Origin of the sequence: Plantactinospora sp. B6F1 (genome assembly GCF_040120695.1) — a bacterium.
GTDB lineage: Bacteria > Actinomycetota > Actinomycetes > Mycobacteriales > Micromonosporaceae > Plantactinospora.
In genome coordinates this window covers 1-114,891 of sequence record NZ_JBEEAC010000016.1, presented here as the reverse complement: position 1 = coordinate 114,891, position 114,891 = coordinate 1, and the positions used below count along the sequence as shown (strand labels likewise).

The 114,891-nt window shown below is 71.6% G+C and carries 102 protein-coding genes, 2 pseudogenes and 1 riboswitch (1 of these 105 only partly in view); of the genes and pseudogenes, 33 read left to right on the top strand and 71 right to left on the bottom strand.

Annotated features, from left to right (window positions below; all coding sequences use genetic code 11):
• The 8 genes and pseudogenes from ABNF97_RS20935 to tmk all read right to left on the bottom strand — a co-directional run.
• A protein-coding gene (locus tag ABNF97_RS20935; RefSeq protein ID WP_349339485.1) for a PSP1 domain-containing protein crosses the window boundary here: on the bottom strand, positions 1–144 show its 5' portion. Its footprint begins 711 nt before the window's first position; the window shows 144 of its 855 coding nt (coding positions 1–144); it begins with the start codon at positions 142–144; its stop codon lies beyond the left edge, outside the window.
• 101 nt (positions 145–245) lie between these two features.
• A complete protein-coding gene (locus ABNF97_RS20930) occupies positions 246–1,406 on the bottom strand; it encodes a hypothetical protein (RefSeq protein WP_349339484.1) in 1,161 nt (386 codons plus the stop codon).
• 50 nt (positions 1,407–1,456) lie between these two features.
• A complete protein-coding gene (locus ABNF97_RS20925) occupies positions 1,457–2,335 on the bottom strand; it encodes a hypothetical protein (RefSeq protein WP_349339483.1) in 879 nt (292 codons plus the stop codon).
• 72 nt (positions 2,336–2,407) lie between these two features.
• Positions 2,408–3,088, bottom strand: coding sequence for a hypothetical protein (locus tag ABNF97_RS20920; RefSeq protein ID WP_349339482.1), 681 nt, complete (start codon positions 3,086–3,088; stop codon positions 2,408–2,410).
• Positions 3,088–3,393, bottom strand: a complete 306-nt coding sequence (locus ABNF97_RS20915; RefSeq protein ID WP_349339481.1) for a hypothetical protein — start codon at positions 3,391–3,393, stop codon at positions 3,088–3,090. Before ABNF97_RS20915 ends, ABNF97_RS20920 begins: the two co-directional genes overlap by 1 nt.
• Positions 3,394–3,720 carry a YbaB/EbfC family nucleoid-associated protein gene (locus ABNF97_RS20910; protein WP_130465769.1) on the bottom strand — a complete coding sequence of 109 codons (327 nt, stop codon included), beginning with the start codon at positions 3,718–3,720 and terminating at the stop codon, positions 3,394–3,396.
• 210 nt (positions 3,721–3,930) lie between these two features.
• The gene (locus ABNF97_RS20905; protein ID WP_349339480.1) at positions 3,931–5,322 is read right to left on the bottom strand and encodes a DNA polymerase III subunit delta'; all 1,392 of its coding nucleotides are present in this window, start codon (positions 5,320–5,322) and stop codon (positions 3,931–3,933) included.
• Positions 5,323–5,590: 268 nt separating this feature from the next.
• A pseudogene (gene tmk / locus ABNF97_RS20900) lies at positions 5,591–7,550 on the bottom strand (dTMP kinase); the annotation flags it as partial.
• A 400-nt stretch (positions 7,551–7,950) separates the two neighbouring features.
• Between tmk and ABNF97_RS20895 the strand changes: the two are divergent.
• Positions 7,951–9,171: an alanine racemase gene (locus tag ABNF97_RS20895; RefSeq protein ID WP_130461656.1), complete on the top strand. Its 1,221-nt coding sequence runs from the start codon at positions 7,951–7,953 to the stop codon at positions 9,169–9,171.
• Between the two features lie 48 nt (positions 9,172–9,219).
• On the opposite strand, the gene ABNF97_RS20890 is transcribed toward ABNF97_RS20895, so the two are convergent.
• On the bottom strand, positions 9,220–9,864 hold the full coding sequence (locus ABNF97_RS20890; RefSeq protein WP_349339479.1) for a TetR/AcrR family transcriptional regulator: 645 nt from the start codon (positions 9,862–9,864) through the stop codon (positions 9,220–9,222).
• Positions 9,865–10,059: 195 nt separating this feature from the next.
• On the opposite strand from ABNF97_RS20890, the gene ABNF97_RS20885 reads away from it, so the two are divergent.
• Together ABNF97_RS20885 and ABNF97_RS20880 are read left to right on the top strand one after the other, a co-directional pair.
• Positions 10,060–11,382 (top strand): D-arabinono-1,4-lactone oxidase, encoded by a 1,323-nt coding sequence (locus tag ABNF97_RS20885; RefSeq protein WP_130461655.1) that lies wholly within the window; start codon positions 10,060–10,062, stop codon positions 11,380–11,382.
• Positions 11,383–11,554: 172 nt separating this feature from the next.
• Positions 11,555–12,466, top strand: a complete 912-nt coding sequence (locus ABNF97_RS20880; protein ID WP_130461654.1) for a GNAT family N-acetyltransferase — start codon at positions 11,555–11,557, stop codon at positions 12,464–12,466.
• A 6-nt stretch (positions 12,467–12,472) separates the two neighbouring features.
• On the opposite strand, the gene topA is transcribed toward ABNF97_RS20880, so the two are convergent.
• The 6 genes from topA to ABNF97_RS20850 all read right to left on the bottom strand — a co-directional run bounded on the left by topA (position 12,473) and on the right by ABNF97_RS20850 (position 20,684).
• Entirely contained in the window at positions 12,473–15,352 is a 2,880-nt protein-coding gene (gene topA / locus ABNF97_RS20875) for a type I DNA topoisomerase (protein ID WP_130461653.1), read from the bottom strand.
• 360 nt (positions 15,353–15,712) lie between these two features.
• Entirely contained in the window at positions 15,713–16,435 is a 723-nt protein-coding gene (locus ABNF97_RS20870) for a hypothetical protein (RefSeq protein ID WP_349339518.1), read from the bottom strand.
• Complete coding sequence (locus ABNF97_RS20865) at positions 16,432–16,974, bottom strand: hypothetical protein (protein ID WP_130461651.1); 543 nt, start codon at positions 16,972–16,974, stop codon at positions 16,432–16,434. Before ABNF97_RS20865 ends, ABNF97_RS20870 begins: the two co-directional genes overlap by 4 nt.
• A 164-nt stretch (positions 16,975–17,138) precedes the next feature.
• Positions 17,139–19,523, bottom strand: coding sequence for a sodium-translocating pyrophosphatase (locus tag ABNF97_RS20860; RefSeq protein ID WP_349339478.1), 2,385 nt, complete (start codon positions 19,521–19,523; stop codon positions 17,139–17,141).
• A 329-nt stretch (positions 19,524–19,852) separates the two neighbouring features.
• Positions 19,853–20,290, bottom strand: a complete 438-nt coding sequence (locus ABNF97_RS20855) for an ATP-binding protein (RefSeq protein ID WP_130465766.1) — start codon at positions 20,288–20,290, stop codon at positions 19,853–19,855.
• A gap of 37 nt (positions 20,291–20,327) precedes the next feature.
• Entirely contained in the window at positions 20,328–20,684 is a 357-nt protein-coding gene (locus tag ABNF97_RS20850) for an anti-sigma factor antagonist (RefSeq protein WP_130461649.1), read from the bottom strand.
• A gap of 214 nt (positions 20,685–20,898) precedes the next feature.
• On the opposite strand from ABNF97_RS20850, the gene ABNF97_RS20845 reads away from it, so the two are divergent.
• From ABNF97_RS20845 to ABNF97_RS20835, 3 genes are all read left to right on the top strand, one after another.
• Positions 20,899–23,313, top strand: a complete 2,415-nt coding sequence (locus tag ABNF97_RS20845; RefSeq protein WP_349339517.1) for a DEAD/DEAH box helicase — start codon at positions 20,899–20,901, stop codon at positions 23,311–23,313.
• Positions 23,314–23,406: 93 nt separating this feature from the next.
• The gene (locus ABNF97_RS20840; RefSeq protein ID WP_107262234.1) at positions 23,407–23,616 is read left to right on the top strand and encodes a hypothetical protein; all 210 of its coding nucleotides are present in this window, start codon (positions 23,407–23,409) and stop codon (positions 23,614–23,616) included.
• 428 nt (positions 23,617–24,044) lie between these two features.
• Positions 24,045–25,445, top strand: a complete 1,401-nt coding sequence (locus ABNF97_RS20835; protein WP_349339477.1) for a hypothetical protein — start codon at positions 24,045–24,047, stop codon at positions 25,443–25,445.
• 135 nt (positions 25,446–25,580) lie between these two features.
• Here the strand turns inward: ABNF97_RS20835 and ABNF97_RS20830 are convergent.
• From ABNF97_RS20830 to ssd, 7 genes and pseudogenes are all read right to left on the bottom strand, one after another.
• A pseudogene (locus tag ABNF97_RS20830) lies at positions 25,581–26,018 on the bottom strand (Rv3654c family TadE-like protein); the annotation flags it as partial.
• 71 nt (positions 26,019–26,089) lie between these two features.
• A complete protein-coding gene (locus ABNF97_RS20825; protein ID WP_130461648.1) occupies positions 26,090–26,458 on the bottom strand; it encodes a TadE family type IV pilus minor pilin in 369 nt (122 codons plus the stop codon).
• Positions 26,455–26,625 carry a DUF4244 domain-containing protein gene (locus ABNF97_RS20820; protein WP_101368449.1) on the bottom strand — a complete coding sequence of 57 codons (171 nt, stop codon included), beginning with the start codon at positions 26,623–26,625 and terminating at the stop codon, positions 26,455–26,457. Before ABNF97_RS20820 ends, ABNF97_RS20825 begins: the two co-directional genes overlap by 4 nt.
• Before the next feature lie 25 nt (positions 26,626–26,650).
• Entirely contained in the window at positions 26,651–27,430 is a 780-nt protein-coding gene (locus ABNF97_RS20815; RefSeq protein WP_502930532.1) for a type II secretion system F family protein, read from the bottom strand.
• Positions 27,431–27,444: 14 nt separating this feature from the next.
• The gene (locus ABNF97_RS20810) at positions 27,445–28,329 is read right to left on the bottom strand and encodes a type II secretion system F family protein (protein ID WP_349339476.1); all 885 of its coding nucleotides are present in this window, start codon (positions 28,327–28,329) and stop codon (positions 27,445–27,447) included.
• Entirely contained in the window at positions 28,326–29,555 is a 1,230-nt protein-coding gene (locus ABNF97_RS20805) for a TadA family conjugal transfer-associated ATPase (RefSeq protein ID WP_349339475.1), read from the bottom strand. Before ABNF97_RS20805 ends, ABNF97_RS20810 begins: the two co-directional genes overlap by 4 nt.
• 100 nt (positions 29,556–29,655) lie before the next feature.
• Entirely contained in the window at positions 29,656–30,720 is a 1,065-nt protein-coding gene (ssd, locus tag ABNF97_RS20800) for a septum site-determining protein Ssd (protein WP_207230722.1), read from the bottom strand.
• 371 nt (positions 30,721–31,091) lie between these two features.
• Between ssd and ABNF97_RS20795 the strand changes: the two genes are divergently transcribed.
• Together ABNF97_RS20795 and ABNF97_RS20790 are read left to right on the top strand one after the other, a co-directional pair.
• The gene (locus ABNF97_RS20795; protein WP_349339474.1) at positions 31,092–32,144 is read left to right on the top strand and encodes an alpha/beta hydrolase; all 1,053 of its coding nucleotides are present in this window, start codon (positions 31,092–31,094) and stop codon (positions 32,142–32,144) included.
• Positions 32,145–32,235: 91 nt separating this feature from the next.
• Positions 32,236–32,649: a VOC family protein gene (locus ABNF97_RS20790; protein ID WP_130461645.1), complete on the top strand. Its 414-nt coding sequence runs from the start codon at positions 32,236–32,238 to the stop codon at positions 32,647–32,649.
• 119 nt (positions 32,650–32,768) lie between these two features.
• Here ABNF97_RS20790 and ABNF97_RS20785 read toward each other — a convergent pair whose 3' ends face one another.
• The gene (locus ABNF97_RS20785; protein ID WP_349339473.1) at positions 32,769–33,467 is read right to left on the bottom strand and encodes a hypothetical protein; all 699 of its coding nucleotides are present in this window, start codon (positions 33,465–33,467) and stop codon (positions 32,769–32,771) included.
• 1,063 nt (positions 33,468–34,530) lie between these two features.
• Between ABNF97_RS20785 and ABNF97_RS20780 the strand changes: the two genes are divergently transcribed.
• The gene (locus ABNF97_RS20780) at positions 34,531–35,331 is read left to right on the top strand and encodes an HAD-IB family hydrolase (RefSeq protein WP_130461643.1); all 801 of its coding nucleotides are present in this window, start codon (positions 34,531–34,533) and stop codon (positions 35,329–35,331) included.
• A gap of 55 nt (positions 35,332–35,386) precedes the next feature.
• Here ABNF97_RS20780 and ABNF97_RS20775 read toward each other — a convergent pair whose 3' ends face one another.
• Complete coding sequence (locus tag ABNF97_RS20775) at positions 35,387–36,160, bottom strand: Fic family protein (RefSeq protein WP_349339472.1); 774 nt, start codon at positions 36,158–36,160, stop codon at positions 35,387–35,389.
• 184 nt (positions 36,161–36,344) lie between these two features.
• Here ABNF97_RS20775 and acs point away from each other — a divergent pair, with 184 nt between their 5' ends.
• Entirely contained in the window at positions 36,345–38,312 is a 1,968-nt protein-coding gene (gene acs, locus ABNF97_RS20770; RefSeq protein WP_130461641.1) for an acetate--CoA ligase, read from the top strand.
• A 355-nt stretch (positions 38,313–38,667) separates the two neighbouring features.
• Complete coding sequence (locus tag ABNF97_RS20765) at positions 38,668–40,980, top strand: immune inhibitor A domain-containing protein (protein WP_349339471.1); 2,313 nt, start codon at positions 38,668–38,670, stop codon at positions 40,978–40,980.
• Positions 40,981–41,158: 178 nt separating this feature from the next.
• Here ABNF97_RS20765 and ABNF97_RS20760 read toward each other — a convergent pair whose 3' ends face one another.
• Complete coding sequence (locus ABNF97_RS20760) at positions 41,159–42,418, bottom strand: C45 family autoproteolytic acyltransferase/hydrolase (protein WP_349339470.1); 1,260 nt, start codon at positions 42,416–42,418, stop codon at positions 41,159–41,161.
• 318 nt (positions 42,419–42,736) lie between these two features.
• On the opposite strand from ABNF97_RS20760, the gene ABNF97_RS20755 reads away from it, so the two are divergent.
• Entirely contained in the window at positions 42,737–43,678 is a 942-nt protein-coding gene (locus ABNF97_RS20755) for an alpha/beta fold hydrolase (RefSeq protein WP_130461639.1), read from the top strand.
• A 32-nt stretch (positions 43,679–43,710) separates the two neighbouring features.
• Here the strand turns inward: ABNF97_RS20755 and ABNF97_RS20750 are convergent, their stop codons facing one another.
• Positions 43,711–44,076: a UCP033725 family protein gene (locus tag ABNF97_RS20750; protein ID WP_130465758.1), complete on the bottom strand. Its 366-nt coding sequence runs from the start codon at positions 44,074–44,076 to the stop codon at positions 43,711–43,713.
• Complete coding sequence (locus ABNF97_RS20745) at positions 44,073–47,180, bottom strand: SseB family protein (protein ID WP_349339469.1); 3,108 nt, start codon at positions 47,178–47,180, stop codon at positions 44,073–44,075. Before ABNF97_RS20745 ends, ABNF97_RS20750 begins: the two co-directional genes overlap by 4 nt.
• 186 nt (positions 47,181–47,366) lie before the next feature.
• On the opposite strand from ABNF97_RS20745, the gene mycP reads away from it, so the two are divergent.
• Positions 47,367–48,602 (top strand): type VII secretion-associated serine protease mycosin, encoded by a 1,236-nt coding sequence (gene mycP, locus ABNF97_RS20740; protein WP_349339468.1) that lies wholly within the window; start codon positions 47,367–47,369, stop codon positions 48,600–48,602.
• Positions 48,603–48,801: 199 nt separating this feature from the next.
• Here the strand turns inward: mycP and ABNF97_RS20735 are convergent, their stop codons facing one another.
• The 3 genes from ABNF97_RS20735 to eccB all read right to left on the bottom strand — a co-directional run bounded on the left by ABNF97_RS20735 (position 48,802) and on the right by eccB (position 51,099).
• Positions 48,802–49,095 carry a WXG100 family type VII secretion target gene (locus tag ABNF97_RS20735; protein WP_130461637.1) on the bottom strand — a complete coding sequence of 98 codons (294 nt, stop codon included), beginning with the start codon at positions 49,093–49,095 and terminating at the stop codon, positions 48,802–48,804.
• 24 nt (positions 49,096–49,119) lie between these two features.
• Positions 49,120–49,440 (bottom strand): WXG100 family type VII secretion target, encoded by a 321-nt coding sequence (locus tag ABNF97_RS20730; RefSeq protein ID WP_130461636.1) that lies wholly within the window; start codon positions 49,438–49,440, stop codon positions 49,120–49,122.
• Positions 49,441–49,695: 255 nt separating this feature from the next.
• Positions 49,696–51,099, bottom strand: coding sequence for a type VII secretion protein EccB (gene eccB, locus ABNF97_RS20725; RefSeq protein WP_349339467.1), 1,404 nt, complete (start codon positions 51,097–51,099; stop codon positions 49,696–49,698).
• 101 nt (positions 51,100–51,200) lie between these two features.
• Here eccB and eccE point away from each other — a divergent pair, with 101 nt between their 5' ends.
• The 4 genes from eccE to rarD all read left to right on the top strand — a co-directional run bounded on the left by eccE (position 51,201) and on the right by rarD (position 55,102).
• Positions 51,201–53,075: a type VII secretion protein EccE gene (gene eccE / locus ABNF97_RS20720; protein ID WP_349339466.1), complete on the top strand. Its 1,875-nt coding sequence runs from the start codon at positions 51,201–51,203 to the stop codon at positions 53,073–53,075.
• A 34-nt stretch (positions 53,076–53,109) separates the two neighbouring features.
• Positions 53,110–53,496, top strand: coding sequence for a phage holin family protein (locus ABNF97_RS20715; protein ID WP_349339465.1), 387 nt, complete (start codon positions 53,110–53,112; stop codon positions 53,494–53,496).
• 81 nt (positions 53,497–53,577) lie between these two features.
• On the top strand, positions 53,578–54,117 hold the full coding sequence (locus ABNF97_RS20710) for a GNAT family N-acetyltransferase (protein WP_349339464.1): 540 nt from the start codon (positions 53,578–53,580) through the stop codon (positions 54,115–54,117).
• Between the two features lie 52 nt (positions 54,118–54,169).
• Complete coding sequence (gene rarD, locus ABNF97_RS20705; RefSeq protein ID WP_349339463.1) at positions 54,170–55,102, top strand: EamA family transporter RarD; 933 nt, start codon at positions 54,170–54,172, stop codon at positions 55,100–55,102.
• Between the two features lie 36 nt (positions 55,103–55,138).
• Here the strand turns inward: rarD and ABNF97_RS20700 are convergent, their stop codons facing one another.
• Positions 55,139–55,801 carry a TetR/AcrR family transcriptional regulator C-terminal domain-containing protein gene (locus tag ABNF97_RS20700; RefSeq protein ID WP_130461631.1) on the bottom strand — a complete coding sequence of 221 codons (663 nt, stop codon included), beginning with the start codon at positions 55,799–55,801 and terminating at the stop codon, positions 55,139–55,141.
• An 86-nt stretch (positions 55,802–55,887) separates the two neighbouring features.
• On the opposite strand from ABNF97_RS20700, the gene ABNF97_RS20695 reads away from it, so the two are divergent.
• The gene (locus ABNF97_RS20695) at positions 55,888–57,522 is read left to right on the top strand and encodes an ABC-F family ATP-binding cassette domain-containing protein (RefSeq protein WP_349339462.1); all 1,635 of its coding nucleotides are present in this window, start codon (positions 55,888–55,890) and stop codon (positions 57,520–57,522) included.
• Between the two features lie 135 nt (positions 57,523–57,657).
• Here ABNF97_RS20695 and ABNF97_RS20690 read toward each other — a convergent pair whose 3' ends face one another.
• From ABNF97_RS20690 to ABNF97_RS20675, 4 genes are all read right to left on the bottom strand, one after another.
• Complete coding sequence (locus ABNF97_RS20690) at positions 57,658–58,248, bottom strand: DoxX family protein (protein WP_130461629.1); 591 nt, start codon at positions 58,246–58,248, stop codon at positions 57,658–57,660.
• A 174-nt stretch (positions 58,249–58,422) separates the two neighbouring features.
• Positions 58,423–59,118 carry an anti-sigma factor family protein gene (locus ABNF97_RS20685; protein WP_349339461.1) on the bottom strand — a complete coding sequence of 232 codons (696 nt, stop codon included), beginning with the start codon at positions 59,116–59,118 and terminating at the stop codon, positions 58,423–58,425.
• Positions 59,115–59,630 (bottom strand): sigma-70 family RNA polymerase sigma factor, encoded by a 516-nt coding sequence (locus ABNF97_RS20680; RefSeq protein WP_130465755.1) that lies wholly within the window; start codon positions 59,628–59,630, stop codon positions 59,115–59,117. Before ABNF97_RS20680 ends, ABNF97_RS20685 begins: the two co-directional genes overlap by 4 nt.
• 155 nt (positions 59,631–59,785) lie before the next feature.
• A complete protein-coding gene (locus ABNF97_RS20675) occupies positions 59,786–60,568 on the bottom strand; it encodes a helix-turn-helix domain-containing protein (protein WP_130461627.1) in 783 nt (260 codons plus the stop codon).
• 152 nt (positions 60,569–60,720) lie between these two features.
• Here ABNF97_RS20675 and ABNF97_RS20670 point away from each other — a divergent pair, with 152 nt between their 5' ends.
• Complete coding sequence (locus tag ABNF97_RS20670) at positions 60,721–62,085, top strand: MFS transporter (protein ID WP_502930529.1); 1,365 nt, start codon at positions 60,721–60,723, stop codon at positions 62,083–62,085.
• Here the strand turns inward: ABNF97_RS20670 and ABNF97_RS20665 are convergent.
• From ABNF97_RS20665 to mqnC, 19 genes are all read right to left on the bottom strand, one after another.
• Complete coding sequence (locus ABNF97_RS20665) at positions 62,063–63,106, bottom strand: polyprenyl synthetase family protein (RefSeq protein ID WP_502930528.1); 1,044 nt, start codon at positions 63,104–63,106, stop codon at positions 62,063–62,065. The genes ABNF97_RS20670 and ABNF97_RS20665 overlap by 23 nt on opposite strands.
• A 66-nt stretch (positions 63,107–63,172) precedes the next feature.
• Complete coding sequence (nuoN, locus tag ABNF97_RS20660; protein ID WP_349339512.1) at positions 63,173–64,732, bottom strand: NADH-quinone oxidoreductase subunit NuoN; 1,560 nt, start codon at positions 64,730–64,732, stop codon at positions 63,173–63,175.
• Positions 64,733–64,766: 34 nt separating this feature from the next.
• A complete protein-coding gene (locus tag ABNF97_RS20655; protein WP_349339460.1) occupies positions 64,767–66,302 on the bottom strand; it encodes an NADH-quinone oxidoreductase subunit M in 1,536 nt (511 codons plus the stop codon).
• 82 nt (positions 66,303–66,384) lie between these two features.
• The gene (nuoL, locus tag ABNF97_RS20650) at positions 66,385–68,301 is read right to left on the bottom strand and encodes an NADH-quinone oxidoreductase subunit L (protein ID WP_349339459.1); all 1,917 of its coding nucleotides are present in this window, start codon (positions 68,299–68,301) and stop codon (positions 66,385–66,387) included.
• 13 nt (positions 68,302–68,314) lie between these two features.
• A complete protein-coding gene (gene nuoK / locus ABNF97_RS20645) occupies positions 68,315–68,632 on the bottom strand; it encodes an NADH-quinone oxidoreductase subunit NuoK (protein ID WP_207230441.1) in 318 nt (105 codons plus the stop codon).
• A gap of 1 nt (position 68,633) precedes the next feature.
• Positions 68,634–69,404, bottom strand: a complete 771-nt coding sequence (locus tag ABNF97_RS20640) for an NADH-quinone oxidoreductase subunit J (protein ID WP_130461622.1) — start codon at positions 69,402–69,404, stop codon at positions 68,634–68,636.
• Positions 69,405–69,426: 22 nt separating this feature from the next.
• The gene (gene nuoI / locus ABNF97_RS20635; protein ID WP_130461621.1) at positions 69,427–70,020 is read right to left on the bottom strand and encodes an NADH-quinone oxidoreductase subunit NuoI; all 594 of its coding nucleotides are present in this window, start codon (positions 70,018–70,020) and stop codon (positions 69,427–69,429) included.
• Between the two features lies 1 nt (position 70,021).
• Positions 70,022–71,419, bottom strand: coding sequence for an NADH-quinone oxidoreductase subunit NuoH (gene nuoH, locus ABNF97_RS20630; protein ID WP_130461620.1), 1,398 nt, complete (start codon positions 71,417–71,419; stop codon positions 70,022–70,024).
• A complete protein-coding gene (locus ABNF97_RS20625) occupies positions 71,416–73,911 on the bottom strand; it encodes an NADH-quinone oxidoreductase subunit G (protein ID WP_130461619.1) in 2,496 nt (831 codons plus the stop codon). The genes nuoH and ABNF97_RS20625 overlap by 4 nt, the downstream gene beginning before the upstream one ends.
• Positions 73,912–75,231 carry an NADH-quinone oxidoreductase subunit NuoF gene (nuoF, locus tag ABNF97_RS20620; protein WP_130461618.1) on the bottom strand — a complete coding sequence of 440 codons (1,320 nt, stop codon included), beginning with the start codon at positions 75,229–75,231 and terminating at the stop codon, positions 73,912–73,914.
• Positions 75,228–76,343 (bottom strand): NADH-quinone oxidoreductase subunit NuoE, encoded by a 1,116-nt coding sequence (gene nuoE, locus ABNF97_RS20615; protein WP_349339458.1) that lies wholly within the window; start codon positions 76,341–76,343, stop codon positions 75,228–75,230. Before nuoE ends, nuoF begins: the two co-directional genes overlap by 4 nt.
• Positions 76,344–77,678, bottom strand: coding sequence for an NADH-quinone oxidoreductase subunit D (locus tag ABNF97_RS20610; RefSeq protein ID WP_130461616.1), 1,335 nt, complete (start codon positions 77,676–77,678; stop codon positions 76,344–76,346). It lies immediately after the preceding gene.
• Entirely contained in the window at positions 77,675–78,418 is a 744-nt protein-coding gene (locus ABNF97_RS20605; protein WP_130461615.1) for an NADH-quinone oxidoreductase subunit C, read from the bottom strand. Before ABNF97_RS20605 ends, ABNF97_RS20610 begins: the two co-directional genes overlap by 4 nt.
• A gap of 76 nt (positions 78,419–78,494) precedes the next feature.
• Entirely contained in the window at positions 78,495–79,175 is a 681-nt protein-coding gene (locus ABNF97_RS20600) for an NADH-quinone oxidoreductase subunit NuoB (RefSeq protein ID WP_130461614.1), read from the bottom strand.
• Positions 79,176–79,188: 13 nt separating this feature from the next.
• A complete protein-coding gene (locus ABNF97_RS20595) occupies positions 79,189–79,554 on the bottom strand; it encodes an NADH-quinone oxidoreductase subunit A (protein WP_130461613.1) in 366 nt (121 codons plus the stop codon).
• 122 nt (positions 79,555–79,676) lie between these two features.
• Positions 79,677–80,954, bottom strand: a complete 1,278-nt coding sequence (locus ABNF97_RS20590) for a geranylgeranyl reductase family protein (protein WP_130461612.1) — start codon at positions 80,952–80,954, stop codon at positions 79,677–79,679.
• Between the two features lie 272 nt (positions 80,955–81,226).
• Positions 81,227–81,796 carry a hypothetical protein gene (locus ABNF97_RS20585; RefSeq protein ID WP_130461611.1) on the bottom strand — a complete coding sequence of 190 codons (570 nt, stop codon included), beginning with the start codon at positions 81,794–81,796 and terminating at the stop codon, positions 81,227–81,229.
• A 69-nt stretch (positions 81,797–81,865) separates the two neighbouring features.
• Positions 81,866–82,576, bottom strand: coding sequence for a demethylmenaquinone methyltransferase (locus ABNF97_RS20580; RefSeq protein WP_349339457.1), 711 nt, complete (start codon positions 82,574–82,576; stop codon positions 81,866–81,868).
• A 375-nt stretch (positions 82,577–82,951) separates the two neighbouring features.
• Positions 82,952–84,142 (bottom strand): cyclic dehypoxanthinyl futalosine synthase, encoded by a 1,191-nt coding sequence (gene mqnC / locus ABNF97_RS20575; protein WP_130461609.1) that lies wholly within the window; start codon positions 84,140–84,142, stop codon positions 82,952–82,954.
• 194 nt (positions 84,143–84,336) lie between these two features.
• Between mqnC and ABNF97_RS20570 the strand changes: the two genes are divergently transcribed.
• The 3 genes from ABNF97_RS20570 to ABNF97_RS20560 all read left to right on the top strand — a co-directional run bounded on the left by ABNF97_RS20570 (position 84,337) and on the right by ABNF97_RS20560 (position 86,846).
• Entirely contained in the window at positions 84,337–85,605 is a 1,269-nt protein-coding gene (locus ABNF97_RS20570; protein WP_349339456.1) for an AAA family ATPase, read from the top strand.
• Positions 85,606–85,739: 134 nt separating this feature from the next.
• Positions 85,740–86,351, top strand: a complete 612-nt coding sequence (locus tag ABNF97_RS20565) for an RloB family protein (RefSeq protein WP_349339455.1) — start codon at positions 85,740–85,742, stop codon at positions 86,349–86,351.
• A 93-nt stretch (positions 86,352–86,444) separates the two neighbouring features.
• Positions 86,445–86,846: a restriction system modified-DNA reader domain-containing protein gene (locus tag ABNF97_RS20560; RefSeq protein WP_349339454.1), complete on the top strand. Its 402-nt coding sequence runs from the start codon at positions 86,445–86,447 to the stop codon at positions 86,844–86,846.
• Positions 86,847–87,471: 625 nt separating this feature from the next.
• On the opposite strand, the gene ABNF97_RS20555 is transcribed toward ABNF97_RS20560, so the two are convergent.
• Positions 87,472–87,666: a DUF397 domain-containing protein gene (locus tag ABNF97_RS20555; protein ID WP_349339453.1), complete on the bottom strand. Its 195-nt coding sequence runs from the start codon at positions 87,664–87,666 to the stop codon at positions 87,472–87,474.
• Positions 87,667–87,671: 5 nt separating this feature from the next.
• A complete protein-coding gene (locus ABNF97_RS20550) occupies positions 87,672–88,520 on the bottom strand; it encodes a helix-turn-helix domain-containing protein (RefSeq protein ID WP_349339452.1) in 849 nt (282 codons plus the stop codon).
• Positions 88,521–88,630: 110 nt separating this feature from the next.
• On the opposite strand from ABNF97_RS20550, the gene ABNF97_RS20545 reads away from it, so the two are divergent.
• Positions 88,631–89,044, top strand: coding sequence for a hypothetical protein (locus ABNF97_RS20545; protein WP_349339451.1), 414 nt, complete (start codon positions 88,631–88,633; stop codon positions 89,042–89,044).
• A gap of 61 nt (positions 89,045–89,105) precedes the next feature.
• On the opposite strand, the gene ABNF97_RS20540 is transcribed toward ABNF97_RS20545, so the two are convergent.
• The 7 genes from ABNF97_RS20540 to paaA form a co-directional block, all read right to left on the bottom strand.
• Entirely contained in the window at positions 89,106–90,365 is a 1,260-nt protein-coding gene (locus ABNF97_RS20540) for a phospholipase D-like domain-containing protein (RefSeq protein ID WP_349339450.1), read from the bottom strand.
• An 82-nt stretch (positions 90,366–90,447) separates the two neighbouring features.
• The gene (locus tag ABNF97_RS20535; protein WP_349339449.1) at positions 90,448–90,777 is read right to left on the bottom strand and encodes a hypothetical protein; all 330 of its coding nucleotides are present in this window, start codon (positions 90,775–90,777) and stop codon (positions 90,448–90,450) included.
• 185 nt (positions 90,778–90,962) lie between these two features.
• Positions 90,963–92,075, bottom strand: coding sequence for a 1,2-phenylacetyl-CoA epoxidase subunit PaaE (gene paaE / locus ABNF97_RS20530; protein WP_130461606.1), 1,113 nt, complete (start codon positions 92,073–92,075; stop codon positions 90,963–90,965).
• Positions 92,072–92,626 carry a 1,2-phenylacetyl-CoA epoxidase subunit PaaD gene (gene paaD / locus ABNF97_RS20525; protein WP_349339448.1) on the bottom strand — a complete coding sequence of 185 codons (555 nt, stop codon included), beginning with the start codon at positions 92,624–92,626 and terminating at the stop codon, positions 92,072–92,074. The genes paaE and paaD overlap by 4 nt, the downstream gene beginning before the upstream one ends.
• Positions 92,623–93,369 carry a 1,2-phenylacetyl-CoA epoxidase subunit PaaC gene (paaC, locus tag ABNF97_RS20520; RefSeq protein ID WP_130461605.1) on the bottom strand — a complete coding sequence of 249 codons (747 nt, stop codon included), beginning with the start codon at positions 93,367–93,369 and terminating at the stop codon, positions 92,623–92,625. The genes paaD and paaC overlap by 4 nt, the downstream gene beginning before the upstream one ends.
• Before the next feature lie 38 nt (positions 93,370–93,407).
• Positions 93,408–93,710: a 1,2-phenylacetyl-CoA epoxidase subunit PaaB gene (gene paaB / locus ABNF97_RS20515; protein ID WP_130461604.1), complete on the bottom strand. Its 303-nt coding sequence runs from the start codon at positions 93,708–93,710 to the stop codon at positions 93,408–93,410.
• Positions 93,707–94,819, bottom strand: a complete 1,113-nt coding sequence (gene paaA, locus ABNF97_RS20510) for a 1,2-phenylacetyl-CoA epoxidase subunit PaaA (protein ID WP_349339447.1) — start codon at positions 94,817–94,819, stop codon at positions 93,707–93,709. The genes paaB and paaA overlap by 4 nt, the downstream gene beginning before the upstream one ends.
• Before the next feature lie 390 nt (positions 94,820–95,209).
• Between paaA and ABNF97_RS20505 the strand changes: the two genes are divergently transcribed.
• Together ABNF97_RS20505 and ABNF97_RS20500 are read left to right on the top strand one after the other, a co-directional pair.
• Complete coding sequence (locus tag ABNF97_RS20505) at positions 95,210–96,169, top strand: serine hydrolase (protein WP_349339446.1); 960 nt, start codon at positions 95,210–95,212, stop codon at positions 96,167–96,169.
• Positions 96,169–97,125, top strand: a complete 957-nt coding sequence (locus ABNF97_RS20500; RefSeq protein ID WP_130461601.1) for a serine hydrolase — start codon at positions 96,169–96,171, stop codon at positions 97,123–97,125. The genes ABNF97_RS20505 and ABNF97_RS20500 overlap by 1 nt, the downstream gene beginning before the upstream one ends.
• 23 nt (positions 97,126–97,148) lie before the next feature.
• Here ABNF97_RS20500 and ABNF97_RS20495 read toward each other — a convergent pair whose 3' ends face one another.
• Genes ABNF97_RS20495 through ABNF97_RS20485 form a run of 3 tightly spaced genes read right to left on the bottom strand, consistent with a single transcriptional unit; the run spans position 97,149 to position 99,957 of the window.
• Positions 97,149–97,997, bottom strand: a complete 849-nt coding sequence (locus ABNF97_RS20495) for a menaquinone biosynthetic enzyme MqnA/MqnD family protein (RefSeq protein WP_349339445.1) — start codon at positions 97,995–97,997, stop codon at positions 97,149–97,151.
• Positions 97,994–99,316: an MFS transporter gene (locus ABNF97_RS20490; RefSeq protein ID WP_349339444.1), complete on the bottom strand. Its 1,323-nt coding sequence runs from the start codon at positions 99,314–99,316 to the stop codon at positions 97,994–97,996. The genes ABNF97_RS20495 and ABNF97_RS20490 overlap by 4 nt, the downstream gene beginning before the upstream one ends.
• A 59-nt stretch (positions 99,317–99,375) precedes the next feature.
• Positions 99,376–99,957: an ArsR/SmtB family transcription factor gene (locus ABNF97_RS20485; protein ID WP_349339443.1), complete on the bottom strand. Its 582-nt coding sequence runs from the start codon at positions 99,955–99,957 to the stop codon at positions 99,376–99,378.
• Between the two features lie 136 nt (positions 99,958–100,093).
• On the opposite strand from ABNF97_RS20485, the gene ABNF97_RS20480 reads away from it, so the two are divergent.
• The 7 genes from ABNF97_RS20480 (at position 100,094) to ABNF97_RS20450 (ending at position 107,955) form a co-directional block, all read left to right on the top strand.
• The gene (locus ABNF97_RS20480) at positions 100,094–101,509 is read left to right on the top strand and encodes an ATP-binding protein (protein WP_130461599.1); all 1,416 of its coding nucleotides are present in this window, start codon (positions 100,094–100,096) and stop codon (positions 101,507–101,509) included.
• A gap of 162 nt (positions 101,510–101,671) precedes the next feature.
• Entirely contained in the window at positions 101,672–103,669 is a 1,998-nt protein-coding gene (locus ABNF97_RS20475; RefSeq protein WP_349339442.1) for a HelD family protein, read from the top strand.
• 335 nt (positions 103,670–104,004) lie between these two features.
• Complete coding sequence (locus ABNF97_RS20470; RefSeq protein WP_502930531.1) at positions 104,005–105,153, top strand: serine hydrolase domain-containing protein; 1,149 nt, start codon at positions 104,005–104,007, stop codon at positions 105,151–105,153.
• Between the two features lie 73 nt (positions 105,154–105,226).
• Positions 105,227–105,958: a transporter gene (locus ABNF97_RS20465; RefSeq protein ID WP_207230440.1), complete on the top strand. Its 732-nt coding sequence runs from the start codon at positions 105,227–105,229 to the stop codon at positions 105,956–105,958.
• Positions 105,955–106,275: a transcriptional regulator gene (locus ABNF97_RS20460; RefSeq protein WP_130461596.1), complete on the top strand. Its 321-nt coding sequence runs from the start codon at positions 105,955–105,957 to the stop codon at positions 106,273–106,275. Before ABNF97_RS20465 ends, ABNF97_RS20460 begins: the two co-directional genes overlap by 4 nt.
• Positions 106,272–107,204, top strand: a complete 933-nt coding sequence (locus tag ABNF97_RS20455) for an ATP-binding cassette domain-containing protein (RefSeq protein ID WP_130461595.1) — start codon at positions 106,272–106,274, stop codon at positions 107,202–107,204. The genes ABNF97_RS20460 and ABNF97_RS20455 overlap by 4 nt, the downstream gene beginning before the upstream one ends.
• 13 nt (positions 107,205–107,217) lie before the next feature.
• The gene (locus ABNF97_RS20450) at positions 107,218–107,955 is read left to right on the top strand and encodes an ABC transporter permease (protein WP_130461594.1); all 738 of its coding nucleotides are present in this window, start codon (positions 107,218–107,220) and stop codon (positions 107,953–107,955) included.
• Here the strand turns inward: ABNF97_RS20450 and ABNF97_RS20445 are convergent.
• From ABNF97_RS20445 to ABNF97_RS20435, 3 genes are all read right to left on the bottom strand, one after another.
• Positions 107,952–108,788 carry an ATP-binding cassette domain-containing protein gene (locus ABNF97_RS20445; protein ID WP_130461593.1) on the bottom strand — a complete coding sequence of 279 codons (837 nt, stop codon included), beginning with the start codon at positions 108,786–108,788 and terminating at the stop codon, positions 107,952–107,954. The two genes, ABNF97_RS20450 and ABNF97_RS20445, sit on opposite strands and share 4 nt — an antisense overlap.
• Positions 108,785–109,819 (bottom strand): FecCD family ABC transporter permease, encoded by a 1,035-nt coding sequence (locus ABNF97_RS20440; protein ID WP_349339511.1) that lies wholly within the window; start codon positions 109,817–109,819, stop codon positions 108,785–108,787. Before ABNF97_RS20440 ends, ABNF97_RS20445 begins: the two co-directional genes overlap by 4 nt.
• 86 nt (positions 109,820–109,905) lie before the next feature.
• Positions 109,906–110,835, bottom strand: coding sequence for an ABC transporter substrate-binding protein (locus tag ABNF97_RS20435; protein ID WP_130461592.1), 930 nt, complete (start codon positions 110,833–110,835; stop codon positions 109,906–109,908).
• Between the two features lie 105 nt (positions 110,836–110,940).
• Positions 110,941–111,036: riboswitch (cobalamin riboswitch) on the bottom strand.
• Positions 111,037–111,197: 161 nt separating this feature from the next.
• On the opposite strand from ABNF97_RS20435, the gene recQ reads away from it, so the two are divergent.
• On the top strand, positions 111,198–113,078 hold the full coding sequence (gene recQ / locus ABNF97_RS20430) for a DNA helicase RecQ (RefSeq protein WP_130461591.1): 1,881 nt from the start codon (positions 111,198–111,200) through the stop codon (positions 113,076–113,078).
• Between the two features lie 42 nt (positions 113,079–113,120).
• Here recQ and ABNF97_RS20425 read toward each other — a convergent pair whose 3' ends face one another.
• Both ABNF97_RS20425 and ABNF97_RS20420 read right to left on the bottom strand, forming a co-directional pair.
• On the bottom strand, positions 113,121–113,696 hold the full coding sequence (locus ABNF97_RS20425; RefSeq protein WP_130461590.1) for a flavoprotein: 576 nt from the start codon (positions 113,694–113,696) through the stop codon (positions 113,121–113,123).
• The gene (locus tag ABNF97_RS20420) at positions 113,693–114,820 is read right to left on the bottom strand and encodes a hypothetical protein (RefSeq protein WP_502930530.1); all 1,128 of its coding nucleotides are present in this window, start codon (positions 114,818–114,820) and stop codon (positions 113,693–113,695) included. Before ABNF97_RS20420 ends, ABNF97_RS20425 begins: the two co-directional genes overlap by 4 nt.
• Positions 114,821–114,891: the final 71 nt, after the last annotated feature.

Sequence of the window (114,891 nt, the reverse complement as noted above, 5' to 3'; positions counted from 1 at the left end):
CGCGGCCCAGACGCACTCCGCCACCTCGGTCCCCTCGTCGGTGGGGACCAGCACCCGGTCGCCGACCGCCGGCCGCAGCTCGCCCGGATCGAGGTAGTAGAGGCGGCCGTAACGGTTGAAACTGACCGCGCACAGCATGCCCATGGGCTCACCCTATGACGGATCCGACCATCCGCCGAGTCGCGTGGACGGGCCGACCGAGATTCCACGCCTGACGACCACTGACGGGCGGCCGTGACGACGACTCAGGTGAGTGGGAGGGTGCTTCGGTCGACGCGTTGCACGAAGGCCGGCTTCCGCGCGTGCTCCAACCGGAGCGCATCGAGACGCCGAACGAACTCGTCGGTCCGCCCATCCCGCTCGCTGAGCGCGTGCAGATCCTCCAACAGCGCCACGGCCGCGTCGTACCCGCTGGTTTTCTTCGCGGCAATCAGCTCGCCGACCTGCCGCCAGGCCCGCTCCGAGCCGCCTGCCGCCAGGGCGTCGAGGCGTCGCTCGCGGGCGAGCGCCGCCGCACGTTCCCGGCGGGTCTGCTCCTCCGACGCGTCCCGCTCGGCCTGGAGTATCCGTTCAGCTCCGCGTACCTCGGACGCCACCCACAGTTCGGCCACGGTGCGGCGTCCGGCCTCGCCCGTGCCATCGTCGGATGTCGCGGCCCGGAAATCCCGCAGCAACTCTGCCTGTACGCCGCCCGCACCGCCCTCGGCGACGCGCAGCAGCAGGTCATCCTTCTTCGCGGTCGGCAGTTTCCGCAGCCAGCGGGCTAGTTCCGCCGACGACTCGGGGCGTTCGACCCGGGTCGGGCTGGCCTCGGCCGCGGCGGCGAGCAGGTCACGGTCGATGCGCAGGAAGTCGACGAGGGAATCCAGCGCCCCGCTAAGCTCGCCCAGACCCGGCGGCACGGGCGGCTCCAGGTCGTCCTCGTCGACATCGTCGCGGCCGACACTCAGTAGCCAGGCCAGATAGAGCAGTCGTAGGTCGCCGGAGGCCAACTCGGCGCGGGCGGGAACGATGGACGCCAGCAGCCCTTCGCCGTCATCGTCCTCCCAGTCCCACTCCTCCCCGTCGTTCTCGTAGATCAGATCGAGGATGACGTGGTCGTCTGTTGCCCACACCGAGGCCGAGCCGCCCCAGCAGTACTGTTCGGCGGTGGTGAGATCGAGCGAACCGCTGGGCAGCCGAAGCATCAGGTGACGGGTGCCCCAATTCGCGAGGTAGAGGAACGCGTCGTAGTACTCCTCGACAAGCTCTCGGGGATCACCGCTGAAGTTGCCCCAGTTGTAGCTGTTGACGAAGCTGGTCGGGGTGATCGTCGCCCGGGTCGAGAATGACCGTACCTCGGCCATCTCCCGCTTGCTCAACGGCCGGTCAACCGCCAGGAACTCGTAGTACTGGTATTCACTCACCGCAGGAGGTTATCGAGCTGTATCGTGCCCGCGTCGGCCGGTCGGACTATCTATCCGCTGACGACATCCTCGGCGGTGACGGCGGTGACGGCGCGGCGCAGCCAGATGTCGAGTTGGGCCAGGTCCGTACACGTGAGGATCTGTTCGCGGACGGCCTCGGAGACGGGCACACCTCGCGTCTCGAGCACGGTCAGCACCGCTCGGCCTTCTCCTCGGGCCTCTCCTCGGGCCTCTCCGTGAGCATCAACCTCGCGCAGCAGCTCACTACGGAACTCGGAGCCGACGGTGGTGCTCATGTAAGCCTCCCAACGTGCACGGGGCGCTCGCGGCAACCCTGCCAGGACTATGTCATAGTACAAGATTGCTCTTTTCGGGCCGAGCGCTCGCAGCGCCTCCGCCAGCGCCGGGAACACGGCGTCCACGTCTGCGGCTGTGCCGTGGCAGATCGCCGACAACACCGCCAGCGCCGGATTGGCCCGAGCCAGGTCCACGTCGACGACCAGCGGCACATCGCGCGGCGTGAAGATGAACGGCCGCAGCGGCAGGCTGAGCCCTTCGAACTCGAACATGCCCCGGTACCGACGGGCGATCGTGGGGTCGGGGCAGTAGACCACCAGCGCGGCGTTGACCTTCAACTCGGCTTCCAGCTGAGCGACGTAGAGCTTCCACATCCACCGCTTGCGGGAATCCCAGCCGCGCTGGATCTCCAGCACCACCGCGAGCACCGGCTCGTCGGTCGCGTCGCAGAACAGCAGCATGCCGTCGGCATGGTACGTACGCGGAACCAGCACCCGCACGTCGGTGGGTTGAGCTCGGGCGTGGTGGTAGTCCGGCACCTTGACGTCGAACAGGTTCGTCAGCAGCCAGGTCAGCAGACCCGGGTCCAGCCTTACCAGCGCGATCGGTGACTCGTGCTCTCCACTCGGCATGGCGGCAGAGTACGGGGGGTGTATGACAAGCTCCGCTGAGTGATCCGACGCCGGTGCCCGACGACGTCGCCGTCAGAGGGAGATGCGCCCCCCGTCGGGGCGTACGACGGGGACCTCCGGGGGGCGGTGGTCGAGCAGGTCCAGCTCCGCCGCCCAGTGCCGGGGCAGCTCCTCCGCCCGGTCGTACGCCTCGTCGACCGTGGCCAGGATCCGGGCGCCGATCTCGGCCGCGGCCGCCCCGACCGGCAGTCCTACCGGCCCGGCAGCCCACGGCGCCGGCTTGGACCCGCCGGCCGGGGCGGTAAGCACGGCCACCGCCTCCGCCGAGCCGAGCACGTCGGCGAGGGTACGGGCCAGCGCGTACCGGGTGTCGGCGATCCACCCGGCCACCGCTTCGGCGTACGCGGTCGTGGCGTCGGCCCGGCCCGCCTGGCCGGTCAGGTGGCCCGCCAGTCCACGGCGGTGTGCCGCGTACGCCTCGGCGGCCGGGCCCTGCCACGAGCCGGCGGCGGAGAGCGCCGCCTGGGCCTCGCGGTAGGCCCGGCGCAGGTCGGCGTCAACCCCACCGGCGGCGGCCAGCGCCCCGGGCCGCAGCCCGAGCACCGCCCGCACGGCGTCGCCGGGCAGCACCCGGAGCCGGCGCAGCAGCGGCCAGATCCGGTGCCCGTCCGGCGCACCGGCGACCGCGAGGATGTCGTCGACCCGCCCGGAGAGCGCGACGGCGGGCTCGGCGAGCTGGTCGAGGACGTCCATCACGCCTCCTCCGGCCGCCGGTGGTGGGCCGCGGCGTCGCTGTCGGCGTATGCCGCCTCGGCGATCCGCAGCGCGGTGCCGGTGTCGGCCAGCCGCTCAGCCGTGGCCAGCAGTTCCCGGGCCCGGTTGTCGAGCGCGGCCGACCACTGCCGGTGCAGGATCCCACCGACCTCGCCGAGTCGCCCCGGCCCGTCGGCGCCGAAGGCAGCCTCGTCCGGCCCGGCGTACCGCAGCCGGCGGGCGAGGTCGGCGAGGCTGCCGCCGGTGACGTCGAGCCGGCCGGCCAGGTCCCGGAGGCCGTCCACTCATGCCTCCGTCAGTCGGCGGTACTCGCCGAACGTCTCGGTGTACAGCTTCTCCCGGGCCCACCGGGCGGCGTCGTCGGCTGCGGCGATGGCGGCCCGGACCGACCGGGCCAGGTCCGGTCCGGTACGCACCTGCGGCGCGCCCAGGAACCGTACGTCGCCGATCGACCCGTCGGCGGTGACGATCAGCTCGACCAGCCCGTCCGGGGAACGGACGGTCACCTGCACCCGGCGGATCGCCTCGTCGAACTCGGCCTGCAGCGCCTCGATGCGCCGGTAGCGCTCGATCGCCTCCTCGACCCACGACTGGTCGATCTCCCGCGCCACCGGCAGGTCCTCCGCTTCCGGCTCACCGAACGTGCCGCATTCGCTGCGTTACGGCACCGAACCGTACCGGGCAGCCCGTCCCAAGGGAACCCTTCGTCCCAAGATCTCCCTGATCAGGACGGAACCCCCCAGCGTCCGGCGAATCAACGGCCAGCGAATCAGCCGCCGACGAGTCAACGGCCGGCGAATCAGCCGCTGGCGGAGCGCCGCTCAGCCGCGCCAGAGGGCCAGCATCATCGCCTCGACGGCGATCCTCGGCTTCACGTTGGTCTCGATCGCCGTACGGCAGCCGAGCACCGCCTCCAGCCGGCGCAGGGTGCCCTCGGCGGTCCACTTCCCGGCGGCCGAGCGGGCGGTCCCGGCGACGTCGGTGTGCACCGGCTCGACCGGGGCACGCAGCGAGATGGTCAGTACGTCCCGGTAGAAGCCGGCCAGGTCGACCAGGGCCCGGTCCAGCGCGTCCCGCTGGGCGCGGGTGGCTCGGGATTTCTGCCGGCGTTCGAGGTCCTTGAGCTGCCCGGCGGCGCCCCGGATCGCGCCCGCCGCGCCCCGGCCGGTACCCCCGGCACCGAGCGCGGTCTCCAGCGCGGCCCGCTCGGCCGCGTCGGCCTCGACCACCGCTGCCGCCGCCTCGGCCTCGGCCGCCTCGATCAGCGCGGAGGCGGCGTCGAAGCAGGCGCCGACGCCGGTCAGCTTGCGCGGCAGGGCCAGCACGGCCTCGCGCCGCTTGCGCGCCTCCGGGTCCCGGGCCAGCCGGCGGGCCCGGCCGACGTGTCCCTGTGCCGCCGCTGCCGCCCAGGCCGCCACGTCGGGCGCGATGCCGTCCCGGTCCCGGAGTACGGCCGCGACCGCCTCGGCAGGCGGCTGGCGCAGCGTCACCACCCGGCACCGGGAGCGGATGGTCACCGAGATGTCGTCCGGGTGCGTCGACGGGGTGCAGAGCAGGAAGACGGTACGCGGCGGCGGCTCCTCGATCGCCTTGAGCAACGCGTTGCCGGCCGCCTCGGTGAGCCGGTCCGCGTCCTCGATGACCAGCACCTGCCAGCGTCCCCCGCTCGGCGTGCTGGCCGCCCGGAGCACCAGGGTCCGCATCTCGCCGACCCCGATGGAGAGCCCTTCCGGCACTACGAACCGTACGTCGGCGTGCGTCCCGGCGAGCGTCGTGTGGCAACCGGTGCACTCGCCGCAGCCGGTGCCCCGGAGGCACTGTAGTGCGGCGGCGAACGCCCGGGCGGCGACCGACCGACCGGAGCCGGGCGGCCCGGTGAAGATCCAGGCGTGCGTCATCGCGCTGCCTGCACCGGCCGGGTCCGGAGTACCGCCGGCTCGGTCGGCCCCGCCCGCCGGGGCGTCGACCCCGCCCGCCGGGGCGTCGACCCCGCCCGCCGGGGCGTCGACCCCGCCGGTGCCATCGGCGGAGACCGCCTTGGCGACCCCGGCAGAGACCGCCTCGGCGGAGACCGTCTCGGCGACGTCGGTGACCTGGACCGTCTTGGCGACATCGACGGCGGCGGCCCTGATCGTCTCCGCGGCGGCGGCGGCCCGGCGGAGCAGGTCGACCGCCTCGGGCTGGCCCACCAGGTCGGCGAAGACCTCGGGCATCAGGGCCGCCGTTCGAGTTCGAAGCCATCCTGCGGCCGCACCGGACTGCCGGAGTCCGCCGCGCCACCGGCGCCGTCCTGTCCGGCGTGACCCGGCCCAGCGTCCTCGGCCGGCCGGCCCGGCCGGCCCACCAACCGGAGCTCCGTCTCGACCTGCCGTTCCGGCTGCGCCCGCGGCTCGGATCCGGATCCGGATAACTCCGGTCGGCCCGAAGTGTCCGGCGGGCTCACCGGCGCGGGGTGGCCGGACGCGTCCGGGTCGGCGAGCATTCCGGTGACCCGCTCGGCCACCGCCGCCGCCAGCTCGTCGGCCGGTCTGGAGGCGTCCAGCACCAGGTAGCGCTTCGGGTCGGCGGCGGCGAGGTCGAGGAAGGCGTACCGGACCCGGTCGTGGAAGTCGATCGACTCGGTCTCCAGCACGTCGGGGTCACCGCCCCGGGCGGCCACCCGGGCCAGGCCGGTCCGGGGCTCGATGTCGAGCAACACCACCAGGTCGGGCTTGAGGCCGCCGGTGGCCCAGGAGGAGAGCCAGGAGACCTCATCGACCGGCAGGGTCCGGCCGGCGCCCTGGTAGGCGAGGGACGAGTCGACGTACCGGTCGCTGACCACCACCGCGCCCCGGGCCAGGGCCGGGCGGACCACCGTGGCGACGTGGTGGGCCCGGTCGGCGGCGTAGAGCAGTGCCTCCGCCCGGGGGGCGAGCGCGTCCGGGCCACTGGTCCGGCCGAGCACCAGGCCGCGGATCTGCTCCCCGACCCCGGTGGCACCCGGCTCCCGGGTCACCACCACCTCGTGGTGCTGCCGGCGCAGCGCCTCGGCCAGCTTGTTCACCTGGGTCGACTTGCCCGCACCCTCACCGCCCTCGAAGACCACGAAGGCTCCGGCCGAGGCGAACGGCTCGGCCGGGAAGAGCGGGCGTCCCCGGATCGAGCCCCAGAGGTCGGACAGCACCGGTACGCCGGGTTTGTCATCCATCTGGCGGAACGCCTTGATCCCGGTGAGGATGCCGGCCGCCCCGGCGACCAGCAGCAGCAGTCGGGTGGAGGAGACCGAGATGCCCAGGTCGGCGATGCGCAGTTGCCGGGAGCCGCCGACGCCGACCAGCAGGCTGCTCACCGAGATGGCCAGGATCAGCACGAGTCTGGTGCCGGTCTGCACCACGGCGAAGACCCGGCCGCGTACCTCGTCGGCGATCTCCCCGCCGAGCAGCGTCGTACCGGAGAGGAAGGCCATCCCGGCGCCCGCGCCGACCAGCACCGCGCCGAGGATCGCCATGGAGAGGTGGATGGAGCCGGCGAGTACCAGCACCGAGGCGCTGGCCAGCACGATGCTCATGCCGAACCAGCGCCGCCGGGACATCTCCCGGACGATCATCGGTCCGAGCCCGATCCCGAGCGACAGGCCGAGGAAGATCGCGCCGAAGAGCAGGTAGAACGCCGCGTCGCCGGCGGCCAGCGACTTGGTGAAGAAGTTCGCCGTACCGATCACCACGCCGCCACCGGCGAAGGCGCCGAAGATGCCCAGCACCAGGCCACGGACCAGCGGGGTCTTGCCGATGAACCGCCAGCCGTCGACGAACTGGCGCAGGACGCTCTGTTCGACCTTTCCGATGCTCTCCCGACGGCCGCTGCGGCCGCTGATCTCCCGGATGCCGAAGAAGACCACCAGCGCGGTGGCCAGTCGGCTCAGGGAGTTGAAGTAGAGGGCCAACTGGGTCGGGTCGGCCCAGCCGGGCGGCGGACCGCTGGAGGCCGCCCGGATGCTCCGGTCCAGTACGGCGATGCTGACCGCGGCGAGCACCGGGGTGACCCCGTACGTGGTGATCAGGGTGAGCTGGTTGGCCATCTCCAGCCGGGACCGGGGGATCAGGTTCGGTACCGCGGCCTCCTTGGCCGGGATCCAGATCAGCGTGACCGCCTCGATCAGGAAGGTGGCGATGGCGGCCCAGCCGACCACCAGGCCACCGCCGACGTCCAGCAGGGCGGCGAGCGGGATCGAGGCGAAGAGCACGAACCGGAGCAGGTCGCAGATGACCATCGTGTAGCGCCGGTCGAACCGGTCGGCGAGCACTCCGGCGACCGGGCCGAGCACCAGCGCCGGAAGCAGCCGGACCGCGATCACGGCACCGAACGCGAGACCCTTCGCGGTGTCCCCGCTGACCTGGCTGGAGGCGAAGATCGAGGTGGCGAGCAGGCCGAGCCAGTCACCGAACGAGGCGGCGCCGAGCACCAGCCAGAGTCGCCGGAACGGGCGGATCCGCATGACCGAGCGGAGCGCCTGGTAGCCGGTCCGGTCGACCGGACCGGTGGCGGCGGGAGGCACGGGCGTGGACGTGGGCGGCGGCGACTGCGCTGTGCGCTCCGCGCTCCTGTCGTTGTCGTCGATGGCCGTACCCCTCCGCGCCCCGGCCCATGGCTGGGCTCCCCCGAGCACACTCTAGTGGCGGTACGGATCGGCTCCGACCCCGACATTCCCCGGAGTCGGGGCTTAGGGGGCGGTGGTGGAGCTCCCGGTGGGTCGAGTCGTCGATCTCCCGGTGGGTCGATGGTGCCGCTACCGGTGCCCCGCACGCCACACCGGGGTACGCGAGAGAGTTTCGCATTATCGCCGGGAGCGTTAGCGTGCTCGAATGACCACCGAACGCGACAAGCTGCGCCGACGCCTGGACCGGGCGACGGCACATCTCGAACCACCCTTTGCCGTGGTCGACCTCGACGCGTTCGACGCCAACGCCCGCGCCCTGACCGGCCAGGCCGGGGAGAAGCCGCTGCGGATCGCCAGCAAGTCGCTGCGCTGCCGGGCCCTGCTCGGCCGGGCGCTGGCCGGACCCGGCTGGGCGGGCGTGCTGGCGTACACCCTGGCCGAGGCGATCTGGTTGGTCCGCAGCGGCGTGACCGACGACGCGGTGCTCGGCTACCCGACCACCGACCGGCAGGCGCTGGCTCAGCTTGCCGCCGACCCGGAACTGGCCGCCAAGATCTGTCTGATGGTGGACAGTACGGCGCAACTCGACCTGGTCGACGCGGTCGCCGCCGCCGGCACGCGGGCGGAGATCCGGCTCTGCCTCGACCTGGACGCCTCCTGGCGGCCGATGGCCGCCGCCCTCGGCGGACGGATGCACGTCGGCACCCGCCGCTCACCGGTGCACTCGGCCGCCGAGGCCGGCCGGCTGGCCGGCACGATCGCCCAGCGGCCGGGCTATCGGCTGGTCGGCCTGATGGGCTACGAGGCACAGATCGCCGGGCTCGGTGACGCACCGCCCCGGCAGGCCGTCCGGGGTGCCGCCATCCGGCTGCTGCAACGCCGGTCGTACCGGGAACTGCTGCACCGGCGCGCGGCGGCGGTGGCGGCGGTACGCGAGCACGCCGACCTGGAGTTCGTCAACGGCGGCGGTACCGGCAGCGTCGCGCTGACCACGGCGGACCCGGCGGTAACCGAGATCACCGCCGGGTCGGGCCTGTACGGGCCGACGCTGTTCGACGCCTACCGGAGCTGGCGGCCCCGACCGGCGGCGTTCTTCGCGCTGTCGGTGGTCCGCCGTCCCGCCGCCAGGATGGTGACCCTGCTCGGCGGTGGTTGGGTGGCCTCCGGGCCGGCTGACCGGACCCGGCTGCCCACCCCGTGGCTGCCGCCGGGTCTGCGGCTGACCGGCACCGAGGGCGCCGGGGAGGTGCAGACCCCGGTGACCGGTGCCGTCGCCGCGTCACTGCGGGTCGGTGACCGGGTCTGGTTCCGGCACGCCAAGGCCGGCGAGCTGGCGGAACATGTCGGGGAGCTGCACCTGGTCGAGTCGGACCGGGTCGTGGGCACGGTTCCGACCTATCGCGGCGAGGGCCGGGCCTTCCTGTGAGCCGCGTACCGGACCTGTCGTAGGGCGGCTGATGGTGCCGGAAGGACGCTACCCGGCCGAGGGGGCGGCGTCGACGTGCCGGTGCAGGTACTCCCGGATCAGCGCGGTCGCCTCGGTCAGCACCTGCTCGTCGCCCTCGGGATCACGCCGGAAGGCCAGCTTGATCAATGCGTCGGCCGCCTCGACCGCGATCTCCAGCGCGAAGCGCAGCCGGGGCGCGTCGCTGGTGCCGAACTGCTCGACCAGCACCCGGGCCAACTGCTCGGCGATGACACCGTTGTTGTCCCGGTCCTCGTCCAGCAGGTGCACGTCGACGACGTCGCCGAAGTGCAGGGTACGGAAGCCGGGCACCCTCCGGTGCATCGTTATGTACTCGTCGATCGCGGCGTCGACCCCGTCCCACCAGTAGGTCAGGTCGCCCCGGGAGAACCGGTCGCTGAGCCGCTCCAGGTACGCCTCCATGTTGCGCAGGGTCAGTGCCTGCACGATCGCTCGCTTGTCCGGGAAGAACTGGTACACCGACCCGATGGCCACTCCGGCGCGCTCGGCGAGCAGGGTCGTGGTCAGCCCCTCGTAGCCGACCTCGTCGACTATCTCGGCACAGGCGTCGAGCATGCGCTGGACCCGGGCGACGCTACGGCCCTGCACCGGTACGCGGCGCAGTGGACCGGATGTGGCGGTTGACGTGGACACTCGTCGCCACTCCCTTTCGACGGGGTGAAGGTTACTAGGCGTCACGGTTTCGAAACGCTATCCGGACTAACGAGCCGAGCGGATATCGGTATTTACTCGCCGTGACGATCCTGATTTACTCGCCCTGGCACACCTTGATACGAGCCTAATTCATGTTTGTCCATCGACGGCCTGGTCAGAGCGAACGGACGGCAGATGAGCGGGCGTACCGCAGCACCCCGAGCCACCTCCTCCTGGTCGAACTGGGCCGGCAACCAACGCGTCGACGGCGACGCGCTGCGACCGTCGACCGTGGACGAGATCGTCGCCACGGTCCGGGCGGCCCGAGCCGCTGGCCGGCGGATCAAGCCGGTCGGCAGCGGCCACTCGTTCACCGCGATCGCCCGGGCCGACGACCAGCGGGTCGATCTCACCGCGCTGACCGGAGCGGTCCGGGTCGATCCCGGCCATCGGCTGATCACGGTACCGGCTGGTGTCACCCTGCACGCGCTGAACGAGGTGCTCGCCGGGCACGACCTGGCCCTGGCCAACCTCGGCGACATCGACGCGCAGACGCTGGCCGGGGCGATCTCCACCGGCACCCACGGCACCGGCGCCGGCTACGGCTGCCTCTCCACCTTCGTCGCCGGGCTGACCCTGGTCACCGGGACCGGCGAGCTGCTGGAGTGCTCCGCCGACCGGAACCCCGACGTCTTCGCGGCGGCCCGGGTCGGGCTCGGCGCCCTCGGTGTGATCACCGAGGTGACCCTGAACTGCGTGGACGCCTTCGTGCTCCGCGCCGACGAACGCCCGGCACCGCTGCCCGAGGTCCTCGCCGAGCTGCCCGAACTGGTCGGCGGGAACGACCACTTCGAGTTCTACTGGTTCCCCTACACCGACCGGGTGCAGGTGAAGGTCAACAACCGGGTACCCGTCGACGACCGGCCACTGCACCCGTTCCGGAGCTGGCTGGACGACGACTTCCTGGCCAACTCCGTCTTCGCCGCGGCCTGCCGGCTCGGCCGGACCGTCCCCGCCCTGGTACCGGCCATCTCCGCCGTCTCCGCGCGGGCGCTCACCGCCCGCGGCTACACCGCCCGCTCCGACCGGGTCTTCTGCACCCCGCGCCGGGTCCGCTTCCAGGAGATGGAGTACGCCCTGCCCCGGGCCGCCCTGCCGGAGGCGCTGGCCGGGCTGCGCCGGGTGATCGAGGAACTGCCGTTCCGGGTGCTCTTCCCGGTCGAGGTCCGGTTCACCGCCCCGGACGACATCTGGCTCTCGCACGGCCACGGACGCGAGTCGGCGTACGTGGCGATCCACCAGTACGCCGGGATGCCGGCCGAGCCGTACTTCCGGGCGTTCGAGCGGATCGCCACCGGACTCGGCGGCCGGCCGCACTGGGGCAAGCTGCACTACCGGGACGCCGAGTCGCTGCGCCCGGCGTACCCCCGGTTCGCCGACTTCCTGGCTGTGCGGGACCGGCTCGACCCGGACCGGGTTTTCGCGAACTCCTACACCGAGCAGGTGCTCGGCCCCTGATCCCCAATCAGCGCCCGTGACGTCCGCCCACCGCCCGGCCGGACAGGGTTCCGGTCCCGACGCCCGGCCGGACACTGTTCCGGTCCCGACGCCCGGCCGGACACTGTTCCGGTCCCGACGCCCGGCCGGAAATCGTTCGGATCCGGGCCGGCCGATGCCGTATACAGGCCTGGTGACGAGCCTGACGCCGCGGATGCGGCCCTACTCGGACGCCGATCTGCCGCGCCTGTCGCAGACCTTCGCCGCCTGGATCGCCGAGGCCGGCCGGTGCGGATACGACCACGTGGGCGAGGTACCGCACCGGATCTACGAGAACCTCCGAGGTCGGCCGGTGGGTGAGCTGGTCCAGCTCTGGGAGTACGGCGACGAGATCGTCGGGCTCGCGATCAACCTGCGCTTCGGTGCCGCCTTCGACGTATTCACCGCCCCCGCGTTGCGCGGCACCGCCGCCGAGGTCGAGATGCTCCGGACGGCGGCGGAAACCACCGGTCGGGCGATGGCCGTCGACGAGCCGTACGTGCTGACCGATGTCTTCGACTGCGACACCACCCGGATCCGGCTGCTCAGCGAACTCGGCTTCACCCGCTTCCGCACCTGGGACGACGTCACCGTCCGGGAACTCGCCGGCCCGGTGGACGCGCCGGTCGCGCCGGAGGGCTTCCTGGTGCGCACCGCCCGGCCGGCCGACGCCGACCAGCTCGCCCGGGCCCGCAACTCGGCGTTCGACGCGGACTGGACCGCCGAACTGTACCGCTCGGCGGTGATGACCGGGCCCGGCTACTCCCCGGACCGGGAGGTCGTCGCCGAGGCCCCGGACGGGCGGATCGCGGCCTTCGCCGTCTACTGGCTCGACGGGCGCAACCGGGTCGGCCACTTCGAGCCGGTCGGCACGCACCGCGACTTCCACCGGCGAGGGCTGGCCCGGGCGGTGATGCTGACCGCGATGCGTCGGATGGCGGCGGCCGGGATGGCGACGGTGACCGTCAACTACAACGCGGACAACCTGCCGGCACAGCGGCTCTACGCCGGGCTCGGCTTCCGCCGCGAACACCAGACCTACGGCTTCCGCCGCCCCCGGCCCTGACCCGGGTCAGTCGGTGGACTCGGCGGTGGCGGCCGCGCGCGGGGCGGCCTTCTTCGCGGGAGCCTTCTTCGCCGTGGTCGCCTTCTTCGTGGTCGCCTTCTTCGCCGCGGTCTTCTTCGCCGCCGCCTTCTTGGCCGGCGTCTCGGCGGTGCCGGTGGCCTTGGCGCTCGCCTTCTTCGCGGTCGTCTTCTTGGCGGCCGTCTTCTTCGCCGCCCGCTTGCGCGGTGTCGGGCCCTTGGCGCGCTTCTCGGCCAGCATCTCCGACGCCTCCTCCAGGGTCAGCGCCTCCGGAGTCTGGCCGCGCCGCAGCGACGCGTTGGTTTCGCCGTCGGTGACGTACGGCCCGAACCGGCCGTCCTTGATCACCAACGGCTTCTCGGTCAGCGGATCGGTGCCCATCTCCCGCAGCGGCGGGGCCGCCGCCCGGCGCTGCCGGGTCTTCGGCGCCGCAAGCAGGGCCAGCGCCTGGTCCAGGGTGACCGTGAAGAGCTGCTCCTCCGACTCCAGCGACCGGTACTCGTCACCGCGCTTCACGTACGGGCCGTAGCGGCCGTTCGCGGCCAGGACCTCGGCACCGTCCTGCGCCACCCCGACCACCCGGGGCAGGGTGAGCAGTTGCAGCGCCTCCGTCATCGTCAGCGACTCCGGCGACTGGGAGCGCAGCAGCGACGACTTGCGCTCACCGCTGGAGACGTACGGACCGAACCGGCCGGACTTGAGCACGATCGGCTCGCCGGTCTCCGGGTGCTCACCGAGCTTGCGCTCCCCACCGCCGCCGAGGAACAGCTCGTGCACCTTCTCCGGGGTCAGCTCGTCCGGCGCGACCCCCTCCGGGATCGGTGCCCGGTCGCCGTTCGCCGCCGCGTCCTCGGGCGGGCCGCCGTCGCCGGTGTCCCGGGCCGCCGGCTCCGCGCCGGGCAGGCTCCGTTGCAGGTACGGGCCGTACCGGCCGACCCGGACCACGACGTCGCGCCCCTCGTCGTCCCGGAAGAGCGGGATCGAGTTGACGCTGCGCGCGTCGATCTCGCTCAGGTTCTCGGTGACCATCTTCTTCAGCCCGCCGGACCGGGCCACCGACTTGTCCCCGCCCATCTCGCTGCCGAAGTAGAACGAGGTCAGGAAGTCCACCGCCGCATGGTCACCGCCGGCGATCTCGTCCAGCTCGTTCTCCATCGCGGCGGTGAAGTTGTAGTCGACGAGCCGGGGGTAGTGCCGCTCCAGCAGGCCGACCACGGCGAAGGCCAGGAAGGACGGGATCAGCGCCTGCCCGCGCTTGAAGACGTACCCCCGGTCCTGGATGGTGGCCATGATCGAGGCGTACGTCGAGGGCCGGCCGATGCCCAGCTCCTCCAGCGACTTGACCAGCGACGCTTCGGTGTAGCGGGACGGCGGCTGGGTGTGGTGCCCGGTCGCGGCCAGTTCCTCGGCGGTCAGCGGCTGGTCCTTCACCAGGTTCGGCAGCCGCCGCTCGGCATCCTCGGCCTCGGCGTTCTCGTCGTCGGACGACTCCACGTACGCCCGCAGGAAACCCGGCTCGGTGATGGTCTTGCCGGTCGCCCCGAAGTCGGCCTCCTCGCCCGCGCTGGAGACCGCCCGGATCCGCACCGAGACGCTGGAGCCGACCGCGTCGGTCATCTGGGAGGCGATGGTCCGCCGCCAGATCAGCTCGTAGAGCCGGAACTCCTCGGCGGAGAGCTCGTTGGCCAGCTCACCCGGGGTGCGGAAGTGGTCCCCGGCGGGGCGGATCGCCTCGTGCGCCTCCTGGGCGTTCTTCACCTTGCCGGTGTAGCGGCGGGGCTCCGGCGGCACGTTCCGCTCGCCGTACAGCTCGGCGATCTGCCGGCGGGCGGCCGCGATGGCCGTCTCCGACAGGTTCACCGAGTCGGTACGCATGTAGGTGATGTAGCCGTTCTCGTAGAGCCGCTGGGCGGTGCGCATCGTCTGCTGGGAGGAGAAGCGCAGCTTCCGGGCCGCCTCCTGCTGCAACGTGGAGGTGATGAACGGCGCGTACGGGCGGCGCCGGTAGGGCTTCTCGTCGACCCGGGTCACGGTGAAGGGCCGCCCGTCGAGGCGGGCGGCCAGGCCACGGGCCCCCGCCTCGTCGAGATGCATCACCGCGGCGCCCGGCTTCACCTGGCCGGTGGTCGGCTCGAAGTCCTTGCCGGTGGCGATCCGGTCGCCGTTGTACGCGACCAGGGTGGCGGAGAAGCTGCGTGGCCCGTCGGCGGCGCCGCGTACGGCGAGAGTGGCCAGGATGTCCCAGTACTCGGCGCTGCGGAACGCCATCCGCTGCCGCTCGCGTTCGACCACGATCCGGGTGGCGACCGACTGGACCCGGCCGGCGGAGAGTCCGGAGCGGACCTTCCGCCACAGCACCGGGGAGACCTCGTAGCCGTAGAGCCGGTCCAGGATCCGGCGGGCCTCCTGGGCGTCGACCAGGTCGCGGTCGATCTCGCGCGGGTTCGCCACCGCGGCCTGGATGGCCTGCCGGGTGATCTCGTGGAAGACCATCCGCTTGACCGGCACCTTGGGCTTGAGCGTCTCGACCAGGTGCCAGGCGATGGCCTCGCCCTCGCGGTCCTCGTCGGTGGCGAGGAAGACCTCGTCCACCTCCTTGGCCAGCCGGCTCAGCTTGGTGATCTGCTGCCTGCGGTCGGGCGACACGACGTAGAGGGCGGCGAACCCGTTGTCGACGTCCACGCCGAGCCGGGCCCACGACTCGCCCTTGTACTTGGCGGGCACGTCGTCGGCGTTGCGCGGCAGGTCACGGACGTGACCCAGGCTGGCCTCGACGACGTATCCCGGGCCGAGATAGCCCGAGATCGTCTTGGCCTTCGCCGGTGACTCGACGATGACCAGACGGGTGCTCCTGGCGTTGCTCGGCACGTCTCTCCTGACCTCAATCACGATCTTCCCCCTGCGGACCGCCCTGTCCGCGCCCGCCGCCGGGGCCGGATCGGCCGCCCGATGGCCAGACGTCCAACGTAACGCGCTCCCCGTCCCGGGGGTTGCGCGGCCCGAGAAGAGCACCGCTACGCTGCGGTGACACCGGGTGCGACCGCCGGGACGGGCGGTCATGCCGGACGGCGACACCGTACACCCATGGGCGATCTGTGCGGGACCAACCGGACGGATCATGCCCCACTCAGCGAGCCGCCAATCGGATTATCCGAACAAATCTGACTTGCGGCTGTCCGGGATGCGACACCGGTCGATCGGTCCGGCGGGTTCCCCCATCGAGGGTACTCACCATGTTGCGCCCGGCCACTGGCCCGGCGGCGCGGTCGGTGGGCGGTCACCCACCAACTCCGCCAGCCGGGCCAACCGACGTCGCCCGGTGATCCGGTACGCCGGACCGCCCGCCCCGGGGTCGAGCAGTACCGCCGGCAGGCCGATCGCGGCCAGCGCCGCACCGACCGGCTCCCGGCACGCCTCGTCGGCGGCGCCGAGTCGCAGCACGAAACCGAGCGGCTCGGGGGTGCCCGCCGCCGCCACCCAGAGCCGCAGCCGGGGACCGGTCAGGAAGAAGTTGCCGGGTGGCCGCTTCACCGTGCCGCGCAGCCAACCGGCGGCCAGCGGAGCGAGCAGGGTGCTGTAGGAGGTCTGCACCCGGTGCTGCTCCGCCACCCGCCCCAGCCAACTGGCGGTCAGCCCCCGGCGGGCCAGCTCGGCGACGAGGACGTGCACCCGCCAGGCGGCGTCCACCACCAGGGCGATCCGGGCCGTACCACCCATCCGGACCAGCTCACCCGGCCCGGCCAGCAGCCCGGCGAGGTCACCGACGGACGGCTCGGTGGCCTCCACCCCGAACAGCGAGAGCTGTCGCACCGGTGGGCCAGGCGGTTCCCCGGGTGGGCCAGGCGGTTCCGCGGGTGGGCCAGGCGGTTCCGGCGGCGGGTCGGGCGGCTCGGATGGCGTGCCGGCCGGGTCGGGCGACTCGGCCGGTACGGGCGGGACAGGGGGCCTCAGCGACACTCCGGAACCTCGTCGAAGGCCCGTCTCAACTCCACCGAGTCCAGTTCGCTGGTGTCGAGCGAGCTGGCGTCGTACTCCTCGTTGAGGGTGTCGACGGCGGCCTTGACGCCGTCGTAGAACTCGCTGGCCTGTCCGGTGCCGAGTGCCTCGATCGCCGCGCCGGCCCGGCCGTAGGCATCCCGGACGGCGGTCAGCGACGCGACGAAGCCGCGGGAGACCGCCTCACCCTTCTCGGTGTCCGGTACGCCGGCCGCCTCCACCTTCTGCCGGGCGGTCTCGCTGGCCCGTTCGGCACCCCTGAGCAGCCGGACCAGGTTCTCCTTGGCCTGCGCCGGACTGGTCTGCGCGGTCATCTGCTGTTGGGTGCTCCGGGTCAGCGTCCCGATCTCGGCCCGCCACGGGGCCAGTGCCGCGCAGACCGCGGCGGCCCAGGCCTGTGGGGTGGGTCCCCCGGCGCAGCCCCCGAGGAGGAGGGCGATCGCGCACAGGGCCGCCACGAACCTACCGGCGGATGCCGTGCGGGGGGTACGCATGCGTTGCAGCGTACGGGTTGGAGCCGGCTTCGCGAGGGGGTGGTTTCGCCGGGTCACCGCCAACCCACCTGACCATCCGAGCCGACCGGGGTGGTCGCCGGTCCGGAAAAGCCGGACCCGGGCCGTCGCGTGCGCGACGGACCCGGGTCCGGATCTGCTCCGCCTCAGGCGGTGACCGTCTGCGGCTGCTGATCCGAGCTGCCGCTGCCGGCGCCGTCGTCGTCCGGGTCGGAGTCCGACATCGCCACCGGCTTGCGCTTGCTGAACAGCACGGCCGCGACGATGATCAGCGCCGCGACGACCGCGACGGCGATCCGCAGCGCGGTGTTCTTGTCCTCGCCGACGCTCCAGGCCACCACGGCCGGGGCGATCAGCAGGGAGACCAGGTTCATCACCTTGATCAGCGGGTTGATCGCCGGCCCGGCGGTGTCCTTGAACGGGTCACCGACCGTGTCACCGATCACCGTGGCCGCGTGCGCGTCCGAGCCCTTGCCGCCGAACGCGCCGTCCTCGACCAGCTTCTTGGCGTTGTCCCAGGCGCCGCCCGAGTTGGCCAGGAAGACCGCCATCAGGGTGCCGGCCCCGATCGCACCGGCCAGGTACGCGGCCAGCGCACCCGGGCCGAGTCCGAAGCCGACCGCGATCGGCGCCAGGATGGCGAGCAGCCCCGGGGTCATCAGCTCGCGCTGCGCGTCCCGGGTGCAGATGTCGACCACCTTGCCGTACTCCGGCCGCTGGCTGTAATCCATGATCCCGGGCAGCTCGCGGAACTGCCGGCGTACCTCCATCACCACGGCGCCGGCCGAGCGGGAGACCGCGTTGATGGCCAGACCGGAGAAGAGGAAGACCACCGCGGCGCCGATGATCAGACCCACCAGGTTGCGCGGGTTCGCGACGTTGAGCAGCCCGTCGATCGACAGGTCGGAGCCGGCGTCCCGCAGTGACGTGCCGAGCGTGTCGGTGTACGACCCGAACAGCGCGGTGGCGGCGAGTACCGCGGTGGCGATCGCGATGCCCTTGGTGATCGCCTTGGTGGTGTTGCCGACCGCGTCCAGCTCGGTGAGGGTGCGCGCGCCCTGCTCGTCGATGTCGCCGGACATCTCGGCGATGCCCTGCGCGTTGTCGGAGATCGGCCCGAAGGTGTCCATCGCGACGATCACGCCGACCGTGGTGAGCAGACCGGTACCGGCCAGTGCCACCGCGAAGAGCGAGAGCGTGAGCGAGCCGCCACCCAGCAGGAACGCGCCGAAGACGCCGGCCGCGATGAGCAGCGCGGAGTAGACCGCCGACTCCAGGCCGACGCTGATCCCGGCCAGCACCACGGTGGCCGGACCGGTCAGCGACGACTTGCCGATGTCCTGCACCGGCCGCCGGTTGGTCTCGGTGAAGTAGCCGGTCAGCGCCTGGATGGCGGCGGCCAGCACGATGCCGATCACCACGGCGCCGATGGCGAGGATCCGCGGGTCGATCGGGTCGGCCGCGCCCTCGGCGAGGCCGAGCCTGGTCCGCCAGTCGTCACCTACCAGTTCGGCCCAGGTGGCCGGCAGGTAGACGAAGGACATCACCGCGACCAGGATCGCCGAGACCACCGCGGAGGCGTAGAACGCCCGGTTGATCGCGGTGAGCCCGGAGCGGTCGCCGGCCCGCAGCCGGGTGATGAAGACCCCGAGAATGGCGATCAGCACGCCGATGGTGGAGACGATCAGCGGGAAGACCAGCCCCTGCTCGCCGAAGGCGGCCCGACCGAGGATCAGCGCGGCGACCAGGGTCACGGCGTACGACTCGAACAGGTCGGCCGCCATTCCGGCGCAGTCACCGACGTTGTCACCAACGTTGTCGGCGATGGTCGCCGCGTTGCGCGGGTCGTCCTCCGGGATGCCCTGCTCGACCTTGCCGACCAGGTCGGCACCGACGTCTGCGGCCTTGGTGAAGATGCCGCCGCCGACCCGCATGAACATGGCGAGCAGCGCGGCACCGAAACCGAAGCCCTCCAGTACGGTCGGCGCGTCGCCCTGGTAGATCAGGACAACCGCCGCCGCGCCGACCAGGCCGAGGCCGACGGTGAGGAAGCCGACGACGCCACCGGTTCGGAACGCGATCTGCATCGCCGTTTCCCGGCCGCCCTGGTGCTCGCGGGCGGCGGCCGCGACCCGCAGGTTGGCCCGGGTGGCCAGGGCCATGCCGGCGCCACCGATGAACGCGCTGAACAGGGCACCGACCACGAAGAAGCCCGAGCGGCCGATCTTCACCAGCGTCTCGTTGCCCTCGGTGTCGTGCACCGGCAGCAGGAAGAGCAGGATCACGGCGACCACGACGAAGATCGCGAGGGTGCGGAACTGCCGGAGCAGGTAGGCCGAGGCCCCCTCCTGCACGGCGCCCGCGATCTCCTGCATCTTCTCGGTGCCCTTGCCGTTCGACAGCACGGCCTTGGTCAGCGCACCGGCAAAGCCGAGCGCCACCAGGGCGATAACTGCCGCGACGACGACGTACGAGAGATTCTCACCGCCGAGGGACAGCACGCCACCGTCGGCGGCCATATCTACGGACATCTATGTCCTCCTGTACCGAACACTCGCGTCGGGCCGGCAGACGAACCGGCCAGACGTCTCCACGCGTGGAGCGACAATTCGCAAGGGTTCCGCCGGCCCGGGACAACCCACGACCGACGATGCTCCCCCACCCACGGGAGCGGGACCAGCACACTTGCGGATAACCCCGGGTACTCTAGCGGTCCGTGGTGTTGGAGGTCACACAGAGGACCTGCCTGGTCGCGATGATCTTCGTCGTTGTGTTGCCCACGGGGTTCTGGTAATGCTCGGTGCCGACCGCCGCCGGGGAAGCCGTCGGGACGGTGACCGGAGGCCGACCAGCGACCGGACTACCGCCCGAGCGGCCAGACCATCCGGACCTCGGTGCCGACGCCCTCGTCCACCGGACGCACCTGGAGGTCCTCGACAAAGCCCGCGAGCAGGGCAAACCCGACACCGACCGTCAGGGCCTCGTCGGTCAACGACTCGTCGGCCAGCTCGTCCGGAGGCAGCGCGGCCAATCCCAACCCGGCCTCGATCGGCGCCCGGTCGATCACCCGGACCGTGTACGCCGGACCGTCCGACATCTCGACCTGCACCAGCTCGCCCAGCCCGTACTGGCGGTGCAGGGCGACGGCGCGGGCGCAGGCCTCACCGATCGCCAGCCGTACCTCGTCGAGCAGTTCCTCGGGCACGCCGGCCCGGCGGGCCACCGCGACCCCGACCAACCGGGCGGTGCGGACGTGGACCGGGGCCGGGGTGAAGGAGAGCCTGACCCTCGACATCACGAGTCGACCGTCGAGATCGGGCATCGGCGCGTCGACATCAGGCATCGGCACCGGAGGAGTCGGCCGGCGTGGCGGCGTCCAGCGTCGGATAGATCGGGAACACCTGGTCCAGGGCGGTGATCCGGAAAATCTTGAGCAGCGGCTCCTTGTCGCAGATCAGCCCGAACGTCCCGCCGACGGGACGCAGCCGCTTGAGCGCCCCCACCAGCACGCCGAGGCCGGTCGAGTCGAGGAAGTCCACCCGACCCAGGTCGACGACGATCGCCCGGGCCCCGCCGTCGATCAGCTCGACCAGTCGTTCGCGCAGCCGCGGGGCGGTGTAGACGTCGACCTCGCCGCCGACCTCCAACACCGTGTACTCACCGATGGTGCGGGTCGTCAGCGACAGATCCATCAGTCCTCCTCTGACCGGCCAGGAACGCTCCTGGGCATCTAACCATCGAGGGGCGGCCCACGCAGCGAGGGCGGACCGACCCCACCCGGCCTTCCGACGCACGTACGAGAGTGCGAGAGTGCAGGGCGTGACGTATCCCGCAACAGTATCGGCCGGTACCGGGGGCGGGGACTCCCGCCCGGCCGGTCGTTTCGGCGCGGGTGAGCTGCTGGCCATGCTGCGCGCCCGCACACCGGGCGGCGGGGCCGGCAACCCGGTCACCCACGTCGAGCGGATACCGGCCCGCCCGGGTACCGCGGTCGACTGGCCGGAGTGGGTGCCGGCGGAACTGCGCGCCGTCCTCGCCGGACAGGGCGTGGTCGCGCCGTGGCGGCACCAGGCCGAGGCCGCCGGGCACGCGCACGCCGGCCGGCACGTGGTGGTCGCCACCGGCACCGCGTCGGGAAAGTCGCTCGCGTACCAGCTTCCGGCGCTGGCCACCCTGCTCACCGACCCCCGGGCCACCGTGCTCTACCTGGCGCCGACCAAGGCGCTCGCCGCCGACCAGCTCCGGGCCGTCGCCGCGCTCGACCTGGATGGGGTACGCCCGGCGTGTTACGACGGCGACACCCCGCGCGGCGAGCGGGACTGGATCCGGGCGCACTCCCGGTTCGTGCTGACCAACCCGGACATGCTGCACCACGGCATCCTCCCCGGACACGCGAGGTGGTCCACCTTCCTGCGCCGGCTGGCGTTCGTGGTGGTCGACGAGTGCCACACCTACCGGGGCGTCTTCGGCTCGCACGTGGCGCACGTCCTGCGCCGGCTGCGACGACAGGCCGCGCGCTATCCGGGTACCTCCGGATCGGTGCCGGGGCAGCGGGGCGGGACCGGCGGTCCCCGGCCGGCGCCGGACGGACCGGTCTTCGTGCTGGCCTCGGCGACCTCCGGCGACCCGGCCGCGGCGGCCGAGCGGCTGACCGGGCTGCCGGTCACCGCCGTCACCGAGGACACCGCGCCGCGCGGCGGGTTGACCTTCGCGCTCTGGGAGCCGCCGCCGCTGCCGCCGTCCTCGCCGTCGGACGTCCCGGACCCGGCCGACCGCGCCGGGGCGGCTGCGCCGGGCGGCGGGTTCGACGCCGCCCCGGTACGCCGCTCCGCGCTGCGGGAGACCGCCGACCTGCTCAGCGACACGGTCGCGGCCGGGGTGCGGACGCTGGCCTTCGTCCGGTCCCGGCGCGGGGCCGAGGTGATCGCCACCACCGCCCGGCGCAGGCTGGACGAGGCGGTGCCCGGGCTCGGGGCCCGGGTCGCCGCCTACCGCTCCGGCTACCTGCGCGAGGAGCGCCGCTCGCTGGAGCAGGCGCTGCTCGGCGGCGAGCTGCTCGGACTCGCCTCGACCAGTGCACTGGAGCTCGGCGTCGATCTGGTCGGCCTGGACGCGGTGCTGATCTGCGGCTACCCCGGCACCCGGGCCTCGCTCTGGCAGCAGGCCGGCCGGGCCGGGCGCTCCGGCGGGGAGGCGCTGGCGGTACTGGTGGCCCGGGACGACCCGCTGGACACCTATCTGGTGCACCATCCGCAGGCGCTGTTCGGCCGGCCGGTCGAGGCGACCGTGCTCGACCCGGCCAACCCGTACGTGCTCGGGCCACAGCTGGCCTGCGCGGCGGCCGAGTCCCCGCTGACCCCGGCCGACCTGGAACTCTTCGGCGCCGGGGCGAAGGAGGCGGTCGAGGCGCTGGTCGCCGCCGGCGCGCTGCGGCACCGCCCGACCGGCTGGTACTGGCGGCACGCCGGACGGCCGGAGGTGGACCTGCGCGGCACCGGCGGCACCCCGGTGGACGTGGTCGAGTCGTCGACCGGCCGGCTGCTCGGCACCGTCGACCCGGCATCGGCACACTTCCAGGTCCACCCCGGCGCGGTCTACCTGCACCAGGGCGTGTCGTACGTGGTCGACGCCCTCGATCTCGACGACGGGTGCGCACTGGTGCACGCCGAGGAGCCGGACTGGTCCACCCACCCCCGGGACGTCACGTCGCTCTCCGTCGCCTCGGTCCGCTCCTATCTGGACGCCGGGCCGGTCGGGATGTTCCTCGGCGAGGTCGACGTGACCAGCCAGGTGGTGTCGTACCAGCGCCGCCGGCTCGCCTCCGGTGAGGTGCTCGCCACCCTGCCGCTGGACCTGCCCGCCCGGGAGCTGCGTACGGTCGCGGTCTGGTTCACGGTCTCGCCCGAGTCGCTGGCGGCGGCCGGGGTGGATGCGGCCGAGGTGCCGGGGGCGCTGCACGCGGCAGAGCACGCCGCGATCGGGCTGCTGCCGCTGGTCGCCACCTGCGACCGCTGGGACATCGGCGGGCTCTCCACCGCCAACCACCCGGACACCGAGGCGCCGACGGTCTTCGTCTACGACGGGCACCCGGGCGGCGCGGGCTTCGCCGAGCGGGCGTACCGGGCGGCGTCGGAGTGGCTGACCGCGACCCGGGACGCGATCGCCGAGTGCGGCTGCGAGACCGGCTGCCCCTCCTGCGTGCAGTCCCCGAAGTGCGGCAACGGCAACAACCCGCTGGCCAAGTCGGAGGCGGTCCGGGTCCTCGACGTGGTGTTGTCCAACCTGGCCAGGCTGGCTACGGCCGAGCCCGACGCGACCTGATCGCGGATAGTCGGTATTCGCATGCATGGATCTATGTGGATCCGGTTAAGTTACGCTGGGAGCGCTTCCACGGATCCGCCTGAGGAGGACGTCGTGGCCGACACCATCGCCGAGACCGTCGAACTGCTGTACACCATCGACCAGGCACATCTGACCGTCGACCAGCAGATCGCGCTCTCACAGGCGTACGCGGCACTGGCCCAGGCAGAACGCCTGGACCAGATCCACCAGATGCTGCACAGCATCCATCAGGTGCTGAACAGTTGGGTGGTGCGCCGGGCCACCGAGGGCAGCATCCGCTGAGCCATCCCGCCGCACCATCCGCGTGCCGGGCCCGCCGCTGGTGCCCGCCCCCGCCGCTCGCGTGCCCGCCCCGCCACTCGTTGCCCGGCCCGCCACCCCGGTAAATGTCCCAGGAGTGCCGACCGATCACGTTCGGGCGAAGCCGCGCCCCTCGTGATTACATTGACGAATACGAATCACTGCACATAGGGTTGAGTCCCATCACACTCAGTGAACCTTTTTCAACCTCCCCTGCGGTCCGTCGGAGCGCAAGGTCGGACGCGGTGTGTGAGCGCCGCGCGGTTCAGGCTGAAAAAGGTTCAGTAATCACGGCCGATCTCGTCGGCCGGTCCACGCCCGGTCTTGCTCCGTCTTGCTCCGCATTCACCGGCCTGCGTCGCCTCGGCTGTGAGGCCGGCCGGTCCCGTTCCGAAGGGCAGGTCGCCGCCGTGTCCGTCCTCGTCAGCACCGTTGCCGGTCGCCGCCGGCCCGGCCGCCGGCCGTTCGCGCCGGTCGCCGCCGGTCTGGCACTGGCCACCACCGCCGCCCTGGTGGCCGTCCTGTCCTCGCCTGTCGCCGGCGTGGCCACCGACGATGCCGGCGTGGCCACCGATGATGCCGGCGTGGTCACGACTGCGGCCGGCGGCGGAGATCTGGCCGTGGCCGACCACACCACCCGGCCGGGCCGGACGGACACCGGAACGACGGCGGTGGCCCCCTTGTTCGAGGACGACTTCGAGGATGGCGACGCCGCCGGCTGGTCGACGCTCGGCGGGCGGTGGTCGGTCGGCGGCGACGACACCACGCTGGCGTTCCGGCAGCGTTCCGGCAGCGCCGCCGCCGGCGCCCGGGTCGGTGATCCCGGCTGGACCGACTACACCGTCAGCGTGCAGGTGAGGCCGACCACGCTGGGCAGCGCCCGCTCCTCGATCGGGCTGCTCGCCCGGGTCCAGTCCAGCAGCAGCCACTACTACCTGAACCTGCGCGGGAACAGCCAGCTCGAACTGGGCAAACTCGTCGCCGGTCGGGGCACCGTGCTCGCCTCCGCACCGGTGACCGCGGCGATCGGCGGCTGGCAGACGCTGCGGCTCGCCCTCCGGGGTGACCGGCTGGTCGGACAGCTCGGGTCCGCCTCGGTCACCGCCACCGACGGCGAGTTCGCCCAGGGCCGGATCGGGCTGACCACCAGCTACGCCACCGGCTGGTTCGACGACGTCCTGGTGGAGCCGTCGGCGCCGGACATCCAGCCGCCGAGCGCACCCGGTCAGCCGCAGGTGCTGTCGGTCGTACCCGGCGCGGTCACCATCACCTGGCCGGCGTCGACCGACAACGTCGGCGTGGCGCAGTACTACGTCTACCAGGGCGACCAGTTCTACTCGCAGTACCTGGCCCGGATCGTCCCGGACAACGCTCCGCTGACCCTTCAGCTCTCGCCGACCGCGGCGTGGACCCACTTCTCGCTCACCGCCCGGGACGCGGCCGGCAACATGTCGGGGTTCTCCGCCCGCGCGTCCGTCCCGCAGCCGCCGTCCTTCCCGCGCAGTGGTGACAACACCGTCCCGCCCAGCCCGCCGGGCGCTCCCGTGGTCACCGCTGTCACCCAGGGCGGATACCTGGTCAGCTGGGAACCGGCGACGGACGACATCGAAGTGATCGAATACCACGTCTACCACGTGTTCGCCATAGACGAGATCAGGGTCGAGGCGAAGGTCAGCACCAACACCGCCGTGATCACGCCGCGGGGCGGCTACGAGACGATCTACGTCGTCGCGTACGACGCATCGTGGAACTCCAGCCGCAGCCCCACCGTGCAACTCCTGCCACCGCCCACTCCACCGGCCACCCGGTAGGGCGGTGCCGGAGGGATCCTCCACCAGCGGCAGCCGAGTCGATCGAGGTGATCGAGCACGTGCGGCGCCCGGGCCCGGTTGCTCGCCGAGATACCCGCCGGGCTGGCCTGCCTCGCCACGCACCGGGCCGGCCCGGGCTGTCGCTCGGGCAACCCTGGTCATCCCCGGCAGCGGCTCGACCGTCACCTCGGCGGTGAGCTGGAGATCGAATCCGTCGAGCGTGCAGCCGGTGATCCGGGCGCTGTTGGCGGCGGCGATGACCGCCGCCCGCGAACAGGCCCGCTCTGGTCCGTCCAGCGCGTGGGCGGCACCGGCGAGGGCTCCCAGGTCCGCCGCGACCCGGGCCTGATGCCGAGCCACCCGGGCGGCGGCGATCGCCGCCGCACCGAGGCTGAACACCACCAGTACCAGGCCCGCGACGAGCAGCCACACGGTGGCGCTGCCCCGCTCGGATCCGCCGCCGCGCGGGGGCGAGGTCCCGCCGGCCTTACCCGCCGGGGCGCGGTGCCGCGGTGTCTCGTCGCACGCCCGGGTCGCGTCGCAGAGCCGGGTCGCGGTGCGGTCGGGCGTCATGCGGTCGAGGGCCGTGCGGTCGAGCGCGATGCAGTCAGGTGTCATGCGATCGAGGGCCATGCGATCGGGCGTCATGTCGACGGCTCCGGTGCACCCGGTTCGACCGCTGCCACCGCAACCGCGCTCACCGTCAACCGGGGCAACCGCGCCCCGAGCGACCGCACCGGTGCCCGTACGGTGGCCACCACCCGGTCACCGTCCACCGAGACCGACACCACCGCGCCCGGCGGTGCGGCGCGGGCACCGGCCGGTACTCCCGGGGCACCGCGGGAGGCAGCCAGGGCCGCCTCCCGCGCCGCGTCCACGCACTGTCCCTTCGTGATCACCGCATTTACGGCGGCGAGCCCGGCGAGCAGCAGAAGCAGCAGCGCCGGCAGGCCGGCCGCCAACTCGGCGGTGAACGAGCCCCGGTCGCGGTCGCCCGGCCGGCACCGGATCACGACAGAGCCCGGTCGATCACGCTCGCCAGCGCGGCCTGCACTCGACCGGAGGTGAGTACCTTCAGCAGGATTCCGGCGAAGGCGACGGCGGCGAGGGTGCCGACGGCGTACTCGGCGGTGTTCATCCCGGCGTCGCCGCGGAGCCGGGCGATCAACTTGCGCAGCATTGATTCAGTTCCCTTCTCGAATCGGTCACAGCACGTCGCCGAGCACGGCGACGATCACCGGCACGAGGCCGGCGAGAATGAAGGCGGGCAGGAAACACAGGCCGAGCGGCAACACGATCAACACGCCGGCCCGCCGGGCCGCCGCCTCGGCATCGGTCACCCGGTCGGCCCGCAGGTCGTCGGCGAGTCGGGTCAACGCCCCGGCCAGCGCGGCCCCGCTCGCCGCGGAGCGGACCGCCGCCGACGTCAGCCGTTCCGCGCCCGGCACCGGCCCGAGACACGACCACGCCTCGTCGGACGTGCCGCCGAACCGGAGGGTCCGGCCGACCTCGGTGAGGCGCTCGCCCAGCGGACCGCCGAGTGCCTCCGCGACCGCACAGACCGCCCGGTCGACCGGTGCGCCGGCCCGCAGTGCCGCCGCGAGCAGGTCGGCGGCGAGCGGAAGATCGGCCGACTCGCGCAGCCGACGCCGTCGTACGGCCGCTGGTTCGAGCCGGCGGAGCAACCGGTCGAGACCGACCGCCGCCGTCACCCCGACCAGGACGCCGAGCACACCGCCGAGCAGCACGCCGGACGCCAGTCCGGCCAACCCGGCAGCCAGCCGGACGAAATCGATCCGGCCCGACCAGCCGGGCCGGCCCCGGTCCGACCTCGGCAGGCCCCGCCCCGCTGCTCGGGTGGCTCGGGTGGACAGTCCGACGGCGGCGGGGCCGAGTGCGGCAAGCCGTCGTCGGGACGACCGGCGGGCGGGCACCCGGACCAGCGCCAGCAAGAGGGCGAGACCGGTCAGAACTCCCGGCACCAGGATCCGCACCGCCGTCAGCGCCCCGAGGTCACGACGGACCCGGCCCGGTCGGTGTGGCCGGCACCGCTGAGCCGACTCGCCCAGGCCAGGCCGGCAAGTTGCAGAACGATGGCGCCGACCGCGCAGGCCGCGCCGATCGGGGTGTGCAACAGAATCGCCATCGGGTCGACCCCGATGCCGTAGCCCAGGGCGATGCCGCCGGCCGGCAAACCCGCCAGCAACCAGGCGGTGGCACGCGCGCCGGCCGCCTGTGCTTCGGCGGCGGCCAGCCCTCGGTCCATCGCCCGCGCGTCGGCCTCGATCCGCTCCAACAGGTCGGCCAGGGGTGCGCCGGTCTGCTCGGCGAGGCGTACCGCCGCTCGGGCGAGACCGGCCAGCCGGTCCGACCCGTCGGCCGCTGGCATGACGCCCGACGGCGTGGCGGTCGACGGCATGACAGCCGAGGGCATGACCTGCCACGGCATGGCGGTCGACGGTGGCAGCCCGGCTCGCAGGTCGGCGGCGAGTCCGCAGAGCGCGTCGAGTTGGCGACGGTGCGCCCGCTCGGCCGACCGGCCGACCCGGCGGCGCAACAGGGCACGTATCGCGATTCCGGTGTAGGCGGCGACAGCGAGCGCCGCGACCGGACCACCGGCGAAGGCGCCCCCGACGCCACCCAGCACGGCACCGACGAGCACGGCCCGCCATGGCGGTACCGAGGCCAGTAGCCGGTCCAGGGCAATCGACCAGGAGACCGGCAATCCCGCCGGCCCGTCACCCGGGTCGGCCCGCCCAGCGGTCCGTATGGCGTGCCGTCGTCCGATCACCGCCCGGCGCCGCGCCCGAGCAGTGCCGGCCGGCCAGCCGACCAGGATCGCCGCGCCGATCAGACAGGCGGCGGCCAGCCACCAGGTGGTCACGGCGTACCCCGGGTGATCTCCCGTCGGCCTGCCGACGGCTGCGGCCAGGACCGGGACCCGTCGTCCAGCAGCGGCGGCACCGGCACTCCCCGCTCGGCGAGCAGCGCGGCCAGGGCCGGAGCGGCCGGACCGGGACCCCGCTCCCTTCGCCAGGCCGGTACGACCGTGACCAGGCGCTCCGGGCCTGCCGGCAACAGCAGGCAGACCGCCTCCAGCACCCGCCCGGTCGAAGCGCGGCGGACCTGGAGCAGTACCTGGAGCGCGGCGGCCACCTGGGCGTGCAGGGCCGACCGGGGCAGCCCGCCGAGCAGCCCCAGTGCCTCCAGTCGGGCCGGCACGTCGGCCGGTGCGTTGGCATGCAGCGTGCCCGCCCCGCCGTCGTGCCCGGTGTTCAGCGCGGAGAGCAGGTCCACCACCTCGGCGCCCCGGCACTCGCCGACCACCAGCCGGTCGGGGCGCATCCGCAGCGCCTGGCGCACCAGGTCGCTCAGCCCGACCGAACCGGCACCCTCCACGTTGGAGGTTCGGGCCTGCAGGCCGACCACGTGCGGATGCACCGGTCGCAGCTCCGCCGCGTCCTCGACCAGCACGATCCGTTCGGTCGGTGGCACCAAACCGAGCAGCGTGTTCAGCAGGGTCGTCTTGCCCGACCCGGTCCCGCCGACCACCAGGTAGGCGAGCCGGGCGGCGACCACCGCCGCGAGCAGCGTGGCGGCGGCGTGCGGCAGGGCACCGTGGCGTACCAGGTCGTCGAGGGTGAACGGACGTTGGCGGAAGGTACGCAACGACAGGTACGGCCCGCTGGTCGCCACCGGCGGCAGTACGGCGTGCAGCCGGGTGCCGTCCGGCAGCCGCGCGTCGACGTACGGGCTGCCCTCGTCCAGCCGTCGACCGCAGGCTGCGGCGAGCCGCTGGGCGAGCCGGCGTACCTCGTCGGGGCCACCGAGCGGTACCGACACCGGGGACAGCCCACTGCCCCGGTCGACCCAGACCTCGGTGCCGTTCACCAGCACGTCGGTGACCCGGTCGTCGGCGAGCAGTGGCGTCAGTGGGCCGGCACCGACCAGGTCGTGATGAACCCGGGTGGCCATTCGCAGCACGGTGGTGTCGCCGAGGACGGCGGCGTCGGGCTCGGCACGTACCGCCGCCACGACGGCGGCCGGAGTCACCGTCGTCCCCTCGGTGGCGAACCGGCGCCGGACCCGGGCGGCGAGATCATGACTCATGGCCGCACCGCCCCGGTGCGAGCGACCCGAGCCCCGGACCCGTGAGGACGGACGACGACCAACCGTGTCGTGGATGCCCGGGTGGTCTGGCTCGGGGCCTTCATCGCGCCTCGGCCGGAACGCCGGCCGCACCGGTGAGGTCGGTGATGATGCGCTGGCAGAGCGCCGCCAGCGGGCCTCGCCCGGCAGCGGCCGGTGCCTCGCCGCGTTCCAGGTTGCGGCAGAGTCCCGGCTCCGGTCGCAGCGTCCCGACCAGTGGCAGGTCCAGCGCCCGGGCGACCTCGCGGGCCTTGAGCCGGCCCGGGGCCGGGCCGCGCACGATGATCGAGAGATTGGCGCAGTGCAGACCGGCGGCCGCGACCACCCGGGCCGCCGCCGCGGTGGCCCGCAACTCGGCAGGGACGAGTACGAACGCCTGATCGGCCGACTGGAGTGCGGTCACCGCCGCATCATCGAGCTGCCGGGGCAGGTCGACGACGACGATGTCCCGGCCCCGGCGACCGGCGTCCATGGTGGCCGCCATCGCCTCCACCGGCAACGCCAGCAGGTCGCCGCGATCCCAGGAGAGCATCACCAGGTCGCCCCGGCTCGGCAGCGCCCGGACCAGCGCGGGCGCGTCGACCCGACCGTCCGCTTCGGTGAGCGCGGGCCAGCGCAGGCCCTCCAACTGCTCCCAGCCGAGCACCAGGTCGAGACCGCCGCCGAGCGGGTCGGCGTCGACCAGCAGCGTACGCAGACCACACCGGGCCGCCGTGATGGCGAGCCCACCGGCCAGTACGCTCGCGCCAGCCCCACCGCGCCCACCGATCACGGCGACGATCCGGGCCGGGCCACCGACCGCAGCCCGGCCGGTGACGCACTCGCCGAACCGGTCGACCAGCCAGGGCTCGGCCGCCGGCAGCACGGCGACGTGCTCGGCGCCGAGCAACTCGGCCACCTGCCAGCCGCCGTCCCCCTCCCCGGACCGGCCGACCAGGACCACCCGGGGTCGGCGGGGCATCCTCGCCCGCAGGCAGGCCTGCGCCTGATCGGTGCCGACCACGACCATCGGCGCGGCGGCCCACCGGGACCGGGCCGCCGCCGGATCGGCGGCCACCTCGACCTCGCCGCCAGCGGCGGCCGCGAGCCGCAGCAACTCGTCGAGTAGCTCGTTGTCCGAGGTCACGACCAGGGGCAGACGCGGTCCGGGGCGGACCTGGGTACGCGGTGGCATCATGTCCTCCAGAGGTGGGATCCCGACTCCTACGGGCGGTCCGGTTACCGCCACACCCTGGCGTCCCGAACCGACGCCCGGGGCGCCCGAAATCCGCGCTGTGGATAACCGGGCCGGTTGTGGATAACGCCGTTGGCGGTCAGTGGATCTGGTATGTCCAATCCGCGGCGGACGGTCGCCGAGCAGGGCGGACGCCGTCGAGCCGGCCCAGGCTCTCCGGGTGCAGCCCGTCGACCCGCCATATTCGGGACCGGCGGGGGTACCCGGACCGGGCGGCTCGCCATCGTGCGACGCCGCCGGGAAAATCGGGGGAGGAAGCCGTCATGGCGCAGTCCGTGAGCATGACCTCGGTGGTGCTGGAACCGGCCGCGGCAGAGGTGGTCCGGATGACGGCGAATCCGCCGTTTCCGTTCCAGCTCGCCCCGGAGCAGGGGCGGGCGAAGCTGATCGAGATGCAGTCGGGCGGCGTTCCCTGCCCAGAGGTGGACATCGAGGACATCATGGTGCCCGGCGGCCCCACCGGGCAGGTACCGGTCCGGATCGTCAAGCCCCGGGGTGCCGGTCGATTCGGCGGCGCGGGCGGAGGGCTGGGCGCCAGTCTCCGCTCCGCCCTCCAGGAGATGATGCGACCGCGCGGGGTCGGCGGCCTGCTGCCGGCGGTGCTCTACATCCACGGCGCGGGCTGGGTCTACGGCGACTCCCTCACCCACGACCGGCTGATCCGCGAACTTGCGGTGCAGTCCAACTCGGCGATCGTCTTCCCGGAGTACAGCCGGTCGCCGGAGGCGCGGTATCCGGCCGCGATCGAGGAGTGCTACGCGGTCGCGCAGTGGCTGGCCAGCCAGGGCGACGACTACGGTCTGGACCCCAGCCGGATCGCCATCGCCGGCGACTCGGTCGGCGGCAACCTGGCAACGGTGGTGACGATGCTCGCCACGAAACGCGACGGGCCCTGTTTCGCCCGACAGGTGCTGCTGTATCCGGTGACCGACGCCGATTTCGACACCGCGTCCTACCAGGAGTTCGGCACCGGCTACTACCTGTCGCGGCAGCAGATGATGTGGTTCTGGGACCAGTACCTGCCGGACCGCGCCGAGCGGTCCGATCCGATGGCGTCCCCGCTGCGGGCCAGCCCGGAGCAGCTCCGAGGCATGCCGCCTACCCTGATCACCACCAACGAGGCGGACGTACTGCGCGACGAGGCCGAGGCGTACGCGACGAAGCTGCGCCAGGCGGGCGTGCCGGTGACCCAGGTGCGCTATCAGGGCAGCATCCACGACGTGGCGATGCTGGACTCACTGGCCAGCACCCAGGCCGCGCAGGCGGTCACCGCACAGGCCGCGGCGACCCTGGCCCGCGCGCTGCATCACGAGTAGTGCCGGCAGGAGGAGACTGATGCTGAGCCTTCAATCAACGGGTACGGGCGCTCGTCGAGCCGTGGTGGCCCGATCCTCGTAAGGTTGCCTGGTGAAGACCCTCCACACGGCGTACCGCGTATCGGACCTCGCCGCCTCGCTTCACTTCTACACCGCGCTCGGGTACACCCAGGTCGGTCGGATCGACCTCGGCGGCGGCGCGAGTCTGACGGTCCTCAAGTTCCCGGACGAAGAGGTCGTCACCCTCGAACTGGTGCACCGACCGGACGACGGGCCGGTGGACGTCGGCAGCGGGTTCAGCCATCTCGTCGTGCAGGTCGACGATCTGCCCGGTACCGTCGACAGGCTGGTCAGGGCCGGTCTCTGGCCCGGCCCGGTGGAACAACCCGCGGGCCCGTACGGGCCGCAGACCTCGTGGCTGACCGACCCCGACGGGTACCGCATCGAGCTGGTCCAGTGGCCACCGGGGCACCCTGACGGAATAACCGCCGCCGACTTCGGATAGCCCGCCGTACCCTTCGATCACTCCTACGATCCGGTCCGATCACCGCGACTACCGGTCCCGCCGTCGTCGCGACCCGGTCCGGTGAACAGCTCGGGGTGGACCCCCGCCACACCTCGCCGTCAGATCCCCTCCTCGGTCATCCGTTGCAGGGTGTCCCTGGCCACCACCCAGCTGGTGCCGGCTCCGGCAGCGTTCTTGAGCGCCGGCTCGGTCCACGGTCCTTCCCGCCACCATCCATCGACCTGGTAGTCCTGGAAGGTCCGGCGACCGTGCGGCGTCGAGCACGTGTACACCACGTGGTAGATCGACGGGTGCCAGTCCATGTCGCCCTCGCTCGGGACACAGCTCGGCTCCAGCCGGTTGACGATCGCCTGCATCGCCGCCCGGTAGTCCGGGAGGTACGTGGTGGTGGGAAGCCCGGCCGCGACCCGCGCCTGGAGCCCGACCGCGTAGAGCGAGGAGATGGCGAAGCCCAGGTGGTCCGCTTCGGCGTCCGAACTGACGGCGGCAAAGACGCTCCTGGCCTGGCGCGCGTGCAGCGCGACCTCAAGCGCATAGTCCTGCAAGGGGTCCTCGCCGAGTTCGGGCAGGGTAGGGACCTCCAGGATCGCGTGCCGGGCTGCGCCGACCCACGGCGCCGCGGCGACCGCGTCCAGATGCGTCATGATCGCGTTCTCGGCCTCGCTGACCGCCGTGACAAACTGCTGTAGCGCCTGGATGATCTGCTGCTCGGTCAGGTTCCCACCGCGAGCCTCCAGGAACAGGTGGAAAGCGATGTCGCCGAGCTTCTTGATTGAATCGACGCTGGTCGCTCGCACGGGCGCGGCCGTACCGGACAGGGTCATTGCTGCCGTTAGCAGCAGTACGCTGATGCCGCGTGACAATCTCGGTCTCACGCCAGGACTCCCTCCTCTGTGGCCGCGACAAGCTCAAGCCCGTCAATGCGGCACCCGTTGTGGGGTAACGCTGCCAAGCGCGACTGGACAACGACTGAACGCGACGCCGACGAGTCCCGGGACCGCTCGGACCAGCGCGAACACCTTCACCGGGTAAGGCGACGACCCCTGTTGGGGAAAAGTGACCTGACGTAGCTGAGAAGACCAGGGACGGCGGCCCGCTACGGCGGTCGGACTTCCGGCGCCGGGTCTGGCTGCCCTCGCTGATCCGGGCCGGGCTGCTCGGCCGGATCATCGCAGTGCCTCCGTCCGTCCGTTCGGCGAACTCCTCGTCAACCTTGGGCGGCAGCGGTGGCAGGCAAACTGGTCGGATAACAATGGGGTAACCCTGTCCGCAGAGTTCACCACCGAGCGGGCTGCGGTGGCTCATGTGGCGCAGAACGCTATAGGCGCGGGTGATGGGCCATGAGCAGGCGTCGACCCCGCTCAACCGATACACCCACACCCCGGACGACTACGCCGACCGGGTCCGCCGGACCTTCGCTGACGACTCGCTGCCTTTCGAGCGTCCGAATCCTCCGGAGCCTCCGAAGCAGCCCGACAGACCCGCGAACAAGGCGGCATGACCAGCGTGAATGCGCTTCACCCGGACAAGCGACGACCCCCGTCGGGGGGAGACGGGGGTCGTCTGGGGTTCGGCTCCGGGGGGGTCGAGCCGAACCCGCCCGGCGGTCACGGGGGGTGCGACCGCCGAGGTCTGCCGCGCACAGAGGATATGAAAGTTCGTCGTAACTACAAGCATGCCTGAGTCGACCCGTATACGTCGAGTGGCGTTAACTTCCACTCCCTGCGAAAGTCAGCTCCGGCGCTGTGACCGTGATCACCCTGGGACTGATCGGCCGATCAGGGGGGAACCGGTCGTCAGGCACCAAAGGTGACCCCGCGCACCCGCTGACCATAGACCATCCAGCTAGACTTTCGCGCCGTGGGCCGAAGCGCCGCTTTCTTCGATCTGGACAAGACCGTCATCGCCAAGTCGAGCGCGTTGGCGTTCGGTCGGCCGTTCTACCGGGACGGGCTGATCACACGCCGTGACGTGGTCAAGTCCGCGTACGCCCAGCTCATGTTCCGGCTGGGCGGCACCGACGAGCAGACGATGGCGCGTACCCGCGACTATCTGGCGGCCCTGTGCAAGGGCTGGCGGGTGGAGCAGGTCCGGCAGATCGTCGCCGAGACGCTGCACGAGCTGATCAACCCCTACGTGTACGCCGAGGCGGCCGCCCTGATCGAGGAGCACCAGGCGGCCGGCCGGGACGTCGTACTCGTCTCCGCCTCCGGCGAGGAGATGGTCCGGCCGATTGGTGAACTGCTCGGTGTCGCCGACGTGATCGCCACCCGGATGACGGTGGTGGACGGACGGTACAGCGGCGAGGTGGAGTTCTACGCCGCCGGCCCCAGCAAGGTCGACGCGGTCAGCGAGCTGGCCACTAAGCGTGGCTACGACCTCTCCGCCTCGTACGCCTACTCCGACTCGGTCAGCGACCGGCCGCTGCTGGAGTGTGTCGGGCATCCGAGCGTGGTGAACCCGGACCGGGCGCTGCGCAAGCTCGCCGTGGAGAACGGCTGGCCGGTGCTGGAGTTCCGGCACCCCATTCCGCTCGGTCGCCGGCTCCGGGAGCGTCCCGCCGTGCCGGTGGCGGCGGCGGCCATCGGGGTCGGCGTCGGGGTCGCCATCGGCATCGCCTGGTACGGCCGGCACCGCCGGACCCGCGCCACCACCGCCTGAAAGGTGTCAAGAAGGGCCCCTTCATCTACAGAATGCGATAGGAAAGGGCCCTTCCTTACGCCAGTACCTCGTCGCCGATCTCGGCCAGCCGCTCCGCGCCGACCTCCACCGCCGTCGCATAGTGCCGCAGCCACGATCGGAGCCCGTCCGGCGTACCGGTGGCGAAGGCGCCGGCCGCGCCCACATACTCCGGTTCGCGCTCCGCGTGACCGAGGTCGACCGCGACCAGGCCGCGCGGGTCGAATCCGGTGGAGATGAGGGTAAGCCGGGCGGCGGCCCGGGCAACCACCCCGAACGGTCCGGCGAAGGGCCGCAGCGCCAGCAACTCCCCGTGTACGACGGCAGCCAGCACCATCGGCGACACCGACGTCCCACGGGCGACCAGTCCGGCCAACCCGTCCAGCCGGACGCCGAGTGCGTGCGGCACGGCAGGCGAGGCCACGGCGGGCCCCGGCTCCGGGGCCGGCCGGCCGAGTGTCTCCTCCGGCACCGTCCCTCGGGCGGCCAGGGTGTGCAGCCGGGCGAGCACCTGACGGGGGGCCTTCGGCCACAGGTCGGCCAGCCCGGGCAGCGCCCCGGCGACCCGGAGGGCTCCCTGCAGCACCGGGTCGGTCACGGTGCCGGCGCGGACCGCTTCGCGCTCGTGGGCGTACCCCTCCAGGGCGGAGCTGGCCACCGCGGACCTGAGGCTGACCTCGGCCGCGACCTGGCCGCCGTGCCGGCGCAACGCGCGATGCCGCAACGCCTGGTCGACCCGCTCGCGCGCCCGGTCGACGGCGGGCGCGACGTCGGCGAGGTCCAGCAGCGGGGCGAGCGGGTCGGCGGCCATGCTGTCACCGTAGTTGCCGGCCCGGCGGGCCGGCGCCGAGCACCCGAACCCGACCGGCGAGCGCCGTAGCGCGGCCATTCGGCGCGTCGGGTGGCGCGAGTGGTGCACACCCCTCGCCCCGGCTACCAGGCCCGATTAACCTCCTACCGAACGACCCTGACGCGACGCCTGAGGAGCCACCACCATGAGCGAGACTCTGGCAAACCTGTTGCAGGAGACCCGGCAGTTCCCGCCGCCGGCCGACCTTGCCGCCGCCGCCAACGTCACCGCGGACACCTACGACTCCGCCGCCGCGGACCCGTTGGCGTTCTGGGCGCGCCAGGCGGGCCGGCTGGACTGGTCGAAGGAGTGGGACCAGGTCCTCGACTGGTCCAACCCACCGTTCGCGAAATGGTTCGTCGGCGGCCGGCTCAACGTCGCCTACAACTGCCTGGACCGGCACGTCGCGGCCGGGCACGGCGACCGGGTGGCCATCCACTGGGAGGGCGAGCCCGGCGACAACCGCACCATCACCTACGCCGACCTGCTGGCCATGACCAGCCAGGCGGCGAACGCGCTCACCGACCTCGGGGTCACCGCCGGTGACCGGGTGGCGATCTACCTGCCGATGATCCCGGAGGCGGCGGTCGCGATGCTCGCCTGCGCCCGGATCGGCGCCACCCACAGCGTGGTGTTCGGCGGTTTCTCCGCCGACGCGCTGACCAACCGGATCCAGGATGCCAGCGCCAAGGTCGTGATCACCGCCGACGGCGGGTTCCGCCGGGGCAAGCCGTCGGCGTTGAAGCCGACCGTCGACGAGGCGGTCGCCAAGTGCCCGACGATCGAGCGCGTACTGGTGGTCCGGCGTACCGGGCAGGAGGTGGCCTGGAACGACGACAAGGACCTCTGGTGGCACGAGGCGGTGGAGACCGCCTCGACCGAGCACACCGCCGAGGCGTTCGACGCCGAGCATCCGCTGTTCATTCTCTACACCAGCGGTACGACGGCGAAGCCGAAGGGCATCCTGCACACCTCCGGCGGCTATCTGGCGCAGACCGCGTACACCCACCACGCGGTCTTCGACCTGAAGCCCGAAACCGACGTCTACTGGTGCACCGCCGACATCGGCTGGGTGACCGGGCACTCCTACATCGTGTACGGCCCGCTGGCCAACGGTGCCACCCAGCTCATGTACGAGGGCACCCCGGACACCCCGCACAAGGGCCGGTTCTGGGAGCTGGTGCAGAAGCACAGGGTGACGATCCTCTACACCGCGCCCACCCTGATCCGCACGATGATGAAGTGGGGCGACGACATTCCCCGGGGGCACGACCTCTCCTCGCTGCGCCTGATCGGCAGCGTCGGCGAACCGATCAACCCGGAGGCGTGGATCTGGTACCGGGAGAACGTCGGCCGCGGCGAGTGCCCCGTCGTCGACACCTGGTGGCAGACCGAGACCGGCGCCATCATGATCTCCCCGCTGCCCGGGGTGACCTCGGCCAAGCCGGGCAGCGCGATGCGTCCGCTGCCGGGGATCACCGCCGACGTGGTGGACGACCGGGGCCAGTCGGTGCCGAACGGCGGTGGCGGCTTCCTGGTGCTGCGCGAGCCGTGGCCGGCGATGCTGCGCACCATCTGGGGCGACGACCAGCGGTTCATCGACACCTACTGGTCCCGCTTCGAGGGCCTCTACTTCGCCGGTGACGGGGCGAAGAAGGACGACGACGGCGACCTGTGGCTGCTCGGCCGGGTCGACGACGTGATGCTGGTGTCCGGGCACAACATCTCCACCACCGAGGTGGAGTCGGCGCTGGTCTCGCACCCGTCGGTCGCCGAGGCGGCGGTGGTCGGCGCGACCGACCCGACCACCGGGCAGGCGATCGTCGCCTTCACCATCCCGCGCGGCACCGTCGACGCCGAGGGCAATGCGGGCGAGGCGCTCATCGCCGAGTTGCGGGAGCACGTCTCGAAGACGCTCGGCCCGATCGCCAAACCCCGGCAGATCATGCTGGTACCGGAGCTGCCGAAGACCCGGTCCGGGAAGATTATGCGCCGGCTGCTACGCGACGTAGCCGAGAACCGTTCCCTGGGTGACGTCACCACCTTGCAGGACTCCTCGGTGATGGATCTGATCTCGTCCGGGATGCGTTCCGGCAAGTCCGACGAGGACTGAGCACACCGGCGAGGACTGAGCGCACGATCACGCGCGATGGGCGGACCCGACACGGGTCCGCCCATCGTCGTTCCAGGGCCGGCCGGCAGAGGCTTGCAGGGTCGCGGACACCGGCGGACCTGGAGTGATCTAGCGAGGTTCCGGTCGTGGCCGAATCGTGATATTGAGATGCCCGAAAATAGGCGACCGTTAGAACGCTTTCGCCCTGATTAGACGTAGATCGGATCACCCGGACGAGCAGTTCCGGACCCGTGACAGCCTCCGATGGATCTGCAAGGGTGGTGAACGCTTCCTGATGACAGTGCCCGCCATGAGCTGGCCTGTCCTGTAACACTTCCACAAAGGAGGAGGACCTTTGAGGAGACGAGTCACAGCGGGTCTGGCGGGCGCCACGGCCGCGCTGTTGGCCGCGAGCGCGGTCGGCGCGCCGGCCTATGCCGCTCCGTCGGCGCCAGCTCCCGTGGACCGGGAACCCCAGGGTGCGGCCCACCGCGCAGACAACCTGCCCGACCCCCTCGCTGACCAGCACCAGCAGGCCCGGCGAGAGGCGATCGCCGCCCTTCTCTCCGGTAAAGCCAAACTGCAGACCCGGAACGGTTCGAAGGTCATCCAGATCAAGGCCGACCGGTTCGTCGAGTACCAGCAACCGCCGAAGACGGACCCGATCTTCACGATCCTGGTCGAGTTCGGCAACGAGAAGGACCCGCGGACCGGCGGTACCGACGGTCCGCTGCACAACCAGATCGCCGCGCCCGACCGGGTGTACGACGGCGGCGCGACTGACGACAACAGCACCATCTGGAAGCCGGACTTCAACCGCCAGTCGTACCTCGACCTGTTCTACGCCAAGGGCAAGGAGTCGATGGCCGACTTCTACCTGAAGCAGTCGGGTGGCCGGTACTCGGTCGGCGGCGACGTCAGCGACTGGGTGAAGGTCCCGTTCAACGAGGCCCGCTACGGCAGCAACGAAATCCCGGAGCGGGACGGCTACTGGAACTTCGTCAAGGACACCGCGACCTCCTGGTACGAGTCGCAGGTCGCCGCGGGCAAGACCCCCGAGCAGATCCAGCAGTACCTGGCCCAGTTCGACGTCTGGGACCGGTACGACTACGACGGTGACGGCGACTTCAACGAGCCCGACGGCTACGTCGACCACTTCCAGGCGGTACACGCCGGCGAGGGCGAGGAGGCCGGCGGCGGCGCCCAGGGCCCGGACGCGATCTGGTCGCACCGCTGGGCCGCCTTCCCCGACCTGCAGGGCAGCGCCGGGCCGGACTTCAACAAGCTCGGTGGCGTGCAGATCGGTGACACCGGTATCTGGATCCGGGACTACACCACGGAGCCGGAGAACGGCGGTCTGGGCGTCTTCGCCCACGAGTACGGCCACGACCTCGGCCTGCCGGACCTGTACGACACCCGGGGCGGCGACAACGGCGTCGGCTTCTGGAGCACGATGGCGTCCGGCTCGTGGCTGAACCACGGCAAGCAGGACATCGGCTCGACGCCGGGCTACTTCGACCCGTGGTCCAAGCTGTACATGGGCTGGCTGAACCACTCCACCGTCGAGTGGGACAGCGGCACCACGTACGCCACCCTGGGTGCGGCCGGCGACACCGACGGCCTGGCCCAGGCGATCGTGGTGAACCTGCCCGACCAGGAGGTCTCCACCGAGTTCAACACCCCGTTCGCGGGTGAGTACGAGTGGTGGGGCGGCAGCGCCGACGACCTCAACAGCACCCTGACCCGGACCCTCGACCTCACCGGGGCCAGCACCGCCGCCATCACGGCGAAGGCCCAGTACGAGATCGAGGAGGACTACGACTTCCTCTACGCGGAGGTGTCGACGAACGACGGCTCGACCTGGACGCCGCTGCCCAACGAGCTGATCGAGCCGGGCGAGACCGGCATCGACGGCTCGACGAGCGGCGAGTGGATCGACCTGACCTACGACCTGTCCGCGTACGCCGGGCAGACCGTGCAGTTCCGCTACCGCTACCAGACCGACGGCGGCCTGCACTTCGAAGGTCCGTTCCTGGACAACATCTCGCTGGTCGTCAACGGTGCGGCGGTCTGGACCGACGGTGCCGAGACGGTCGACCCGGCGTGGACCGCCCGCGGCTTCACCCGGTTCACCGGCACCCAGACGGAGCTGGCTCCGCACTTCTACATCGCGGAGTTCCGGACCTACTACGGGTACGACAAGACCCTGAAGACCGGTCCGTACAACTTCGGCTGGCAGAACAGCAAGCCGGACTTCGTGGAGCGGTTCAAGAACCACCAGGGTCTGCTGATCTGGTACGTGAACTACGCGTACGGCGACAACAACACCATCGAGCACCCGGGCTTCGGCCTGAACCTGCCGGTCGACGTCCGGCCGGGTCCGATCACGGTGCCCGGGGTCGGCAACATCACCAACCGGCGGGGCGGCTACGACGCCACGTTCAGCCGGTTCGCCAAGCCGGCGCAGACGTTCCACCTCAACGGGGTACCGACCACGGTGCCGAAGTTGAACCCGGTGACGGTCTTCAACGACTCGGACCCGAACCGGTACTGGTCGGCGCAGAACCCGATGAACTCGGTCAAGGTCGCCGGTACCGGCACCAAGATCGAACTTCTGTTGCAGAACCACCTGATCGCGGACCTGGCGATCATCAAGGTCTCCAACTGAGTCCTTGAGGAACGTTCGGTGACCCGATGTTCTGACGTTCACTGATCCGCTGATCTGACGTACCACGGTCGGGGCCGGAGGCGCATACCGCGCTTCCGGCCCCGCTCGGTTCCGCCTCAGGGTGTCCCCGATCGGCGTAGGCGGCGGGCTCACCCGCGCTGGGCCAGCCGGCCGAGACTCACCCGCCGGGGCGGGCGGTCAGGTCGAGCCAGCCGTAGCGGTGTGCGCAGGGCGGACCGGCCGCGATGCCGAGCCGCCGGTCGTCCAGGTCCAGCAGCACCGAGTAGACCGTCTCGGAACGCTCGGCCGGCGGCATCCGCTCGTCGACGTGCCGACAGATGCTCTGTGGAAAGCTCGCGTGGTCCCGGAAGAGCCCGGCGAGGTCGTCCTCGCCGATCTTGCCGGCCGCCGCCTTCGGCGCCAGTAGCCGCCTGGCCCGGGCCGACCGGAACAGCGACGAACCGCCCTCGTCCTTGATCGTGTCGTAGACCGGCAGCCCCGTCTCCAGGTGATTGGCGTGCGTGAGGTACCCGTCCACCGGGTGCAGCCAGCCCACGTCCCCGGGCACCAGCTCCAGGTCGATCAGCTCGCCGCCGACCTCCGCCGCCTGCCCGAGCAGCAGGTTGATCGAGCTGTTCCGGGTGCCCCGGCAGGCCGCCTTCACCGCCTCGGCCAGGCAGTCCGCCTCCAGGGCCGCCCGCAGCAGCACGTGGTACGGCACGCCCGGCTCGACCCCGGGGCCGGGCAGTCCGTCCCGGTCACAGCCGAGCATGTTCACGCAGACGCCGACCCCCGCCGAGTTCAGCCCGGTCTTGGCGACCATCCCCGCCTCGGTCAGGGTCAGCACGGTCAGTCCGCGCTCGTCCTGGGTGGCCAGCAGCAGCATCACGTCCCGCTGGTCGGGATGCCAGTCCCAGTTCTGCCCGAGCAGCAGGTGCCCGTTGCCGGTGTGGGTACCGAGCACGGCGACCGCGGTACAGCCGCCGGCATCCGCATGCGACTGCGTACCCGCGCCTCCCCGCGGCGTACCGGCACGTCCCGGCGGCCTACCGGCACGTTCCGGCGGCCCACCGGCGGCTCCGGTCGGCGGGCCGGAGCCGAGGTCCCGGTGCCGGCCGTAGATCAGCTCGGTACGCGCGTTCAGCGCGTAGATCTGCTCGACCCGGGCCCCGGCGCCCTCGGCCACCCCGTCCAGCAACTCGGCGACCCGGGGATGGTGCCGCCGGGTGGCCTCCCGGAAGGCCCGCCCGGCGAGGGTCACCGCCGCCTCGTCCCATCCACCCTCCGCACGGAACCGGCGCAGGTAGAACTCCAGGTTGGCGGTGATCAGATCACGGGCTGCGGCACCATACCCCGTACCGCACTCGGTCGGGGTGCCATGCACCCGGATCAGCGGCACGGGCAGGTCGGAGTGGTCGAGCCGACGCGCGGGAGTCATTCCAGCACGCTAGCCCGGTCGCCCGGTAGACGTCACCGGTGTTCCTGACCTGCCGGTCAGGAATTTGCAGCCGGCACACCCACCGGCTCGGGGACTTCCCGGACGATCCCCTGATCCGTAAGGTTGCGCCGGATCAGTTTCGTGCCGGTGGCCCTAGGCTGGGGACATGTGGGAGCGAACCGGCCGGGTCAGCGAGGACCGGCGAGGCGGGCGCGGCGCGCTGTGTCCCGAGACGGGAAACCCCGGCGAGCGGGCTCCATCGGCCGGGCCGGCCTTGAGAGGTGGGATGGCCGGACCCGCCCTGGGAGGTCGGGCGGCATGAGCGAGCACGGTGCCGGCCGCAGGCCGGTCGTCGACGAGTCCTGCGTACTTGTGGACGGTCCGTGGACGCACCGCTTCGTCGGCGCCAACGGCAGCCGGTTCCACGTCGTCGAGGCCGGCAGCGGACCGCTGGTGCTCTTCCTGCACGGCTTTCCCGAGTTCTGGTGGGCCTGGCACGAGATGCTGCCGGCGGTAGCCAACGCCGGTTACCGCGCGGTCGCGGTCGACCTGCGCGGCTACGGCGCGAGCGACAAGCCGCCCCGGGGGTACGACGGCTACACCCTCGCCGCCGACGTGGCCGGACTGATCCGGGCCCTCGGCGAACGCTCGGCGGTGCTGGTCGGCTCGGGCGCCGGCGGCATGATCGGCTGGACCGCCGCATCCTTCCACCCGAGCCTGGTCCGCCGGCTGGTGGTGCTCGCGGCACCGCATCCGCTGCGGCTGCGCGCCGGGATCTTCGCCGACCCGCGCGGGCAGTTCGCGGCGGCCACCCCGATGCTGAAGTTCCAGATCCCCCGGTACGAGCACGTGCTGACCCGGGACGACGCCGCGCTGGTCGGCTACTTCCTGCAACGCTGGGGCGGACCGCGCTGGGTCGACAGCCCCGGCTTCGCCGAGTACGCCGAGCGTTGCCGGCAGGCGATGCGGATCCCGCAGGCCGCGTTCTGCGCGATGGAGGGCTACCGGTGGGCGTTCCGGTCGGTACTCCGGCTGCACGGCTACCGGTTCGTCAAACTGATGCAGAAGCCAATGGTCACCCCGACCCTGCAACTGCACGGCGCGCTGGACGAGGCGTCGCTGCCGCGTACCGCTCAGGGGTCCAGCCGCTACGTGGTGGCCCCGTACGAGTGGCGACTGCTCGACGGCGTCGGGCACTTCCCGCACGTCGAGGCGACCGACCTGGTGCTGGGCGAGGTGCTGCGCTGGGCCAAGTCCTGACCGCCGGTCCGGCCCGGCCTGCGGCGAGCGGGTCAGGCGCGGTTCTCACGCAGGTCGGTGACCTCGGCCGCCGGCGCCCAGCCCTGGTAGACCCCGAAGTCGAACGCCTCCAGCCCCATCGCCTCGGCGACCGGCCAACGTCCGCCGGTGTACTCCACCCGCAGCCAGTTGTCGTGCTGGGCGAGCACGATGAACGGCTGGCCCTGCCACGAGCACCTGGTCCGGACGTAGACCAGCTCGCCGACCTCGGCCGCGGCCACCACCCGGACGTACCGCCCGGGTCGGACCTCCTCGAAGCCCTCGCCCGGTTCCGCCTGGTAGAGGCGTACGTCGTCACCGGCCGGGCTGGCTTCGTACTCCCGGCCGCGCCACTGGGCCAGGTAGCCGTCGCGCATCAGCCCTCCTCGGCCCGGCGCCAGACGGGTACGTCGCAGTCCAGCGTCGCCACCAGCCGCTCGGCGCCGTCGATCCCGATCCGGTACAGCTGTGCACCGTGCGGCAGCCGTACGCTGTCCACCTTGAACTCGGCCACCACGTCGCTGCTCTCGCCCGGCGCGAACCCGTTGCCCCGGAAGGGCGGCCGCTCGATCACCCAGCCTTCCATCGCCCGCATGGCGGCCTCGTTCTGCCCGCCGTACGGGATTCGGTAGAGGCTTGGCCGGTACGCCGGCCAGCGGAGCACGTAGATCTCCTCGGCGTCCCGGTCGAAGGGCGAACCGGGGTGGTTGAGGCCGAGCGCGGCGTGGAGCTTCCCCGGGGTACGCAGATGGGCCACCTCGGACGCCCGGTGCACGAAGCCCGACACCCGGTCGTAGCCACGGTCGAGATAGTAGGAGAGCTGGCTGGGCGCGATGGTCTTCTGCATTATCGTCGGTCGCCCCGGATCCTCCCGATCCGGCGCGTACGTCGACCGGGGCACCTCCTCCTCGACCGGAGCCTGCGGCGCCGGCTCGCCGGTGTCGTCGCCGAGGCCCACCTCGGCGGCCCAGTTCGCCAGCGCGACGATCTGACCACCCGGCAGCTTCGCCCCGACCGGCGTGCCCGGGTTCACCGCGAACGAATAGTTGTCGTCCGGCCACCGTCGGATCAACTGGGCAAACTTGACCTCGACCGTGTCGGTGGTCTCCGGCAGGTGGTCGCCGAGCCGTTCCGGGGAGGTGAACACCACGACGTAGCGCTCGCCGTCCAACAGCTCGGTACGCCACTCGAAACCGTCGTCACCGGGCCGGGCGCCCGGGGCCGAGTTGAACGCCACCGGCAACAGCACCCTGGCGAGCAGCAGGGTGGAGAGGAAGGTGTCGGTACTGCCGTCCCCGGCGGCGTCCAGCAGGCTCCGCTCGACCTCGTTGGCCGGCACGAACTCCGGCACGAGCCGGCGAGCGGGAGCCGGCTCGGCATGAGCCGGCGGCTCGGCCACGGCCGGCCGATCAGCGTAGGCCGGCGGCTCGGCGATGGTCTGCGGCTCGGCGGCGACGGGGCCGGTCGTAGCCGGGTCGGCGGTCGGCGACGGACTCCGCGGCGCGCCCGCGGTCGCCTCGGTCGGCGCCGCCCCGGGGACGAACTGCTCGGTGGGGAACGAGCCCACCGTCAAGGACTCCGCCGTGAACGGAGAACCGGCGAGCGACTGGCTCAGGCCCGTACCGGTGCGGACCTGTTCGGTGGGTCGGACCTCGGCGGGTGCGGCCTCGACAGGTTCCGCTCCGGCGGTAAACGGGCTCGCCGGATCCGGCCCGGCGGGCTGGTCGACGGCCGTCTGGTAGCCGATCGTCGCTCCGTCGGCGTCCGCGCCGGCCCACGACTCGCCGGCCCACGACTCGCCGGCCCACGACTCGCCCGCCCCGGACGACGACGCGACGGGCTCAGACGACGGATCGGCGGCCCCGGACGACAACACGCCGGCCTGGGACGACGGATCGGCGAGTTCGGACGACAACACGCCGGGCTCAGACGACGGGTCGGGGACGCCGAACGGCGACGCGCCGGCCTGGGACGGCGGATCGGCGAGTTCGGGCGACGGCACGCCGGACGAATGCCGGGCAACCGGGGTGAACAGTGACGGTTCGGAGCGCGGGGCTGGCGGATTCCATACCTCTGCCGGCGGAGCCTCCGACGGCGGCACCTGCGGGGCAACGGCCCCGCTCACCAGTTCCTCCGCCGTCCCGGTCTCGATCGGTTCGGCTGGCGAGTCGAGCGGCTGACCGGCGGGTGGGCCGGCCGGCTCCGCAGCGGGTGGCCCGGCCGGCTCCGCAGCGGGTGGCCCGGCCGGCTCCGCAGCGGGTGGGCCGGCCTGATGGGGAGCGGGTGGGCCGGCCTGATGGGGAGCGGGTGGGCCGGCCTGATGGTCGGCGGAGCCGTGCCAGGCCGGTGGCGGGCCGAACGGTGGGCCGGACGGCCCGCTGTCGGACGGCGGTGCGGATATCGACGACGCCGGACCGGCCGCTGCCCCGACGCCGGCCGAACTGCCGTTCGTCGTGTTCGACGAGATGGCTTGACCTGGACCCGCCGGCGTCATCCAGCCGGCCGAGGTGTCCGCCGAGATCTGGCTGCCGAAGTCTCCGCCCAACCCGCCCCGGACCGGCGTCGGCGCGATCACCGGCACCGTAGCCGGGGTGCCGCTCGGCGGGGCTGAGACCGGTTCCGGAGACGGCGGGACGGCTGTGGTCTCGCCGGTCGGGGGCATCGCCGGGTCCCGTTCGCGTTCGCCCTCGATCGACCATGACGACTCGACCGGCTCCCGCGACGACCCGGGTGACCGCAACGGCAGTCCCGACGGGTGCGAATGCATCTGCCGGAACGGGTCAGCGTGCATCTGCCGGAACGGCTCGGCGTCCGGCGACCGGAACGGCCCGGCGTCCGGCGACCGGTACCGGTCGGAATCCGTCGACCGGTACGGGTCGGCGGAGTCCCGCAGCGTGCCGGGCCAGCCCGAGCCCGGGCCGTCCGGGTCGGCCGGCCGGAACGGCCGCCCGTCCGGTGCCGACCGGAACGCACCGGCTGGTTCGGGCTCCGCCCTCGGCCCGTCCGGTGCCCTGCGCGGCACGGCGGCCGTGGCCCGGGCCCGGGCGGTCCGCTCGACCTGCTCCAGGCGCGCCCGCGCGCCCATGCTGCGGCCGGGCAGCCGTACGTCGCCGCGGGAGAGTTGGGAGACGAACCAGGCGGGCAGGTAGCCCTCGATCGGCAAACCCGGGTTCACCGCGAGCCACCACTCCGGATTGGGCCATCCGGCGGCCAGGTCGGGGTAGGGCGCCCGCCGGGTCGATCCGGCATTCTCGGCGAGACACGCGCGCAGCGCGGCGGTGGATGTGAATGCGAGTACGTGGGTCCGACCGCCGGTGGTCCAGGTGCCCCAGCCCATCGGCGCGCGACCGGCGAGCGCCTCGGCGGAGACCGGAAGCAGAAGATCGGTACGGGCGAGAATACGGAAATAGAGTTCCTGGTCGCCTGCGCGCAGTGCGTCCCGCATCGCGGCCTCGGTCTCGGTGGCCGGCTCCCATTCGGTCACGGCCACCTCCCTCTCGCCGAACAGGCCACAAGCATCGCGTACAACCTACAAGGTGGGGACGGGATCACAATGGTTGGCTGGCGGTGGATGCCGTCGCCGACGATCCACCGATAGCATCCGGTGGGCAGGGCGGGACCGATGACGATCCGGCCCGCTGGCGGACCGAACCGATTTCGGAGGCGATCCATGCCCGGCCGGACAATACGACTCACGCTGATCGGCGCGATCACCGTGCTGGTGGTCCCGCCGATCGCCGCCGGTCCGGCCACGGCTGCGCCGCTCGCCCCACCGGCCGCCCAGCGGGCCCTGCCCGGCTGTGACAACGACACCCCACCGGCACAGCCCACCACCACCCTGCCGTGGGCGCAACAGCGGTACGCCCCGGAGCGGCTGGCGCCGCTGGCCACCGGAGCCGGCGTGACGGTAGCGGTGATCGACTCCGGTGTCGACAAGACCCATGCCCAACTGCGGGGACGGGTGCTGCCGGGGCGGGACTATCTCGATCCGGGTCGGGACGGGACGCGGGACTGCGCCCGGCATGGCACCGGCGTGGCCAGCATCATCGCGGCCACGCCCCGCGAGGGCACCCCGTTCCGGGGACTGGCGCCGCAGGTCAAGATCCTTCCGGTACGGGTGAGCGAGAAGAAGGTCATCGAGGGCGAAGAGAGGGGAGAGAGCGTCAACGCCGAGACATTTGCCCAGTCGATCCGCTGGGCGGTCGACAACGGGGCGGACGTGATCAACCTCTCCGTCGTGTACTACAGCGACAACGCGGCGCTCAAACGGGCGGTGGAGTACGCCCTGGAGAAGGACGTCGTGATCGTCGCCGCCGCCGGCAACCTGTACCCGGACAAGAACCCGAGGCCGTACCCGACGTCGTACGACGGGGTGATCGGGGTGGGCTCGGTCGGTGAGGACGGGGTGATCTCCCCGTTCTCCCAGCGTGGCGACTACGTGGATCTGGTCGCCCCCGGTGGCAACGTCGCGGTGGCGGTGCCGGAGCGCGGGCACGTGTTGGACAACGGCACCAGTTTCGCCACCCCGTTCGTGACCGCCACCGCGGCGCTGATCCGGCAGTACCGGCCCGACCTCAACGCGCGGCAGGTGGCGCAGCGCCTGATCGCCAGCACCGACCCGGTACCGGGCTCCGACCCCCACGCCTACGGGGCCGGCATGCTCAACCCGTACCGGGCGGTCACCGACACGGCGGCGCCGGCCCTGCGCCCGGAAGCCGCCGGGCTGCCGCCGTATCAGGTCGACCCGGAGGAGGTGGCGCAGGCGCAACGGCGGTCGGAGAGCCAGGAGCGGGCGCTGTGGGTGGCCGGCCTCGCCGGCACCGTCGCGCTGGTGGCGCTGCTGCTCGCCGTGGTACTCCCGCGGGGAGCGCGCCGTGGCTGGCGCCCCGCCGGCCCGACGTCCTGACCTCGGGGCCCGACGTCCTGACCTCGGGGCCCGACGTCCTGACCTCGGGGCCCGACGTCCTGACCTCGGGGCCCGACAATCCTGACCGCCGGGCCCGACATCCTGACCACCAGGTCAGCAGCGGTACGCCCAAGCAGATGCCCCGGGGTGCGGCGCGATGGCGCGGCAGCCCGGGGCAGTCTGGGTGGTACGCGGGGCCTTACTGGAACAGGCCGGTGTTCTTCTTCTCGGTGCTGAGGTAGTCGGTAGCCGACTCGTCCATCGCCGACTTGATGGACCGCAGCATGTTGGCCAGCTCCTGCGCGCCCTGGCGCCACTTGGTCTGGCGCTGGAAGTACGCCTGCTGCGCCTCACCCTCCCAGGTGTTGACGAGCGGCGCGGCGTCCGCCTCCAGCTGGTCGAGCTGCGAGTCCAGCGTGTTCAACGCCTTCTGGATGTCCGCGCCAGCCTGCTGCAACGCGGCAAAATTGACGACAAGAAGGCCGTCACTCATCGGATCTTCCCTCCCCGGTTCACATCAGAGCGGCAGCGTTATGCCGCCGGCGTTGGTGGCGTTCATCCGGCTCGACGCCTCGGTGTCGGAAGCGTCGTACTGCTGGCCGGAGGTACGGATGGCGGTCGCGGTCTCGCGCAGCGCGCGGTGGATCTGCTCCTGGTTCTGCGCCCACTGCTGCTTGACCTGCTCGAACGAGCGGCCACCCGCACCGCGCCAGGCGCTCTGCAGCACCTCGAGCTCACCCATGAGGCTCGTCAGCATGCTCTGCAGCGACTGGTCCACCGTCTCGAACTTCGTGGCGGTTTGTTCCATCACCGCGGCTTCTGCCTGCGTCTGGGACACCCCCGAAGTCACCCCGCTTCCCTAACTCGTCGTCGATCCGGGAGCCCACTGTGGACTTCCCGGCTCGTGTCCGGTCCCTTTCGGGGGCAGGACACAACCTGGCAATTACTTCCGTAGCCGACGGTAGCGGGCCGGGGCAAGCCTTGGATACCCCTTGAGGTCACCCCTGTGGACAAACCCGTACCGCAACGAACCGGACCAGCGGCTACCGACGGTCACCGATATTCTTCCCCACCCGGGCACCGTCCCGCTGTCCTATTGTGTGCCGGCCCGGGCACGGGCCTTCTCGGGATCCAGCGCCGGTCCGTCCGGAATCAGCGTGACCAGGGTACTCGGCATCCTCACCCGCTTGGCGGCGCCGTAACCGAGGTTGCCCAGCACCTCGCCACCGGTCACCGGATGCCGCCGCCCCTGGTCGGTGACGACCGAGATGGCGCCGCCGGTGGCACCGGGCGCGGCGGCGGCCTCGACCACCACACCCCGGCCGGGCTCCAGCACCACCTGGTCGGCGAGCGCCCCACCCCGGGCCGACTGGGCCGAGGTCGCGGGCGGATCGGCGATCCCGGACAGGTCGGCGCCGATCCGGATGGCCTGCACGCCCCGGTCGTCCGGCACGTCGCCGCAGACCACGCCCCCCTCCGCCGTCGCGATCTTCGGCGTGGTCGCGGGTGCCGCCGCGTCGTTGCCGGGCACCAGGTCGCCCTTCTTCGGCAGCGCGCCGTACTGGCCCTGCGAGAGTTTGGTCGCCGGGCCCTGGCCGGCGGCGTCGGAGGTCAGCAGGATGTTGGCCTGCAACTGGGTGATGTTGTAGAGGCCGTCACGCTTGGCCACCGCGTACTGGCCGCCGCCGCCCTGCCGTTCGACCAGGAAGACCTCGCCGATTTTCGCGCCGTCCACCGCGTCGGACGGCTCCCCCGCGTCGGGAATCCGGATCTCGCCCAGGTCCGCCCCGGCGGGCAGGGCGTTGAGCAGGGCCGGCGCCACCGCTATCTGCCGTTCGCTGCCCCAGGTCAGCGCGCTGATGACCAGATCGGGATTCTGGATCAGGTGCCGGCGGTTGTGCCAGATCAGGAAGAGCTGGCCGTTGGGATGCACCGCCAGCAGGCCCTCGTCGCCCAGCTCCTCGCCGCCCGGGGCCGCCTTGCCGATCAGCAGTGTCGACTGTGGCTGGCCGGCGGCACCGGCGCCCTTGCGCGGCTCGGAGCAGATGGTCCAGCCGCCGGTGACCAACCGGTTGCTCGGGGCCAGGGACTCCGGCAGGTCGCGGATGCCCAGCGTGACGCCGCGCGGCTGGCCCTCCAGCGACTTACGGGAGACCGACACCGTCTTCGGTGCGGGCTGACCGACGATGAGCAGCGCCGATGCGTAGTTGAGCACCGGATGCAGGGTGTTGTCGACGTAGACGTACTGCGCGCCGGACTCCTTCTCGACGATCACCACCGACTCGTTCTTCCACTTGGTCGCGCCACCGCCGACGAAGACCCCGTAGACCACCGAACCGCCGATGCCGATCAGCGCGATCAGCACACTGGCCAGGGTGGCGCCGGCCGCCCGCCGGAACGGCGACTGCGCGGGATCGGTCTCCCGCATCACCAGCGCGCCCACCACCCGCTGGACCATGAACTGGTAGGAATGCAACTGGTCCTGCCGCGACGGCATGCGGGCCCCCTCTCCGGTTGGTCCGGCCCATACGATAGGCCCCTGAGCGAATTGCGGGGGGCGGGCCCACCGCCGACACCCATCGGAGGGAGGCTATCGCGGTGACGCTGACTGCGGCAGACAACCGGACCCGGCCCACCGGCACCCCGAGCAGCCGGATCGACCGGTCGCCACCGGCTCCGCTGCCGGCATCGTCGACCCCGGCCCGGTCCGGCCTGTTCGGCGTACGGGCGGGACAGATCGTCGCCCTCCAGGTGGCGCTGGCGCTCGTGCTCGCCGCCGCCACCCAGGGCCCGCTGCCACTCGTCGGGGCGGCGCTGCTCGCCATCGTCCTGGTGTTGCTGACCTGGGTCCGGATGCGCCGACGCTGGCTGTTCGAGTGGGTCGCCATCGGGATGCGCTACTCCTCCCGGCAGCGCACGCTCCCGCAGGCCGCACCCCCGGAGGCCCTGCTGGACCTGGTCAACCCCGGGGCGGTGGTGCTGCCGGTCGACCTCGCCGGCGACGCCGCCTGCATGGTCAGCGACGCCTACGGCCTGACCGCCGTACTCGAACTCGGTGACCAGGTCGGGATGCTCGCCGACAGCCCGCAGTCGCTGCTCTCCCCGGCCGGCCTGCTGCCGGCGGCCAGTGCGGAGACCCCGCCGATGCGGGTGCAACTGGTGCTGACCGGCGCTCCGGCGCCGACGTTGAGCGCGGGCGGCGGCACTCCCGCGACGTCGTACCGGCAGCTCACCGACGGGCGGCTGCTCGGGCACGAGCGGGCACTGCTCGCCGTCCGGGTGCTGCGCGCCGACGGCTGGTCCGAGGAGGACCTGCGCCGGGCCCTCTCCAGCGCCGTACGCAAGGTGCGCCGCCGGCTCGCCCCGGTGCCGACCCGGGTGCTCGGCGAACGCGCCGCGCTCGGCGTACTGGCGGAGACGGTGCACCACGACGGCGCGCAACCGGCCCGGGAGAACTGGCAGGGCGTCAGCCTGGGCGGGCTGTTGCAGACCACCTTCCGGCTGCGCCGCTGGCCGGATCTGCGGACGGAGACCGGGCGCCGCTTCGTGCCCAGGTTGCTGGCGCTGCCGGCGACCGCCACCACGGTCTCGGTGAGCGCCGGCCCGTGGGCGGGCGGCGGCACCGACAGCATCCGGGTGGACGTCACCGTACGGCTGGCCGCCGACAGCCCGCAGACGCTCGGCACCGCCGTCCAGGCGCTGCGCCGGCTGCTCTCCGCCGAGCACGCCGTCGCCCGGCGACTGGACGGCGAGCAGCTCGACGGTGTCGCCGCCACGCTGCCGCTGGGGGTGCTGGGTGCCGGCCCGACCGCCCCGGCGCCGGCCACCGTGCTGCCCGCCTCCTCTGTGGACGCCCTCGACCTGCCGATCGGCCTGGCCGGGCTGATGCTCGGCGCCAACCGGCACGGCGCGGCGGTGGTCGCCCGGCTCTTCCGGGCCGAGACCACCCGGGTGGTGCTGATCGGCGGCGTACGCGCCGCGCAACTCATCGCGCTGCGGGCGATGGCGCTCGGCGCCCGGATCGTGGTGCAGACCGCCAGGCCGCGTGCCTGGGAGCCGTTCGTCCGCGGGGCCAGCGGGCCGGGCTCGCCGATCGCGATGATCCCGCCGGGGCGACCGATCGGCGGTCCGCCCGGCACCCAACTGCACCCGCTGCTGGTGGTGGTCGACGTCGGCCCGGTCGCCGCCGACTCGCAGCCGGGGCCGGGCTGGCAGACCAGCCTGGTGGTACGCGACGAGCTGGCCCCGGTCGACGTCGACGCGGTCTCCCGCGCCGACCTGGTGGTGTTGCAGCCGCTCCGGTCGCACGAGGCCCAGCTTGCCGGCGTGGCGCTCGGGCTCGGCGACTCGGCGGACTGGTTGACCCGGATCCGGGCCGACATGGTCGGGGTGATCAACCGTCGGGTGCTGCGTTGGGCGCTGCTCTCGGCCACTCCGATCGAAGCCCAACTGATCGGCCCGCCGGCCCGGTAGTCGCGCCCGCGATCACATGGCACTATCTGCGGGCATGGGTTTCCTGAAAGGTCTTATCGTCCGGCTCGCCGGCACCGCACTGGCCTTCTGGCTCGCCACGCTGATCATCCCGGGGATCACCCTGGACACCGACTCGATCGGCGGTGCGGTCAGCACGCTGATCCTGGTGGCGATCATCTTCGGGGTGGTCAACGGCGTCCTCCAACCGATCATCAAGACTCTCGGCTGCGGGCTCTACCTGCTCACCCTCGGCCTGATCGCGCTGGTGGTGAACGCGCTGCTGTTCCTGCTCACCAGCGCCATCGCGGGCGGGCTCGGCCTGCCGTTCGAGGTCGACGGGTTCTGGCCGGCGGCGGTACTCGGCGCCCTCTTCGTGAGCCTGGTCACCTGGCTGTTCGGCATGCTGATGGACCGGGACTGAACCTTCCGCCCCGGGGCGACGCCGACCACAGGTCGGGAATTGGTCCGGGGCGGCCGGCCGGGTCGGGGATAGCGTCGCGGTGTGCTGACCGTGACACGAGAAGACGGGTACGAACTCTCCACCGATCCCGGGCGGGTGGATGTCGACCGGGTGCACCACTGGCTCTCCACCGACGCCTACTGGGCACTCGGCCGGCCCCGTGACGTACTGCTCCGGGCGATCGAGGGCTCGACCGTCTACGGGGTGTACGCCCCGGACGACCGCCGCCAGGTGGCGTTCGCCCGGGTGGTGACCGACGGGGCCACCTTCGGCTGGCTCTGCGACGTCTACGTCGACCCGGCTGCCCGGGGCCGGGGGCTGGGCCGTTGGATCGTGCGTACCGTGCGGGAGGATCTCGACCGGCGGGGCCTACGCCGGATCCTGCTCACCACCCTGGACGCGCACGGGGTCTACGCCGAGGTCGGCTTCGCCCCGCTGGCCAACCCCGGCCGGTGGATGGAACTGATGTTGCGGCCGGTGCCGGCCGACGCGAACGGTGCCGGCGGCCGGACGGCCAGCGGCGCCGACGGTGGCGCCGGTGCCGCCGCCACCGTCGGCGGCGGGACGGGATCGAACGGGTGACACCGCCCACTGGAAAGGACTCCAGGCCGGTCTCGCCCCTTACGGTGGGGCAATGAGCCAGGCCCGGCGCGGATACCTCTACGGCCTCGGCGCGTACACGCTGTGGGGTTTCTTTCCGCTCTACATCCGGCTGCTGGAGCCGGCCGGGCCGATCGAGATCCTGGCCCACCGGGTGGTCTGGTCGGTGGTCTTCGTCGCGCTGCTACTCGCGGTGGCCCGCAACTGGGGCTTCCTGCGCGAGCTGCGGCACCGACCGGCCAAGCTCGCCGGGATCGGGCTCGCCGCCGCGCTGATCGCCGTCAACTGGGGCACCTACATCTACGGCGTCAACTCCGAACGGGTCGTCGAGACCGCGCTGGGCTACTTCATCAACCCGCTCGTCGTCGTCCTGCTCGGGGTCGCCGTGCTGCGGGAGCGGCTGCGGCCCGGCCAGTGGGTCGCGCTCGGCATCGGCGGGCTCGCGGTCGCGGTGCTGACCGTCGACTACGGCCGGCTGCCGTACCTCGCGCTCACCCTGGCGGCGAGCTTCGGCGGGTACAGCCTGGTGAAGAAGCGGCTCGGGCTGCCCGCCGCCGAGGGCATGTTCATCGAGTCGGCGGCGCTCACCCTCCCGGCAATCGGCTACCTGGGCTGGCTCACCTGGCATTCCGAGTCCAGCTTCGGTCAGGTCTCCGCCGGGCACACCGCCCTGCTGATGCTGGCCGGCGCCGCCACCGCCACCCCGCTGCTGATGTTCGCGGGTGCGGCGAACCGGCTCCCGCTGACCGCGCTCGGCATGTTGCAGTACCTGGCGCCGATCCTTCAGCTCGGTTTCGGGGTACTCGTCTTCCACGAGCCGATGCCACCGGCCAGGCTGGCCGGATTCGCGCTGGTCTGGCTGGCTCTGGTGGTCTTCACGGTGGACGGGATCCGCAACGTCCGGCGGTCCCGTGCCGCGCTGCTCGCCGCCACCCCGGAGCCGGCGGCGGCCACCGCCGCCCGCTGACCCGAAACCACCGGCCGGAAAGTGCCGAGCGGACGTTCACCGATCGGTGGGCAGGCCGTCGAGCAGGTAGGCCAGCCCGCGCCGGAAGGTGTCGTCCTCGTCCCGGTCGTCCAGGTGTCCGGTCTCGACCAGGGTGGGATAGCGCTCCCGCTGGGCAGCGAGGTGCTGCCGGGCGGCCTGCCGCGACTCGGGATCGTCGAGCCGCTGCCACGACGAGAGCGTGACGGCGGCGCCGATGACATAGTTGGCCAGCGCGTGCGTGGCGGCGGTCAGGTCCGGTTCCACCAGCCCGGCCCGGCGCAGTGCGGACTGGAGGAACTCGGTCCGGGCCAGTACGTTCGGCCCGATCAGCGGCCGGCCGACCAGCGCCGCCGACCACGGGTGCCGGAGCATCGCCGCCCGCCAGCCGAGCAGCAGCGTCTCGGCGTCGGTCCGCCAGTCCCCGCTGGGCGACGCGGGCAGGACCACCTCACCGAAGATCTGGTCCAGCGCCAGGTCGAGTACGTCGTCCTTGTTGGTCACGTGCCAGTAGAGCGTGGTCGACCCGGCGCCCAGCCGTTCGGCCAGCCGACGCATGGTGAGCCCGGCGACGCCTTCCCGGTCGAGCAGTTCGACCGCCGCCGCGACGATCCGGTCCCGGCGCAGCGGCGGCCCACTGCGGCCCGGGGAGCGGGGAGGCCGCAGCCAGACACCTGTCATGTCCGGGAGTCTAGTCCACCGTTCCGGCTCTAGAACGTTGTTCTAGACTCTAGAACATTGTTTTAGAAGCTTCGCCGGAGGTTGCCGTGGCACACGTCGAGATCAGGCACCTGCACCACCGGCTGCCGGACGGGCGGCCGCTCCTGCACGACGTCTCGTTCCGGGTCGCCGACGGAGTCACCGCCGCACTGGTCGGACCGAACGGCGCCGGCAAGACCACTCTGCTCCGGCTGGTCGCCGGAGACCTGACCCCGACGGCCGGCGAGATCGTCACCTCCGGCGGGCTCGGCGTGATGCGCCAGTTCATCGGCACGATCCGCGACCACCGCAGCGTCGCCGACCTGCTGCTCTCGGTGGCACCCGACCGGATCCGCCGGGCCGCCGCCGAACTCACCGGCGCCGAGCGGGTGCTGCGGGTGCGCGACGACGAGTCGACCCAGCTCCGCTACGCGCACGCGGTCACCGAGTACGTCGAGGCCGGCGGCTACGACCTCGAAGTCGTCTGGAACGCGGTGACGACGGAGGCGCTCGGGTTGCCGTACGAGCGGGCCGCCGGGCGGGACGTCAACACCCTCTCCGGCGGCGAACAGAAGCGACTCGTGCTGGAGGCCCTGCTGCGCGGCTCCGACCAACTGCTGCTGCTCGACGAGCCCGACAACTACCTCGACGTACCGGGCAAGCAGTGGCTGGAGCGGCAACTCCGGGCCAGCACCAAGACCGTGCTGCTGGTCTCGCACGACCGGCAACTGCTCGCCGAGGCGGCCGACCGGATCGTCACGGTCGAGAATCGGCAGGTCTGGGTGCACGGCGGTGATTTCGCCAGCTATCCGGCGGCCCGACAGGACCGGATCGACCGGCTCGACGACCGACACCGCCGATGGGCGGAGGAGCACGCCCGGCTCCGCCGCCTGGTGCACACCGCCCGGCAGGGCGCCGCCCGCAACGACGCGCTCGCCTCGGCGTACCGGGCGGCGCGGAGTCGACTGGCCCGGTTCGAGTCGGCCGGACCGCCGACCCGGCCGCCGAAGGAGCAGAACGTTCGGATCCGGCTGCGCGGCGGGCGTACCGGCAAACAGGCCCTGATCTGCCAGCAGCTCGAACTGACCGGCCTGATGCGCCCCTTCGACCTGGAGGTCTGGTACGGCGAACGGGTCGCCGTGCTCGGCTCCAACGGCTCCGGCAAATCCCAGTTCCTCCGGCTGCTGGCCGGCGCCCGCGACGTCCAGTACCGGGGTGAGGTACGGCTCGGCGCCCGGGTCGTACCCGGGCGGTTCGCCCAGACCCACGCCCGCCCCGACCTGTACGGCCGCACCCCCGCCGAGATCCTGATGACCGGGCACGCCCTGCTCCGCAACGACGCGATGGCGGCACTGGCCCGTTACGAGATCGCGCCCGCCTGGGACCAGCCGTTCCAGAGCCTCTCCGGCGGCGAGCAGGCCCGGTTGCAGATCCTGCTGCTCGAAATGGCCGGAGCGACCCTGCTGCTGCTCGACGAGCCGACCGACAACCTCGACCTGGCCAGCGCCAATGCGCTGCAACGCGGTCTGGAGGGCTTCGCCGGTACGGTCGTCACGGTCACCCACGACCGCTGGTTCGCCGCACACACCGACCGCTACCTGCTGTTCGGAGCCGACGGCCGGGTGGTGGAGACCGACGAGCCGGTCTGGACCGAGGGACGGGTCAACCGCCCCGCCGCACACCAGCCCCCGGCGACCTCATGATCCGATAGCGTCCGGCCGGTTAGAGCGAGCCGGGCGCTACGGGACCAGGTAAACAAAGAGTCTCGCGGTCCGTGGGGGTCGGTCCGCGAGACGGGAGGGGAGTCGTGGGCCACCGCCGGGGCGACCCTCGGTTGGTCAGATCATCCAGCGGTGCCGCTGCACGAAGGGCAGCCGCGCCCACACTCGACCCAGTCCCCAGGTGTGTCCGGCATACGTCGCGGCCAGCACGACCAGCACCGCGGCGTAGATCAGGTGGTAGTCCATGAACGGGTTGGTGGAGCCGGTGGGCTCACCCGCGCTGTTGTGCTGGGCGAGGGGGAACTCGGCGAACCACATCAGCACCATCATCAGCGCACCCGAGGCGGCGGCGACCCGGATGCCGATGCCCGCGATCAGCGCGACACCGACGCCGAGCAGGCCGAGCATGAAGAGCCCGTTGGCCCACCAGGTGCCGGCGATGCTGTGCGCGACCGACTCGAACGGCCCCACCGAGACGTGCGAGAGGAAGCCCTCGGTCGGCGAGCCGCCGTTGATCCAGGCCCGCTCGCCGGGGGTCGAGTAGCCGAGGCCGAAGAGCTTGTCCAGGAAGGCCCAGAGGAAGACGAAGCCGGTCGAGACGCGCAGCACGGCGAGTGCCTTGGCACCGGTCTTGGTCAACATCGCGCCGGGCGAGTCGGCCCGCTCCAGCGGCGTGGTGATCGGGCGGATGGAGTGGCGGGTGGTCATCGTGACCTCCGAGGTCGACCCTTGTCCTGACACCCATTACTTTCCTCGGTACGGCGCCGCCGCACCCGGGTCCGAGTGCACCACTGCCCGGGACCAAAGACCCGGCCGGGTCCCGGGACCAACGACCCGGCGGCGTCGACAGCGCGTACGGCGACCGGACCCGACCGGTGCGCGCTACGGCACGTCGTAGGCGAGCAGCGGGGTGTTGTCGTACCGGAGGAGTTCGAGGCGGACCAGCTCGGACCTGGTGAACCGGGTGACGCCGGTGAAGGTGGCGTCGTCGCCGGGCGCGGCGAGCCAGGAGCCGACCTGCTCCGTCTCGCCGTTGGGGCCGTGCGCCACCAGCCGGAACGTGTACGCCTTGGTGTAGTCCCTGGTCTCCGCGTACTGGCAGCGCATCGTGACCACGGTGCCCCAGCGGGTACCGTCGAAGCCGATCTCGGCGGTGACCGGTACGTTCCCGCCGACCGGCTGCATGGCGACCATCCGTACCTCGACGTCGGTGCCGGGGTTCCGGTCACCGACCACCGGTACGGCGACCCCGAACCCGAGCACGGCGGCCAGCGCCGCGGCTACCAGGGCCAGCCCAGCGGTGCGGAGCCGGCCACGTCGGCGCTCCCGGTGCCGGCGGACCCGGGCCTCGTCGAGCAGCTTCGGCAGCCTCTCGGCGGTGCTCGGCGGGGTGCCGATCTCGGCCAGGCCGGCCGGGTCGAGCCGGCCCAGCAGTCCCGGCAGGACGGCGATCTCGGCGACCGCCTCCCGGCAGGCCGGGCAGCCGGTCAGGTGCCGCTCGTACCCGGCCCGTTCGGCGGGAGAGAGGGCGCCCAGCACGTACGCTCCGTCATCGTGTGCGTACTCGCAGTTCGTCACCCGGTCACCCCCATCTCCGCCAGGATCAGCCGCAGCGACCGCAGCGCGTAGTGCGTCCGCGACTTCACCGTGCCCGGCGGTACGCCCAGCCGGGCGGCCGCCTCGGTCACCGACCGCCCCCGGTAGAAGCACTCCACCAGCACCTCACGGTGTGACGGCGAGAGCCGGTTCAGCGCCTCCGCCACCGTCCAGGCCTCCACCGCCCGATCCGTCTCGTCGTTCGTCTGGGGCGGTTCGGGAAGCTCGGCGGTTATCACCTCGCCGATCCTGGCGCTGCGCCGCCGCCAGGCGTCGATGGCGAGGTTGCGGGCGGTGGTGAAGAGCCAGGCCCGCACCGATCCCCGGTCCGGGTCGAGCGCCCCCGGATGCCGCCACGCCCGCAGCAGCGTCTCCTGCACCAGGTCCTCGGCCCGCTGCCGGTCGCCGCCGGTCAGGCGCAGGGCGTGCGCGAGCAGTGCGTCACCGTGCTCGTCGTGCATGGCGCGCAACAGTTCGGCGTCCTGCTCGCTGATGTCGTCTCGCCTCCCGCCCGCTGGCCCCGGCACTCGGTACCACGCACCCACCACCGGACCGGTTCAACCGACAGCATCGCCTGCTCCGTGGTCTCCTGCTGCCCTTCCAGGGGCAGCAGGAGACCACGTTCCGGTTCGGGGACCGGGCGGGCCGGTCAGGGTTCCGAGGCGAGGCCGTCGGCGACGGCCCTGGCCACCGCGAGCAGCTTCGCCCGGACCACCCGGGCCGAGGTCATCATCTCGGCGGCCGGCAGCGCGCAGGCGAGCACCACCCTCCGCTCCATGTCCTTGTCCGGGGCGACCAGCACCGCCGCGCACGCGACGCCGTGCCGGAACTGGCCCAGCTCCAGGTGCATCCCGCGCCGGTCACCGGCCGCCAGGTCCGCCTCGAACGCGTCGGCGGCGACCAGGGTCGCCGAGGTGAACGGCCGCATGCCGTACTCGCGCAGGTAGCGGAACCGCTGCTCCGGGGTGAGGGTGGCCAGCAGCGCCTTGCCGAGCGCGGTGGCGTGGGCGCCCTCGTCGAAGCCGGGCACCAGGTCCTCCAGGTACGGCGACCGGGGGCCCTCGGCCACCGCGGTGACCGCCACCTGCCCGCCGACGAACCGGCCAAGGTAGTGGCTGTAGCCCGTGTCCGAGGCGGCCCGGCGCAGCGACTCACCGACCGCCGGGGGTCCACGGAAGGCGGTGACGAGTTCGCGATACCGGTCCGCCACCTCCAATCCGACGATGTACGTGCCGTCTTCGCGCCTGATCACGTAGCCCTCGTAGGCGAGCGTGCGCACCAGGTGGTACGTGGTGGCCACAGTCAACTCGCAACGCCGGGCAATCTGTTTCACGGTCAGGCCCTTCGGTGCCCGTCCCACCGCTTCGAGCACGCGCAAGGCACGCGACACGCTGCGGATCAGGTCCGAAGGTTCCGCCAAGGGGTCGCGCACAACCACCTCCGCCGCCGGGGGCTTACAGAATATGAAAAACCGGGCGCCTGCGAAATGCCCGGCCGGATTGAGGATGCCAGATCTACAGCGACCGTGCGTACGTCCATCGACACGATCGGTTCATACGGGCGGCTCGCGTAGGCTCGTCCCAAATGGCCGATCTAACCGATGACACCCCGCAGGCCGCAACCCACGCCTCGCCGACCCGCACCATGCTCGCCGCCGCCGTCATCACGGTCGCCGGCGTACTGCCGGTCTTCCTGATCGGCGGCCTCGCCGTGCAACTCGGCGCCGAGCTGGACTTCTCCCCCGCCCGGCTGGGGCTGGCCGTCGCCGTCTACTTCGGGGTGAGCGCACTCGGCTCCGTCCCGTCCGGCGCCCTCGTCGAGCGGTACGGCCCGACCACCGCCGCCCGGGCCAGCCTGCTGCTGGTCGCCGCCACCATGCTCGCGGTCGCCGCCGTGGCCCGCTCCTACCCGGTGCTGCTCGTCCTGCTGGCGGTGGTCGCCGTGGCCAACCCGCTCGGCCAGATGGCCAGCAACGCCATGCTGGCGCACCAGGTACCGCCCGAGCGACAGGGCATCTCCTTCGGCATCAAGCAGGCCGCCGTACCGGCCGGCACCCTGCTCGCCGGTGCCGCCGTACCGGCCGTGGCGCTCACCGTCGGCTGGCGCTGGGCGTTCGTCGTCGCCGCCCTACTGGCGCTGGCCATCCTGCCGGCGGTACCCGACCGTCCGGTACGGGTGACGGGCCGGGCCCGGGGGCACGGCGGCCGGGCGTCCTGGGGGCTGGTCGCGCTCGGCGTGGCCGGCACCCTGGCGGCGGGCTCCGCGAACGCCCTCGGCACCTTCCTGGTCGACTCGACGGCGGCCCGTGGCCTCTCTCCGGGGGCCGCCGGGCTGCTGCTGACCCTCGGCGGTGCCGTCTGCCTGCTCTCCCGGGTCCTGATGGGCGCGCTGGCCGACCGCCGCACCGGGGGGCACCTCAACACCGTCGCCGGGATGCTGCTGGTCGGTGCCGGCGGGCTGGGACTGCTGCACCTGGCCGGCCCGGTGCCGTTGGTGATCGGCGTGGTACTCGCCTTCGGCCTGGGCTGGGCCTGGCCCGGGCTGCTCAACTTCGCCGTGGTCCGGCTGCACCCGCAGGCGCCGACCACCGCCACCTCGATCACCCAGACCGGGGTGTACGCGGGCGGCTGCCTCGGCCCGCTCGGCCTCGGCACCCTCGCCGAGCAGTCCGGGTACCCGGCGATGTGGCTGGTCGCGGCCGCGGCGATGCTGCTCGCCGCCGGGCTGATGCTGACCGGCCGGCGGATGCTGCTGGCCGACCTGCGCCGCCGGCGGGGGCTGAGGCCGGATCGCAGGTACGCCTCCCGCCAGGCGACCCACGGCGCCCCGGCCACCGCACCGCCCGGAGCCGGCCGGCCAGAACGACAGGACCCGGCCGCCAGCCAGGACAGCGACAGCGCGGGGTCAGCCGGGCGGCAACCCGGCGTCAGCCAGTGCGGTCGGCGATGAAGTCGCAGAGCGATTCGAGGGCCTGCCGGGGGGCGTTGTCGGGCAGCGGGGCGAGCCGGGAGCGGGCCTCCTCGGCGTAGCTGCGGACCGTCTCCCGGGCCCGCTTCATCGCCGGAGACTCCCGGAGCAGGCCGAGCGCCTCGGCGTGCAGCGCGTCGTCGGTGATCGGACCGAGCGCCAGGATCTCGCGCAGCCGTACCGAGGTCGCGTCCCCGTCGTCGGCGCCGAGCGCGTAGAGCACCGGCAGTGTCGGTACGCCCTCCCGCAGGTCGGTGCCGGGGGTCTTGCCGGACTGCTCCGACTCGGAGGCAATGTCGAGCAGGTCGTCGGAGAGCTGGAAGGCGATACCGATGGTTTCGCCGTACCCGGCCAGCGCCTCGACGTACGGGGCGGGGGCGCCGCCGAACATCCCGCCGAACCGGGCCGAGGTGGCGATCAGGGAACCGGTCTTCTCGGCTATCACGTCCAGGTAGTGCGCGACCGGGTCGGCGTCGCGCGGGCCGACGGTCTCGGCGATCTGCCCGTGCACCAGCCGGGCGAACGTCCGGGACTGCAACCGGACCGCCTCGGTACCGAGGTCGGCGGCGATGTCGGCGGCCCGGGCGAAGAGGTAGTCACCGACCAGGATCGCCACCGAGTTGCCCCACCGGGAGTTGGCGCTCGGCGCACCCCGGCGCACCGGCGCCTCGTCCATCACGTCGTCGTGGTAGAGCGTGGCGAGGTGGGTGAGTTCCATCACCACCGCGGCCGGCACGACCTGCGGGGCCGCCGGATCACCGAACTGGGCGCCGAGCGCCACCAGCAGCGGCCGGAACCGCTTGCCGCCGGCGTCCACCAGGTGCCGCGCGGCCTCGTCCACCATCGGATCGGCGCTGGCGACGGTGTCGCGCAGCTCCGCCTCCACCCTGGCCAGCACGCCGGCCACCGATGCCTCCAGGCGGGCATCAACGAACTCGAGCCCGATCGTGTCGAGCCCGAGCGCCGCCATGCCGCCTGCCGTTCCCCCCACGCCTTCAACCATGCCACACCCACCGGCCTACCCCTGGCCGGGGGCGGTTGACCTCGGGAGGGGCGTGGGGCTGACCGGTCATCGGACGAATTCGGCGGCGCCGTTGGCGAGATCGAGCAGCGGTGCCGGGGCGACCCCGAGGACCAGCGTGGCGACCGCCCCGATCATCAGCGCCGCCGCGGTCAACCCACCCGGCAGCGACACCGTCGGAGTGGACTCGCCCGGCTCGGAGAGCCAGAGCATCACCACGACCCGCAGGTACGGGAAGGCGAGGATCATGCTGGTCACGACACCCACGATCACCAGCCAGGTCTGCCCGGCGTCGAGCGCCGCCCCGAAGACCGCGAACTTGCTGGTGAAGCCGCTGGTCAGCGGGATGCCGGCGAAGGCGAGCAGCAGCAGGGTGAACAGCCCCGCGTAGAGCGGCGAGCGTCGGCCCAGCCCGGCCCACCGGGACAGGTGGGTGGCCTCGCCGTCCGCGTCCCGGACCAGGGTCACCACGCCGAACGCGGCCAGTACGGTGAAGCCGTACGCGACGAGGTAGAACATCGTGCTGGACAGCCCGTCCTTGGAGAGCACGATCGCACCGACCAGCAGGTAGCCGGCGTTCGCCACCGAGGAGTACGCGAGCAGCCGCTTGATGTCGGTCTGGGTGACCGCGAGGATCGCCCCGACCAGCATCGTCAGTACCGCGATGGCGCCGAGCACCGGAGTGAAGTCCCAGCTCGCCCCGGAGAACGCGACGTGCAGCACCCGGAGCAGCCCGCCGAACGCGGCGACCTTGGTGCAGGCGGCCATGAACCCGGTGATCGGAGTCGGGGCGCCCTGGTAGACGTCCGGGGTCCAGACGTGGAACGGCGCCGCCGCGATCTTGAACAGCAGCCCGATGGCGAGCAGCGCGAGCCCACCGAAGAGCAGCACCTCGCTGGCGGCCGAGTCGGTGACCGCCATCCGGATGGTGCCGAAGTCGACCCCGCCGCCGGAACCGCTGCCGCCGGCCCCGACGGTGAAGCCGTACACCAGCGCCATGCCGAAGAGGAAGAAGGCCGAGGAGTACGAGCCGAGCAGGAAGTACTTCAGCGCCGCCTCCTGGCTCAGCAGCCGCCGGCGCCGGGCCAGCGCGCAGAGCAGGTAGAGCGGCAGCGAGAACGCCTCCAGCGCGATGAACATCGTCAGCAGGTCGTTCGCGGCGACGAAGAGCAGCATGCCGGAGACGGCGAAGAGGGTCAGCGGGTAGACCTCGGTCGCCCCGCCCTCCTCGGCGGCCTGGCGCTGGTCCTCCGGTGCCCCGACCGGCACCGCGGCGTGCGCCACGAACGCGCCACCGCGCTGTACCGACCGCTCGCCGATCAGCATCAGCGCCATCGCGGCGAGCACCAGGATCGCGCCCTGGAGGAAGAGCGTCGGGCCGTCGACCGCGACCGCCCCACCGGCGGTGAGCAGCCGGTCGTGCGCGTTCATCACCACCGCGACCAGCGCACCGGTCAGGGCCAGCAGGCCGAGGACGAGCTGGGTCAGGTGCCGGCGCTTACGGGGTACGAACGCCTCGACCAGGACGCCGACGACGGAGGCTCCGAACAGCACCAGGATCGGTGCCAGAGCCGCGTAGTCGATAGGCGGCAGCTTGAGATCCATTATCGGACCTTCCTTACGTACGCGACTGGCAGCCGGCTCACCGGTGTGCCTCCTGGACGGTGCCCACCGTCGGCGCCGGGTCCTGCTTGCCGAGGTCCTGCTCCATGGTGGCCTGGACGGCGGGGTTGATGACGTCGGTGACCGGCTTCGGGTAGAAGCCGAGCAGCAGCAGTAGCGCGATCAGCGGGGCGACCACGACCTTCTCCCGTACCGACAGGTCCCGCCGCATCGCCGCCACCCCGGGCAGCGCCGGGTTGAGCGTGCCCTGGGTGGTCCGCTGGATCATCCACAGCGCGTACGCGGCGGCCAGGATGATCCCGACGGTGGCGATGATCGCGACCGGCTTGTTCACCGTGAAGGTGCCGATCAGCACCAGGAACTCGGAGATGAACGGTGCCGTGCCGGGCAGCGCCAGCGAGGCGAGACCGGCGAAGAGGAACACCCCGGCGAGCAGCGGTACCAGCTTGCCGGCGCCGCCGAAGTCGGTGATCAGCGCGGAGCCGCGCCGGGCGACCAGCATGCCGACCACCAGGAAGAGCAGGCCGGTGGCGAGGCCGTGGTTGACCATGTAGAGCACCGCACCGGTACCGGCCTGGGTGGTGAAGGCGAAGATTCCGACGCCGATGAACCCGAAGTGCGCGATCGAGGTGTACGAGACGAGTCGCTTGAGGTCGTTCTGCCCCACCGCCAGCAGGGCGGCGTAGAGGATGCCGATCAGCGCCAGCGCGATCGCCCACGGGGCGAACCACTTCGCCGCCTCGGGGAAGAGCGGCAGGCAGTACCGCAGGATGCCGAAGGTGCCGACCTTGTCCAGCACCCCGACCAGCAGCGCGGCCGCGCCGGCCGGTGCGGCGCCACCGGCGTCCGGCAGCCAGGTGTGGAACGGGAAGAACGGCGCCTTGATCGCGAAGGCGAGGAAGAACCCGAGGAAGAGCCAGCGCTCGGTGCCGGTGGAGATGTCCACCTGGGTCAGCGCCTGCCAGTCGAAGGTCTTGCCGCCGACCACCCAGAGCCCGATCACCGCGGCCAGCATGAAGAGGCCGCCGACCAGCGAGTAGAGGAAGAACTTCACCGCCGCGTACTGCCGCTGGTGGCCGCCGTAGCTGCCGATCAGGAAGTACATCGGCACCAGCATGACCTCGAAGAACACGTAGAAGAGGAAGATGTCGGCGGCGGCGAAGACGCCGATCATCGTGCACTCGAGGAAGAGCAGCAGCGCGAAGTAGACCGGCACGGACCGCTTGGACTTCTCGGCGTCGTGCCAGGAGGCGAGGATCACCAGCGGCACCAGCAGGGCGATCAGCATCAGCATGACCAACGCGATGCCGTCGGCGGCGAAGGTGAAGTTCACCCCCCAGCGCGGGATCCACGAGTACGACTCGCGGAGCTGGAGTCGGTCGCCGCCGGCCTCGAAGGCGACCCACATGAAGACGGAGAGCACCAGCACGGCCAGCGACCAGCCGAGCGCGATCCGCTTGGCCAGCTCGCCCCGGCTGGCCGGCAGGAAGACCACCACCAGCGCGCCGACCAGCGGCGCGACGGTGAGCACCGAGAGGAAGGGGAAGTCGGACATTATTCGGCCTTACCTCCGTCGTCAGTGCCCGGCCGGTCGGGGTCGCCCGGCCGGTTGCGCGCGGCCGGTGGGTTCTGGTGGGTCACGCGAACCACCCCAGTTGGACGGCCAGGAACGCCGCCACCACCAGCACCGCGCCGGTCATGATGGACATCGCGTACGACCGGACGTAGCCGGTCTGCAGCCGGCGCAGCCGGCCCGATCCACCGCCGACCGCGGCGGCGAGCGCGTTGACCAGCCCGTCGATGCCCCGGTTGTCCAGGAAGACCAGTGCCCGGGTGAGGAAGATGCCCGGCTTCTCGAAGACCGTCTCGTTGAACGCGTCGGTGTAGAGGTTGCGCCGGGCCGCCCGGACCACCGGACCGGCCGGCTGCTCCACCAGGGCGGTGCCGTTGCGGAACAGCAGCCAGGCCAGGCCGGCGCCGAGCACGGTCAGGACGATCGAGAGCACCTTGATCACGTTGTGCGGGATCACCGGATCGTGGTGCGCGCTGTGGCCGAGCACCGGGGTCAGCCAGTCGGCGACCGGGCTCGCCATCAGGCCACCGGCGACCACCGAGCCGAGGCCGAGCAGGATCAGCGGCACCGTCATGATCAGCGGTGACTCGTGCGGGTGCTCAATGTCCTCGGTCCAGCGCTTCGGGCCGTGGAAGGTGAGCACGAAGAGCCGGGTCATGTAGAAGGCGGTCAGCCCGGCGCCGAGCAGTGCGGCCCCGCCGTAGAGCCAGGAGGTCCAGTCGCCGCGGTCGAACGCCGCGACGATGATCGGCTCCTTGGTGAAGAAGCCGGAGAACGGCCACATGCCGATGATCGCCAGCCAGCCGAGCCCGAAGGTGATCCAGGTGATCTTCATGTACCTCGCCAGCCCGCCGAACCGGCGGATGTCCACCTGGTCGGACATGCCGTGCATCACCGAGCCGGCCCCGAGGAACATGTTGGCCTTGAAGAAACCGTGCGCCAGCAGGTGGATGATGGCCAGCGCGTACGCACCGCCACCGAGCCCGACGCCGAGGAACATGTAACCGATCTGGCTCACCGTCGACCAGGCGAGCACCCGCTTGATGTCGTCCTTGGCCGCGCCGATGATGCAGCCCATCAGCAGGGTGAGCGCACCGACGCTGACCACGATGGTCTGCAGCGTCGGGTCGAGCGAGAAGATCGGGTTGGACCGGGCGATCAGGTAGACGCCGGCGGTCACCATCGTGGCGGCGTGGATCAGCGCGGAGACCGGGGTCGGACCCTCCATCGCGTCCGGCAGCCACGCCTGGAGCGGGAACTGGCCGGACTTGCCGGTCGCACCGAGCAGCAGCAGCAGGCCCATCGCCAGCACGGTGCCGCCGGCGAGCGCTCCGGCGCCGTTGAAGACGTCGGCGTACTGGGTGCTGCCCAGGGTGGCGAACATGATGAAGATCGCGATGGCCAGGCCGGCGTCGCCGACCCGGTTCATCAGGAACGCCTTCTTGCCGGCGGTCGCCGCGCTCGGCCGGTCGGTCCAGAACGAGATCAGCAGGTACGACGCCAGACCGACGCCCTCCCAGCCGACGTAGAGCATCACGTAGTTGTTGCCGAGTACCAGCAGCAGCATCGCCGCGACGAACAGGTTGAAGTACCCGAAGAACTTCCGCCGGCCGGCGTCGTGCGCCATGTAGCCGACCGCGTACACGTGGATCAGGAAACCCACACCGGTGATCAGCAGTACGAAGACCGCGGCCAGCGGGTCGAAGAGCAGTCCGAAGTCGACGCGCAGGTCACCGACGGCGATGAAGTCCCAGAGGCTCAGCTCGACCGAGCGGTTCTCCAGCCCTCGCAGCGAGAGGAAGTAGCTCAGGCCGAGCACGAAGATGACGCCGACGCTGGCCACGCCGAGCCAGTGCCCCCACCGGTCGGCACGCCGGCCGAGCAGCAGGAGGATCGCCGCGCTGACCAGCGGGATGGCCACCAGCAGCCACACGCTGCCCAGCAACCCCGTGGCGTGGGCGTACTCCACAGAATGTTCCACTGGTGGGCCCCTCTTAGTACTTCAACAGGTTGGCGTCGTCGACGCTCGCCGAGCGCCGAGTCCGGAAGATCGTCATGATGATGGCCAGCCCGACCACGACCTCGGCGGCGGCCACCACCATGACGAAGAACGCCATGATCTGACCGTTCAGGTCGCCGTTGATCCGGCTGAACGTGACCAGCGCGAGGTTGGCCGCGTTGAGCATCAGCTCGATGCACATGAAGAGGACAATCGCGTTGCGCCGGACCAGTACCCCGACCGCGCCGACCGTGAAGAGCAGGCAGGCGAGGATCAGGTAGTGGTTCGGCGACACCGAAAGAAAGTTCGACATCCTATTTCTCCGTCCCCTTCAGCGCCCGCTCCTCGGCGGAGAGTTCCCGCTGCGGCAGGATCCGCGGAACGCTCCGCTCGGTCAGCACGCCGTCCGGCAGCCGGGCCGGGGTGGCGACCGAGGACGATGTGGCGTACACACCGGGGCCGGGCTTCGGTCCCGGGTAGGTGCCGGGGCGGAACCGCGCCCTCATCGTGGCGATCTGGTCCATCCGGTCCTGGCGACGCCGCTCGACGTGGGCCAGCACCATCGCGCCGACCGCCGCGGTGATCAGCAGCGCCGAGGTGACCTCGAAGGCGAAGACGTACCTGGTGAAGAGCAGCGCGGCGATGCCCTGCACGTTGCCGTTCGCGTTGGCCTGCTCCAGGCCGGCCGCGTCCGCCTGGCCGAGCGCCCGCCACAAACCGCTGGCGAGCAGGGCGCCGAAGCCGAGGCCGAGCAGGATCGCCGCGACCCGCTGCCCGCGCAGCGTCTCGATCAGCGAGTCCGACGAGTCCCGGCCGACCAGCATCAGCACGAAGAGGAAGAGCATCATGATCGCGCCGGTGTAGACGATGATCTGCACCATGCCGATGAACGGCCCGGCCTGGAGCACGTAGAAGACGCCCAGGCAGAGCATGGTCAGCACCAGCCAGAGCGCGGAGTGCACCGCGTTACGGGCCCAGACCGTGCCGATCGCGCCGATCAGGGCGAGCGGGGCCAGGACCCAGAAGGCCACCTCTTCCCCGCCGGTCACCCCGCCGGCCGCGGCGAGCACCGCTTGTCCGGTCATGCCCCCTCCTCGCTGCGCTCGCTCATGACGCCGTCTCTCCCGTCGTACCGGAGCCGTCGACCGTGCCGGTCTCGGACCAGGGCGCCCGCTCCGCGCCGGCCGAGGTGCCCGGGTTGGTCAGTGCGCCGACGTAGTAGTCCTGCTCGGTGTCACCGAGCCGCATCGGGTGCGGCGGCTGCTCCATCCCCGGCAGCAGCGGCGCCAGCAACTGCTCCTTGGTGAAGATCAGGTCCTGCCGGTTGTCCCGGGCCAGCTCGTACTCGTTGCTCATGGTCAGCGAACGGGTCGGGCAGGCCTCGATGCAGAGCCCGCAGAAGATGCACCGGGCATAGTTGATCTGGTACGTGCTCGCGTACCGCTCGCCCGGGGAGAAGCGCTGCTCCTCGGTGTTGTCGCCGCCCTCGACGTAGATCGCGTCGGCCGGGCAGGCCCAGGCGCACAGCTCGCAGCCGATGCACTTCTCCAGCCCGTCCGGGTGCCGGTTGAGGATGTGCCGCCCGTGGTAGCGCGGCGCGGAGACCGGCGGCTTGAACGGGTAGTCGGTGGTGACGACCTTCTTGAACATGTGCGAGAAGGTGACCCCGAAACCCTTGAACGATCCGGTGATCGCGCCCATGTCACACCTCCTTCTCGTCGTGGCCGGTGCCCGGCCCGTCGGCGCCGGCCGGCTGCCCGGCTCCCACGTTGGCGGGTTCCCGCTCGGCGACCGCCCGTCTGGTCCGGGGGCTCGGCGGCACCTGGAGATCCATCGGCGGCAGCGGGAAGCTGCCGGCGGGCCGCCGGTTGACCTTCTCCTGGAGGGTCCGCTCGGGCGGCCGCGTCTTGCTCGGCCAGAGCAACGTCACCAGCAGGACGACCAGCACCGCACCCGCGATGATCGTGTAGCGGTGGGAGTCGGCGATGTCCTGCTTCTGCAGGGTGCGGATGCCGGCCAGGACCAGGATCCAGACCAGGTTGATCGGCAGCAGCACCTTCCAGCCCAGCCGCATGAACTGGTCGTAGCGGAACCGGGGCAGCGTGCCGCGCAGCCAGACGAAGACGAAGACCAGCGCGATGACCTTGCCCATGAACCAGAGCAGCGGCCACCAGCCGGAGTTCGCGCCCTCCCAGAGGGTGATCGGCCAGGGGGCCCGCCATCCGCCGAGGAAGAGCGTCGTGGTGACCGCCGACATCGTCACCATCGCGACGTACTCGCTGAGCATGAAGAGCGCGAACTTCAGCGAGCTGTATTCGGTCATGTAGCCGGCGACCAGCTCCGACTCCGCCTCGGGCAGGTCGAACGGCGCCCGGTTGGTCTCACCGACGGTGGAGATGAAGAAGATGATGAAGCTCGGCAGCAGCAGGATCGCGTACCAGCCCGGTGCGGGCAGGTCGACCACGCCGAAGAGGTTCAGCCGGGTGCCGTCTGCCTGGGCGCTGACGATGCCGCTGGTCGACATCGTGCCGGCGGTCATGAAGACCGCCACGATGCTCAGACCCAGCGCCACCTCGTACGAGATCATCTGGGCGGTGGAGCGCAGGCCGCCGAGGAGCGGGTACGTCGACCCGGAGGCCCAGCCGCCGAGCACGATGCCGTAGATGCCCATCGAGGAGCAGGCCAGCAGCACCAGTACGGCCACCGAGACATCGGTGACCTGGAGCGGGGTCCGCTCGCCGAAGATGCTCACCATCGGGCCGAACGGCACCACCGACAGGGAGGTCACCGCGCAGATCACCGAGATGGTCGGCGCGAAGAAGTAGACGACCTTGTCCGCGCCCTTCGGCAGGATGTCCTCCTTGAAGGCCATCTTGAGACCGTCGGCGAGGGTCTGCAGCAGACCGAACGGACCGATCTGGTTCAGACCGGGCCGCTGGGCCATCCGGGCCACCACCCGGCGCTCGAACCAGACCCCGAGCAGCGTGGCCAGGACCGCGAAGGCGAACGCCGCCACGATCTTGATCAGGACCAGCCACCACGGATCCTTGCCGAAGTCCTGCAGCGTCGGATCCTGGGCCAGGTAGGTAAGGCCGCTCATCGCGCACCTCCAGCGCTGTTCAGCAGCGGGCCCGGCATGCCGGCGGCGTCGGCCGCGACCGGAGTGGCCGGGCCGGCGCTGAGCCGGACGATCGCGCCGGACGTGACGCCGAGGCCGCGCCGGACGTTCGCGCCGGGCGAGTTGGTCGGCAGCCAGACCACGTCGTCGGGCAGGTCGGTGATCGCCGCCGGCAGGGTCAGCGCGCCCCGGTCGGTGCCGACCGTCACCGCGTCGCCCTCGCCCACTCCCAGCGCCTCGGCGGCGGCCTTGCCGAGCCGGACCACCGGCGGCCGGGCGGTGCCACCGAGCGCCGGGTCACCCTCGGTCAGGGTGCCGGCGTCGATGAGCTGGTGCCAGGTGGCGAGCACCGCCTCGCCCGGACCGGGCCGGACCGGCTCGGCCGGCTCGACGGCCGGGGCGGCGGCCCGGTTGGCCCTGGTCGCCGGCAGCGCACCCAGGTCGCGGCGGACGCTGTTCACGTCGGCGGTGCCGAGTCGCACGCCGAGCTGGGCGGCGATGGCGTCCAGGACCCGGCCGTCGTTCATCGCGGTGGTGCTCAGCACCGCCTCGAAGGTCCGCAGCCGGCCCTCCCAGTCGAGGAAGGTGCCGGCCTTCTCCACCACCGGGGCGACCGGGAAGACCACGTCGGCGCGGCGGGTCACCGCGTTGTGCCGCAGCTCCAGGCTGACCAGGAACGGCACCTTCTCCAGCGCCGCGTCGGCGAGTCTCGGGTCGGCCAGGTCGGCCGGGTCGACCCCGGCCACCACCAGCGCGCCGAGCCTGCCCTCGGCGGCCGCCGCGACGATGCCGTCGGTGTCCCGGCCGGGCTGGCTCGGGATGACCCCGGCGGCCACGTCCCAGGCGCCGGCCAGCTCGGCCCGACCGGCCGCGTCGGTCACCGGACGCCCGCCGGGCAGCAGGTTCGGCAGGCAGCCGGCGTCAACCGCGCCGCGGTCCCCGGCTCGCCGGGGCACCCAGGCCAGCTTGGCGCCGGTACGCTCGGCCAGCTCGGCAGCGGCGGAGAGGCCGCCCGGCACGGTCGCGAGCCGCTCGCCGACCAGCAGCACCGCGCCGGGCTGGCGCAGCGCCTCGGCGACCGAGGCGTGCCCGGCGAGCAGCTTCGCCTCGTCGCCGGGGGCGGCGGTCAGCACCGTCGCGCCGATCTTCGCAAGTCCCCGGGTCACGAACGGGGCCAGCGCGAGCACCTTCAGCCCGCGCTTGCTGTACGCCTTGCGCAGCCGCAGGAAGAGGATCGGGCACTCCTCCTCCGGCTCCAGCCCGGCGATCACCACGACCGACGACCGCTCGATGTCGGCGTAGGTCACCTCGGTCGTCCCGGCCACCGTGCTGGCCAGGAACTGGGCCTCCTCGGCCGAGAGCGGGCGGGCCCGGAAGTCGATGTCGTTGCTGTGCAGCGCCACCCGGGCGAACTTGGCGTACGCGTACGCGTCCTCGACGGTGAGCCGGCCGCCGGTCAGCACCCCGACCCCGGAGCCACCGTCCCGCGCCTCGCGCAGCCCGTCGGCGGCGACGGCGAACGCCTCGCTCCAGGACGCCTCGCGCAGCTCACCGGTCCTGGCGTCCCGCACCATCGGAGTGGTGATCCGCTCGTTCGCGGTGGCGTACCGGAAGCCCCAGCGACCCTTGTCGCAGTTCCACTCCTCGTTCACCGCCGGGTCGTCGCCGGCCAGCCGGCGCATCACCTTGCCGCGCCGGTGGTCGGTGCGCTGGGCGCAGCCGGCCGAGCAGTGCTCGCAGACGCTCGGGGTGGAGACCAGGTCGAACGGGCGGGCCCGGAACCGGTACTGCACACCGGTCAGTGCGCCGACCGGGCAGATCTGCACCGTGTTGCCGGAGAAGTACGAGTTGAACGGTACGTCGCCCTCCTCGCCCTCCTCACCGCCGTAGACCTCGTCCCGGTAGACGTTGATCTCCTCGGCGGCGGACCGGCCCATCAGGTCGATGAACTTGTCCCCGGCGATCTCGTCGGAGAACCGGGTGCAGCGCTGGCAGAGTACGCAGCGCTCCCGGTCCAGTAGGACCTGGCTGGAGATGTTGATCGGCTTCTCGTACTCCCGCTTGTGCTCGTAGAAGCGGGTGTCGGCGCGGCCGGTGGACATCGCCTGGTTCTGTAGCGGGCACTCGCCGCCCTTGTCGCACATCGGGCAGTCGAGCGGGTGGTTGATCAGGAGCATCTCCATGATGCCCGCCTGTGCCTTCTTGGCGACCGGCGAGGTGAGCTGGGTGCGTACCACCATGCCGTCGGCGACCGCCTGGGTGCAGGAGGCGACCGGCTTGCGCTGCCCCTCCACCTCGACCAGGCACTGCCGGCAGGCGCCGGCCGGGGCGAGCAGCGGGTGGTCGCAGAACCGGGGGATCTCGATGCCGAGCTGCTCGGCGACCCGGATCAGCAGGGCACCCTTCGGCGCCGTCACCTCGATGCCGTCGATGGTGAGCGTGACGGTCTCGGCCTGCTTCGCAACGTCCGTCATTTAATGGGCTCCTACCAGGGTCTTCTCCGACAGCTTGGGAGCCGTCCGGCCCTCGATGTAGTCGAGGTAGTCCTGCTTGAAGTACTGCAGCGAGGAGGTCACCGGGCTGGTCGCGCCGTCACCGAGACCGCAGAACGCGCGGCCGAGGATGTTGTCGCAGGTGTCCAGCAGGGTGTCCAGGTCCTCGTGGGTGCCCTGCCCGGCCAGGATCCGCCGGTAGATGCGGACCATCCAGAAGTTGCCCTCCCGGCACGGCGTGCACTTCCCGCACGACTCGTGGTAATAGAACTCCAGCCACCGGTAGGTGGCGTAGACCGGGCAGTCCTGGTCGGAGAAGATCTGGGTCGCGGTGGTGCCGAGGATCGAACCGGCCGCCGCCACCCCCTCGAAGTCCAGCGGCACGTCCAGGTGCTCGGCGGTGAGCAGCGGGGTCGAGGAGCCGCCCGGGGTCCAGAACCGCAGGTCGTGCCCCGGCTGCATGCCGCCGGCCAGCTCGATCAGCTCCCGCAGCGTGATGCCGAGCCCGGCCTCGTACTGCCCGGGGTTGTTGATCCGGCCGGAGAGGGAGTAGATCATCGGCCCGGAGGACTTCTCCGTGCCCATGCTCTTCCACCAGGCGGCCCCGCCCAACACGATGTACGGCACGCTGGCGATGGTGCCGACGTTGTTCACCACGGTCGGGCAGGCGTACAGGCCGTGGGTCGCCGGGAACGGCGGGCGCAGCCGGGGCTGGCCCCGGAACCCCTCCAGCGAGTCCAGCAGCGCCGTCTCCTCGCCGCAGATGTACGCCCCGGCCCCGCTGTGCACCACCAGGTCCAGGTCGAAGCCGGTGCCGAGGATGTTCTCGCCGAGGTAGCCGGCCCGGTACGCCTCCTGTACGGCGTTGCGCAGCCGCCGGGCCGCGTGCACCGCCTCGCCCCGGACGTAGATGTAGGCGCGGTTGGCCCGGATCGCGTACGAGGCGATGATCACGCCCTCGACCAGCGAGTGCGGGTCGTGGGTCATCAGCGGCAGGTCCTTGCAGGTGCCCGGCTCGCCCTCGTCGGCGTTCACCACCAGGTAGTGCGGCTTGCCGTCACCCTGCGGGATGAAGCCCCACTTGAGCCCGGTCGGGAAGCCGGCGCCACCCCGGCCGCGCAGGCCGGAGTCCTTGACGAGCTGGATCAGGTCGTCCGGGTGTGCGGCGAGCGCCTTGCGCAGCGCCGCGTAGCCGTCCAGCCGCTCGTAGACGTCGAGCCGCCAGGCGTCCGGCGACAGCCAGCGCTTGGTGAGTACCGGGGTCAGCTTCTCCAGCGTCTCCCGCCGAGGCGTCGTGGTCACCTGTCAGCCTCCTTCTCGCTCTCCGCCGACTTCAGCGAGCGCTCCTGGGCGTCGGTGCCGCCGTCGCCGGCCGGCTTGGCGTCGCTGGCCGGCTGGTTGGCGGCGGCGCCGGCTGCCTCGGCGGCCTTCGCGTCGGCCGGTCCGGCCGGTGCCCCGTCGACCGGCGGCGTCGTGCCGGGCGCGTCCGGCGCGGCGGTCTTCGCGTCCGGGTTGCGGGTCTCGGCGGTGCGGATCTGTGGCGACTTGTCGTCCGGCGCCTTCACGTCCGGGGCGGTGCTGCCGGTGGCTGCGGCCGGCCGGGTGGTCGCCGGGGCCGGCTTGTCACCGGTCTGGCTGCCCTTGATCGGCGTGTTCGGGTCGTAGCCGGCCACCGAGACGCCGTGTTGCTGGGCCAGGCGCAGCCCGGCCAGCGTCGGGTCCCCGGGCACCCCGTCGGCCACCGCCTCCTCGCGCGGGTCGGCGAAGCCGGCCAGTTGCAGCGACATCTCCCTGAGGGTGCAGAGCCGGGCGCCCCGGCTGGGCTGCGGTCGGCCGCCCGCGCGCAGCTCGTTCACGACCGCGACGGCCGAGTCCGGGTCGACCCGGTCGAAGAAGTCGTAGTTGACGGTCATCACGGGCCCGTAGTCGCAGGCCGCGAGGCACTCGGCGTGCTCCAGGGTGATCTTGCCGTCCGCGGTGGTCTCGTCGTGCCCGACCCCGAGATGCTCGGTCAGCGTGTCGTAGACCTGCTGCCCGCCGAGCACGTTGCACATGGTGTTGGTGCAGACGCTGACCAGCCAGTCGCCGGTCGGCCGGCGCTTGTACATGGTGTAGAAGGTGGCCACGGCGCCGACCTGCGCCTTGGTCAACCCGAGTACGTCGGCGCAGAACTCCACGCCGGCCGGGGAGACGTACCCCTCCTCGGACTGCACCAGGTGCAGCAGCGGCAGCAGCGCCGAGCGGGACCGGTCGGCCGGGTAGCGGGCGACGATCTCCCGCGCCTGCTCGTCGAGCTTCGCGTGCAGGTCGGCGCTGCGCGGCCCGGCGTCGCGCTGAGCCGGCACCTCGCTGCCGGGCCCGGTCACCAGGCCGTCGAGCCGGGACGTTGCGTTGCCAAACTGAGACTGAGTCATTTAGCGATCACACCCACCCATCACCGGGTCCAGCGACGCGCCGCCCGCGATCACGTCCGCGATCAGGCCGCCCTCGGAGATCGCCGGCAGCGCCTGGAGGTTGACGAAGCTGGGCTCGCGGTAGTGCACCCGGTACGGCCGGGTGCCCCCGTCGGAGACCGCGTGTACGCCCAGCTCGCCGCGGGGCGACTCGATTCCGACGTAGACCTGGCCCGGAGGCACCCGAAAGCCCTCGGTGACCAGCTTGAAGTGATGGATCAGCGACTCCATCGACTGACCCATGATCTTGGCGACGTGCTCCAGCGAGTTGCCCATCCCGTCGACGCCGATGGCGAGCTGCGCGGGCCAGGCGATCTTCTTGTCGGCCACCATGATCGGGCCGGGGCGGAGCTTGTCCAGAGCCTGCTCGATGATCTTGAGCGATTCCCGCATCTCGGCCATCCGGACCAGGTAGCGGCCCCAGACGTCACCACTCTCGGTGGTCGGCACGTCGAACTCGTAGTTCTCGTACCCGCAGTACGGCATCGTCTTGCGGAGGTCCCACGGCAGGCCGGCCGACCGCAGCACCGGACCGGTGACGCCGAGCGCCACGCAGCCGGTGACGTCCAGCACCGCCACGTCCTTGGTCCGCTCCTGCCAGATGGGCTGGCCGGAGAGCAGGTCCTCGTATTCCTTCAGCCGCTTCGGCAGCATCTTCAGGAACTCGCGGATCTTGACGATCGCCTCGTCCGGGACGTCCTGGGCGACCCCGCCCGGCCGGACGTACGCGTGGTTCATCCGCAGGCCGGTGATGAGCTCGAAGATATCCAGCACGTACTCGCGCTCGCGGAAGCCGTAGAGCATCATGTTGACCGCGCCCAGCTCCAACGCCGTGGTGGCGATCCAGACCAGGTGCGACGAGATTCGGTTCAGCTCCATCATCAGCACCCGGATCACCGAGGCCCGCTCGGTCACCTCGTCGGTGATGCCGAGCAGCTTCTCCACCGCGAGGCTGTACGCCGTCTCGTTGAACAGCGGCGAGAGGTAGTCCATCCGGGTGACGAACGTGCTGCCCTGCACCCAGTTGCGGTACTCGAGGTTCTTCTCGATCCCGGTGTGCAGGTAGCCGACCACCGCCCGGACCTCCCGGACGGTCTCGCCCTCCAGCTCCAGGATCAGCCGGAGCACGCCGTGCGTCGACGGGTGCTGCGGGCCCATGTTGACGATGAGCCGCTCGTCGTTGATCGGGTCGTGCCCGCTGACCACCTGGTCCCAGTCGCCACCGGTGACGGTGAAGACCCGGCCCTCGGTGGTCTCCCGGGACTCGGCGTAGCTCGGGTTCGTCGAGGTGCTCATTGGTACGACCTCCGCTCGTCGGGCGGTGGAATCTCGGCGCCCTTGTACTCGACCGGCACGCCACCGAGCGGGTAGTCCTTGCGCTGCGGGTGGCCCTCCCAGTCGTCCGGCATCAGGATCCGGGTCATGCCGGGGTGGCCGTCGAAGACGACGCCGAACATGTCGTACGTCTCCCGCTCCTGCCAGTCCGCCGTGGGGTAGACCGAGGTGACGCTCGGCACCCGGGGCTCCTCGGCGGTCACCGCGACCTCCAGCCGGATCTGCCGCCGGTAGGTCATCGAGGTGAGCTGGTAGACGACGTGCAGCCGGCGGGCGTCGGAGCCGAGGTAGTCGACCCCGGAGACCGAGGAGCAGAGCTCGAAGCGGAGCGAAGCGTCGTCCCGGAGCACCTGGCAGACCTCGGCGATCCGCTCCGGGCGGATGTGCAGGGTCAGCTCGCCCCGGTCGACCACGACGTTCTCGATCGCGTCGGCGAAGCCCGGGTACGCCTCCTCCAGCGCGTCGGTGACCTCGTCGAAGTAGCCGCCGTACGGCCGGGGGCTGCTCACCACCGCGACCCGCTGCCGGACCAGGCCGCCGAAGCCGGAGGTGTCGCCGGTGCCGTGGACGCCGAACATGCCGCGCCCGGCCGCGCTGGCCGGCGGGTACTCGGCCGGCGCCCCGCTGGTCGCCCCGATTGGCGGCCGGCTCACCGGCACGCCGCCGCCCGGCTGCTCGCTGGGCCGGTTGGGCTCGGTCATGCCGTCCCTCCGCTACGCTCCGGGCCGCCATGAGGCTCAATCGCACCGAGCCGGCTGGTTCGCTCGCTCCGCTCGGTCATCGGTCGCCACCTCCGCTGCCGACCAGGTGGTTCTGTGCCTTCATCCAGTTCTCGATCCGGAGCTGCTCCTCGCGCCCCTCGGCGACCGCCCGGGTCCACTCGGCCCGCCGGGCCTTGTCGTTGCGGTACGACGAGGGCATCGCGCCGGGCGCCACCAGCGGTACGGCGCCGCGCGCCTGGCGTGCCTCGAGCATCTTGCGGCCGTTCGGGCCGAGCGGCTCGTGGCCGATCTTCTCGCGCAGCTTGAGGATCGCGTCGATCAGCATCTCCGGCCGGGGCGGGCAGCCGGGCAGGTACATGTCGACCGGTACGACGTGGTCGACACCCTGCACGATCGCGTAGTTGTTGAACATGCCGCCGCTGCTGGCGCAGACGCCCATCGAGATCACCCAGCGGGGCTCGGCCATCTGGTCGTAGATCTGGCGCAGCACCGGGGCCATCTTCTGGCTCACCCGGCCGGCGACGATCATCAGGTCCGCCTGTCGCGGCGAGGCGCGGAACACCTCCATGCCCCAGCGACCGAGGTCGTAGTGGGCGCCACCGGCCGCCATCATCTCGATCGCGCAGCAGGCCAGGCCGAAGGTCGCGCCCCAGAACGACGACTTCCGGGACCAGTTGACCAGCTTCTCGACCGAGGTGAGCAGGATCCCGGACGGGAGCTTCTCCTCGATACCCATCTGACGACCTCCCTCAGTCCCAGTCCAGGCCGCCGCGCCGCCAGACGTAGGCGTAGGCGACGAAGACCGCGACGATGAACAGCACCATCTCCACGAAGCCGAACAGCCCGAGGGCGTCGAAGCTGACCGCCCACGGGTACAGGAAGATGATCTCGATGTCGAAGACGATGAACAGCATCGCCGTCAGGTAGAACTTGATCGGCATCCGGCCGCCGCCGGGCGGCTGCGGGCTCGGTTCGATGCCGCACTCGTACGCCTCGAGCTTGGCTCTGTTGTAGCGCCGAGGGCCGGCGAAGCGCGCCGCGGCGACGGAGAACAGCGAAAACGCCGCGGCGAGGGCGAACAGCCCGATGATGGGTACGTACGGCGAGAGCGACATCGTTTTCCCCTGCTCGTCCTTCCCGGCCCTCGGTCAATTTCCAAATTCACACTATTCACGGTCCTCCGGGCGACGCTGCCCGGGGGTGCCACTGGTCGCCCGCGCGCGGGCCCGGCGACTGATCACACGGCCGGAGCCACCTTCGTCATCGCGTTGATGACCCGGTCCATCGCGTCCCCGCCGCGCGGATCGGTCAGGTTCGCCAGCAGCTTGAGCACGAACCGCATCAGGGTCGGGTGCGGCATGCCGTGCTTGGTGGCGATCCGCATCACGTGCGGGTTGCCGATCATCTTCACGAAGACGTTGCCGAGCCGGTAGTAGCCGCCGTACCGGGCCTTCAGCTCGGCGGGGTAGCCGGCCAGCGCGCGTTCCCGCTCGGCACCCGCCGGACGGGCCAGCGCCTGCACCACGATCTCGGCGGCGAGTTCGCCGGACTCCATCGCGTACGCGATGCCCTCGCCGTTGAACGGGTTGACCATGCCGCCGGAGTCGCCGACCAGCAGCAGCCCCCTGGTGTAGTGCGGCACCCGGTTGAAGCCCATCGGCAGGGCGGCGCCGAGGATCGGCCCGGCGGCGTTGGTCTCGTCGGTCATGCCCCACTCGGCCGGGGTGCCGGCGAGCCAGTCGACCAGCAGCCGGCGGTAGTTGGTCTTGCCGAACGCAGCCGAGGAGTTCAGCGCGCCCAGCCCGACGTTGACCCGGCCGTCTCCCATGCCGAAGATCCAGCCGTACCCGGGGAGCAGCTTGTCGGGGTGCTCCTTGCTCCGCAGTTCCAGCCACGACTCCAGGTAGTTGTCGTCGTGCTTGGCGGGCGAGCGGTAGTAGCGGCGGACGGCGACCCCGATCGGCCGGTCCTCCCGCTTGTTGAGGCCGAGCGCGACCGGGAGACGCCCGGAGACGCCGTCGGCGGCGATCACCAGCGGGGCGGCGAAGCTGGCCGGAGCCTTCTCCGGGCCGCTCTCGGCGACGACCCCGATCACCCGACCGTTCCCGTCGAGCACCGGGCCGGTCACGTTCACCCCGGTACGCAGTTCGGCGCCGGCCTCGACCGCCCGCTTGGCCAGCAGGTCGTCGAAGTCGAGGCGGGTGCGCACCAGTCCGTAGTTGGGGAAGCTGGCCAGTTCGGGCCAGTCGAGTTCCAGGCGTACGCCGCCGCCGATGACCCGCAGGCCCCGGTTGCGCAGCCAGCCCGCCTCGGGCGAGGTGTCGACGCCGAGCTTGACGAGCTGCTTGACGGCCCGCGGGGTGAGCCCGTCGCCGCAGACCTTCTCCCGGGGGAACTCCGTCTTCTCCAGCAGCAGCACGCGTAGGCCCTGGCGGGCCAGGTGATAGGCGGTTGTCGATCCACCCGGACCGGCGCCGACAACGATGACGTCCGCGTCGTACTCGACCGTGGCCATCCGCGCCTCCCCTCCCGATCGCTCGTGAAATGCTTCACAAGCCTCGTTCGGGGAGGAGTCTAGAGCCGCGAGGAGGCCGGCGACCGGTTAGGTGAACCTAAGTTGCCGAGGTAGGCGTACTGACTACCTGCCCGGACCCGTTCCGCCACCCGGACGCACACCCTCGTCCCGCCCACGTTGGGACATACCTCACCGGCGAAATAGCCGAACTGTCCCGGATGTGCATCTGCTCACAGCCGACCCTGCTCAGGGTCGCCTGCCCGCCCCGCTGCTCACGTGCGGTCCTCGCCGCTGCGCTGCGCCGGACGCCGTCTCGTCGGTCCCGGAGTGACCGGCCCGGGCTCGGTCGGGTGTGGATCGGTGGGGCGTGGCCGCACCGGGTGCGGGTCGCTGGGGTGCGGCTCGGCCGGATGCGGCCGCCCCGGGCCGGGTGCCGGCGGGTGCGGGTCGGCCGGACCGGGCCAGCCCGGCCGCGGTTGCCCCGGCTGGGGTTGCGCCGGGTGCGGCTCCGGCGGGTTCGGCTCGACCGGGTGCGGCTCGATCGGATACCCGCCGGTCGGCGCCGGGTCGTCGTCCGGGCTCAGTTCGTGCCCGTACGGCAGTTGCTCCCGCAGCGTGCCGCCGCTGACCCGGTCGAGCGCGGCCAGTACGTCGGCGACGACGGTCCGGATCGCCTCCGGGTCGGGTCCGGCGAGCTCCCGGATCTGCGCGATCAGGTCGGCCGCCTCGGCCGCCGGGTCGAGCGCCTCGGCCGCCGGATCGGCCGGGTCGAGCGCCTCGGCCGCCGGCGTCTCCTCGGCCGGCCGCCCGTCGCCGTCGCCTTGCCGGTCTGCCCCCGCCATGGGCGCAGCCTACGGCCTGGAAAGCTACTTCATGGATGAAAACCGACTAAAGAAGCATGAAACCGGAAATCAGCGACGCACCCCGCGGTGCAGTGCGACGATGCCGCCGGTCAGGTTCCGCCAGGCGACCCGGCGCCATCCGGACCGGGCGATCTGGTCGGCCAGCCCGGCCTGGTCCGGCCAGGCCCGGATCGACTCGGCCAGGTAGACGTACGCGTCCGGGTTGCTCGCCACGGCCCGGGCCACCGCCGGCAGCGACCGCATCAGGTAGGAGAGGTAGACCGTCCGGAAGACATGGTTGGTCGGGGTGCTGAACTCGCAGACCACGAGCCGACCGCCCGGCCGGGTGACCCGGGCCATCTCCCGGAGCGCCGCCTCGGTGTCCACCACGTTGCGCAGCGCCAGCGAGATGGTGACCGCGTCGAACGTCTCGTCCGGGAACGGTAGCCGGAGTGCGTCGCCGGCCAGCAACGGCAGCTCGGGGCGGCTCCGTCGGCCGGCCTGGAGCATCCCGATGGAGAGATCCAGGCCCACCGCGTCCGCTCCCGAGGTGGCCAGCTCGGCGGTGGAGACTCCGGTGCCGGCACCCACGTCGAGCACCCGGTCACCGGGGCGCAGCTCGAGGGCGGCCAGGGTGGCGCGGCGCCACCGCCGGTCCCGCCCGAACGAGATCACGGTGTTGGTCAGGTCATACCGGGACGCCACCTCGTCGAACATCGCCGCCACCTCGTGCGGCTGCTTGTCCAGGCTGGCCCGGCGTCCGGACGGGGTACGGGTCACGCCGGAAGAGTCTGCCAGACCGGCCGAGCCCGAACACACCACGGGCGAGGTGGCTCTCCACCTCGCCCGCGATGCCGTGCGTTATGTGAACGGCCCTCATGGACCGATAGAGGACGACCCCGGTGCGCCGCGTCCCGGCCCGGGGGCCGGTCCGTCCACGACGGTCAGCGGGTACGTGTGCCGGCACGTTATCGGTTCGACGGGCCCGGTCGCGCTCCCCTTGATCCAACCGTTATGACTGCCCGCACGGGCCCGGCTTCCAAGAATGTCCTGGTCACAAGCCATTTATCCGGCAGGCTCGACGTTTTGCCGGCGGATCGGAGCCAAGGACCGACCCCTCGCCCAGCCGGCGGTGGCCGAATGGACGAGGGTAGTTCAGCGGGTCCGGACGAGCGGGAGACTCCGGCCCGCGCCGCCACCGGGCAGCGCGATGGAGGAGAAGTGCGACACCACCCGGTCGTCGGTCGGGTCGTCGGCCGGGGTGTGGTGCACCGCCAGGTGCCGGTAGAGGGTGTCCCGCTGGGCGGGGATCCGGCCGGCGGAGCGGATCATCCAGATCAACTCGTGCAGGTTGGAGCGGTGCCGGGCGCCGGCCGAGGAGATGACGTTCTCCTCCAGCATGATCGAACCGAGGTCGTCCACCCCCATGTGCAGGGCGAGCTGTCCGGCGTCCTTGCCGGTGGTCAGCCAGGACGCCTGGAGATGCGGCACGGTGTCGAAGAAGAGCCGGGCCACCGCGACCAGCCGCAGGTACTCCAGGGTGGTCGCCTGGGTCCGGCCCTTGAGGTGGTTGTTCTCCGGCTGGTACGTCCACGGGATGAAGGACCGGAAGCCCCGGGTGCGGTCCTGCACGTCGCGGATCATCCGCATGTGTTCGATCCGCTCGGCGTTGGTCTCCCCGGTGCCCATCATCATGGTCGCGGTCGACTCGACGCCCTGCCGGTGTGCGAGTTCCATCACCTCCAGCCAGCGGGCGCCGGACTCCTTCAACGGGGCGATCGCCCTGCGCGGCCGCTCCGGCAACATCTCGGCACCGGCCCCGGCGATCGAGTCCAGCCCGGCCGCCTTGATCCGGCTGATCGCCTCCTCCAGGCTGACCCCGGAGACCTTCGCCATGTGCAGGATCTCGCTCGGCCCGATGGAGTGGATGACGAGCTGCGGGTACGCCCGCTTGACCGAGGAGAAGAGCTCCTCGTAGTACTCCACGCCGTAGTCGGGGTGGTGACCGCCCTGGAGCATCACCTGGGTCGCGCCCAGCTCGACCGCCTCGGCACAGCGGCGCAGGATCTCCTCGGTCGGGTGCGTCCAGCCCTCCCGGTGCTTCGGCGCCCGGTAGAAGGCACAGAACTTGCACGCGGTCACGCAGACGTTGGTGTAGTTGATGTTGCGATCGATCAGGTACGTGACGATGTTGTCCGGATAGCGCCGCCGCCGTACCGCGTCGGCCGCCTCACCCAGCGGGTGCAGCGGCGCGTCGGTGTAGAGCAGCAGCGCCTCCTCGGGCGTGATCCGCCCGCCGTCCGCGCCACGTTGCAGGATGCTGTCGATCTCCCGGCTCACCGTCACGTACCCGAGGGTACGTCGCCGGCCCGCTCCACCATCTCCTGGCGTCTGCCGCCACCCCGCCGCCCGACCAATCGGCGGATCGCCGAGCACAGCAAGAGACGGTCGTCGCCTCATTTCGGGCCGAAAATCGGCACTTCTTGACGGATTCGGGCTGCTGATGGCTAGACTCGCACTGAGAGGAGGCTCGGTTTCGGATGCTGCTGCGGTTCCGTGTAGAGAACTTCGCCTCGTTGCGGGACGAGACGGAGCTGAGTCTGATTGCTGCCGATGATCATCCGGGCATCGCCACCTGGCCATTGCCCCGCGACAGTCTGCGCGCGCTCCCGGCGGTCGGCATCTTCGGCACGAACGCCTCCGGCAAGTCGAACGTGATCAAGGCCCTGCACTTCGCCAGGGACGCGGTCCGCTACTCCCATCAGCGCTGGCTACCCGAGGAGCCGATCCCGGGGCGCTGGCCGTTCCGGCTGGATACCAGCAGTGCCACCCGGCCGAGCGAGTTCGCCTTCGACATCGTCGTCGGCGAGGTGCGCTACGAGTACGGATTCGCCCTGGACGACGAAGTGATCCAACGTGAGTGGCTCTACGCGTTTCCCAAGGGGCGTCGCCAGGTCTATTTCGAACGTGAGCATGGCGCACTTCGGTTCGGCAACCACTTGACCGGCCAACGCGAGTTGATTGCGGAGGTGGTGCGACCGAACAGCCTCTACCTCTCCGCCGCCGCCGCCCAGAACCATCCCCAACTCGGTAGGATCTACGGCTGGTTCGGCCCTCGGCAAATGGCATCGGTGCGGCCGGAGACCTCGGCATCCCCACGTGGCGGACCGCCCGACGAACGCATGCTCGATCTGCTTCGCTTCGCGGACCTGGGCATCGTCGGCGCCGAGTTCGTGGAGCCTACCGCTGAGGAGATCGAACGGCGGATCGCCCGTGCCGGCAACGCTCGGAGAGTGATCGAACCGACTCCGCGACTGGAGCTTGCGCACACGGCAAAGGTCCCGTCGGGGCGGGCCACTCTGCCGTGGCGTTGGGAATCCACCGGCACCCGTGCCTGGTTCGACCTGCTCCAACCGGCCATCCAGGTCCTCGACATCGGCGGCCTGCTGATCGTCGACGACCTGGGGACAGGGCTGCACCCCCTGCTCACCGCACAACTCCTGCGGCTGTTCCACGACCCGGCAACGAACCAGCATGGCGCACAACTCGTTTTCAACAGCCACGACGTCGGGCTACTCGGACGGCACCATGGGGTCACCCTGGCCAGAGATCAGGTCTGGCTCACGGAGAAGGACCCGGCCGGCGCTACCCGGCTGTACCCGCTCACTGAGTTCCGCGTGCGCGATGGCCTGGACGACGTCGAAGGCCGGTACCTCAAAGGCAGGTACGGCGGCGTGCCCTTCTTCGATGAAGATCTCCTTGCCTCGCTGTCCGGATTTGACCCCAATGCTCCGAAACAATCTAACTAAACACTGGCCCTTGGAGCTTCCAAACCCTAGTGTGCCAAAGGTAAGATCGAGCGCGTGAATGAGATCGGGTACGGGCGCGAGCAGCGCTTGACGCACCCTTGGGCGCGACGGCACCGGTTGTGGGGCGAGGGCTGATGCGCCATGGGGGACGACCGCTACGCCGCAAGTACGGGCAACGCGAGGAGCGTCAGCTCTTTCTCATCTACTGCGAGGGCAAACGCACCGAGGTGGACTACTTCAAGGGCGTACGGCGCGACCTCCGTGCCAGCACCGTCCAACTCGAAATCATCCCTGGAGGCGGTGAACCATTCGGCCTGGTCAGAATGGCCATCGACCGCCAGGCTCAGAAGGCGCACGGTCAGGCAGCCGACCAGACATGGTGCGTGTTTGATGCGGAAGCGCCACAGCCCCACGCCAAACTGGAGGACGCCATCACCCTGGCGAAGAAGCACGGCATCGAGTGCGCGATCTCGAATCCGTGCTTCGAACTCTTTCTCCTCTGGCACTTTCGGGATCACACGGCCTATCTGAGCACTGAACAGGCGTGTCGACTCCTGCAGGAGTGCCCTTGCGGCTACCGCCAGCGGGCGAAAAGGGTCGACTATGGTGCCGTCCGCCCTGGGCAGCCGGACGCGATGCGACGTGCCGCCCAACGCCACCGCCTGCTCGCCGACACGCCGCTGTACCACCGCAACCCGGGCTGCACGGTCCACCTCCTGCTAGAGGCGCTCCTCCGCCAAGCGTGACGGAACGAGCTGATGCGACTGCTCGAGAACGCCCCCTAGACTTTCCCTTTAAGACTCCAAGATGGGAAGATTGCAGCCATGCAGAGGATAGAGGTGGACGACGAGGTGTATGCCCTGCTCCAGCAGCATGCGCAGCCCTTTGTCGACCGCGAGAACGACGTGCTACGCCGGCTACTGGGACTGGACGGGGAGCAGCCGCCCCGGACTGCCGGCGCGCCTCGGCGGCGCACCGGCGACCTGATGCCCTTCATCAATGCCGAACTACTCAGGCCCGGTGATGAGTTGGTTCATGTTCAGCCTCGCCGTGGCTTGGAGCACAGGGCCACGGTGACCTCCGATGGCCATCTTGAGCTCGCGGATGGGCGGGTGTTCGGCAAGCCGTCACCCGCGTTGAAGGCATGCGTCGGGCACGACATCAACGGCTGGGACCAGTGGACGCACACACCGAGCGGGCACCGGCTGAAGGACCTTCGGGAAGAGCTTCGCAGGAGGTGACCAATCGACACCAGACATCTCGGTGCCGGGCAGGGCTCCAACGGTTCGTCGATAGTTACGCACCGTCCCGTCCCGGCCCGCCCCACCTCGATCATGTGATCCGTCCTCGACCCCTGTCGGACGTACGTCCCCAGGAGTGGACCGGCGCTTGCCGGCCGGTCGTGCCCCAGGTGAGTGTCGGCACCCACGCGTAGGATCGGCGGGACATGATGGCGCCTGACCCCAGACGAGCCCACGCACTGGTAGACGAACTAGTCGGTCCCTCGGACGAGAGCGCCGACCGAGCGGTCGCGATACTCCACGCGCATGCCGCAGCACTCGCCTGGGTCCGCGGCACAACGGGCAGCTATCCCGCGCCACCGTTGGTCGCGGTCGCCCTGAACGACGCGGCAGCCTCGCTCCGCGCCGCGCAAGATCAGCGCGACCCGGTGACTGTTCTCGGCCGGGTCGCCGTCGAGGCGCTAGCGGCCTATCGGGCGGCTGCCGCAGCGTGACGCCACACGCCCAGGGCATCGGGCTGGGCCGAGCACTGCTGACGCACGCCCTCCTCGACACCCACCCCCGGTCACCCCGGATGTTCTCTGTCGCCCCGTCCTGATCAGACGCGGTGGAATGGCGACCCGGGTCAGCGTCCGGCCGAACGCCCGGCCACGAACCTCGCCCAGGCACCACGCTCGAAAGCCAGCACCGGCCCCGACGGATCCTTCGAGTCCCGGACCGCCACCACGCCAGCCACCTCGGCAACCTCGACGCAGTCGGAGTTGGAACCGCTGCGGCTGGACTTGCGCCACTGGGCGTGGGAGACATCAGGGGTGATCATTCGGCTCACGCTCGCTCACACTCGGTTGCGACCCGCGCAACGAACTCCACCGACTCGGCGGCGCTCAGCGCCACCTCGGCCAGCCTATCTGTTTCCTGCCGGAACAGCGCCACCCGTTCCGGCTCGTCAAGGAAGAGCCCGGACATCTTGTGTTCCAGATGGACCACGGAGCGGTTGCGGGCAAAGTCAAGCAGCACGATCGGCCCGTCGAGTCCGGTATGAGCGCCGAGCTCGAACGGCACCACCCGGAGCGTCACGTTGGGCCGCTCGGCGGCCTCGACCAGGTGCCGGAGCTGCCGGACCATCACCCTGGGGCTCCCAAGCACGCGACGCAGGACCATCTCGTCCAGCAACACATTCAACTTCGGGGGCTCCGCTCGGGTAAGGATCGCCTGCCGACCCAGCCGGGCCGCAACCCGCGTCTGGGCATCCGCCTCCCCTACTCCGCATCCGTTCATAACCGCTCGGGCGTAGTCCGCAGTCTGGAGTAGTCCCGGCACCAGCAGCGGCTGCCAGTTGACGATGGCGGTCGCCTCAGCCTCGAGCCGGATGAGCGTGCGTGACTCGGCCGGGAGGTTGCCGAGCACCTCCCACCAGCCCGTGTCCTTGGCTCGCTCCACCAAGCCCAGCAGCCGCTTACGCTCCTCACCGGTGACGCCATAGACGACCAGCAGCGCGGCCACGTCCTCCAGGTGGATGCCTTGCTGCCCAGTCTCCATCCGAGACAGCCGGGACGGCTGCCACCCAAGCTGCTTCGTCACCGATGCTGCGGTCAACCGCCGATCCTGCCGGAGTTGGCGCAGCTCCCCACCAAGCCCACGACCTACCACAGTGGCCGGCTGCTGCCGAGACATCTCGGTCTCCTCACATCTACGCATTGACACTGCCACCTAGAGTAGTCCACCCTAATCGCAATATTGCCACACCTGCTAGATGCGATCAGCAATTGAGGAAGGTGGTTCACATGTTGCCCACAACATCGCCGCAGTATCAGCCGTCCTGGATCAAGCCGTACGACCCTGCCGATTCACCGGGGCCGATCCCCTCGGTGCTGGAGTCGTTCCGGTGGCCCCCTCAGCCGGGACAGCGCCGACCGAGCCAGGCCGAGATCGAAACGGCGCGCTACACCGTGTTGCTGGTGTCGCCGGAAGCCGCCCAGGCGCTCGGGCACGACCGCACCGACGTCGGGCTGAGGATCTATCAGGACGGGTACCGCGACGAGACTCCGGTCGACCTCGAAGAGGCCGCCAGCTACATCGCCGAGATGTGCGGCACGCCGGTCACCCTGGTCGAGCACCGCTCCGACCTGACGTACTGGACCGCTCAACCCGCACCACCGTCCCCAAAGAGGGCAGATCGCACTACTTCGGGGAAGTAGTGGCCTCACCAGCGGGACGATGCCACTACTTCCCCGAAATTGCGGGTACCTGGGACGGGAGTCAGCTGGTGCAGCTGCCGTTGTCCGGGTTGACGCACTTGGCGCGGGCCCAGAGGGTCTCGAAGTTGTCGTGGAAGTCGTTCCAGACCGTCGGGTGCTCGATCTTCACCAGGGTCTCGTCGTGGTCGGTCAGCGCCGGGTCGGTGATGTTGTGCGAGCCGGTGAAGACGAGGCTCCGCCCGGCCACCCCGGCGAAGGTGCCCCGGATGATGATGTTCTTCGAGTGCACGGTCACCACCCGGCCGTCGACGTTGCTGGCCTCGGCGTCGTGGTACTTCTTCAGCGAGACGTTCGGCTGCCCGTTCAGGGTGGCGTACGCGGTGCTGCCCATCGAGCCGTACACCACCCGGACCTTGCAGCCCATCCGGCCGATCCGGCGCAGCTGGGTGGCGACCTGCGGGCGGGCGTCGGTGAACTGGGCGTGCGCCACGTCCACCGCGCAGCCGCTGGCGTACGCGTTCACCTCGGCCAGCCGGTTCGCCAGGGTGTCGCTGTCGGCCCGGGGCGAGTGGTAGACGGTGACCGCGGTGTTCGGCGACTTGTAGTAGCCGTTGGCGGCGTTGAAGTAGTCGTTGTTCTTCCGCTGCGCCCGCATGTCGTTGAAGTACCTGGTGAAGTGGTCGTACAGGTCGTAGTCCTCGTGCACGACCAGCGCCGTGTTGAAGAGGTTGTTCTGGCTGAAGGTGAGGTTCTGCGAGCTGACGAAGACGACCCGCTTCATGGTGCCGCTGGTGGAGAACGTGAAGACCTTGTTGTGGTTGATCGAGTTGCTCTTGTTGCCGATGCAGGCCGTCGAGCCGGCCACCGTCGACGAGGTCTTGCCGCAGATCACCAGGTCGTCGAGGTTGGCCGACCTGAGCAGCGGTACCGCGGTGTTGTCGGCCCGGGTGTTCACCCCGCCGCCGGTCTCGTCCAGCACGATCCGGACGACCACGCCCCGGGCCGCCGCCCGGGCCAGCGCCTCGGCCACCACCGGGGAACTCCAGCTGTACATGATGCCCCGGATGTAGCTGCCGGCCGGCACGCCGTCGGCCAGCCGGACCAGCTCGTCCTCGATGGTCCGGTCCCGGGTGCCGTCCTCGGCCGGGACGTTGAACCGGGTGTACGCCGGGAACGGGTCGACCGCGGTGACCGCGCCGTCCTCGGCGTCGGCCGGGGTGGGGGCGGCGGCCACGGCGGGCGGGGTGAGCAGGATGGTGCTGAGCAGTCCGAGCGCCGCGCAGGAGGCGAGTCCGACCCGGGCGCGACGCGTACGCGGCATCCTCATGGATACCTTGTTAGTACACATCCTTCGATGGAGCAACAACCCGTGAAGAAATTCTTCAATGCCGCCAGCGGCGATCTCAGTTGTACATGGTGAGGTAGTAGTACCCCTGCGGCTCACCGCTGCGCCACTCGTAGACGCAGGTGTAGTAACGCCAGGCGCCGGCCGCGACGAGGCTGTCCCCGAAGTAGCGGCAGGCCGCGACGGTGTAGTAGGAACCGAACGGGTACGGAGAGGGATTGTCGGCCACCGCCTGCCGATCGGCCGGCACCGCCGCCTGGGCCGGCACCGCCGCCTGGGCCGGCACCGCCGCCTGGGCCGGCACCGCCGCCTGGGCCGGCGCACCGGCCCCGACCAGCAACGCGGTGCCGACGAAGGCGAGCGCCAGGACAGCCCGAACTCGACGCATGGGTCCTCCTCGAAATCGGCGCCGCTCCCGGTTCACCAGCGGCGCGCCACCGACTCTCAAGATAGAGAGTGATCGATCTCGTACCGGTCGCGCGCGGCAAGGTTTCCGTCATCCGCGCAACGCGTCGAACCCACCGATGGCGCTCCATGTCCGTCCGCACCAAGACGGATCCGGGACAACCCGCCTCAGCCGTCGTAGTCGACCACCAGGGTGTCGGTGACCGGGCTGGCCTGGCAGGTGAGCACGTACCCGGCGGCCACCTCGTCCGGCTCCAGGGCGTAGTTGCGGGCCATCGACACCTCGCCGGCGACCACCCTCGCCCGGCAGGTCGAACAGACCCCGCCCCTACAGGCGTACGGCAGCTCGCCCCGGACCCGCAGCGCCGCGTCGAGCACCCGCTCGTCCCGCCCCATCCGGAAACTCGACGCCCGGCCGTCCAGTCGGATCGTCACCTCGGTACCGGCGCCGGCGGCCGTCTCCGCCGGGCGGGCCGGCGGCGCGGGCGGCGCGTCCACATGGAACAGCTCGGCGTGTACGGCCCGCTCCGGCACCCCCCGCCCGGCCAGTACCCGCCGCGCGTCGCGCACCATCCCGTACGGGCCGCAGAGGAACCACTCGTCGATCCGCTCGGCCGGCACGACGGTGTCGAGCAGCCGGCCGAGCCGCTCGGCGTCGACCCGGCCGTGCAGCAACGGCGACTCGCCCGGCTCCCGGGACAGCACGTGCACCAGGTGCAGCCGCTCCGGATAGCGGTCCTTCAGGTCGGCCAGCTCCTCCACGAACATCACGGTGCGGCCGTGCCGGTTGCCGTACACCAGGGTGAAGGTGCTGGCCGGCTCGACCGCCAGTGCGGTCGCGACCAGCGACAGCACCGGGGTGATGCCGGACCCGGCGACCACCCCGGCGTAGTGCCGGACCCGGTCCGGCGCGAACGCCGTGCCGAACGTCCCCAGCGGCGGCAGCACGTCCACCGTGTCGCCGGCCCGCAGCGTCGAGACCGCGAAGCTGGAGAAGGCGCCGCCCGGCACCTCCCGGACCCCGATCCGGAGCCGTCCGGTCGCGGCCAGCTCGGCCGGGGTCGAGCAGATCGAGTACGACCGCCGCACCTCGGCCCCGTCCGGCGGGACCCGCCGTACCGTGAGGTGCTGGCCGGCCCGGAAGGCGAAGGTCTCCCGCAGCTCGGCCGGCACCTCGAAGGTGACCGCTACGGCGTCCTCGGTGAGCCGGTCGACCGCCTGGACCGGCAACGGGTGGAAGACCGGCCGGCGGCGGACCGGCCGGTTGATGGTCACGCTCAAAACGCCCTCAGATGGTCGAAGGGTTCCCGGCAGGCCCGGCACCGCCACAGCGACTTGCAGGCGGTCGAGCCGAACCGGCTGATCTGCTCGGTGTCGCCGCTGCCGCAGTGCGGACACCGAACACTCAACCTCACCCGCACCGGGCCGGTAGGGAAGGGCCCCCGCATATCGCTTTCGGTGGTGGAAGGGCCCCTGCCCAGCACCTCGGGGCGGCCGCTCGCCGGGCCCGGCGGGGCGATCCCGGCGGCGGCCAGTTTGGCCCGGCCGGCCTCGGAGATCCAGTCGGTGGTCCAGGCCGGGGCGAAGACGGTGACGACCTCCGCGTCCGGGTGCCCGACGGCGGCCAGCGCGGCCCGGATGTCGGCTCGGATCACGTCCATCGCCGGGCAGCCGGTGTAGGTCGGGGTGATCGTCACGGTGACCCGCCCGGTCCCCGGGTCCTCGGTCACGTCCCGCAGCACGCCGAGGTCCTCGATGGTCAGCACCCGCAGCTCGGGGTCGACCACCGCCGCCACGGCCCGACGGGTCCGGGAGAGTCGGCCCGCGCTCACCAGCGGGCTCCCGGATGTGCCCGGTGCAGCACCTGCAGCTCGGCGAGCAGGTAGGAGAGGTGCTCGGTGTGCAGGCCGGTCCGGCCGCCGGTCGGCCCCCAGCCGTCGGCCGGACGCGCCAGCGTGGCGGCCTCCAGCACCGGCTCGACGTTCGCCAGGAAGGCGGAGCGCAGCCCGGCCGGGTCGACCGGGGCGGCCGGGTCGGCCGCGAACAGCTCGCCGGTGTACGGCCACAGCTCGTCCACCGCCGCCCGCATCCGCCGGTGCGACTCCTCGGTGCCGTCGCCGAGGCGTACCGTCCAGAGGCTGGCGTGGTCGAGGTGGTAGGCGACCTCCTTGCGGGCCTTGCCCGCGATGGCCGCCAGCCGCTCGTCGGCGCAACCGCGGAGCGCGGTGTAGAGCGGGAGCTGGTATGCCGACAGGAAGAGCAGCTTCGCCATGGTCATCGCGAAGTCGCCGTTCGGTAGTTCGACCAACAGGCAGTTGCGGTACTCCCGGTCGGAGCGCAGGTACGCCAGCGTGTCCTCGTCCCGGCCGGCCCCCTCCAGCTCACCGGCGTAGCTGAGCAGCAGCCGGGCGGCGCCGAGCTGGTCCAGGGCGATGTTGGCCAGCGCGACGTCCTCCTCCAGCTCCGGCGCGGCGGTGACCCACTCACCGAGCCGCTGGGCGGCGACCAGGGCGTCGTCGCCGAGCCCGAGCAGGTAGTCGACGGTGGTGTTCGCGGGTGTGCCAGAGGTGTTCACAGGTGCGTCAGAGGTGTTCACAGGTGCGTCAGAGGTGTTCACAGGTGCGCCGCCCCGTCGGGCACCGGGTAGAACGTCGGATGCCGGTAGACCTTGTCGGCCGCCGGCTCGAAGAAGGCGTCCTTCTCGTCCGGGCTGGAGGCGGTGATCGCCCCGGCCGGTACGACCCAGATCGAGACACCCTCCTGGCGGCGGGTGTAGAGGTCCCGGGCGTTGCGCAGCGCCAGCTCGGCGTCGGGGGCGTGCAGGCTGCCGACGTGGGTGTGCGACAGTCCGCGCCGGGCCCGGACGAAGACCTCCCAGAGCGGCCAGCCGGCCCGGCCCTGGTCCGGGGCGCTCACGCCGGCACCGCCGTTTGCTCGGCGGCCCGCGCGGTGTGCTCGGCGGCCCGCGCGGTGTGCTCGGCGGCCCGCTTGGCCGCGTACGCCTCGGCGGCCTCGCGTACCCAGGCGCCGTCGGCGTCGGCCCGGCGGCGGTGCGCGATCCGTTGCCGGTTGCACGGCCCGTCACCGGCGATCACCCGCATCAGCTCGGCGTAGTCCGGCTGGGTGTAGTCGTGCGCCTGCCGCGACTCGTTCCAGCGCAGGTCGGGGTCGGGCAGGGTGAGGCCGAGCACGCCGGCCTGCTGCACGCACATGTCGACGAAGCGCTGCCGCAGCTCGTCGTTGGAGAACCGCTTGATCTTCCAGGCCATCGACTGCTGGGAGTGTGTCGAGTCGCCGTCCGGCGGGCCGAACATCGCCAGCGACGGGTACCACCAGCGGTCCACCGCGTCCTGGGCCATCGCGTGCTGCTCGGGGGTGCCGCCGGCCAGGGTGTGCAGGATCTCGAAGCCCTGCCGCTGGTGGAAGGACTCCTCCTTGCAGATCCGGATCATCGCCCGGGCGTACGGCCCGTACGAGCACCGGCACAGCGGGACCTGGTTGACGATCGCCGCGCCGTCCACCAGCCAGCCGATGGCGCCGACGTCGGCCCAGGTCAGCGTCGGGTAGTTGAAGATCGAACTGTATTTCTGCCGACCGGAGAGGAGCAGCTCGACGAGTTCGTCCCGGGTCACCCCGAGGGTTTCGGCGGCGGCGTAGAGGTAGAGCCCGTGCCCGGCCTCGTCCTGCACCTTGGCGAGCAGGATCGCCTTGCGCTTGAGCGAGGGTGCCCGGCTGATCCAGTTGCCCTCGGGCTGCATGCCGATGATCTCGGAGTGGGCGTGCTGGGCGATCTGCCGGATCAGAGTCTTCCGGTACGCCTCCGGCATCCAGTCCCGGGGCTCGATCTTCTGGTCCGCTTCGATCAGGGCGCTGAAGTAGTCCTCTGGGTCGGTGTCGGCGGCCGGGTCGTCCCCGGAGCGGCCACGGTCGGCGGCGGACCGCAGCGCCGCCTCCGCCGCCTCGACCTGGCCGAGCAGGCTGCCGGCGGGTCCGTCATCCGAAACCGGGAAGTCATGTCCGTACACACAGCAAGTGTTACAGCTCAACTAGCCACTTACCAAGACGTGTAATAGAAATGCCACCCAGACCCGACCGTGAGCTGGGGAGGCCCCAACACGAAATGTCCGCACTGGTGGGTGAATGAGACTGGTCACACTCGCCCAGATATTCACCATCTATCAGCACGGACCCGATCATTTCCGGCGACACCGGGGAACTCCCCGGCCTTCGCTGTCTGGCGGATTGGATCGGGCCACGTAAACTTTCCCCGTCCCGGCCTGCCACCTCCCCCCGGCAGCTCGGGCGCGGAGCAGACCGCCGGTGTGGGGCTGGCGGAGGCACCGCCGACACACGCAACACCGCAAGCGCCCCGGACACCGCGGCCCTCCGGCCTTCACCCTTGGAGCCCCATCCTCATGCGTCCCCGCGTGACCCTGGTGCTCGCCATCACGGCAGTCGTGCTTGGCGGCCTGCTGCTCGTTCCCTCCGCGTACGCCCGGCTGGTCGACTCCGGCGGAGTCACCTCCTCGGCCGAGGATCCGCCGGTCGGGATCGAGCCGTCCGCGCCGCCGCCGCCGACCCTGACCGCCGCGCCCGTGACGGTGAAGGGCGTCGACGGCTTCTTCTCCTGGGCTCTGCTCGACCGGAAGGCCGGGAAGATCTCCGGCGCCCGGAACATGACCTCCACCAACTCGACCGAGTCGATGATCAAGGTGTGGATCGTCTCGGACTACCTTCGTCGACTGAAGGACAAGGAACCTCCGTCGAGGCTGCTGAAGATGGCCAGCACCGCCATCCGGGACAGCAACGACGACGCCACGAACACCCTGTACAACGCCGCTGGCGGTGTCGGCAGCCTGGACCGCTTGATCAAAATGTGCGGCCTCACCGAGACCTCGAAGGAGATTCCTCCCGGCGACAACCGCGTTTGGTGGAGTTACACCAGTATGTCCCCCAGGGACGCGGTCCGGATGGGAGAGTGCCTGAAGGACGGCACAGCCGCCGGACCGAAGTGGACCGACTGGGTATTGGACGAGATGAGCAAGGTACGCGGCACGACGGCCGCCAAGGATCAGCGGGCCCGGCAGGGCGGCGGTCGCTGGGGCATCATCGACGGACTGCCGCAGGGAATCCTCGGGCAGGGGCGGGTCAGCATCAAGAACGGCTGGACGCTGATCAACGCTGACGGGAAGTGGCACCTGAACTGCCTGGCGATCACCGACGACTGGGTGCTCTCCGTGATGACGCGCTACTCCGGTGCCAAGGGGCTCGACTTCGGCGCCGACGTCTGCGCCAGCGTCGCCAGCCAACTGGTCCCCCCGCAGCCGGGCGCCGTGCTCAAGGTGCCCCGGCCACTCACCGTCAAGCGGTCCTGATGGGCACCAGGGAACGCACCGCCGAGCGGCGGGCCCGGTCCAACCGGTCCACCCTGCTGCGGCTGACCCTGATCACAGGCGTACTGCTGGTGCTGGTACTGGTCGGGCTCCGGCTGATGCCGGGCTCGCCGTTCGCGAGTACCGCCGCCGCCGAGTGGGGCGAACCGGCCGGACCAGGCGGTTCGTCCGCCACCACCCCGGGCAGGCCGGCCACTCCCACCCCGACGCCCAGCCCCACGCTGCCGGCGCTGTCGGTGGCGCCAGCCAAGGTGAAGATCAACAAGGACGGCTGGTGGAACTGGGCGCTGATGGACACCCGGACCGGCGAGATCTCCGGCTCGGCCAACATGGACGAGACCAACCCGACCGCCTCGATGATCAAGGCGTGGATCGGGGCGGACTTCCTGCGCCGCGCCACCGAGAAGGGCGAGACCCCGAGCGACACCCGGATGAACCAGGTCTCGATCATGATCCGGGACAGTGACAACAACGCCGCCCAGACCCTCTACGAACGCAACGGCGGCACGGCGTCGATCAAGCGGCTGATCAGCATCTGCGACCTGACCGACAGCAGCCCGTCCGCCGACGGCGGTTGGAGCCGTACCGCGCTCTCGGCCCGGGACACCGCCCGGATGGGCGCCTGCATCGCCGACGGCCGGGCCGCCGGGCCGGAGTGGACCGAGTGGCTGCTCGACGAGATGCGCGCCGTACGCGGTGTCGGCAACTTCGGTATCCGCAAGGCGTTCCCGGCGGCCGAGCAGAAGACCATCGCGGTCAAGAACGGCTGGGTGGACCGGCAGCGCGAGCAGAGGTACACGGTGAACTGCCTGGCGATCGGCGACGGTTGGACGATGGCCGTGGAGACCCGGTACGCGCTCGACCTCGGCTACACGTACGGGGCGAAGATCTGCGAGGACGTGGCCCGGCAACTTCGCGCCGCCGCCGCCGCGACCTGAGCGGGCGCCCGGGAGAGCGGGAGTCAGCCGGAGAAGAAGACCGGCCCGCCCGCCGGCAGCGGCGGTACGCCGGCCAGGTCGACGGCGCGGCGGGCGAACTCCCGCAGCCCCGCCACCTGGCGCTCGCCGAGCGAGAAGTCCAGCGTCCGGAAGTACGTCGCCAGGGTCGACGCGTCGAACGGCTCCCACCGGGCCGCCGCCTCGGCGACCTCGTCCAGCTCGGCCAGGCAGAGGTCCCGGGAGCGCAGGAACGCCTGGTGCACCTCCTTGACCTGCCCGGGGTGGCTGGCCGCGAAGTCCCGGCGTACCGCCCAGACGGCGAAGACCATCGGCAGTCCGGTCCAGTCCCGCCAGGCCTGGCCGAGGTCGGTGACGGCCAGCCCGCGCCCGGGCGCCTCGTAGAGGGCGCGCAGCGCGACGTCGCCGATCAGCACCCCGGCCTCGGCCTCCAGCAGCATGGTGGTCAGGTCGGGCGGGCAGGTGAAGTACTCCGGGTCGATACCGTACTGCTGGGCCAGCAGCATCCGGGCCAGCAGCACCCCGGTCCGGGAGGTGGAACCGAGGGCGACCCTGGCGCCGTCCAGCTCGGACAGCGGCCGGGTGGAGACGATGTTGACCGAGAGCACCGGGCCGTCGCTGCCGACCGCGAGATCCGGCAGCAGCAGCAGCTCGTCGGCGTGCCTGAGATACTCGACCAGGGTGATCGGCCCGATGTCGAGGTCACCGGCGACCAGGGCGGCGCTGAGCCGTTCCGGCGAGTCCTTGTGCAGCTCGACGTCGATCAGCGCACCGGAGCGCATCAGCCCCCAGTAGATCGGCAGGCAGTTCAGGAACTGGATGTGGCCTACCCGGGGTCGCCGCAGCTCGGTCATGCCCCGACGGTAACCGCCGGCTCGACCGGCCGCTCGGCCGACCGGAACGGAAGTGGCCCAGGACGCAGCGTGGCCCGCTCACGCCGGGCGGCCCGCAGCACCACCGGGGTCACCGCCGCGACCACGGCCAGCCCGGCCAGCCCGGTCGCCGCGACCAGCGGGCGGGGTGGAAAGCCGGTGAGCAGGAGGCCGCCGGCCAGGTAGCCGAACATTCCGGCACCCTGGATCGCGGCGCCCTGCGCGGCGAAGGCCCGGCCGCGCGCCTCCGGCGGCACCCGATTGGCCAGCACCAGGTTGCTGAATACGTTCAGCCCGCCGTTGGCGACGCCGCCGACCAGCCAGAGCGGGAGCAGCCAGCCGGCGGCCGGCACGGTGGCGCCGAGTCCGACCAGCAGGCAGGCCGCGCCGAGCATCCCGAGCACGCCCTTGACTAGGGCACCGTCGTCCCGGGCCCGCCGGGCGGTGCCGGCGAGCAGCCAGGCGCCGGTCAGCATGCCGGCGGTCCAGGCCGCGCTGACCAGTCCGAACATCGTGGTCGAGGAGTGCAGGGTCTCGCGGACGTAGAAGACCTCGATCACGTTGACCGCGCCGACCCCGGCCACCGTCGCGGCGATCGCGGCCACCATCGTCCAGAGCAGCGGGTCGCGACGCAGCCGCCAGGCCGGGGTCGTCGGCGTCGTACCCGTCCCGCCAGCCGTTCCCGCCGCCCGTCGGCCGCCCCGCCGCGTACCCAGCAGCAGCCCCGCCGCGATCAGCGCGAGATAGCTGCCGGCGTCGAGCAGCAGCGGAATCCGGGCACCGAACTGGCCGACCAGCAGCCCGGCCAGGGCCGGCGCGACGAGCATGCCGACCGAGCCGGCGGTCTGGTTGATCGCGCTCGCCCGGGGCAGGTCGTTGCGACGCACCATCTCGGGGAGCAGGGCGGCCAGGGTCGGCTGGGTCACCGCCAGCCCGCAGGCGAGCAGCGCGGCGAGCAGCAGGATCACGGCGGTGCTCTCGGCGAAGGCGAGTGCCGCGCAGACCGCAGCCTGGCCGACGCCGGCCCAGACCAGCAGGGTGCGGCTGTCCACCTGGTCGGCCAGTCGACCGGTCAGCGGGGCGAGCAGCACCAGCGGCAGAGTGGCGGCCAGCATCACCCCGGAAACAGCCAGTCCGCCGGCGCCGGCGGACTGCAGGGCGAGTGCCAGCGCGGTCGCGGCGAGGAAGTCCCCGCAGGTCGAGATGGCCCGGGCACCGGCGGCCAGATAGACGTCCCGCCAGTGCGAGACCGCCGGTGTGCCGTGGTCGGGCATGCCAGGACCGGCAGTTGTGAAGGACATACTTCGAAAGTAACCCTTCACAATTGCCGTACGCAACCCCGGCCCGGCCTGGGCCGGATTCACTCCATCGGCAGCGCCGCGTAGTGGACCATCACCGGGCGGGAGCCCTCGGGCGGCCCGACCCGCTCCCGCCGCCGGTACGGCCGCATCAGCTCGCGGATCCGGCCGTTCAGCTCCGTCAGCTCCTCGGCGGTCAGCATCAGCACCGCGCTGCCGTACTGGGCCGCGTCGTACCACTCCTTCGACTCCTCGCCGAACCGTCGCGCCCAGTCCCGGACCCGGGCCATGTCGCGGGCGGCGTACACCTCGATCAGGGTCTCCTGGGCGGCCCGCGCCTCCGGCGACGCGTCCTGGCCGACCTCCACCCCCCACGAGCCGACGCTGCTGCGCCAGAGCCGCTCACGGGCGTCGCCCCGGCTCGGCGCCTGCTCGACCAGGCCGAACTTCGCCAGCTCCCGCAGGTGGTAGCTGACCGCGCTCGGCGACAGACCGACGATCTCGGCGCACTCAGTCGCGGTGACCGCCGTCCCGGTCGTGGTCAGGTGCTCCATGATGCCCAGCCGGGCCGGGTGCGCCAGGGCCCGCATCACCTGCGGATCGCTGATCATCATCGGCCGCTGCTCGACGGGCTGCTCGGTCATGCGCCAATGATTCCGCCTCCGGGCCGGCCGGTGGCAACGACCCGGGCGCACCGGGGAGCCGACGCCGGCGGCCTACTACAAACTGTTTGTACTACAACCAGCCAGTGCTACAAACAGTTTGTAGTAGGCTGGCCGCATGCCGATCGTGGGACGGGCGGCCGAACTGGCCGAGCTGACCTCAGCCTGGCAGCGGGCCACTGAGGGACATCCCGAGCTGGCGGTGGTCTGGGGCCGCCGCCGGGTCGGCAAGACGTACCTGCTCACTCACTTTGCCAGGGACAAGCGAGCGGTCTACTTCACCGCCACCCGGCAGGACGCCGACGACCGGCAGCTCCGCCGGTTCGCCGAGGCGCTGCGCGAGCAGCTCGGCGACGAGGTGGCCGATCTGGCCCCGACGACCTTCCCCGACTGGGAGGCCGCACTGCGGTTCGTCGCCCGACTGGCCCGCACCGATCCGCTGCTCGTGGTGCTCGACGAGGCGCCCCGGCTGACCGGCGGGCACGCCGACTTCGCCGACACCGTCTCCGCCGTCTGGGAGAACCACGTCCGCGACCAGCGGTTTCTGCTGGTGCTCTCCGGGTCGGCGGTCGCGTTGATGGAGCAGATGCTCGGCCCGCAGGGCGGGCTGCACCGGCGGGCCGGCGTCGAGCGCCGGATGGATCCGTTCCCGCTGCTGGACGCCAGGGCCTTCCTGCCCGACCTGGCGCCCGAACAGTTCCTCGAGGCGTACGCGGCCTGCGGCGGCTACCCGCTGCACCTGAGCCGGTGGTCGGCACGGCGCTCCACAGAGGAGAACCTGCACGAGTTGGCCTTCACCCCCGGCGGCCTGCTGCTGCGCGACGCGCCGGACATCCTCTCCGAGGACCTCGACTGGCGGGGCGGCTACGAGCGGGTGCTGACCGCGATGGGCGGAGGCGCTCGGCGACGGTCCCGGATCGCCGGCCGGGCCCAGCAACGGATCGACTACACCCTCGACCGGCTACGCCGAGCCGGCTACGTCCGAGCGGTACGCCCGGTCGGCGCGGGCAGCTCGGCCGATCCGCTGTACGAGATCGCCGACGACTACCTCGCATACTGGTTCGCCGTGCTGCGCGACGACGCCGACCTGATCGACGGCGGTCAGGGGCCCGCGGTCCGGCGACGCACCTGGGGGCGGTGGCAGACGCACGTCGCGCGGGTGTTCGAGGCGGCGGCCCGGGATCACGCCCAGCGCCTGGTGGCCACGGGTGCGCTGCCCGCCGAAACGGTGGTCGGCCGCTGGTGGAAGGACGAGACCGTGGAGATCGACGTACTCGGCCGGGCCGGCGACGATCCCGTACTCGTCGGCGAGGCCCGGTGGCAGGCCAAGCCGCTCACCCTGCGCGACCTGACGGACCTGCGGCGCCGGGCCGGCCACCTGCCGCCACCCGGACCGGCCGGCCTGACCTTCGGGTTCTGGTCACGCGGCGGTGGCGACGAGACGCTGGCCAACCACCCGGAGGTCCGCACCTTCACTCCAGGCGACATGCTGGCGAGCACACCCGGCCGGCGGTCCGGCCGGCGCGGCGGATGAAACTCGGTGGAACGGGAACCGAGCCGCAGGTAGGCTGGCTGGCCGCTTGACGGCCGAGGTGAGAAAGCACCGCAGCGGACGTCCCCGCGCCGGGAGCCGGCCATCCGCCCCCGGACACGCGAGCGAGCAACCGACGCGCTGACGCGCCGATGGGATACCAGCATGCCCGCACAGGACCTCGACACCGACCTGGAGTACGAACGCGCACACCTGGCCGCCTCCCGGGCCGCCCTGCGGCGGATGCGGGAGCACGCCGAGTCACTCTTCGCGACCGGCCAGGACGTGGCCGGTGACGCGTACGCGGCCGAGACGCTCGGCCGGACCCTCTCCCGGCGGGTCGCCGAACTCGCCGACGACCCGAACACCCCGCTCTTCTTCGGCCGCCTCGACTTCGCCGACGCGAGTCACCACATCGGGCGGCGGCACGTCACCGACCCGGCCGGCGAGCCGATGGTGCTGGACTGGCGGGCCCCGATCTCCCGCTCGTTCTACCGGGCCAGCGCCCGCGACCCGCAGGGGGTGCGGGTCCGGCGGCGGTTCGGCTTCGGCGCCGGCCAGCTCACCAGCTTCGAGGACGAACACCTCGACCGGGGCGAGGAGTACGGCACCGCGAGCCGGATCCTCACCGCCGAGATCGAACGTCCCCGGGTCGGGCCGATGCGGGACATCGTCGCCACCATCCAGCCGGAACAGGACGAGCTGGTCCGGGCCGAGCTGGCCGACTCGATCTGCGTGCAGGGTGCACCGGGGACCGGGAAGACGGCGGTCGGGCTGCACCGGGCCGCCTACCTGCTCTACCTGCACCGGGAGCGGCTGCGCCGGTCCGGGGTACTCGTCGTCGGGCCGAACCGGGCGTTCCTGTCGTACATCTCGGCGGTGCTGCCGGCGCTCGGCGAGGTGGAGGTGACCCAGGCGACCGTGGAGGACCTGCTCGGCACCCCGGTCCGGGCGGTGGACCCACCGGCCACCGCCGCGCTGAAGCACGATCCCCGGATGGCCGAGGTGCTGCGCCGGGCCCTGGCCCGGCAGGTGCGGGCGCCGGAGGAGCCGATCGTGGTCTCCGACGGCTCGTACCGGTGGCGGGTGACGGCGGAGGCGCTGCGCCGGATCGTCGAGGAGGCCCGCCGGGAGGGGCTGCCGTACGCCACCGGCCGGGAGCGGGTCCGGGCCCGGGTGGTCGGGCTGCTGCAACGGCAGTCGGAGGCCCGTCGGGGCGACTCCCCCGGCGATGGCTGGCTGCGCCGGATGGGCCGGTGCAAGCCGGTCACCGAGTTTCTCGATCACTGCTGGCCGGCGGTCACCCCGGACGGGCTGCTGCACCGGCTGCTGGCCGACCCGGAGGCGCTGGCGGCCACCGCCGACGGACTGCTCAGCGAGGCCGAGCAGGCGTTGCTGACCTGGCCGAAGCCGCCCCGCACGGCAAGGGCGACGAAGTGGACCGCCGCCGACGCCGTACTGGTCGACGAGGCGGCCGGGCTGGTCGAGCGGCTGCCCAGCTTCGGGCACGTGGTGGTCGACGAGGCGCAGGATCTCTCCCCGATGCAGTGCCGGGTGATCGCCCGGCGCAGCGAGCACGGCTCGCTCACCCTCCTCGGCGACCTCGCCCAGGGCACCGCCCCGTGGGCCGCCACCGACTGGCGGGAGTCGCTGCGGCACCTCGGCAAGCCGGACGCCTCGGTGGTGCCGCTCACCATCGGGTTCCGGGTACCGGCGGCGGTGGTGGCGCTGGCCAACCGGCTGCTGCCGGCACTGGCCGTGGACGTACCGCCGGCCGAGTCGCTGCGCTCGGACGGCGCGCTGGACATCCGTACCGTGGCCGACCTGCCGGCGGCGACGGTGGCCGAGGTGCGGGCGGCGCTGGCCCACGACGGTTCGATCGCGGTGATCGCCGCCGAGGCCGAGGCGGCCGGGCTGCGCGCCGCGCTGGCCGGTGCCGGGATCCCGACCGCGAGCGCCGACGAGGTGGAGGCGGCGGCCCGGGTCACGGTCGTGCCGGCGACCCTGGCGAAGGGCCTGGAGTACGACCACGTGATCGTCGTCGAGCCGGCCCGGATCGTGGCGGCCGAACCGCGCGGCCTGCACCGGCTCTACGTGGTGCTGACCCGGGCGGTGTCCCGGCTCGCGGTGCTGCACAGCGAGCCGCTGCCCGCACCCCTGTGACCGGGGCGTCACATTTTCCGGCTCCACCTCACGGGGGAGCCGGTCGGTGGAGGGCGGGGCGGCCGGCTCGTCCACGGTGTCGAGTCGTACCTCGGCACCGAAGTGGACGAGCCGGCGCCCGGGGCGGGGCAGAATCCAAAGGGAACCGACCAGCCTCGACCTGGGGAGGACACTTGTCCGCGTACCGTGCACACCAGTCCCGCCGCGACTTCCTGCGTACCGTCGCGGGTTCGGCCCTGACCGCCACCGCGCTCGCCGCCGGCGCCTCCCCGGCCCTGGCCGGCCCGGCCGGCGCCACCCGGACCGGCTCCGGCGACGCCCTGCCGGACGGGGCGCTGCGCGACGCCCTGCGCGCGATCACCGACGCCGGGATGCCCGGCGTCTTCGCCGAGGTGCGCGACGGTCGCGAGACCTGGCGCGGGGCCAGCGGGGTGGCCGAGGTGACCACCGGCCGGCCGATGCGACCGTACTTCCAGCACCGGATCGGCAGCATCACCAAGACGTTCGTCTCGACGGTACTGCTGCAACTGGTCGCCGAACGCCGGCTCTGGCTCGACGCGCCGCTGCGCCGCTACCTGCCCCGGCTCGCCCCGGCCGGGGTGACCGTGCGGATGCTGCTCAACCACACCAGCGGGATCAACGACTTCGACAACGTGATCTTCGGCTCGGTGGAGAACATCGAGAAGTACCAGCACACCACCGTCCGGCCGCTGGAGCTGGTCGCGATGGGAATGGGCCAACCGCCGACCAACGCGCCGGGCGAGCGGCACTCCTACTCGAACACCAACTATGTGCTCGCCGGGCTGCTGCTGGAACGGATCACCGGGCGACCGGCCACCGTCGAGATCACCCGCCGCGTGTTGCGCCCGCTCGGACTGCACCGGACCTACTTCCCGGGTACGGACCCGCGGATCCACGGGCCACACGCGGCCGGGTACGTGCCCTGGGTCGACGGAACGCTGCGGGACTTCAGCGTCTTCAACATGTCCTGGGCCTGGATGGTCGGGGACATCGTCTCCACCACCGCCGACCTGAACCGGTTCTTCCGGGGGCTGCTCGGTGGCCGGCTGCTTCGCCCGGCCGAACTGGCGCAGATGCGGCGTACCGTTCCGATCGACCCGGCCGCCCCGGACGGCGCCCGGTACGGGCTCGGCCTGCTCACGGCACCCATGCCGGACGGTCCGGTCTGGGGGCACGACGGTGTCGTACTCGGCCACCACACCGTCTCGCTGCACTCGCCCGACGGGCGCCGCCAGGTCAGCGTCGCGCTGAACGCCACCCACTACTGGGTACCGGGGCAGCCCGATCCGATCGGCATGGCGCTGAATGCCTTCCTGTTCACCGCGCTCGGCGGTACGGCGACACCGGAGACGACCCTCCGGGGCCGTACCCCGGCAGGCCCGCTGGCGAACGGGCCGCTGACCGCCGCTCCGGGCACGGCGGTGCTGCACCGGCCGCTGCCCCGCGCGCACGTCGCCGGCTGACGGCCGGAGCACCGCACCGCGCTCGCACCCCTGGTTGGCGCGGCCATGGACTTTGTGTTGTAAACTCGTTTACGTGACTGGGAACTTTGATGACAACCGCACCGGCGAACCGGCCCACCACGACGAGCTGCCGCCACCCGACCCGGCCGCCGCGCTCCGGCTGATCGTCGCGCAGCAGGCCGAGGCGGCCCGCAAGCTGAGCCCCAACCTGCTCTGGTACTACTGGCCCTGGGGCCTGGCCTGGCTGATCGGCTTCGGCCTGTTCTTCCTGCGCTTCGGGCCGGACGGCCGGGTCTTCGTGGACCTGCCCGGCTGGCTGCCACTGGTCACCCTGCTCGCCCTGCTGGTCGCCGCCGGGATCACCTCCGGGATCGTCGGTGGCCGGACCTACGGTCAGGTCACCGGCGACTCCCAGCGGCGCGGCCTGTGGTACGGCCTGGCCTGGGGCCTCGGGTTCAGCAGCGTCAGCACGGCACTCGGCCAGGTCTCCGACCACCTGCCCGAGGACGTCGCCGGACTGCTCTGGGCCGGCGTCACCGTCGGGCTCACCGGCGCCCTGCACATGGCCGGCGGTGCGGTCTGGCTGGACCGCAACCTGTTCCGGCTCGGCGTCTGGATCAGCGTCATCAACATCGTGGGGCTGGTGGCCGGCTCCGGCTGGCACGCCCTGTTGATCTCGGTGGCCGGAGGTGGCGGGATGCTGGTGGCCGGCGTCCACTTCCTGCTGCGCGACCGGCGTCACGGCCGGAACCTCGCCGCCGGCGCGTCGGGCACCCCGAGCGGGAGCGCGCGGAGCGACTCGTGACCGGCCTGCCCGAACTCGACCCCGTGATCCACGCGCAGGCCCGGCTACGGGTGACCGCGACCCTCGCCACCCTGCGGGGCAACGACCGGATCACCTTCCCGCGACTCCAGGACATCCTCCAGATGACCGCCGGAAACCTCTCGGTGCACCTGCGCAAGCTCGAAGAGGCCGGCTACGTCGAGATCGTCAAAACCCACCACGGCCGCACCCCGACCACCCTCGTCGCACTCACCCGACGCGGCCGGTTCGCCTTCGAGGAGTACACCCTGGCCGTCCGCGCCCTGCTCGACCCGCCACAGACCGAGGAGAAGCAATGATTCTCGCCCGCGCCGTCCAGGCCACCCGCCGATACGGCGACGTCACCGCCCTCGACCGGGTCGACCTCGACCTTCCGGCCGGGGAACTGGTCGGGCTGCTCGGCCCGAACGGCGCCGGCAAGAGCACCCTGCTCAACCTGCTGGTCGGGTTGCGCCGGGTCAGCTCCGGCCGGGTCGAACTCTTCGGCGGCGACCCCCGCGACCCGGCCTGCCGTCGGCAGATCGGGATGACGCCGCAGGAGACCGGGCTGCCGCCGACCCTGCGGGTCGGCGAGGTCGTCGACTTCGTCTCCGCGCACTACACCGACCCGGTCCCCCGAGCCGAACTGCTCGGCCGGTTCGGCATCGGCGACCTGGTCCGGCGGCAGACCGGTGGGCTCTCCGGCGGGCAGAAGCGCCGGCTGGCGGTCGCGCTCGCCTTCGTCGGGCGTCCCCGGCTCGTCTTCCTGGACGAGCCGACCACCGGGCTGGACGTGACCGCCCGCCGCGAACTCTGGGACGGCATCCGCCAGTTCCACGCCGAGGGCGGCACGGTGCTGCTGAGCAGCCACTACCTGGAGGAGATCGAGGCACTGGCACACCGGGTGGTGGTGCTCGGCCACGGCCGGGTGCTGGCCGACGACAGCGTCACCGCGATCCGTGACCTGGTCGGGGTCCGTCGGGTCAGCCTGGTCGCCCCGGAACTGCCGGCCCTGCCCGGAGTACGCGCCGTGGAGCGGGTCGACGGCGTCACCCACCTGCTCACCACCGACGCGGACCGGCTCGTCCGGGACCTGGTGCACAGCGGCGTCTCCTTCGCCGACCTGGAGATCCGGCCGAGCAGCCTGGAGGACGCCTTCCTGGCCATCACCGAGGCACAGCCCGACCCCCGGACGCGGCCGAACCCGGCGCAGTCCCACCCCCAGCCCGCCCAGACCGCCGACCTGTGACGGAGACCCAACCGTGCGACTCTCACTCGTGCACACCAGATTCCAACTGCTGGAGACGATCCGGATCCCCATCGCGCTGGTCGGTAGCGCCTTCTTCCCGGCCGCCTCGATGCTCTTCTTCGTCGTGCCGTTCAGCGGCGACGACCCGGTGATGGCCACCTACGCCACCGCCTCGATGGTCACCTTCGCGGTGATGAGCACCAACATCTTCCAGTACGGCATCGGGGTGGCCGAGGACCGCGCGCAACCCTGGGATCCGTACCTGCGGACGCTGCCGGCCGGAGCCGCGCCCCGGTTCGCCGGCCGGATCCTCGCCGGCCTGATCCTGACCCTGATCTCGCTGCTCCCGGTGGTGGTGATCGCGGCGGTGGCCACCGAGGCCCGGGTGACCGGCCCGGCGTTCCTGGCCGCGCTCGGCACCGTGGTGGTGGTCGCGGTGCCGTTCACCCTGATGGGGCTCGCCATCGGCTACTCGCTGCCGAGCAAGGCGGCGATCGTGGTCGCCCAGGTGGTCTTCTTCCCGCTGGCCTTCGGCGGTGGCCTGCTCTTCCCGCCCGGCAGCTCGCCAGGGTTCATCGAGGCGATCGCCCCGTACCTGCCGACCCGGGGAGCGGTCGAGCTGATGTGGGCGGCCGTCGGGGAGTTTCCGGTCGACCGGCTCTCGCTGGTGATGCTCGGCGTCTGGATCGTGCTGTTGGCCGCGGTCGCCGGCTGGGCGTACCGGCGGGACGAGGGGCGGCGGTTCAGCTAGTCGCGGCGTTCCCCCGCCGGGGAGGTGGCCCGCCGGGTCCGGACCGGGACGACGAGAGGGCCGTGCTCCCCCTCGATCACCCGGACCCGGGCCCGGTAGTGCATACCGAGCAGCTCGTCGGTGAGCACCTCCCGGGGTGGGCCGTCGGCGGCCACCGCACCGGCGGCGACCAGCACCATCCGGTCGGCGTACTCGCCGGCGACCGAGAGGTCGTGCATGGTGGCCAGCACCGTCAGCCCGTGGTCGGCGCGGAGCTGGTCGACGAGTTCCAGCACCTCCTGCTGGTGACCGATGTCCAGCGCGCTGGTCGGCTCATCGAGCAGCAGCAGCGGGGCGCCCTGGGCCAGCGCCCGGGCCAGGAAGACCCGCTGCCGCTCGCCACCGGAGAGCGTCGCCAGCGGGCGGGCCGCGAATCCGGTCAGGTCCAGCCGGTCGAGCACGTCGTGCGCGGCCGCCAGGTCGGCGGCGGACTCCCGGCCCAGCGGCGGCACGTACGGGGTGCGGCCGAGCAACACGTAGTCGAGTACCGCCATCCCGGCCGGCACGACCGGGGTCTGCGGCACCGTCGCCACCATCCGGGCCCGGTCCCGGCGGCGGAGCTGGGCGATCGGCGTGCCGAAGAGGGAGACCGAGCCGGTGCTGGCCGACAGCAGCCCGCCGACCGCGCGGAGCAGGGTCGACTTGCCGGCGCCGTTGGGACCGATCACGGTGACCCACTCCCCGGTCCGGACCGACAGGTTCACCCCGGCCAGGATGGGTGCCCTGCCGAATGTGACGCCGAGGTCGGTCACCTCGACGGCGAGGCCGCTCGGCGGGCTCGGGACGCCGGTCATTCCGCCACCCGCCGGGTGGTGCGCAGCACGATGGCGAAGAACGGGCCGCCGAGCAGCGCCGTCACCACGCCGATCGGGATCTCGGCCGGCGCGGCGACGGTCCGCGCCGCCAGGTCGGTCAGGGTCAGGAAGGCGCCGCCGAAGAGCACCGACAGCGGCAGGATCGCCCGGTAGCTCGCCCCGGCCAGCATCCGTACGACGTGCGGGACGATGACGCCGACGAAGCCGATCAACCCGGAGACCGAGACCGCGGCGGCGGTGGCCAGCGAGGCGGTGGCGACCAGCAGCAGCCGGGAGCGCTGCGGGTGCAGTCCGAGGCTGCTCGCCTCGTCGTCGCCGAGCGCCAGTACGTCGAGTTCACGCCGGTGCACCAACACCACGGCGGTGGTGAACACCGCGTACGGCAGCACCACCAGTACGTCGTGCCAGCCCGCCGTGGCCAGCCGGCCGAGCATCCACGAGTAGACCTCCTGGATGCTCTCCGCGTTGCGCTGCAACAGGTAGGTCTGGCCGGCGGCGAGGAAGGCCGAGACCGCCACCCCGGCCAGGATCAGCGTGGCCGGGGAGCGGTCCCGGCCGCCGGCCGCGCCGAGCAGGTAGGTGAGCAGGACCGCGCCGAGCGCGCCGACGAACGCGGCCAGTGGCACGGTGACCGGCAGCCCGACCGTGACGTCCGCGCCGGTGACCCCGCGTACCACGATCACGGCGGTCACCGCGAGACCCGCTCCGGCGGCGACGCCGAGCAGGTGCGGGTCGGCCAGTGGGTTGCGGAAGACGCCCTGGTAGCAGCCGCCGGCAAGGGCCAGCATCGCGCCGACGAGCAGGCCGAGCACCACCCGGGGCAGCCGCAGCTCGGTGACGATGGCGACCTGGCGCTCGTTCAGGCCGCTGTGCAGGCGCACTTGCGGTATCAGGTTGAGCAGCTCGACCGCGACGCTGCCCGGTGGCAGGCTGACCGGCCCGAACGCGATGCCGGTCACCGCGCTGACCAGTACCGCGACGAAGCCGGCAACCAGCCACCAGCGACGCAGCCCGGCGGGCCGGGCCGGCCGGCCGCCCCTGGCGCCCCGGCCGGCGACGACCGGGACGTCGGGGCGGGCCGGGGCGTCGGCTCTGCTCAAGCGGGCACCTTGGCGACCGCGTCCACGATCGTGCGGAGCAGGTCGACCACCCGGGGGCCCCACCGGGACGCGATGTCGTCGTCGAGCCCGACGATCTGGTTCTGCTTCACCGCGGTCATCCCGGACCAGCCCTTGCGGGCCGCGACGGTCTGCGCGGACTGCTGGCAGCACTTGGTGTCGGCCAGGAAGACCAGGTCCGGGTCGGCGTTGATGATCGCCTCCTCGGCGAGCTGCGGATAGCCGCCCTTCGAGCCGTCGGCGTCGGCCGGGTCGGCGATGTTCTCCAGCCCGACCATCCCGAACAGCGAACCGACGAACGTCTTGCTGGTCAGCGAGTAGTACTCCGGGCCGAGTTCGTAGAAGTAGCTCAGCTTCTCCGCCCGCTGCGGCACCTCGGCGACCAGCTTCTCGATGTCGCCCCTCATCCGGCCGACCAGCTCGGCCGCCTCGCTCGGATGCCCGGTGAGCGTGCCGAGTTCGGTGATCTGCCGGTACGTGTCATCCAGCGTCTTCGCCGCCGACGCCAGGTAGTACGGGATCTTCAACTGGCCGAGCTGGTCCACGATCTTGTTCAGATCGTTGGTCAGCACCACCAGATCGGGGTCCTTCGCGGCGATCGCCTCGGCGTTCGGCGTGAACGCCGACAACTCCGTCTTCGGCGCCTCGGCCGGATAGTTCGAGTTGTCGTCGGCGGCGGCGACCTGGCTGCCCGCGCCGATCGCGAAGAGCATCTCGGTGGCGGTCGGCCCGAGTACGACGATCTTCTCGGGGCGCTTGTCGAGGGTGAGGGTGCCGACCGTCACCGGATAGCTGGCACCGCTGGCGCTCGGGGGTGCCTGCTGGCCGGGGTCGTCGGTGGCGCAGCCGGCCAGGGCCAGCGCCGCGCTGACCAGCAGCGCGGCCAGCAGTCGAGGGGTACGTCTCATCGGTCCTCCTGTCGGACGAGGTCTGGTGCTCCGCCGACAGGTGCCTGTGCCCGTCCACGGGGCGCCCTTCCTCGAAGGCGCATTCCGCGACCGCACCGCAGGCGACCTGGCTCATCCTCCGCACCGGCTCGGACCGCCCGAGGGCGGCGAGCAGGGTGCGGGGGCATCACAGTTGCGGGACAGCGCCGGTTTCACACCGGCTTCGCTGCGGGGTGGTCGGGGCAACCGTAACGCATCCGCTCCGTGACCCGGCAGCGGCACAGCGCCGTCGGGTTCCCCTTCCGCCTGGTCAGAACCGGCCGAGCGGCGCCGTCGAAGCGCCGCGCCGCCGGTCGGGTCCGATGCCTCGTAGAATCCGCTGGATGGCCCTCCCCACCGACCAGCGGACCGACGAGACCGAGCAGCGGACCGGCGACGCCGCCGACCGGCGGACCGGTGACGCTCTGGACGCCCTGCGCCGGGTCTTCGGCTACGACAGCTTCCGAGGCGAGCAGCGCGAGATCATCGATCAGGTGGTGAGCGGCGGCGACGCGCTGGTGCTGATGCCGACCGGCGGCGGCAAGTCGCTCTGCTACCAGATCCCGGCGCTGGTCCGGGACGGGGTCGCGGTGGTGATCTCGCCGCTCATCGCGCTGATGCAGGACCAGGTCGACGCCCTGACCACCCTCGGGGTACGCGCCGGCTTCCTCAACTCCACCCAGGACCTCGACGCCCGGCGGCTGGTCGAGACGGCCTTCCTCGCCGGCGAGCTGGACCTGCTCTACCTCGCCCCCGAGGCACTCCGCTCGGAGTACGTGCTCCGGCTGCTCGACCGGGGCACGATCGCGCTCTTCGCGATCGACGAGGCGCACTGCGTCGCCCAGTGGGGCCACGACTTCCGCCCCGACTACCTGGCGCTGTCGATGCTGCACGAACGGTGGCCGGCGGTCCCCCGGATCGCGCTGACCGCCACCGCCACCCCGGAGACCCACGCCGAGATCGCGGCGCGACTCAACCTCAAAGACGCCCGGCACTTCGTCGCCAGCTTCGACCGGCCCAACATCCAGTATCGGATCGTGCCGAAGCGGGAGCCGAAGAAGCAGCTCCTCGACCTGCTCCGCACCGAGCATCCCGGCGACGCCGGCATCGTCTACTGCCTGTCCCGGGCCTCGGTGGAGAAGACCGCCGAGTTCCTGGTGCAGAACGGCATCCCGGCACTGCCGTACCACGCCGGGCTGGACGCGCCCACCCGGGCCGCCAACCAGCAGCGGTTCCTCCGCGAGGACGGGCTGGTGATGGTCGCGACGATCGCCTTCGGGATGGGGATCGACAAGCCGGACGTACGCTTCGTCGCCCATCTCGACCTGCCGAAGTCCATCGAGGGCTACTACCAGGAGACCGGTCGGGCCGGTCGGGACGGCCTGCCCTCGACCGCCTGGCTGGCGTACGGGCTTCAGGACGTGGTGCAGCAGCGCAAGTTGATCGAGAGTTCCGACGGCGACCTGGCCCGGCGCCGGGTGCTCGGCAGCCACCTCGACGCCATGCTGGCGCTCTGCGAGACGGTGCGGTGCCGGCGGATCCAACTGCTCGACTACTTCGGGCAGCAGAGCGGGCCGTGCGGCAACTGCGACACCTGCCTGACCCCGCCCGAGTCCTGGGACGGCACCGTCGCGGCGCAGAAGCTGCTCTCCACGGTGCTGCGGCTGCACCGCGAGCGCGACCAGCGGTTCGGTGCCGGCCAGTCCATCGACATCCTGCTCGGCCGGCGGACCGAGAAGGTAACCCAGCACCGGCACGACACACTGAGCGTCTTCGGCATCGGCACCGAACTGACCGAGTCCGAGTGGCGCGGCGTGGTCCGGCAACTGCTCGCCCAGGGACTGCTGGCGGTCGAGGGCGACTACGGCACGCTGGTGCTCACCGAGGCGAGCGGCGACGTACTCGGCAGGCGGCGCGAGGTGATGATGCGCCGCGAGCCGCCCCGGGCCGCCGCCGGCCGGTCCGCGAAGCCCCGCGCCGCCGGGGCCGCCGCCGTCGCGCTGCCGCCGGCCGCCGAACCGGTCTTCGAACGGCTCCGGGCCTGGCGGGCGGCGACCGCCAAGGAGCAGGGGGTGCCGGCGTACGTCATCTTCCACGACGCGACGCTCCGGCAGATCGCGGCCGAGCCGCCGACGAGCCTGGCCGAGCTGGCCCGGTTCAACGGCGTCGGGGAGAACAAGCTCGCGAAGTACGGGCAGCAGATCCTGGACACCCTCGCGGAGTGAGGCGCCGTCGACGACTCACGACGGCAGCAGCAGGCGCTACCGTCAGTCCTGATGGTCGGCCGCCGGGCGCGACTTGTGGACGAGTCGGGCCGCTGTCTCGAACGCTGCCGTCCAGGGGAAGACTTTCTGTCGGTCGTTGCCGCTGCCCGGTGGGTGAGGTTCCCAGCCGTCGTACTCGCCGAGCAGGATGCGTACGTGTTCGCGGCGGAGGTCGGCCACGGCGCGTTGGAAGGGCGCGCGGGTGGCCAGGGCGGCGTTGACGAACGGGACGATGACGGTCGGCACTTGGCGTCCGATCAGTTCGGCGACCGAGGTCATGGCGTAGTTGTCGGCGATGCCGAAGGCGATCTTGTTGATGGAGTTGTACGTGGCGGGGGCGATGACGAGCGCGTCGGCGCCAGGAAGCGTACGGCGAGTACCCGGAGACGACTGGTAGGTGGACCTGACCGGGTGCCCGGTCATCGACTCGATCGCGTGGGCGTCGATGAAGTCGATGGCGCTCGGTGTGGCGGTGACCGCCGCCGTCCAGGACCTTCCCTCGGCGGTGGCGATCAGTCTTGTGACGTCTGTGGCGGGGCCAGCGCCGCAGACGACGATCTGTAGGTGACCGGCGGTCATACCGGTATCCCGACGTGGTGGGCGAACTCGACGACGGCGGTGCGGACGTGGCCCCGGCTGAGGGCTGCCAGGTCGCCGGCGATGCGCTGGACCGCTGGTCGGCACCGGAGTTCCTCGGGCGCCACTTCGTACGCGATGCGTAACGCGTGCAGGCCGTGCTCGTAGCGTCCCCACTGGGTGTAGGCGCGTGCCACGTCGACGAAGAGCGAGGCTTTGCGTTCGGTGAGGCGGATCTTGTCCAGTGGCACCTGGCGGGCGAGGGCGATTGCGGTACCGGCGTCGCCCAGGGTCAGCGCGATGTTGACCTGGTGGAGCAGGACGTTGGTGGCGCCGAAGCCGGTCCACCGGTCGTTGCCGTCGTAGCCGAGCCGGGCGGCTGCGTGGGTGGCCTCGTCGATCATGGTCTGTGCGCTGTCCCGGTCGTCACTGCGCGCGGCGGCGATCGCACCACGGAGCAGGAGAGCGCCGTAGACGGCCACCTGGTCGGCGGACGCGAGGCGTGTGTCCTGTTCGAAGGCGCCGGCCACGTTCTCGGCCAGGTTTCTCGCCTGCTTGGTGTGGCCGTTGCTCATCAAGGCATGGGTCATGATCCGCGCACTGGTTGCCATCGCCACCGGCTCCTGGCTGGCCGCGCCTGCCTGGGCACTCTTTTCCGCTGCCACCAAAGCCATCCCTCGGTTACCGACCTTGAGTAGCACGCTGCCCACGACGTGGTACAGGTCGCTGGCCAGGGCATCGATCCGTGTCCGTCGATGACCCTCGGCTTCCGCCCGTGTCGGTCCCAGTGCGGGCAGCAGGGTTGTGAGGCCACCGAGAACCTGCTCGTACCGGCATGCCTGATAGGCAGCCTTGGTGACGGCCACGTCGCGGGCGAACTGCCGGAGGGGCAGGGCAACCGGCTCGGCCTCGTGAGCCATCGGTAGAGAGACCAGCGCGTCGAGTAGTGGCGTAATGCCGGGCAGCGCAGCCATGCCGCTGGCCGTGGCGCCCCGCAGGAACTTTCTACGCTGCACGTCACCGTCCGAGTCGGAGCCAGGTTCGTCCTTGCCAGTATCGGCGTTTGCTGCGGCTACAGAGGTTGAAAGGCTGACGTCCCTCGACGTGTCCGCGTGATCCGCGTCGATGGTTTGGGTAGGTCGGGGTGATGAGGTATCCGGCTGGTGGTGGCATGAACGCGGCAGCCCGGGTCCGGCGT

Bases quoted from the DNA above. Each gene is read 5' to 3' on its own strand.
- ABNF97_RS20775 (WP_349339472.1), bottom strand. From the start codon at position 36,160: ATGGCCGCCGACCCGCTCGCCCCGCTGCTGGACCTCGCCGACGTCGCG.
- ABNF97_RS20490 (WP_349339444.1), bottom strand. From the start codon at position 99,316: ATGTCCTTCACAACTGCCGGTCCTGGCATGCCCGACCACGGCACACCG.
- ABNF97_RS20455 (WP_130461595.1), top strand. From the start codon at position 106,272: ATGATTCTCGCCCGCGCCGTCCAGGCCACCCGCCGATACGGCGACGTC.
- ABNF97_RS20640 (WP_130461622.1), bottom strand. From the start codon at position 69,404: ATGACCGGACAAGCGGTGCTCGCCGCGGCCGGCGGGGTGACCGGCGGG.
- ABNF97_RS20760 (WP_349339470.1), bottom strand. From the start codon at position 42,418: ATGACTCCCGCGCGTCGGCTCGACCACTCCGACCTGCCCGTGCCGCTG.
- ABNF97_RS20545 (WP_349339451.1), top strand. From the start codon at position 88,631: ATGTTGCCCACAACATCGCCGCAGTATCAGCCGTCCTGGATCAAGCCG.
- ABNF97_RS20865 (WP_130461651.1), bottom strand. From the start codon at position 16,974: ATGCGTACCCCCCGCACGGCATCCGCCGGTAGGTTCGTGGCGGCCCTG.
- ABNF97_RS20535 (WP_349339449.1), bottom strand. From the start codon at position 90,777: ATGCGTCGAGTTCGGGCTGTCCTGGCGCTCGCCTTCGTCGGCACCGCG.
- nuoI (WP_130461621.1), bottom strand. From the start codon at position 70,020: ATGGGCGCGATCACCGGATCGTTCAAGGGTTTCGGGGTCACCTTCTCG.
- ABNF97_RS20860 (WP_349339478.1), bottom strand. From the start codon at position 19,523: ATGTCCGTAGATATGGCCGCCGACGGTGGCGTGCTGTCCCTCGGCGGT.
- ABNF97_RS20920 (WP_349339482.1), bottom strand. From the start codon at position 3,088: ATGGACGTCCTCGACCAGCTCGCCGAGCCCGCCGTCGCGCTCTCCGGG.
- ABNF97_RS20590 (WP_130461612.1), bottom strand. From the start codon at position 80,954: ATGGCCACGGTCGAGTACGACGCGGACGTCATCGTTGTCGGCGCCGGT.
- ABNF97_RS20610 (WP_130461616.1), bottom strand. From the start codon at position 77,678: ATGAGCACCTCGACGAACCCGAGCTACGCCGAGTCCCGGGAGACCACC.
- ABNF97_RS20665 (WP_502930528.1), bottom strand. From the start codon at position 63,106: ATGGTTGAAGGCGTGGGGGGAACGGCAGGCGGCATGGCGGCGCTCGGG.
- ABNF97_RS20895 (WP_130461656.1), top strand. From the start codon at position 7,951: ATGACCACCGAACGCGACAAGCTGCGCCGACGCCTGGACCGGGCGACG.
- ABNF97_RS20555 (WP_349339453.1), bottom strand. From the start codon at position 87,666: ATGATCACCCCTGATGTCTCCCACGCCCAGTGGCGCAAGTCCAGCCGC.
- ABNF97_RS20595 (WP_130461613.1), bottom strand. From the start codon at position 79,554: ATGTCGCTCTCGCCGTACGTACCCATCATCGGGCTGTTCGCCCTCGCC.
- mycP (WP_349339468.1), top strand. From the start codon at position 47,367: ATGCCCGGCCGGACAATACGACTCACGCTGATCGGCGCGATCACCGTG.
- ABNF97_RS20445 (WP_130461593.1), bottom strand. From the start codon at position 108,788: ATGACCGGCGTCCCGAGCCCGCCGAGCGGCCTCGCCGTCGAGGTGACC.
- ABNF97_RS20480 (WP_130461599.1), top strand. From the start codon at position 100,094: ATGCCGATCGTGGGACGGGCGGCCGAACTGGCCGAGCTGACCTCAGCC.
- ABNF97_RS20755 (WP_130461639.1), top strand. From the start codon at position 42,737: ATGAGCGAGCACGGTGCCGGCCGCAGGCCGGTCGTCGACGAGTCCTGC.
- ABNF97_RS20565 (WP_349339455.1), top strand. From the start codon at position 85,740: ATGCGCCATGGGGGACGACCGCTACGCCGCAAGTACGGGCAACGCGAG.
- ABNF97_RS20495 (WP_349339445.1), bottom strand. From the start codon at position 97,997: ATGACCGAGCTGCGGCGACCCCGGGTAGGCCACATCCAGTTCCTGAAC.
- rarD (WP_349339463.1), top strand. From the start codon at position 54,170: ATGAGCCAGGCCCGGCGCGGATACCTCTACGGCCTCGGCGCGTACACG.
- ABNF97_RS20505 (WP_349339446.1), top strand. From the start codon at position 95,210: ATGCGTCCCCGCGTGACCCTGGTGCTCGCCATCACGGCAGTCGTGCTT.
- ABNF97_RS20500 (WP_130461601.1), top strand. From the start codon at position 96,169: ATGGGCACCAGGGAACGCACCGCCGAGCGGCGGGCCCGGTCCAACCGG.
- recQ (WP_130461591.1), top strand. From the start codon at position 111,198: ATGGCCCTCCCCACCGACCAGCGGACCGACGAGACCGAGCAGCGGACC.
- ABNF97_RS20550 (WP_349339452.1), bottom strand. From the start codon at position 88,520: ATGTCTCGGCAGCAGCCGGCCACTGTGGTAGGTCGTGGGCTTGGTGGG.
- ABNF97_RS20905 (WP_349339480.1), bottom strand. From the start codon at position 5,322: ATGCCCGAGGTCTTCGCCGACCTGGTGGGCCAGCCCGAGGCGGTCGAC.
- ABNF97_RS20475 (WP_349339442.1), top strand. From the start codon at position 101,672: ATGCCCGCACAGGACCTCGACACCGACCTGGAGTACGAACGCGCACAC.
- ABNF97_RS20885 (WP_130461655.1), top strand. From the start codon at position 10,060: ATGAGCGGGCGTACCGCAGCACCCCGAGCCACCTCCTCCTGGTCGAAC.
- ABNF97_RS20625 (WP_130461619.1), bottom strand. From the start codon at position 73,911: ATGACGGACGTTGCGAAGCAGGCCGAGACCGTCACGCTCACCATCGAC.
- ABNF97_RS20670 (WP_502930529.1), top strand. From the start codon at position 60,721: ATGGCCGATCTAACCGATGACACCCCGCAGGCCGCAACCCACGCCTCG.
- acs (WP_130461641.1), top strand. From the start codon at position 36,345: ATGAGCGAGACTCTGGCAAACCTGTTGCAGGAGACCCGGCAGTTCCCG.
- ABNF97_RS20485 (WP_349339443.1), bottom strand. From the start codon at position 99,957: ATGACCGAGCAGCCCGTCGAGCAGCGGCCGATGATGATCAGCGATCCG.
- nuoH (WP_130461620.1), bottom strand. From the start codon at position 71,419: ATGAGCGGCCTTACCTACCTGGCCCAGGATCCGACGCTGCAGGACTTC.
- ABNF97_RS20805 (WP_349339475.1), bottom strand. From the start codon at position 29,555: ATGAGTCATGATCTCGCCGCCCGGGTCCGGCGCCGGTTCGCCACCGAG.
- ABNF97_RS20715 (WP_349339465.1), top strand. From the start codon at position 53,110: ATGGGTTTCCTGAAAGGTCTTATCGTCCGGCTCGCCGGCACCGCACTG.
- ABNF97_RS20795 (WP_349339474.1), top strand. From the start codon at position 31,092: ATGGCGCAGTCCGTGAGCATGACCTCGGTGGTGCTGGAACCGGCCGCG.
- ABNF97_RS20570 (WP_349339456.1), top strand. From the start codon at position 84,337: ATGCTGCTGCGGTTCCGTGTAGAGAACTTCGCCTCGTTGCGGGACGAG.
- nuoE (WP_349339458.1), bottom strand. From the start codon at position 76,343: ATGACTCAGTCTCAGTTTGGCAACGCAACGTCCCGGCTCGACGGCCTG.
- eccB (WP_349339467.1), bottom strand. From the start codon at position 51,099: ATGCCGTCGCGGCAGGACCAGTTGCATTCCTACCAGTTCATGGTCCAG.
- ABNF97_RS20435 (WP_130461592.1), bottom strand. From the start codon at position 110,835: ATGAGACGTACCCCTCGACTGCTGGCCGCGCTGCTGGTCAGCGCGGCG.
- ABNF97_RS20845 (WP_349339517.1), top strand. From the start codon at position 20,899: ATGCTGCGCGCCCGCACACCGGGCGGCGGGGCCGGCAACCCGGTCACC.
- ABNF97_RS20690 (WP_130461629.1), bottom strand. From the start codon at position 58,248: ATGACCACCCGCCACTCCATCCGCCCGATCACCACGCCGCTGGAGCGG.
- ABNF97_RS20735 (WP_130461637.1), bottom strand. From the start codon at position 49,095: ATGAGTGACGGCCTTCTTGTCGTCAATTTTGCCGCGTTGCAGCAGGCT.
- ABNF97_RS20655 (WP_349339460.1), bottom strand. From the start codon at position 66,302: ATGTCCGACTTCCCCTTCCTCTCGGTGCTCACCGTCGCGCCGCTGGTC.
- nuoK (WP_207230441.1), bottom strand. From the start codon at position 68,632: ATGTCGAACTTTCTTTCGGTGTCGCCGAACCACTACCTGATCCTCGCC.
- ABNF97_RS20605 (WP_130461615.1), bottom strand. From the start codon at position 78,418: ATGACCGAGCCCAACCGGCCCAGCGAGCAGCCGGGCGGCGGCGTGCCG.
- ABNF97_RS20820 (WP_101368449.1), bottom strand. From the start codon at position 26,625: ATGCTGCGCAAGTTGATCGCCCGGCTCCGCGGCGACGCCGGGATGAAC.
- ABNF97_RS20600 (WP_130461614.1), bottom strand. From the start codon at position 79,175: ATGGGTATCGAGGAGAAGCTCCCGTCCGGGATCCTGCTCACCTCGGTC.
- ABNF97_RS20850 (WP_130461649.1), bottom strand. From the start codon at position 20,684: ATGGATCTGTCGCTGACGACCCGCACCATCGGTGAGTACACGGTGTTG.
- ABNF97_RS20585 (WP_130461611.1), bottom strand. From the start codon at position 81,796: ATGGCGGGGGCAGACCGGCAAGGCGACGGCGACGGGCGGCCGGCCGAG.
- ABNF97_RS20540 (WP_349339450.1), bottom strand. From the start codon at position 90,365: ATGCCGCGTACGCGTCGCGCCCGGGTCGGACTCGCCTCCTGCGCGGCG.
- ABNF97_RS20700 (WP_130461631.1), bottom strand. From the start codon at position 55,801: ATGACAGGTGTCTGGCTGCGGCCTCCCCGCTCCCCGGGCCGCAGTGGG.
- ABNF97_RS20925 (WP_349339483.1), bottom strand. From the start codon at position 2,335: ATGCCGAGTGGAGAGCACGAGTCACCGATCGCGCTGGTAAGGCTGGAC.
- ABNF97_RS20425 (WP_130461590.1), bottom strand. From the start codon at position 113,696: ATGACCGCCGGTCACCTACAGATCGTCGTCTGCGGCGCTGGCCCCGCC.